104 protein-coding genes, 1 tRNA gene and 1 riboswitch (2 of these 106 cut by a window edge) are annotated in these 115,343 nt (G+C 61.5%); of the genes, 63 read left to right on the top strand and 42 right to left on the bottom strand.

The features are described 5' to 3' along the window. Window positions 1-320, bottom strand: partial view of an acetate--CoA ligase gene (gene acs / locus I6E81_RS11745; protein ID WP_197107933.1) — the 5' end (the start) only. The gene continues 1,645 nt to the left of window position 1, outside the view; 320 of the gene's 1,965 nt are visible here — the first part of the coding sequence; the start codon lies at window positions 318-320; the stop codon falls past the left edge of the window. A gap of 328 nt (window positions 321-648) precedes the next feature. Here acs and I6E81_RS11740 point away from each other — a divergent pair, with 328 nt between their 5' ends. Together I6E81_RS11740 and I6E81_RS11735 are read left to right on the top strand one after the other, a co-directional pair. Further along, the gene (locus tag I6E81_RS11740; RefSeq protein WP_197107931.1) at window positions 649-1,140 is read left to right on the top strand and encodes a MarR family winged helix-turn-helix transcriptional regulator; all 492 of its coding nucleotides are present in this window, start codon (window positions 649-651) and stop codon (window positions 1,138-1,140) included. Then, window positions 1,140-1,562, top strand: coding sequence for an organic hydroperoxide resistance protein (locus tag I6E81_RS11735; protein ID WP_197107929.1), 423 nt, complete (start codon window positions 1,140-1,142; stop codon window positions 1,560-1,562). The genes I6E81_RS11740 and I6E81_RS11735 overlap by 1 nt, the downstream gene beginning before the upstream one ends. Before the next feature lie 98 nt (window positions 1,563-1,660). Here the strand turns inward: I6E81_RS11735 and hxlA are convergent, their stop codons facing one another. After that, window positions 1,661-2,284: a 3-hexulose-6-phosphate synthase gene (gene hxlA / locus I6E81_RS11730; RefSeq protein ID WP_197107927.1), complete on the bottom strand. Its 624-nt coding sequence runs from the start codon at window positions 2,282-2,284 to the stop codon at window positions 1,661-1,663. Between the two features lie 98 nt (window positions 2,285-2,382). Then, window positions 2,383-2,964, bottom strand: a complete 582-nt coding sequence (gene hxlB / locus I6E81_RS11725) for a 6-phospho-3-hexuloisomerase (protein ID WP_197107925.1) — start codon at window positions 2,962-2,964, stop codon at window positions 2,383-2,385. A gap of 93 nt (window positions 2,965-3,057) precedes the next feature. On the opposite strand from hxlB, the gene I6E81_RS14575 reads away from it, so the two are divergent. From I6E81_RS14575 to I6E81_RS11695, 6 genes are all read left to right on the top strand, one after another. Then, window positions 3,058-4,326, top strand: a complete 1,269-nt coding sequence (locus tag I6E81_RS14575) for a LuxR C-terminal-related transcriptional regulator (RefSeq protein ID WP_197107923.1) — start codon at window positions 3,058-3,060, stop codon at window positions 4,324-4,326. A gap of 106 nt (window positions 4,327-4,432) precedes the next feature. Then, on the top strand, window positions 4,433-5,521 hold the full coding sequence (locus tag I6E81_RS11715) for a TadA family conjugal transfer-associated ATPase (RefSeq protein WP_197107921.1): 1,089 nt from the start codon (window positions 4,433-4,435) through the stop codon (window positions 5,519-5,521). Beyond that, on the top strand, window positions 5,518-6,435 hold the full coding sequence (locus I6E81_RS11710; protein WP_197107913.1) for a type II secretion system F family protein: 918 nt from the start codon (window positions 5,518-5,520) through the stop codon (window positions 6,433-6,435). The genes I6E81_RS11715 and I6E81_RS11710 overlap by 4 nt, the downstream gene beginning before the upstream one ends. Before the next feature lie 104 nt (window positions 6,436-6,539). Further along, entirely contained in the window at window positions 6,540-6,833 is a 294-nt protein-coding gene (locus tag I6E81_RS11705) for a DUF4244 domain-containing protein (protein ID WP_231604153.1), read from the top strand. Between the two features lie 251 nt (window positions 6,834-7,084). Next, on the top strand, window positions 7,085-8,512 hold the full coding sequence (locus tag I6E81_RS11700) for an N-6 DNA methylase (RefSeq protein WP_197107903.1): 1,428 nt from the start codon (window positions 7,085-7,087) through the stop codon (window positions 8,510-8,512). 169 nt (window positions 8,513-8,681) lie between these two features. After that, on the top strand, window positions 8,682-9,299 hold the full coding sequence (locus tag I6E81_RS11695; RefSeq protein WP_197107896.1) for a hypothetical protein: 618 nt from the start codon (window positions 8,682-8,684) through the stop codon (window positions 9,297-9,299). Window positions 9,300-9,360: 61 nt separating this feature from the next. On the opposite strand, the gene I6E81_RS11690 is transcribed toward I6E81_RS11695, so the two are convergent. Continuing rightward, window positions 9,361-9,753 (bottom strand): hypothetical protein, encoded by a 393-nt coding sequence (locus I6E81_RS11690; protein WP_197107894.1) that lies wholly within the window; start codon window positions 9,751-9,753, stop codon window positions 9,361-9,363. A gap of 1,004 nt (window positions 9,754-10,757) precedes the next feature. On the opposite strand from I6E81_RS11690, the gene I6E81_RS11685 reads away from it, so the two are divergent. The 16 genes from I6E81_RS11685 (at window position 10,758) to I6E81_RS11610 (ending at window position 25,501) form a co-directional block, all read left to right on the top strand. After that, window positions 10,758-10,916, top strand: coding sequence for a hypothetical protein (locus I6E81_RS11685; protein ID WP_197107893.1), 159 nt, complete (start codon window positions 10,758-10,760; stop codon window positions 10,914-10,916). A gap of 104 nt (window positions 10,917-11,020) precedes the next feature. Beyond that, complete coding sequence (locus I6E81_RS11680; RefSeq protein ID WP_197107891.1) at window positions 11,021-11,302, top strand: DUF4244 domain-containing protein; 282 nt, start codon at window positions 11,021-11,023, stop codon at window positions 11,300-11,302. A gap of 16 nt (window positions 11,303-11,318) precedes the next feature. Beyond that, entirely contained in the window at window positions 11,319-11,654 is a 336-nt protein-coding gene (locus tag I6E81_RS11675; protein ID WP_197107889.1) for a TadE family type IV pilus minor pilin, read from the top strand. Further along, window positions 11,651-12,052, top strand: coding sequence for an Rv3654c family TadE-like protein (locus tag I6E81_RS11670; RefSeq protein WP_231600034.1), 402 nt, complete (start codon window positions 11,651-11,653; stop codon window positions 12,050-12,052). Before I6E81_RS11675 ends, I6E81_RS11670 begins: the two co-directional genes overlap by 4 nt. An 82-nt stretch (window positions 12,053-12,134) precedes the next feature. Continuing rightward, on the top strand, window positions 12,135-15,026 hold the full coding sequence (topA, locus tag I6E81_RS11665; protein WP_197107887.1) for a type I DNA topoisomerase: 2,892 nt from the start codon (window positions 12,135-12,137) through the stop codon (window positions 15,024-15,026). Window position 15,027: 1 nt separating this feature from the next. Next, a complete protein-coding gene (gene tmk / locus I6E81_RS11660; RefSeq protein WP_197107885.1) occupies window positions 15,028-15,657 on the top strand; it encodes a dTMP kinase in 630 nt (209 codons plus the stop codon). Between the two features lie 9 nt (window positions 15,658-15,666). Beyond that, window positions 15,667-16,833 (top strand): DNA polymerase III subunit delta', encoded by a 1,167-nt coding sequence (locus I6E81_RS11655; protein ID WP_197107883.1) that lies wholly within the window; start codon window positions 15,667-15,669, stop codon window positions 16,831-16,833. Further along, the gene (locus I6E81_RS11650) at window positions 16,830-18,371 is read left to right on the top strand and encodes an alpha/beta hydrolase (protein WP_197107881.1); all 1,542 of its coding nucleotides are present in this window, start codon (window positions 16,830-16,832) and stop codon (window positions 18,369-18,371) included. Before I6E81_RS11655 ends, I6E81_RS11650 begins: the two co-directional genes overlap by 4 nt. 16 nt (window positions 18,372-18,387) lie before the next feature. Next, on the top strand, window positions 18,388-19,956 hold the full coding sequence (locus tag I6E81_RS14570) for an alpha/beta hydrolase (protein ID WP_197107873.1): 1,569 nt from the start codon (window positions 18,388-18,390) through the stop codon (window positions 19,954-19,956). Between the two features lie 79 nt (window positions 19,957-20,035). Next, window positions 20,036-20,108, top strand: a tRNA-Thr gene (locus tag I6E81_RS11640). An 89-nt stretch (window positions 20,109-20,197) separates the two neighbouring features. After that, on the top strand, window positions 20,198-20,971 hold the full coding sequence (locus I6E81_RS11635) for a 1-acyl-sn-glycerol-3-phosphate acyltransferase (protein WP_197107864.1): 774 nt from the start codon (window positions 20,198-20,200) through the stop codon (window positions 20,969-20,971). Between the two features lie 215 nt (window positions 20,972-21,186). Next, window positions 21,187-22,041, top strand: coding sequence for a hypothetical protein (locus I6E81_RS11630; protein WP_197107862.1), 855 nt, complete (start codon window positions 21,187-21,189; stop codon window positions 22,039-22,041). Between the two features lie 45 nt (window positions 22,042-22,086). Beyond that, window positions 22,087-23,511 carry a D-alanyl-D-alanine carboxypeptidase gene (locus I6E81_RS11625; protein WP_197107860.1) on the top strand — a complete coding sequence of 475 codons (1,425 nt, stop codon included), beginning with the start codon at window positions 22,087-22,089 and terminating at the stop codon, window positions 23,509-23,511. Between the two features lie 47 nt (window positions 23,512-23,558). Then, window positions 23,559-24,143, top strand: a complete 585-nt coding sequence (locus I6E81_RS11620; protein WP_197107850.1) for an isochorismatase family protein — start codon at window positions 23,559-23,561, stop codon at window positions 24,141-24,143. Window positions 24,144-24,150: 7 nt separating this feature from the next. Continuing rightward, entirely contained in the window at window positions 24,151-24,699 is a 549-nt protein-coding gene (locus I6E81_RS11615; RefSeq protein WP_197107848.1) for a hypothetical protein, read from the top strand. Between the two features lies 1 nt (window position 24,700). After that, window positions 24,701-25,501: an RNA methyltransferase gene (locus tag I6E81_RS11610; RefSeq protein WP_197107847.1), complete on the top strand. Its 801-nt coding sequence runs from the start codon at window positions 24,701-24,703 to the stop codon at window positions 25,499-25,501. Window positions 25,502-25,618: 117 nt separating this feature from the next. Here I6E81_RS11610 and I6E81_RS11605 read toward each other — a convergent pair whose 3' ends face one another. The 14 genes from I6E81_RS11605 to I6E81_RS11540 form a co-directional block, all read right to left on the bottom strand. Continuing rightward, window positions 25,619-27,490, bottom strand: a complete 1,872-nt coding sequence (locus tag I6E81_RS11605) for an ABC transporter ATP-binding protein (RefSeq protein ID WP_197107845.1) — start codon at window positions 27,488-27,490, stop codon at window positions 25,619-25,621. Window positions 27,491-27,701: 211 nt separating this feature from the next. Beyond that, complete coding sequence (locus I6E81_RS11600; RefSeq protein WP_197107836.1) at window positions 27,702-28,067, bottom strand: DUF202 domain-containing protein; 366 nt, start codon at window positions 28,065-28,067, stop codon at window positions 27,702-27,704. After that, entirely contained in the window at window positions 28,064-28,444 is a 381-nt protein-coding gene (locus I6E81_RS11595; protein ID WP_197107834.1) for a YidH family protein, read from the bottom strand. Before I6E81_RS11595 ends, I6E81_RS11600 begins: the two co-directional genes overlap by 4 nt. A 102-nt stretch (window positions 28,445-28,546) precedes the next feature. After that, window positions 28,547-29,536, bottom strand: coding sequence for a hypothetical protein (locus I6E81_RS11590; RefSeq protein ID WP_197107832.1), 990 nt, complete (start codon window positions 29,534-29,536; stop codon window positions 28,547-28,549). Between the two features lie 137 nt (window positions 29,537-29,673). Next, entirely contained in the window at window positions 29,674-30,147 is a 474-nt protein-coding gene (gene ribH, locus I6E81_RS11585) for a 6,7-dimethyl-8-ribityllumazine synthase (RefSeq protein ID WP_197107830.1), read from the bottom strand. After that, window positions 30,147-31,439 carry a 3,4-dihydroxy-2-butanone-4-phosphate synthase gene (gene ribB, locus I6E81_RS11580; protein ID WP_197107828.1) on the bottom strand — a complete coding sequence of 431 codons (1,293 nt, stop codon included), beginning with the start codon at window positions 31,437-31,439 and terminating at the stop codon, window positions 30,147-30,149. The genes ribH and ribB overlap by 1 nt, the downstream gene beginning before the upstream one ends. After that, entirely contained in the window at window positions 31,436-32,059 is a 624-nt protein-coding gene (locus tag I6E81_RS11575) for a riboflavin synthase (protein WP_197107826.1), read from the bottom strand. The genes ribB and I6E81_RS11575 overlap by 4 nt, the downstream gene beginning before the upstream one ends. Window positions 32,060-32,061: 2 nt before the next feature. Further along, window positions 32,062-33,225, bottom strand: coding sequence for a bifunctional diaminohydroxyphosphoribosylaminopyrimidine deaminase/5-amino-6-(5-phosphoribosylamino)uracil reductase RibD (gene ribD, locus I6E81_RS11570; protein WP_197107824.1), 1,164 nt, complete (start codon window positions 33,223-33,225; stop codon window positions 32,062-32,064). Between the two features lie 100 nt (window positions 33,226-33,325). After that, window positions 33,326-33,480: riboswitch (FMN riboswitch) on the bottom strand. Between the two features lie 160 nt (window positions 33,481-33,640). Then, window positions 33,641-34,396 (bottom strand): HAD family hydrolase, encoded by a 756-nt coding sequence (locus tag I6E81_RS11565; protein ID WP_197107822.1) that lies wholly within the window; start codon window positions 34,394-34,396, stop codon window positions 33,641-33,643. Continuing rightward, window positions 34,393-34,980, bottom strand: a complete 588-nt coding sequence (locus I6E81_RS11560; RefSeq protein ID WP_197107820.1) for a GNAT family N-acetyltransferase — start codon at window positions 34,978-34,980, stop codon at window positions 34,393-34,395. Before I6E81_RS11560 ends, I6E81_RS11565 begins: the two co-directional genes overlap by 4 nt. Window positions 34,981-34,990: 10 nt before the next feature. Further along, the gene (locus I6E81_RS11555; RefSeq protein ID WP_197107818.1) at window positions 34,991-35,557 is read right to left on the bottom strand and encodes a GNAT family N-acetyltransferase; all 567 of its coding nucleotides are present in this window, start codon (window positions 35,555-35,557) and stop codon (window positions 34,991-34,993) included. Continuing rightward, window positions 35,557-36,567, bottom strand: coding sequence for a tryptophan--tRNA ligase (gene trpS, locus I6E81_RS11550; RefSeq protein ID WP_197107816.1), 1,011 nt, complete (start codon window positions 36,565-36,567; stop codon window positions 35,557-35,559). The genes I6E81_RS11555 and trpS overlap by 1 nt, the downstream gene beginning before the upstream one ends. A gap of 12 nt (window positions 36,568-36,579) precedes the next feature. Next, window positions 36,580-37,440 carry an exodeoxyribonuclease III gene (locus I6E81_RS11545; protein ID WP_197107814.1) on the bottom strand — a complete coding sequence of 287 codons (861 nt, stop codon included), beginning with the start codon at window positions 37,438-37,440 and terminating at the stop codon, window positions 36,580-36,582. 44 nt (window positions 37,441-37,484) lie between these two features. Continuing rightward, a complete protein-coding gene (locus I6E81_RS11540; RefSeq protein ID WP_197107805.1) occupies window positions 37,485-38,597 on the bottom strand; it encodes a YihY/virulence factor BrkB family protein in 1,113 nt (370 codons plus the stop codon). A 54-nt stretch (window positions 38,598-38,651) separates the two neighbouring features. On the opposite strand from I6E81_RS11540, the gene ptsP reads away from it, so the two are divergent. Together ptsP and I6E81_RS11530 are read left to right on the top strand one after the other, a co-directional pair. Beyond that, on the top strand, window positions 38,652-40,298 hold the full coding sequence (gene ptsP / locus I6E81_RS11535; RefSeq protein WP_197107803.1) for a phosphoenolpyruvate--protein phosphotransferase: 1,647 nt from the start codon (window positions 38,652-38,654) through the stop codon (window positions 40,296-40,298). A 666-nt stretch (window positions 40,299-40,964) separates the two neighbouring features. Then, window positions 40,965-42,578, top strand: coding sequence for a sigma-70 family RNA polymerase sigma factor (locus I6E81_RS11530; RefSeq protein ID WP_197107801.1), 1,614 nt, complete (start codon window positions 40,965-40,967; stop codon window positions 42,576-42,578). 185 nt (window positions 42,579-42,763) lie between these two features. On the opposite strand, the gene I6E81_RS11525 is transcribed toward I6E81_RS11530, so the two are convergent. The 6 genes from I6E81_RS11525 to I6E81_RS11500 form a co-directional block, all read right to left on the bottom strand. Continuing rightward, complete coding sequence (locus I6E81_RS11525) at window positions 42,764-43,522, bottom strand: succinate dehydrogenase iron-sulfur subunit (RefSeq protein ID WP_197107799.1); 759 nt, start codon at window positions 43,520-43,522, stop codon at window positions 42,764-42,766. Further along, a complete protein-coding gene (sdhA, locus tag I6E81_RS11520; RefSeq protein WP_197107797.1) occupies window positions 43,522-45,336 on the bottom strand; it encodes a succinate dehydrogenase flavoprotein subunit in 1,815 nt (604 codons plus the stop codon). The genes I6E81_RS11525 and sdhA overlap by 1 nt, the downstream gene beginning before the upstream one ends. Then, window positions 45,337-45,783: a succinate dehydrogenase hydrophobic membrane anchor subunit gene (locus I6E81_RS11515; RefSeq protein ID WP_197107795.1), complete on the bottom strand. Its 447-nt coding sequence runs from the start codon at window positions 45,781-45,783 to the stop codon at window positions 45,337-45,339. 2 nt (window positions 45,784-45,785) lie between these two features. Beyond that, entirely contained in the window at window positions 45,786-46,223 is a 438-nt protein-coding gene (gene sdhC / locus I6E81_RS11510) for a succinate dehydrogenase, cytochrome b556 subunit (RefSeq protein WP_197107793.1), read from the bottom strand. Between the two features lie 188 nt (window positions 46,224-46,411). After that, window positions 46,412-46,846, bottom strand: coding sequence for a MerR family transcriptional regulator (locus tag I6E81_RS11505; RefSeq protein ID WP_197107791.1), 435 nt, complete (start codon window positions 46,844-46,846; stop codon window positions 46,412-46,414). Window positions 46,847-46,914: 68 nt separating this feature from the next. Next, a complete protein-coding gene (locus tag I6E81_RS11500) occupies window positions 46,915-48,045 on the bottom strand; it encodes a glycosyltransferase family 1 protein (protein WP_197107789.1) in 1,131 nt (376 codons plus the stop codon). A gap of 90 nt (window positions 48,046-48,135) precedes the next feature. Here I6E81_RS11500 and I6E81_RS11495 point away from each other — a divergent pair, with 90 nt between their 5' ends. The 8 genes from I6E81_RS11495 to I6E81_RS11460 all read left to right on the top strand — a co-directional run bounded on the left by I6E81_RS11495 (window position 48,136) and on the right by I6E81_RS11460 (window position 58,003). Next, window positions 48,136-49,257, top strand: a complete 1,122-nt coding sequence (locus I6E81_RS11495) for a mannose-1-phosphate guanylyltransferase (RefSeq protein ID WP_197107787.1) — start codon at window positions 48,136-48,138, stop codon at window positions 49,255-49,257. An 88-nt stretch (window positions 49,258-49,345) separates the two neighbouring features. Further along, a complete protein-coding gene (locus I6E81_RS11490; RefSeq protein ID WP_197107785.1) occupies window positions 49,346-50,485 on the top strand; it encodes a BMP family protein in 1,140 nt (379 codons plus the stop codon). A 123-nt stretch (window positions 50,486-50,608) separates the two neighbouring features. Then, window positions 50,609-52,123, top strand: coding sequence for an ABC transporter ATP-binding protein (locus I6E81_RS11485; protein ID WP_197107783.1), 1,515 nt, complete (start codon window positions 50,609-50,611; stop codon window positions 52,121-52,123). Continuing rightward, the gene (locus I6E81_RS11480) at window positions 52,120-53,406 is read left to right on the top strand and encodes an ABC transporter permease (protein WP_197107781.1); all 1,287 of its coding nucleotides are present in this window, start codon (window positions 52,120-52,122) and stop codon (window positions 53,404-53,406) included. Before I6E81_RS11485 ends, I6E81_RS11480 begins: the two co-directional genes overlap by 4 nt. Further along, window positions 53,406-54,686 carry an ABC transporter permease gene (locus I6E81_RS11475; RefSeq protein ID WP_197107779.1) on the top strand — a complete coding sequence of 427 codons (1,281 nt, stop codon included), beginning with the start codon at window positions 53,406-53,408 and terminating at the stop codon, window positions 54,684-54,686. The genes I6E81_RS11480 and I6E81_RS11475 overlap by 1 nt, the downstream gene beginning before the upstream one ends. A 4-nt stretch (window positions 54,687-54,690) precedes the next feature. Continuing rightward, window positions 54,691-55,107 (top strand): cytidine deaminase, encoded by a 417-nt coding sequence (locus I6E81_RS11470; RefSeq protein WP_197107777.1) that lies wholly within the window; start codon window positions 54,691-54,693, stop codon window positions 55,105-55,107. Beyond that, on the top strand, window positions 55,100-56,416 hold the full coding sequence (locus I6E81_RS11465; RefSeq protein WP_197107775.1) for a thymidine phosphorylase: 1,317 nt from the start codon (window positions 55,100-55,102) through the stop codon (window positions 56,414-56,416). Before I6E81_RS11470 ends, I6E81_RS11465 begins: the two co-directional genes overlap by 8 nt. A 69-nt stretch (window positions 56,417-56,485) precedes the next feature. After that, a complete protein-coding gene (locus I6E81_RS11460) occupies window positions 56,486-58,003 on the top strand; it encodes an MFS transporter (RefSeq protein ID WP_197107773.1) in 1,518 nt (505 codons plus the stop codon). On the opposite strand, the gene I6E81_RS11455 is transcribed toward I6E81_RS11460, so the two are convergent. Then, complete coding sequence (locus I6E81_RS11455; protein WP_197107771.1) at window positions 58,000-58,947, bottom strand: nucleoside hydrolase; 948 nt, start codon at window positions 58,945-58,947, stop codon at window positions 58,000-58,002. The two genes, I6E81_RS11460 and I6E81_RS11455, sit on opposite strands and share 4 nt — an antisense overlap. Window positions 58,948-58,995: 48 nt before the next feature. Between I6E81_RS11455 and I6E81_RS11450 the strand changes: the two genes are divergently transcribed. From I6E81_RS11450 to I6E81_RS11430, 5 genes are read left to right on the top strand one after another with little or no spacing between them, the layout of a single operon-like run. Continuing rightward, on the top strand, window positions 58,996-60,174 hold the full coding sequence (locus I6E81_RS11450) for an adenosylhomocysteinase (RefSeq protein WP_197107769.1): 1,179 nt from the start codon (window positions 58,996-58,998) through the stop codon (window positions 60,172-60,174). Continuing rightward, a complete protein-coding gene (locus I6E81_RS11445) occupies window positions 60,174-60,857 on the top strand; it encodes an IclR family transcriptional regulator (protein WP_197107767.1) in 684 nt (227 codons plus the stop codon). The genes I6E81_RS11450 and I6E81_RS11445 overlap by 1 nt, the downstream gene beginning before the upstream one ends. 57 nt (window positions 60,858-60,914) lie before the next feature. Beyond that, window positions 60,915-62,036, top strand: a complete 1,122-nt coding sequence (locus I6E81_RS11440) for an adenosine deaminase (RefSeq protein ID WP_197107765.1) — start codon at window positions 60,915-60,917, stop codon at window positions 62,034-62,036. 2 nt (window positions 62,037-62,038) lie between these two features. After that, complete coding sequence (locus tag I6E81_RS11435) at window positions 62,039-62,488, top strand: PTS sugar transporter subunit IIA (RefSeq protein WP_197107763.1); 450 nt, start codon at window positions 62,039-62,041, stop codon at window positions 62,486-62,488. After that, window positions 62,485-62,757 carry a PTS sugar transporter subunit IIB gene (locus I6E81_RS11430; RefSeq protein ID WP_197107762.1) on the top strand — a complete coding sequence of 91 codons (273 nt, stop codon included), beginning with the start codon at window positions 62,485-62,487 and terminating at the stop codon, window positions 62,755-62,757. Before I6E81_RS11435 ends, I6E81_RS11430 begins: the two co-directional genes overlap by 4 nt. 59 nt (window positions 62,758-62,816) lie before the next feature. Here I6E81_RS11430 and I6E81_RS11425 read toward each other — a convergent pair whose 3' ends face one another. Continuing rightward, window positions 62,817-64,484 (bottom strand): phospho-sugar mutase, encoded by a 1,668-nt coding sequence (locus tag I6E81_RS11425; RefSeq protein ID WP_197107760.1) that lies wholly within the window; start codon window positions 64,482-64,484, stop codon window positions 62,817-62,819. After that, window positions 64,481-65,317 (bottom strand): purine-nucleoside phosphorylase, encoded by an 837-nt coding sequence (locus I6E81_RS11420; RefSeq protein WP_197107758.1) that lies wholly within the window; start codon window positions 65,315-65,317, stop codon window positions 64,481-64,483. The genes I6E81_RS11425 and I6E81_RS11420 overlap by 4 nt, the downstream gene beginning before the upstream one ends. 164 nt (window positions 65,318-65,481) lie before the next feature. On the opposite strand from I6E81_RS11420, the gene I6E81_RS11415 reads away from it, so the two are divergent. Further along, window positions 65,482-66,921, top strand: coding sequence for an NAD(P)H-quinone dehydrogenase (locus I6E81_RS11415; RefSeq protein WP_197107756.1), 1,440 nt, complete (start codon window positions 65,482-65,484; stop codon window positions 66,919-66,921). A 78-nt stretch (window positions 66,922-66,999) separates the two neighbouring features. Here I6E81_RS11415 and I6E81_RS11410 read toward each other — a convergent pair whose 3' ends face one another. Further along, window positions 67,000-68,037: a sugar-binding transcriptional regulator gene (locus I6E81_RS11410; RefSeq protein WP_197107754.1), complete on the bottom strand. Its 1,038-nt coding sequence runs from the start codon at window positions 68,035-68,037 to the stop codon at window positions 67,000-67,002. A gap of 140 nt (window positions 68,038-68,177) precedes the next feature. Here I6E81_RS11410 and I6E81_RS11405 point away from each other — a divergent pair, with 140 nt between their 5' ends. The 3 genes from I6E81_RS11405 (at window position 68,178) to I6E81_RS11395 (ending at window position 73,478) form a co-directional block, all read left to right on the top strand. Continuing rightward, window positions 68,178-69,953 (top strand): glycerol-3-phosphate dehydrogenase/oxidase, encoded by a 1,776-nt coding sequence (locus tag I6E81_RS11405; RefSeq protein ID WP_197107752.1) that lies wholly within the window; start codon window positions 68,178-68,180, stop codon window positions 69,951-69,953. Window positions 69,954-70,022: 69 nt separating this feature from the next. Then, window positions 70,023-71,540, top strand: coding sequence for a glycerol kinase GlpK (glpK, locus tag I6E81_RS11400; protein ID WP_197107749.1), 1,518 nt, complete (start codon window positions 70,023-70,025; stop codon window positions 71,538-71,540). An 87-nt stretch (window positions 71,541-71,627) separates the two neighbouring features. After that, the gene (locus I6E81_RS11395) at window positions 71,628-73,478 is read left to right on the top strand and encodes a S9 family peptidase (RefSeq protein ID WP_197107740.1); all 1,851 of its coding nucleotides are present in this window, start codon (window positions 71,628-71,630) and stop codon (window positions 73,476-73,478) included. A 166-nt stretch (window positions 73,479-73,644) separates the two neighbouring features. Here I6E81_RS11395 and I6E81_RS11390 read toward each other — a convergent pair whose 3' ends face one another. The 4 genes from I6E81_RS11390 to I6E81_RS11375 all read right to left on the bottom strand — a co-directional run bounded on the left by I6E81_RS11390 (window position 73,645) and on the right by I6E81_RS11375 (window position 79,206). Then, window positions 73,645-75,960: a glycoside hydrolase family 3 N-terminal domain-containing protein gene (locus I6E81_RS11390; protein ID WP_197107738.1), complete on the bottom strand. Its 2,316-nt coding sequence runs from the start codon at window positions 75,958-75,960 to the stop codon at window positions 73,645-73,647. A 50-nt stretch (window positions 75,961-76,010) separates the two neighbouring features. Beyond that, on the bottom strand, window positions 76,011-76,892 hold the full coding sequence (locus tag I6E81_RS11385) for a carbohydrate ABC transporter permease (protein ID WP_197107737.1): 882 nt from the start codon (window positions 76,890-76,892) through the stop codon (window positions 76,011-76,013). A 10-nt stretch (window positions 76,893-76,902) separates the two neighbouring features. After that, window positions 76,903-77,874 carry a carbohydrate ABC transporter permease gene (locus I6E81_RS11380; RefSeq protein WP_197107735.1) on the bottom strand — a complete coding sequence of 324 codons (972 nt, stop codon included), beginning with the start codon at window positions 77,872-77,874 and terminating at the stop codon, window positions 76,903-76,905. Between the two features lie 63 nt (window positions 77,875-77,937). Continuing rightward, window positions 77,938-79,206, bottom strand: coding sequence for an ABC transporter substrate-binding protein (locus I6E81_RS11375; RefSeq protein ID WP_197107733.1), 1,269 nt, complete (start codon window positions 79,204-79,206; stop codon window positions 77,938-77,940). Window positions 79,207-79,370: 164 nt separating this feature from the next. Here I6E81_RS11375 and I6E81_RS11370 point away from each other — a divergent pair, with 164 nt between their 5' ends. Both I6E81_RS11370 and I6E81_RS11365 read left to right on the top strand, forming a co-directional pair. Then, window positions 79,371-80,426 (top strand): LacI family DNA-binding transcriptional regulator, encoded by a 1,056-nt coding sequence (locus I6E81_RS11370; protein ID WP_197107731.1) that lies wholly within the window; start codon window positions 79,371-79,373, stop codon window positions 80,424-80,426. Between the two features lie 133 nt (window positions 80,427-80,559). Next, window positions 80,560-81,600: an LLM class flavin-dependent oxidoreductase gene (locus tag I6E81_RS11365; protein WP_197107728.1), complete on the top strand. Its 1,041-nt coding sequence runs from the start codon at window positions 80,560-80,562 to the stop codon at window positions 81,598-81,600. Here I6E81_RS11365 and I6E81_RS11360 read toward each other — a convergent pair. Further along, a complete protein-coding gene (locus I6E81_RS11360) occupies window positions 81,597-82,547 on the bottom strand; it encodes a DUF4349 domain-containing protein (protein WP_231604145.1) in 951 nt (316 codons plus the stop codon). The genes I6E81_RS11365 and I6E81_RS11360 overlap by 4 nt on opposite strands. A 241-nt stretch (window positions 82,548-82,788) precedes the next feature. Between I6E81_RS11360 and I6E81_RS11355 the strand changes: the two genes are divergently transcribed. Beyond that, on the top strand, window positions 82,789-83,001 hold the full coding sequence (locus I6E81_RS11355; protein ID WP_197107727.1) for a hypothetical protein: 213 nt from the start codon (window positions 82,789-82,791) through the stop codon (window positions 82,999-83,001). 50 nt (window positions 83,002-83,051) lie between these two features. Then, on the top strand, window positions 83,052-83,876 hold the full coding sequence (locus I6E81_RS11350) for an alpha/beta fold hydrolase (RefSeq protein ID WP_197107725.1): 825 nt from the start codon (window positions 83,052-83,054) through the stop codon (window positions 83,874-83,876). A gap of 91 nt (window positions 83,877-83,967) precedes the next feature. On the opposite strand, the gene I6E81_RS11345 is transcribed toward I6E81_RS11350, so the two are convergent. Together I6E81_RS11345 and I6E81_RS11340 are read right to left on the bottom strand one after the other, a co-directional pair. Next, window positions 83,968-85,413, bottom strand: coding sequence for an APC family permease (locus tag I6E81_RS11345; RefSeq protein WP_231604143.1), 1,446 nt, complete (start codon window positions 85,411-85,413; stop codon window positions 83,968-83,970). A 40-nt stretch (window positions 85,414-85,453) separates the two neighbouring features. Then, window positions 85,454-86,554 carry an alcohol dehydrogenase catalytic domain-containing protein gene (locus tag I6E81_RS11340; protein ID WP_197107723.1) on the bottom strand — a complete coding sequence of 367 codons (1,101 nt, stop codon included), beginning with the start codon at window positions 86,552-86,554 and terminating at the stop codon, window positions 85,454-85,456. A gap of 115 nt (window positions 86,555-86,669) precedes the next feature. On the opposite strand from I6E81_RS11340, the gene I6E81_RS11335 reads away from it, so the two are divergent. Both I6E81_RS11335 and I6E81_RS11330 read left to right on the top strand, forming a co-directional pair. Continuing rightward, window positions 86,670-88,133 (top strand): CdaR family transcriptional regulator, encoded by a 1,464-nt coding sequence (locus I6E81_RS11335; RefSeq protein WP_197107721.1) that lies wholly within the window; start codon window positions 86,670-86,672, stop codon window positions 88,131-88,133. Window positions 88,134-88,207: 74 nt separating this feature from the next. Then, window positions 88,208-89,455 carry an FAD-dependent oxidoreductase gene (locus I6E81_RS11330; RefSeq protein ID WP_197107719.1) on the top strand — a complete coding sequence of 416 codons (1,248 nt, stop codon included), beginning with the start codon at window positions 88,208-88,210 and terminating at the stop codon, window positions 89,453-89,455. 50 nt (window positions 89,456-89,505) lie between these two features. On the opposite strand, the gene I6E81_RS11325 is transcribed toward I6E81_RS11330, so the two are convergent. Further along, window positions 89,506-90,213, bottom strand: a complete 708-nt coding sequence (locus I6E81_RS11325) for a M50 family metallopeptidase (protein WP_197107717.1) — start codon at window positions 90,211-90,213, stop codon at window positions 89,506-89,508. Window positions 90,214-90,367: 154 nt separating this feature from the next. Here I6E81_RS11325 and I6E81_RS11320 point away from each other — a divergent pair, with 154 nt between their 5' ends. The 4 genes from I6E81_RS11320 to I6E81_RS11305 are packed head-to-tail and all read left to right on the top strand — an operon-like array spanning window position 90,368 to window position 94,791. Continuing rightward, window positions 90,368-91,012: a DUF4956 domain-containing protein gene (locus I6E81_RS11320; protein WP_197107715.1), complete on the top strand. Its 645-nt coding sequence runs from the start codon at window positions 90,368-90,370 to the stop codon at window positions 91,010-91,012. Then, window positions 91,009-91,881 carry a VTC domain-containing protein gene (locus I6E81_RS11315; RefSeq protein ID WP_197107714.1) on the top strand — a complete coding sequence of 291 codons (873 nt, stop codon included), beginning with the start codon at window positions 91,009-91,011 and terminating at the stop codon, window positions 91,879-91,881. Before I6E81_RS11320 ends, I6E81_RS11315 begins: the two co-directional genes overlap by 4 nt. A 21-nt stretch (window positions 91,882-91,902) precedes the next feature. After that, entirely contained in the window at window positions 91,903-93,774 is a 1,872-nt protein-coding gene (locus tag I6E81_RS11310; protein WP_197107712.1) for a carbohydrate-binding domain-containing protein, read from the top strand. Between the two features lie 18 nt (window positions 93,775-93,792). Beyond that, window positions 93,793-94,791, top strand: coding sequence for an aldo/keto reductase (locus I6E81_RS11305; protein ID WP_197107711.1), 999 nt, complete (start codon window positions 93,793-93,795; stop codon window positions 94,789-94,791). 64 nt (window positions 94,792-94,855) lie between these two features. Here the strand turns inward: I6E81_RS11305 and I6E81_RS11300 are convergent, their stop codons facing one another. Continuing rightward, window positions 94,856-96,064, bottom strand: a complete 1,209-nt coding sequence (locus I6E81_RS11300) for an MFS transporter (RefSeq protein WP_197107709.1) — start codon at window positions 96,062-96,064, stop codon at window positions 94,856-94,858. A gap of 226 nt (window positions 96,065-96,290) precedes the next feature. Here I6E81_RS11300 and I6E81_RS11295 point away from each other — a divergent pair, with 226 nt between their 5' ends. The 7 genes from I6E81_RS11295 to I6E81_RS11265 all read left to right on the top strand — a co-directional run bounded on the left by I6E81_RS11295 (window position 96,291) and on the right by I6E81_RS11265 (window position 103,800). Continuing rightward, window positions 96,291-98,732, top strand: a complete 2,442-nt coding sequence (locus tag I6E81_RS11295; protein ID WP_197107707.1) for a ribonucleoside-diphosphate reductase subunit alpha — start codon at window positions 96,291-96,293, stop codon at window positions 98,730-98,732. A 79-nt stretch (window positions 98,733-98,811) separates the two neighbouring features. After that, on the top strand, window positions 98,812-99,810 hold the full coding sequence (locus I6E81_RS11290; RefSeq protein ID WP_197107705.1) for a ribonucleotide-diphosphate reductase subunit beta: 999 nt from the start codon (window positions 98,812-98,814) through the stop codon (window positions 99,808-99,810). Then, on the top strand, window positions 99,807-100,286 hold the full coding sequence (locus I6E81_RS11285; protein ID WP_197107703.1) for a GNAT family N-acetyltransferase: 480 nt from the start codon (window positions 99,807-99,809) through the stop codon (window positions 100,284-100,286). Before I6E81_RS11290 ends, I6E81_RS11285 begins: the two co-directional genes overlap by 4 nt. Before the next feature lie 75 nt (window positions 100,287-100,361). Next, entirely contained in the window at window positions 100,362-100,889 is a 528-nt protein-coding gene (locus I6E81_RS11280) for a hypothetical protein (RefSeq protein ID WP_307783928.1), read from the top strand. A gap of 217 nt (window positions 100,890-101,106) precedes the next feature. Continuing rightward, window positions 101,107-102,003, top strand: coding sequence for an ABC transporter substrate-binding protein (locus I6E81_RS11275; RefSeq protein WP_197107701.1), 897 nt, complete (start codon window positions 101,107-101,109; stop codon window positions 102,001-102,003). Window positions 102,004-102,007: 4 nt separating this feature from the next. Further along, a complete protein-coding gene (locus tag I6E81_RS11270; protein WP_197107699.1) occupies window positions 102,008-103,021 on the top strand; it encodes an amino acid ABC transporter permease in 1,014 nt (337 codons plus the stop codon). A gap of 26 nt (window positions 103,022-103,047) precedes the next feature. Further along, window positions 103,048-103,800, top strand: coding sequence for an amino acid ABC transporter ATP-binding protein (locus I6E81_RS11265; protein WP_197108559.1), 753 nt, complete (start codon window positions 103,048-103,050; stop codon window positions 103,798-103,800). A 60-nt stretch (window positions 103,801-103,860) separates the two neighbouring features. Here I6E81_RS11265 and I6E81_RS11260 read toward each other — a convergent pair whose 3' ends face one another. From I6E81_RS11260 to I6E81_RS11240, 5 genes are all read right to left on the bottom strand, one after another. Then, window positions 103,861-104,616 carry a 3-hydroxyacyl-CoA dehydrogenase gene (locus I6E81_RS11260; RefSeq protein WP_197107697.1) on the bottom strand — a complete coding sequence of 252 codons (756 nt, stop codon included), beginning with the start codon at window positions 104,614-104,616 and terminating at the stop codon, window positions 103,861-103,863. Next, window positions 104,617-105,771 carry a thiolase family protein gene (locus tag I6E81_RS11255; protein ID WP_197107695.1) on the bottom strand — a complete coding sequence of 385 codons (1,155 nt, stop codon included), beginning with the start codon at window positions 105,769-105,771 and terminating at the stop codon, window positions 104,617-104,619. Between the two features lie 38 nt (window positions 105,772-105,809). Beyond that, window positions 105,810-106,664, bottom strand: a complete 855-nt coding sequence (locus tag I6E81_RS11250; protein WP_197107693.1) for a CoA ester lyase — start codon at window positions 106,662-106,664, stop codon at window positions 105,810-105,812. Window positions 106,665-106,761: 97 nt separating this feature from the next. Beyond that, window positions 106,762-110,709, bottom strand: coding sequence for an ATP-dependent RNA helicase HrpA (gene hrpA / locus I6E81_RS11245; protein ID WP_197107691.1), 3,948 nt, complete (start codon window positions 110,707-110,709; stop codon window positions 106,762-106,764). Window positions 110,710-110,751: 42 nt separating this feature from the next. Beyond that, window positions 110,752-111,339, bottom strand: coding sequence for an antibiotic biosynthesis monooxygenase (locus tag I6E81_RS11240; protein ID WP_197107682.1), 588 nt, complete (start codon window positions 111,337-111,339; stop codon window positions 110,752-110,754). Between the two features lie 405 nt (window positions 111,340-111,744). On the opposite strand from I6E81_RS11240, the gene I6E81_RS11235 reads away from it, so the two are divergent. From I6E81_RS11235 to I6E81_RS11225, 3 genes are all read left to right on the top strand, one after another. Further along, window positions 111,745-113,514, top strand: coding sequence for an ABC transporter family substrate-binding protein (locus I6E81_RS11235; protein WP_197107680.1), 1,770 nt, complete (start codon window positions 111,745-111,747; stop codon window positions 113,512-113,514). A gap of 123 nt (window positions 113,515-113,637) precedes the next feature. Continuing rightward, entirely contained in the window at window positions 113,638-115,182 is a 1,545-nt protein-coding gene (locus I6E81_RS11230) for an ABC transporter permease (RefSeq protein ID WP_197107678.1), read from the top strand. A gap of 2 nt (window positions 115,183-115,184) precedes the next feature. Next, window positions 115,185-115,343, top strand: the 5' end (the start) of a protein-coding gene (locus I6E81_RS11225) for an ABC transporter permease (RefSeq protein ID WP_197107676.1). It continues 960 nt past the right edge of the window; only the first 159 of its 1,119 coding nucleotides appear in the window; the start codon lies at window positions 115,185-115,187; its stop codon lies off the right edge, out of view.

Below are 115,343 nucleotides of genomic sequence, written 5' to 3'. Positions count from 1 at the left end.
TCGCCGGGCTCACCCTCCCAGTGGATGGCGACGCGGTCACCGTTGCCGGCGAGCACGTGACGGTCGAGACAGTTGTAGGCGACGTTGAGCTCGCCGTCGGCGAACCACTTGGCGAAGGGTGGGGTAGACCAATCGAGTGTTTCTGTGAACGGCTTGTGCCAGTGCACATATTCACGCGCTTTATCGGCCCAGAACTCAACCCGGTCTTCTTTAGCTGAAGTGTAGAGATCAGCGCTTGCCTCGGAAGCCGCAGAAAAGGCCTCTGACGGGGCAAAACGGCGTGATTCGTGCAGAAGACTGTCAATGGAATTACTAGGCATTTGATCCTCTTCGATCGTGTGATTGCATTTCTCGACCACGTGCTTTCTGAAAGTATTCCACCGATTCTAGAACCTCCGTTGCACCCCCATACCGTTGCGTTACACTGAAAGTCGCTGAGCGTAAGTTCAGCAAGTGGCCAATACGATTCCCCCCAATCGTCGGCCGCTGTGGCGGCGCCCTTTCCCCCCAATGGGCGCCGCCCCTCTCTCTTTAACGGCCAGTTGTGTTGGCACGTTTCGCAGGCACGTTGCAGGCTGGAGCCCGGCCCATGCTGGCAGTTCCTTGTAGTGCTTTGTGCACGATTAATTTGTGTGCAAAGCTTCTTGAATGGATGACGAACAGAACGAGACAGAATCGGCTTCATCCGCCCTCGACACCATGCTGTGCTTCGGCCTTTATGCCGCTGCTCGGGCGACGAATCGTCGCTACACCGCGCTTTTGGCGCCGTGGGGGCTGACCTACCCGCAATATTTGGTCCTGATTCTCCTGTGGGAACGTCGGTCGTCGACGGTGAGCGGCCTCGCGGAAAGCCTCATGCTCGACCTCGGCACTACCTCGCCGCTGATCCGGCGGTTAGAAGACCGCGGCTTCGTCACGCGCGAGCGATCAGAATCTGACGAACGTCGCGTCATAGTGTCGCTGACTGCTGCTGGTCGTGCGTTGCGCGAGGAACTCGCTCACATTCCCGGCTGCATCGCCGAGGCCACCGGCATTACGCTCCCCGAATTCACGTCAACACTGTCGACGCTTCATCAGGTCACCACCAACCTCTCCACAGCACCTGCTGCTGGAGCTCATGTCATTGAAAGGCAGAACTAATGGAAGCTCTCTACACCGCACAGGCTCTCGCGACTGGCGCCGGGCGCAACGGCCACGTTGCTACGACATCCGGCTCCGTTGACCTCGACTTGGCTGTGCCGAAATCGATGGGTGGATCTGGCAACGGTGGCAACCCCGAAGAACTCTTTGCCGCCGGTTACGCCGCGTGCTTCCACTCCGCGCTGCAGTTGGTGGCGCGCAACGAGAAAGTCGCCATCGAGCACTCCTCCGTGGGTAGTGCTGTGCACCTTCTCCCGATCGACGGCGGTGGATTCAAACTCGCTGTTGACCTCGAGGTGGTTATCCCCGAACTCGAGCACGAGAAAGCGCAAGCGCTTGCGGATGCCGCCCACCAGATTTGCCCTTACTCCAACGCCACTCGCGGCAACATCGAGGTAACCGTCACCGTTACTCAGGACTAATCGTCAGCGGGCGCGTCGTAACGCGTTCGTGCGCTTAACCACAACGAGGGGGTGCCGGTAGGCGCCCCCTCGTTTCTGCTCTCTACATAGTGTGCTTACTAGAGGATTGCGGCCTTCAGGGCGGCGGCTGCTGCCGCTGGGTCGGCTGCGCTATAGATCGAGCTCCCGGCAACGGCAACGGTCGCGCCGGCACGCTGCACCGCTGCGATCGTGGAGGCGTTGATGCCTCCAGCGACCGAGAACGGAACCTTCGCGGTTTCACCGTCATTGAGCAACGTCTCGAAGGTGAATCCGGGTTCCGCCTGCTCATCGAGTCCTGCATGCATCTCGACGAAAACGGCACCAAGAGCGGTGACCTCCTTCGCGCGAGTGACCTTGTCAGCTACGCCGATGAGGTCAACAACGATGCCCTTCTTGTGGGCTTTCGCCGCCTTCACGGCACCGATGATGGTGCTATCTCCGGCGGTGCCCAAGACGGTGACGTAGTCGGCGCCTGCAGAAAATGCGATGTCGGCTTCGAGCTCTCCGGCATCCATCGTCTTCAGGTCGGCGAAGACCATCTTGTCGGGGTGCGCATCCTTGATGGCGCGCACGGCACTGAGACCCTCGTGCTTGATGAGCGGTGTGCCCAATTCGATGATGTCGACATACTCAGCAACCTGGCCGGCCAGAGTGAGGGCGGCTTCTGTGGTGAGTACATCCATCGCTACTTGAAGCTTCATTGAGTTCTCTTTCTTTATGGGGGAGTTGGTCGAGGGGAATCGGCCGAGGGGAATCGGCCGACGGGGAAGTCGGTAAAGGGGTGCAGCCGCTGCTGCTGCTACTCGAGGTTGGCGTGCCGCGGCCACAGCTCTTCGGCGGTCGCGCCGGACTCTTGCCACAGCACGTGGAAAAGTGCGTCGCCAAGCAGCAGCAACGACTGCTCGAACAATCCGCCGGAGTATTGAGCCGAACGAGTGTGCCCGTGATCTTGTTTTTGTGCGGCGGGGATAATCACGGCGACCTGTGCGAGCTGCGCCAGAGGCGAGTCCGCTGCCGTGGTGATGGCGATGACCTGAGCGCCAACCTCCTTCGCAGTCGTTGCTGAGCGGATGATGCCGGCGGTCGTTCCCGAGCCGCTTGCTGCGAGAAGCACATCCCCAGCAGCAATCGCGGGAGTCGTTACCTCGCCAACGACGTGCACGGTGAGGCCCCCATGCATGAGGCGCATCGCGAGCATCCGCAGGGCCAGTCCGGAGCGGCCAGAGCCGAGCACGAACACTCGGGATGCGGCGCTGAGGAGGTCGATTGCTGATCGCACTGCCTCGGAGTCGTCGCGGGCGATTGCGGTGCTGGTGCGGGTATTTTCCGCGAGAACAAGTGCGATTGCGGAGGAAACCGTAGTGGTGTCGTTGCTGGCCATTACTTCACTGTGCCACCCGTTTGGGCAGCAGACAGCCCACCTTTTGGCCGGTTTTCCCTATCCGAACGGGTAGGTCATGCCTAAAATGGGGGAGTGACTGCTCTCAGTAACGCCAGTTCCCTTGACCTCCTCGATGCCGCCCATTCGGTGGTGTCACGTTCGCTACTTCAGATTGCGAGCGCATTTTCTGCTGTGCTCGCGCCCATGGTGGGGCACAGCTCTCTATTGATATTCACGGAAGACTGCACCGGGCGCCCCCAGAAGAAAGCGGGTGATCCTTCGATCACCAATCACGTGAGCATCGCCGAACTCGACGCCGTGCGTGAGACAGTGTCGAGCGTCGGGCATCCGGTGTGGGGAATCACGGCGGTAGTTGCCCGCCACGAGCGCCCCGCAGCGGTGTGGATTGCGCCGACCGGTTCGCTGCTCGTCCTCACCGATCCTGTGCTCGTATCTGGTGGGCAATCACAGGAACAGGCGTTGGCGACGATCGCGTCTCTGTGGCGATTGGTGGCGGTGAGCATCCAGCAGCAGGTTGCCGTTGCAAGCCCCGACTATCTTCGGGATTCGCGGATGGCATCGCAGGACCGTGCCCAGGTCATTGCCGATCTCACCGATGCGCACTCCACGACTCTGGAACAAATTCTTGCGACGTTGCGCTCTCGTAGTGCGTCGGATGAGACGGCGCGCCAGGAAGCTACCGAGCTGGCAGCTACGGCGATGGTCAATCTGCGGGCGGTGTCTGATCGGGATCGCAGTTTGGCTGAGGAGCCGGTTGCGCGCGCTTTCGCGCGCCTCAAAGCAGACCTGCGGCCCTTGGCCCGGTTCGGAGGCCTTGACGTGCAATTTGTGGAACCACCCGCCAACGGTCGCGCATTGCCGGGCGAAGTCGCCCACGCTGGCCGAGCGATCGTTCGTGGCGCTGTGCTTGCGCTCGTCGACCAACCGGGAGTCGCTCGGTTGCGAGTGGAGTGGGATTGCGACGGTGAGAATCTGCTGATTGGCATTCGCGATGACGGGCCTGGCGAGCTGGCAGTGGAAGACCCCGCGGTGCGGCAACTTGTTGAAAGGGCGGATGCTCTTCGTGGTCGGCTGAGTGTGAACGGCACTGCAGGATGGGGCTCCGAAATTTCGGTGGTTTTGCCCTTGAGCGCTGAAGGACTCGATCGCTCGCCCAGCGTGCAGTGGCAGATCACTCAACGGGAAGCCGAGGTGCTGGAGCTGGTTGCCTCGGGTGCTCGCAATAAAGCCATCGCGCTCTCGCTGTCCATCAGCGAGAACACGGTGAAGTTTCATGTGGCGAACCTGCTGCGCAAGGCGGGGGTCTCGAACCGGGCTGAGCTCGTTTCGGCCTATCGCTGACTCGTTTTCCTGCGCACTTCTCCCCAACAAAGTCGGGGAGTCGCCGTTCGGCACGAGTGCGGTTGTGCCGCCGAAACTGCAGTCGGAGTCTCCTTAGCGTTGCCCTGTGACTACGACTCCTTCGCACCCCGACATTGTTCCTTTCGTTGCTCGGCGACGGTTTACGGCTGAGGCCATCCCTACAGCCAGTGCACAGGCGCGGGGCGTTCCTGGAGCGGGTGGCGGCGCTGGCCTCGGCTCTGGGGTGGCAACCGGGGATGCAATGACGCGGGCACTCCACGAGTTCGGCCCATTAGCCCCCTACGTTGGGCGCCCGAACACCACCGACGTGTTCGTCAACGGCGCCCAGAATGTCTGGATCGACCGTGGCGGAGGGCTCGAGCTCGTCGGCGATGTCGGCATGACCGAAGCAGATCTCCGTGCGCTCGCCATCCGCCTCATTAATCTCGGTGGGCGCCATGTCGACGAAGCGACTCCGTGTGTGGATGTTCGGCTCGCCGGTGGGGTGCGCGTACACGCTGTTCTCCCTCCCATCTCCGCCACCGGCACCCTGCTCTCAATCCGTGTGCCCAGCCGAGAACCGTTGGGGCTAGCAGAACTCGACTTCGCAGGCTTCTTTAACGAGGTGCCGCTGCAGCGAGTGAAAGCCCTCATCGACGGGAGGGAGAATGTGCTCATCTCGGGCGCATCGGGAGCCGGAAAAACCACGTTTCTTGGCGCACTGTTGGCGGCGGCATCCGACACCGAACGCATCGTCGCTATCGAAGATGTCGCGGAGCTGCGCGTCGAACACCCACACTTTGTATCGCTCGAGGCGCGTCAAGCCAACCTCGAAGGCGCCGGCGGCTACGGGCTGCCCGCGCTGGTGCGCGAAGCTCTGCGAATGCGCCCCGATCGGCTCGTCGTCGGCGAATGTCGGGGCGCTGAAATCCGCGAACTCCTGAGCGCGCTCAACACCGGCCACGATGGCGGTGCCGGCACGCTGCACGCCAACTCGCTGAAAGACGTACCAAGCAGGCTCGAAGCGTTAGGGGCGCTCGCCGGATTAGACGCGACCGCCATCGCCCGCCAAGCCGTCAGCGCCATCGGTGCGGTACTGCACGTCGATCGCATCGATGGCCGTCGACGCCTCACCCACCTTGGCCGGCTCGTGCTCGACGACAATGACCGCCTCGCGATCGCCGAAATCGAATGAAACGCCCGCCATCGCAACTGCCCGACGTCGCCAGCATCACCCAACGGCTGGCCGTACTGCTGCACGCAGGGCTGACTCCCACTTCGGCGTGGCAGCACGTCGCGCGCGGCCGCGCCGCGTCAAGCGTGGCGGCGGCGGTAGCGGTGGAAGGCAGCGATCCGGGAGGGGCGCCAGAACGTATTTCCCGGGCATCCGCTGGTCTGCCAGCGTTGGATCGGCAAGCGTGGAACTCGCTTGCCGCCGCCTGGTTTGTCGCCGGTCAAGTCGGGGCCCCGCTGGCCGGTGCGCTCCGAACCCACGCGCGGGCGTTGCGGATGCTCGTGCACATCCAGCGCGAAGTAGCCACGGCCCTCGCTGCCCCCGTCGCCACAGCGCGCATGGTCTTGGCGTTGCCCGCCGTCGGGCTCATCTTTGGAGCGCTACTGGGTTTCGACACCCTGGGAGTGCTCTTCACGACACCGATCGGGTGGGGGTGTCTCGTGGTCGGCGGCGGGCTCATCGTGATCGCTGTGAGGTGGAACAACAGGCTCGTGCGGTCGGCGACGCCCACGCACGCAGCACCCGGGCTTGAGTGCGAACTGATGGCCGTTGCGGTCTCGGGTGGCGGGTCACTCGTGCAGGCGCGAGTTGTTGTGACGCAGGCCCTGGAACGCTTCGGGTTGCCCGGGGATGGCACCCACCTCGACGAGGTGCTGCAACTCTCTCAGGAGGCCGGAGTGCCTGCCGCTGAACTCTTGCGGGCCGAAGCCGACGAGGTGCGGCTGACGGCCGACGCGGAAGCTCGTGCTGGCGCCGCAGCGCTCTCGGTGCGGCTCATGCTTCCGCTCGGGCTCTGCGTGCTCCCGGCCTTCATGGTGCTCGGAGTGCTGCCGCTCATGGTCGCGGTCATCTCATCCACCGTTGCCGGTTTCTAACCGAGTTCCACACATCGGGCCCTGCTGAGTCGCGCGACCCCCGCTCTCGGCAGGCTGGAGTCACTCGGCCGCAGACTGCGCGACAGCGCACGAAGGAGTACCTCATGAATGATCCGCACCTTGTTCCCTTGCCCACTCTCGAACCGGGCCGTGCCCGCCGCCTCCGGTTCGGCGGCGTCGCGGGGATGTCGCTACGTGCGCGCCAGTTCCGTGCCCGCGTGCGCACCCGCCTGCGCTCCGAGCGCGGCGCAGCAACCGCCGAATATGCAATCACCACTCTTGCCGCAGAAAAAGTGAAAAGCGTTCTCGGTAGTGGCGGGCACGGGAGCCGTTCTCTCCGAGAGGTCACCGCGCTTCAGGGGCGTTATCGTGCTCGGTTGTGCCGAACAATTTCATAGTCGACATCACAGTTTGCGAAGTTCACTGGCCTGAAATTTCGGTAATGTAGCTAACAGCTAAAATCACTAATTAGGAGTGAAAGATGACCCTGCCCGGATCGATCGGACGAAGAGTAGAGGACACTCGTGACGCTCGACGCGTGACGTTCTCTGCATCGCGCGTGAGCCGAGTTATCCACGCTCTCACCGTTTCACATGCGAGTGCCAAGGTGATTCGCCAGCGGTGGCTGGAAGCCGTTGCCACAAGAACGGTGACATCTAGACCGGATCTCGCGGACGCGCTGAACGAGGTGCTTGGCGTCGAGCCCGGGGCGGAAGACTACCTCGCGGGATTGACCATCGGTGAGGTCGGAGTTTGCTACGAGGCTCTTCTCGCACTTATCGATCGAGAAGACCGCAAATCTGCTGGGCAGTATTTCACTCCGGATGACGCCGCTCGGTTCATGGCGGAGCAGTCAGCCGACTTCGATGAAGGCGTTTGGCTCGATCCCTGCTGCGGTGTGGGAAACCTCTCATGGCATCTTGCTAGTGTTCAGGGCGCGCCGGGCGCGTTCGTGCGAGATTGTCTCGTTCTGATCGACACGGATGAAATCGCGCTGCGCACGGCCGTGGCGATCATCAGTGCCGACTGGGCTGATATCGGGGACCAAGAGGCCGTGCGCTCACTGAGCGCGCGGTCAAAGCGTCGCGACTTCTTGTCGAGTACGAAGCTGCCTGCGCACGACTACGTAATAGTGAATCCGCCGTATGCCCGGACGGACATGCGTGACGGGTTCGAGACAGCGCCTGCCCGGGATCTCTTCGCGTACTTTCTCGAGAAGGTGGCGAAGTCGTCAAAGGGTTTCATTTCGGTCACTCCGGCTTCGTACCTTGCGGCCCCCAAGTTCCAGTCGCTGCGGAACGTGGTCGACTCACACTTCAACGGCGGTCGTTTGTATGCTTTCGACAACGTGCCCGACACGCTTTTCCGGGGCTACAAGTTCGGCTCAAACAACACCTCAAAGACGAACTTCGTCCGCGCCGCGATCACTGTCTGCGCGCCAACACTGACGGCTTGGCAGGTGACTCCGATTATTCGGTGGACGTCGGCGACGCGAGGGCTCATGTTTCGGGAGTGCAGCGGCCTCCTCGCTCCCCGCCGCAAGGGGCCTCATGGAGAGTGGGCGAAGATTAGCCCTGGGATGGAGCGTATCTGGGACGATCTCGTCGCCTCCGATGAGACCATCGCCGATCTGGTTGTTAACCGTGAGACGTCGTGGTCGCTCGACGTGGGGTTGACTCCTCGCTACTACATCTCGGCGACGCGACGCTCTCTGGACCGAGGATCGAAGGCGACGTTGTACTTCGGTAACGAAGCTGACAGGGATCGTGCCGCTCTGACTCTAAATTCGTCGATCCCGTACCTCTGGTGGCGGGCGCTTGATGGCGGCGTCACGCTTCCTCGACGTGTCCTTATGTCGACACCCGTGCCGGTTGTTCGGTCCCCGCAGTGGGTGCTCGACGCATTGTGGGAGTCGGAGCGCGACAATCTCGTCGTCAAGATCAACGCTGGGCGAGAGAACGAGAACGTCAAGCACTCACCGATGCTCGTTGAAGCGCTCAACAACCTCACGATACCCGGGGGGCACGATCTCCGCCTGTTGTATGCCAGCAGCATGTTCCCTCTCCCCATATACTGACTACCACGACAGAGCGCCGAGAGGGTGATGATCGATGGTGGGACAGGGGTCCGGGAATAGCGAGTTCGACAGCCTGCGCGAGCATCTCCAGAGCAACCGAGCGGTCAAGCGGGAGATCGAGTTCGCATTCGCATCTCTCCTGACGGCTGCGAATCCGTCAGATCGTGGCATGCGGTTCCTGTTCGGGGGCGGTGCTGAGTGGATCGTAGCGGCCGGAGCGTGGTCTGCAGGGGTGCTCACTGCTCCGGCTGGTCATAACGCCAACGGCTTCGACCTCGCCGATCTTCTGACGCAGGCTCGCGGTCTGTGGAGCGTCAAGGCGAGTGCTTCGAAGTCCTCGTCGCAGATCCGCTTGACCAACTTCATGGGGGACGGCGCGAGTGCCACGTGGGCGGACCCAACTCTCTTCGTCGCACCCTATTTGGATGGCGCGGTTCTCGTGGATCCTTCGATTCACACCGGGGTGCGCGATCAGATGACACGGACCAACGATGCGCTGGTCCTCACTGGGAAAGCAGTGAAGGAGTTTCGAGACAACAACCCGGCCAACTTCATTCCCTTCGAGGTGGCGATCAACAGCGGGAGCGCCAGCGCTGATCCGTTCGCCTTCATCAAGTCGGTAGTGTCGCCGGATCACTTCCCGATCCTCTCGAAGCCCTTCCTGGAGTCCTCGCCGATTTCGACGAGCAACCGGGTTGAGGAGATTCAGAACTTGGTGGTTCTGCGCGATCAGGGAGCGCTTACGGATGAGCAGTTCAAGAAGGCAGTTGACCAGGTCGTGTCCTGACACCCCTCGATGAAGTTGCGCTCTCGCGTGTGGCAGAGGAGCGCTTCTTAAAATGCCGGGGCTATAGCAGAGTGCGAAGCGTCGAGCGAAGCGCCTGGATCCCTTCGAGAGTGACGGTAGAACCGCCACCCGAAAGGGATCCGCGCGAGTCGAAGTTCGAATGGTATTCATGGCCCGCTTTGGCTACTATGCGCTCGAGGACCTCGGGCATGGACCCTGTCGCGGCAACGCCGACTCGCAAGGCGGCAGCTGCGAATACGTCACTCGGGAGACTGGACCCGACCGATACCTGCCGTGAGCGCATACCAAGCATTCGAGTGACATCGTTGAGTACGTCTTGCTTGGTTTCGCCGCCGTGGAAGCCATGCGAGTCGCTACGGCTGGCCGAGGTGTCGTCGGTGTTGCTGCAAGTCGCGCACCATGCAGGGTCCATACCGTGGTGGCATTCATCCATGTTCGAGCCTTTCGATCAGGGTCTCTGTTCAGGATATCGCGTTCTCGTCGGCTGTAGGCAGCACAGCGTCGCGTGTGCATAGGTGTATTTGCGAGGCATAGAGTAGGGGACTAACAAGTGTGCCAAGCATCACGTCGTTGATGCTGTCGGAGGGTGAGAGCTGCCGGACGTGTGCCTAGTGTGGTGTTGACTGCCCGCCGGCGTGGGCGGCTATTGATGGCGTCCACGTCGAGTTCGTTTGCGTCGAATAGGAAGCACACAGCATCGTCGACCTGCTCGAGAACTGACGCCCTGTTTAAACGGGGCGGCCCCGCCCCTCGATGGTAAGGGTCGCAGTAGCCGCCAGCCTCGTGATCTGCCAATCGAACCTGCGCGAGCGGATGTCGACGATCGTCAGCGCCGCTGTGACAAGACAGCGGCACGCAAGAGAGCACTTGTTGTCGTGCCGCCACGTTTGGGTGTCGCCCCGACAAATACGGTGAGGTTTCGATAGACACACCGCGAGCGACCTGACCGTCGATGGTGTTCCTCTGGTTGACGTGGTCGTTCAGCGTTCGCGCGGTCTCGCCGTCAGTCCGGAAGCCCGAGCTGATCAGAATATGGATCTCGTCGTGGTGGCCGAGCAGGAACCTGGCCGCGCGCAGGACCCGGATATGTTGGCGTCTCGCCTCGCCGTCAAGAGTTCTGGCGTGTCTGGCTCGGGCAAGCGGGCGATGCGATCCTCAGATACGAGGAAGTCGGTGGTCTCGCACTTGCGCACGAAGCGACTGTCTGGGCGCGGATGGGTGTGCCACAAGCTATCGGGCGCTATACGGGCTCCGGGCTTTCACTGGGCGGGTTGTGTCGTGCCTCCGGCGGCGACGTATTCGTTTCGCTCGCCAGTCTCTTTCCCGCGCCAAGGACGCAAGCTGCGACACCGGTCGACGAGAGGGCGGACGAGCGCCCTGCTCTGCGAGGCACCAACAGTGCCTCGAACTACGGCGTTGAATGAATTTGTATGACGCGTGCTGGGTTCTCGAGACGCTGCTGCTCGTGCTGGTGCCGCAGCGCTCTCGGTGCGCCTCATGCTTCCGCTCGGGCTCTGCGTGCTCCCGGCCTTCATGGTGCTCGGAGTGCTGCCGCTCATGGTCGCGGTCATCTCATCCACCGTTGCCGGGTTCTAGCGATGTTCCACACATCGGGCCGCGCTGGGTCGCGAGACTCCCACGCTCGGCAGGCTGGAATCACTCGGCCGCAGACTGCGCGACAGCGCACGAAGGAGTACCTCATGAATGATCCGCACCTTGTTCCCTTGCCCACTCTCGAACCGGGCCGTGCCCGCCGCCTCCGGTTCGGCGGCGACGCGGAGATATCGCTACGTGCGCGCCAATTCCGTGCCCGCGTGCGCACCCGCCTGCGCTCCGAGCGCGGCGCAGCAACCGCTGAATACGCCATCACCACTCTGGCCGCCGTCGGTTTCGCCGGACTGCTCGTCGTGATTCTCCGTTCCGGAGAGGTGCGCGGCATGCTCACTGACCTTGTGCGCAATGCGCTCTCGATCCCGGCGTGATCGAACACGAGTAGCGATGAACGAGCGTGGCAGCGTCACCGCAGAGTTTGCGTTGGCGTTGCCCGCTGTCGCCCTCGTCCTCGTGTGCTGTCTCAGCGGGGTGCAACTCGCCGGGCTGCAAATCCGGTTGCAGGATGCGGCAGCTGTGTCAGCACGCAGCCTCGCTCGCGACGAAAGCTCCGGCGCGGTCGCGGCTACCGCATCCGCTCTGGTCACGTCAGCACGGCTCAGTTCCCATCAGCGCGACGGCCTCGTGTGCGCCACGGTGAGCGCCCCCGCGCGCAACGCACTGCTCGGGCTGCTTCCGATTACGCTCAGTGCCACCAGCTGCGCTCTCGCGGGAGGCCAATGATGGCCATATTGCAGGCAGGCGCTGGGGCGACGGTGTGCGCTGCGCGTCGCCGGCTGAACGACGAACACGGTTCGGGCACCATCCTCATGGTCGGTCTCATCGCCACCGTTATCGCCGTCACTGCCCTCGTCATCCCTCTCTATTGGGCGCTCAGTGTGAGGCACGCGCTTGCCGGGGCGACCGACGCTGCCGCGCTCGCCGCAGCCGACACCGCGAGCGGGCTCATCGCTGGCTACCCCTGCGACAATGCGACGCGGCTCGCGAGTGCTAATGACTCCCTTATAGAGGACTGTGTGGTTGATGGGCGTATCGTGACAGTTACCGCTAGTCGCCGCATCCTCGGCATACTGGTCACAACGAGCGCCACAGCAGGGCCACCCCCAACCAGGGCGGATTAGGCAACTGAGCGGTCGGTGTGTGTATTGTGTCGCTGATAGTGGCGCTGCCACCGGTCAAGTGCGTCATCACCCAAGGAGTCCCGTGTCTGGCACCAAAAAGCTTGTCATTGTCGAGTCGCCCACCAAGGCCAAGACGATAGCCAAGTATCTCGGTGACGACTATGACGTGCTCTCGTCCGTCGGTCACATTCGTGACCTTGTCGAACCCCGCAACCTGCCACCCGAACTCAAAAAGGGCTCCCTCGGCAAGTTCTCTGTCGACGTCGACAACGGCTTCGAGCCCTACTACGTGGTCTCCGACGCCAAGAAGAAAACCGTCGCCGAACTCAAGAAGGCGCTCAGCGGAGCGAACGAACTCTTCCTCGCAACTGATGAGGACCGCGAAGGTGAGGCCATCGCGTGGCACCTCCTGCAGGTGCTTAAGCCTAAAGTTCCCGTGAAGCGCATGGTGTTCCACGAAATCACCGAAGACGCCATCGAAGCGGCCATCAACAACACCCGCGACGTCGACACCGCCCTCGTTGACGCTCAAGAAACCCGCCGCATCCTCGACCGCCTCTACGGCTACGAAATCTCGCCCGTGCTCTGGCGCAAAGTCGGCCCCGGCCTTTCCGCTGGCCGCGTGCAGTCCGCAGCGACCCGCCTTGTCGTCGAGCGTGAACGCGAACGCCTCGCCTTCATCACCGCCAACTACTGGGATCTCATCGCCCAGCTCTCGCCCGACAGCGAAACCAACGGCTTCGAATCCAAGCTCGTGCGCCTCGACGGCAAGCGCGTTGCTGCCGGCCGGGACTTCGACGACCGCGGAAACCTCAAGGGCGAAGCAGTAGCGCTCGACGAGAAGGCTGCGCAAACTCTCGCAGACGCACTGCGGATGCCGGGCACCACCATCACCGTAAAAACGGTCGAGACTAAGCCGTATACGCGTCGCCCCGCAGCGCCCTTCACCACCTCAACGCTGCAGCAGGAGGCCGGCCGCAAGCTGCGCTACTCCGCCCGCCAGACCATGAGCGTTGCCCAGTCGCTGTACGAAAACGGTTACATCACCTATATGCGAACCGACTCCTCGTCGCTCTCGCAGCAGGCCATCACCGCCGCCCGCACCCAAGCCGTTGCGCTCTACGGTGCAGACGCTGTGCCCGACAAGCCCCGCGTCTACGCCAGCAAGAGCAAGAACGCTCAAGAGGCCCACGAAGCTATTCGCCCCTCGGGAGACACCTTCCGCACGCCAAGCGAACTTCAGTCGACGCTGCGCGGAAACGACTTCAAGCTCTACGAACTGATCTGGAAGCGCACCGTCGCCTCGCAGATGGCTGACGCCAAGGGTTCAACGGCATCCATCACGATCGCTGCCGGCGAAGCTCCCGTTGCCGAATTCTCGGCCAGCGGAACCATCATCACCTTCCGCGGCTTCATGCAGGCCTACGAAGAAGGCCAAGACGAAGAGCGTAACGCCACCGCTGAGCCCAAGGAAGCGAAACTGCCTCCCCTCAAGGAAGGCCAGACCCTCACGCTTCTCGACATCGAAGCGAAGGGCCACGAGACCAGCCCACCCCCGCGCTACACCGAAGCAAGCCTCGTCAAGAAGCTTGAAGAACTCGGCATCGGTCGCCCGTCGACCTACGCGTCGATCATCTCCACGATCATCGACCGCGGCTACATCACGCCGCGCGGCCAGGCACTCGTGCCCAACTGGATTGCGTTCTCCGTGATCCGTTTGCTCGAAGAGTACTTCGGCGACCTCGTCCAGTACGACTTCACCGCCGGTATGGAAGACGACCTCGACCGCATCGCTGGCGGAACTCAGAACCGCGTTGAATGGTTGCAGTCGTTCTACTTCGGTGACGAGAAGTACCGTGGCCTTCGCACTGTCATCGACAACCTTGGCGAAATCGATGCCAAGGAAATCAACTCGATGAAGCTGTCGGATGACGTGACGCTGCGCATCGGAAAGTACGGCCCCTACCTGGAGACCCCCAGCGACGACCCGGAGAAGCCGCGTCGGGTCAACATCCCCGAAGCGCTCGCGCCCGACGAGCTCACCCTTGCCAAGGCGATCGAACTGATCGAAGCTCCCGTTGTCGGCGACCGTGTTATCGGTGTCAACCCGGAGAACGGCAAAGAGATCGTGGCGAAGGATGGCCGCTTCGGCCCCTACGTCACCGAGCTCGAGCCAGAACCCGAGCCTGTTCCCGAGCCCGTCGAAGAGATCGACCCCAAGACCGGCGAAGTGAAGAAGGCCAAGAAGCCTAAAAAGGCTGCTGTTGTGAAGCCGCGCACGGCATCCATTTTCAAGACCATGGAGCTCGACGCGATCGACCTCGACACCGCGCTCAAACTGCTCAGCCTGCCCCGCGTGGTCGGCCTCGACCCTGAAACCGGCGTCGAGATCACCGCACAAAACGGACGCTACGGCCCCTACCTCAAGAAGGGTGTCGAAACGCGTTCGCTCACGAGCGAAGACCTCATCTTCGACATCGACGTCGCCGGTGCCGTAGAGCTCTACGCCCAGCCCAAGTACGGCAACCGCGCAGCATCCAGTGCTCTCAAAGAGTTCGATGCTGACCCGGTCAGCGAGAAGCCGATCAAGATCAAGGATGGCCGTTTTGGTGCGTATGTAACCGACGGAACCACCAACGCCACTATCCCGCGCGGCGAAACCGTCGAAGACGTCGACTTCGAGCGTGCCGTTCAGCTGCTCGCCGACAAGCGAGCGAAGGGGCCGGTCAAGCGCAAGACGGCTGCGAAGAAGCCGGCTGCGAAGAAGCCAGCGGCGAAGAAGCCTGCCGCGAAGAAGCCTGCCGCCAAGAAGCCTGCCGCCAAAAAGCCGGCAGCGAAGAAACCAGCAGCGAAGACAACTGCGGCTAAGACAACTGCGGCTAAAACAACCGCCGCTAAAACCGCTGCCGCCAAGAAGCCTGCAGCGAAAAAGCCTGCTGCGCCCAAGCCCGCCGCCGCTACTGAAGCGGAGTAGCGTGCCCGGATTGTTTATCACTCTCGAGGGCGGCGATGGCGTCGGTAAGACGACGCAATCGCAGCTTCTCGTGAAGTGGCTTGAAGAAGCCGGTCACACCGTTGTCGTGACCCGCGAACCCGGTGGCACTGATCTTGGACTTGAGCTGCGCGAAATCGTGCTGCACCGCCGTGGCGACATGGATCCGCGCGCCGAAGCGCTCATCTATGCCGCCGACCGCGCTCATCACATCGCGACGCTCGTGCGGCCAGCACTCGAACGCGGCGAGATTGTCGTTCAGGATCGCTACATCGACTCCTCTGAGGCCTACCAGGGTGCGGGTCGAGTTCTCGGTTCTGACGAAGTGCGTGACCTCTCGCTGTGGGCTACGCAGAACTTGCTTCCCGACGTGACAGTGCTGCTCGATCTTGATTCTGCCGATAGCCGCAAACGCCTTGACAGCGCTCGCACTCGCTATGACCGCCTCGAAGCAGAGAAGCAAGAATTTCACACCCGGGTGCGCGAAGCGTTCCTCGAGCGTGCCGCGAAAGAACCTGACCGCATCCTTGTGGTGGATGCCGCCCGCAGCGTGGACGACATCGCCACGACGATCCGTGAGCGCATTCAGAACCACCTCCCGCAACCCGCCTAGACTGAGCGCATGTCGTTGTGGGAAGGCCTGACGGGCCAAGCTGAAGCGATCGCTGTTCTTGAGGCCGCTGCCTCATCGTCGGCGTTAGGCAGTGCAGGTCAGTCGTCGATGACGCACTCCTGGTTGATCACGGGGCCGCCCGGATCTGGCCGCTCCAATATCGCCTATGCCTTCGCTGCTGCGCTGCTTGGCACACGCGGTGATGAAACCGAAGAGTCGGTCTACAAGCAGGTTGTCGCGCGCACGCATCCTGACCTCGGTGTGCTCAGCACTGAACGCGTCATCATCTCGATTGATGAAGTGCGCAAACTTGTCGCGTCATCACAGTTTTCGCCGTCGGTCGGTCACTACCGCGTCATGATTATTGAGGATGCTGACCGCATGGTCGAGCGCACCTCCAACGTTCTGCTCAAAGCACTCGAAGAGCCGCCACCGCGCACCGTGTGGATTCTGTGCGCGCCCAGCGAAGCAGACCTCATCCCCACCATCCGTTCGCGCGTGCGCAGCGTTCGCCTCCGCACCCCCGCGATCGAAGACGTCGCCCAGCTGCTGCAAGACCGCGATGGCGTCGCACCCGACATCGCCCTTCGCGCGGCGCGGGAAGCCCAAAGCCACATCGGCATGGCCCACCGTCTCGCAACCAATTCAGAGGCCCGCGAACGACGCGAACAGGCGCTGACAACGGTGCTCAACATCCGCACCGTCTCAGACGCTGTGATCGCCGCCGCCCTCTTGCTGGAGCTGTCGAAGGCGGATGCCACGGCCCTCACCGAGGAAAAGGACGCCCACGAACGCGAGTCAGCGCTTCGCTCGCTCGGTGTTGCCCCCGGCGGCACTATCCCGCCGGCGCTGCGGGTGCAGCTCAAGAATCTCGAAGAAGACCAGAAGCGCCGGGCGACTCGGAGCCTCCGTGACGGCATTGACCGCATCATGGTTGACCTGCTGTCGCTCTATCGCGACATTCTGTTGACCCAAATCGGTGCCCCGGGAGAACTCATTAACCTCAGCATCATCAACAACATCACGGCCGTAGCGAACCGCACGACAGCGCCAGCGACGCTCGCCATCATGGATGGCATTGCAGAAGCGCGCCGTCGTATCGAAAGCAACGTTGCTCCGGCGCTCGCCCTTGAGGCGATGCTCGTGAAGGTTGCTGTATCGGGGCGCGGCGCATGACCCGTCGCACCTCCCGGGTCTTCGGGGTGACTTCGGTCGCGCTGGCTGTATCGCTCGTCTTGAGCGGCTGTGTTTCTTGGTTCATGCCACCGGCAGCCGGCACAACGTCGACGCCGACGCAAGAGGCTGTCGCGCCGAACCTGACGAAGTTCTACCACCAGGTGCTCGAGTGGGCGAGCTGCGGAGACGATCTGCAGTGCGCTACCGCTATCGCACCGGTGGATTGGGAAAGCCCCGAGGGAGACACGATCGAGTTAGCCCTTGTGCGTCAGACCGCACGCGGCAACGACCGCATTGGGTCGCTGCTGGTGAACCCCGGCGGTCCGGGCGGTTCCGGCTTCGATTTCGTTGCCGACAGTGTGGATTACGCCACCAGCGAGGCGCTTCAGTCCCAGTTCGATGTGGTCGGTTTTGACCCTCGGGGTGTGAATCGTTCGACGCCGGTGTCGTGTTATTCCGACCCGGCTGAGCTCGATGAGTACATTTATGGGATCACCCCGGGCGAGAAGGGCAGCGACGAATGGATTGCCGCGGCGACCGATGCCTCCGCTCAGTTTGCTCAGCGCTGTAGCGAAGAGACGGGGGAGCTGTTGGGCTTCGTCGATACCCCCAGTGCTGCTCGCGACCTCGACATGCTGCGCGCTGCCCTGGGCGATGAGACGCTCAACTATTTGGGCTACTCCTACGGAACGTTGCTCGGCCAGGTCTATGCCGAGTTGTTCCCGGAGAAGACCGGGCGACTTGTGCTTGACGGTGCTGTCGACCCCGAGGCATCCGAATTCGAGGCCACTAAGGCGCAAGCGGAAGGCTTCGAGGGTGCGCTTGACGCGTTCTTGGCTGACTGCGCTGGTGCGAGCGATTGCCCGTTCACCGGTTCGGTGGAGCAGTCGCGCACAACAATTCGCACGCTGCTCGACCGCCTCGACGCGAGCCCGCTCACGAATGCTGACGGCCGCAAATTGGGCAGTGCAACCATGTTCACGGCGATCATTTTGCCGCTCTACAGTCAAGATAACTGGGCGTATCTTCGCCAACTTTTCGACTCGGTAATGAGGGGCGACGCCAGCATCGCCTTCGATTTGGCCGACAACTACAACGGCCGCAGCGCTGACGGCACATATGCCGAAAATCAAACAGAAGCGTTCATAGCGATCAATTGTTTGGATGCCCGTGAGCCGGCCGATAACGACAGCATGCGTGCGCGGGCGGCTGAGCTTGCCGTCGCGGCGCCGGTCTTTGGTCCGCAGATGTCGTACGGTGACCCCGGTTGCGCGAACTGGCCTGTTGAGGCGAAGCGGGACCGCGTGGCCATTGCTGCCCCTGGTGCGGCCGACATGTTGGTGATCGGCACGACGAATGACCCGGCGACGCCGTACATCTGGGCGCAAACTGTTGCCGACAACCTCGATTCGGGTCACCTAATCACCTACAACGGTGAAGGTCACACGGCGTATAACAAGTCGAATGAGTGCGTCAACGCGGCGGTAGAAGACTTTCTCCTCAGGGGTGAAGTTCCGAGCGCCGATCCGAACTGCTAACCGCTAGGCTCATGCGGTGAACTTCATCGCCGCCGCCCCAGCCTCTCGCGCTCGCAGGTTTGCCCTTGTGGTGCCGGCTCTCGCACTCACCCTCGTTCTGAGCGGGTGCGCGAACCTTTTCTCGGGGCTTTTCCCGCAGACGTCGGAGCCGACGGGGGAGACCGTGTCGGAGGAACTCGCTCCCTACTACGAGCAGGTTCTCACGTGGGTTGATTGCGATAACGGCGCTCAGTGTGCGACGGCAATTGCTCCGATGGATTGGGCAAACCCGTCTCCGGAAACTGATATCGAGATCGCCATGGCCCGCCATCAAGCGACCGGGCAAAGCATGGGCTCGCTGTTCGTGAACCCGGGTGGGCCGGGCGCCTCAGGTTTTGATCTCATCCACGACGATGTCGATTTTGCGGTGAGTGCGAACCTGCGCGAGAACTACGATGTGATCGGCTGGGACCCTCGCGGGGTTGGCCGTTCGACTCCCGTGACGTGCCTCGACGACGCGGGACTCGATGACTTCATTTTCGGTATTCCGGATTCAGCGGTTGGCAGTGACGAGTGGCTTGCCGAGAGCGAGCAAGCGGCCATCGATTTCGGCCAGGCGTGCCTCGAGAACACGGGCGAGATCCTCCAGTTCATTGACACTCAGAGCACAGTGCACGACCTCGATATGTTGCGCGCGATTGTGGGCGACGAGAAGCTGCAGTACTTGGGTTACTCGTATGGCAGCGATATTGGTTCGTACTACATCGAGAACTTCCCCCAGAATGTCGGCCGCATTGTGCTTGACGGCGCCACCGATTCCTCGATTTCGGTGTTCGAGGTCGGGCGCGTTCAGACGACCGGTTTCCAGCGCGCGCTCGAAAACTATTTGGCGGCCTGCCCGACGTCATTCGATGACTGCGCATTCACCGGCGGAGTGGATGCTGCGTTAGCGACGATCCGCGAACTCTACGACCGCTATGACGCGAATCCGATTGCTGCCCATGATGGACGCATGATGGATGCCGGAGTGCTCGATATTGCCATGAGTACAGCTCTTTACTCTCAGGATTCCTGGCCGTTCCTGAACGATCTTTTCTCGGAGGCAGCACGGGGTGAAACGGATACCGCTTTCTTCCTTGCCGACTTCTATTACAGCCGCGACATTGACGGCAGCTACACCGACAACTCACTTGAAGCGTTCATCGCGATCTACTGCGTTGATTACCCCGTGGAGACTGACCCGGCGGTGCTCGTGAAGCAGCAGGAACTCATGCGCGAGGCCTCGCCAACGACGTACCGGGAGTTTCCACCAACGGGGGATCTGACCTGCCTGAACTGGCCGTACAAATACATCGGGCCCGAGATCACGGAGCTGACCGGTGAAGGGGCACCGCCCGTACTGATCATCTCCACCACGGGCGACCCGGCGACGCCCTACGAGTGGGGAGTCGCGCTTAGCGAGCAGCTAGAGAGCGCCCAACTCATCACCTACAACGGTGAAGGACACACTGCCTACAACGGTGGTGTCGGCTGCATCGACGGGGCTGTCGACGCCTATTTCATCAACGGCGTCGTGCCTAACGACGATCCAAATTGTGACGCATAACGGCCAGTTGGCGTTGTGGGCTTTCGGGCCCGAAAACTTCGGCTAAGCTATCTTGCTGTGCCTCATGAAAATGTGGCCGGCCGCCTTAGCTCAGTTGGTAGAGCATCTCACTCGTAATGAGAAGGTCGTCAGTTCGATTCTGACAGGCGGCTCCGTTCACTCACGAGGGTCAGAGAAATCTGGCCCTCGTTGTGCGTTGTGGTGGCGGCAAACTCTCATACCGGAGTCTTAAGCTGGGGGTATGAAGTACCGCAACGAACCCATCTACACAGCAGCCATCGGCGCTGGCCGCGCCATGTTCGGCGCGCTTCGCGTGCGGCGCACCGTCATCGGATCGCAGAATTTGCCCGCCGAGGGTGGGGCCGTATTCGCGATGACCCACTTCGGTTACCTCGAATTCGCGCTCGTCGAGTGGGCGTTATGGCTGCACAATCACCGTCGCATTCGATTCATGGCGAAGAAGAGCGTGTTCGAAAAACGCGTGGTCGGTTCGTTCATGCGGAACATGAAGCACATCCCCGTCGATATGAAGGCTGGCGCTAGCGCCTACGCCTCCGCGGTTACAGCGCTGCGCACCGGGGAACTCATTGGGGTGTTTCCCGAAGCCGGAGTGAGTGCATCCTTCACCATCCGCGATTTCAAAACTGGTGCTGTGCGTTTGGCGGCAGAGGCAGGGGTTCCTGTGATCCCTATCGCGCTGTGGGGTGGGCAGCGCCTCATGACGAAGAACCGCAAGATCACGTTGCGCGAACGCGTGGGCATCCCGATCGTGATGGTCGTCGGGGACCCGATGATGGTTGCGACGACGGATGACGCGACTACGGCAACCGCGCGGCTCAAGAGAACAATGGAGGGGCTGCTCGAAACGGCACAGAAGGCCTACCCCCTCGACGGCACAGGTCAGTGGTGGCAGCCGCGGCACCTCGGCGGAACTGCGCCGACGCCAGACGAGGCGGCAGTGGCCGATGCCGAACGTGATCTGCGACGCGCAGAAGCGGCACGTAAACACAAATAAGGCACCCATTGTCCCCAGCGCCGATAGTGGCAGTCTCGGGCCACGAGGGTGTCCCCCAAACAGAGGATAGACCCGTCACCCAGACCCCCCATTAACGGGTATTTCCCCATGTTTCCGGGGTTTTTCCCTTGTGGAACGCTGCGTTCGCGCCTAGCTTTGGCAGCAGGAAGCAGAGGGGTCTGCATCCTATCTATTCGTCTGGGGGGCGATTTTTCATGGGGAGAGTTCCGTTCTTAACGGCCTTAGTTACCGTCGTAATTGTTGGAGTAGTACCGTTCGTCGGGGGAGGCGGACCTGGTCTTACTGACAGTGCAACCGCTAGCGCCGCCGCACGGTCGCCGCTGTTTGCATCTACCGCCACAGCGCCGCTCGAAGAGTCGGTCGATGTCGTCGCGATTGCCAGTATCGAACGCGTCACCGAAGAGTCACTGGCTGCAGCAATCAAGGCTGAAGCTAAGTCGCTGACCACTGACTCCGAGCACCTCGCTCAGAAGGCCGTGCCGAAGCCGAAGCCGATCGCTGTCGCATCGACGGGGACCGCATCCGTTGAGCAGATCCGTGCAGCGTACGCTTCCGCAGGCCAGTCCTGCCCGGGCAATGTTGGTGGCGGCGTCTCTGGCGCGCCAAGCCGTAGCTCATCACAGGGTGTCGCCGGCACGACTTCGGGCGACCTTGCATCCTTCGCCTATGCCTACAATTCGATCCGCGTTGCTAACTGCTTGCAGCCCATCGCGCTGTCGAACTTCCGCTACGACTCCTGCATGGAAGAGCGCCTCTTCTGGATGGCAGAATCGCCAAGCTCGAACCCGCTCGACGGCTGGGGCCACAACGGCACCACGCGCTCCGACGGTGTTGCCGCTCGTGGTTGCGATGGAAACCTTGCTGGCGGTTCGGGAAACAGCGGCGCCACTGTCGCATCCAAGTGGTGGGAATCATATTCTCACCGCGCATCGCTTTACCGCCCCGGTGTCAGCACCGGTGGTGCCTGCATCGCCTTTGCCATGACCCATGGCGGAATCGATGAGCCCTATAGCTTTACCCGCGCTGCAGCACGATGGACGTACTGCTAGGCCCACTCGAAGCGCTGGGTTGGAACATCCGGGTACTATAACCGGGTGACTGATTCAGCCAGTAGTGAGCCAAAAGCGCCGGGAGGAATACGCGCGTTTATAACTCAGCACCCCACCGCATCCACGGTGACGGTTGCGGCGGTTGTATTCGTACTACTCGCAGTAGTAGCAGTATTCGCCGGAATTTCGGTTGGCTCCGCTAACTCGGCAGTTGATGTCACCCCAGACGAAGTCACTGCAGAGCAGCGGAGCCAACCGGATGTTACCCCCGGGGCGATAGCGGTGCGCACGTGTTCTGTTGACGCACTTGCTACGGTCGCGACCTTCCCCTCGCTTGTCGGCGTAGTGACGGATGCCGCTACGGGCGACGTGCTGTGGGGCCGTTCTGCCGACAAAGCGGCCAGCCCCGCGCACATCGTGACGGCGATGACGGCGGCTGCAGCGCTTCAGGCTCTTGGCGCTGACACCCGTATCAGTACCAAAGTTGTCGACGGTTCATCAGCTGGCGTGATCGTGCTGGTGGGTGGTGGTGACCCGACCCTCGCGACGACCAATGCGTCGTACTATCGTGACGCTCCCCAGATTTCAGATCTCGCCTCGCAGGCAATGACACGGTACGAAGAGCTTCATCCCGGTGTTCCGATCACCGAGATCGTGCTCGACTCCACGCTGTGGAACACGAGTGATGCCTGGGATTCCAATTGGCCCGAGCGTGAACGCACCGGCGGGTACCACTCGTATGTCACCGCGCTCATGGTGAATGGGGATCGCGCTGACCCCACTATTGCGATCAGCCCGCGCGGCACCGATCCCGTGCAGTCTGCTGGCCAAGCATTCGCTCAAGCCGCTGGTTTGCCCGCCGTCACGTTCTCGAACGGCGCCGCGGTCGGTTCCACCGTGCTGGCTGAAGTAAAGTCGCAGCCCATCAGTGTGCTCGTCGAGCAGATGCTGATCAGTGGCGATGACTCCTTGGCTGAGTCGCTTGCCCGCCTCGTCTCTAAGCAGCAGGGTCTCAGCGGCGCTGCAAGCACTCTGAACCAGGCCATCCAAAGCGTGCTGTCGGATGCCGGACTCGATGATGCCGGAAGCATCACCATCACTGATGGCTCCGGGTTGAGCCCCAAGAACCAAGTCCCGCCTTTGTTTGTCGCACAGTTCATGGCGGCAGGGACATCGGGCAGTGGCGCAATCGCGACAGCGCTATCGATGCTTCCGGTCGGAGGCGAAAGCGGTGACCTCTACAACCGTTTTGAGGGTGATGCCGCTGCGGCATCCGGTCACGTGGCTGCTAAGTCGGGGTGGACCAACCAAGAGCACTCCCTCGGTGGCGTGCTATTTGCCGAGGACGGCACTCAGCTGGCTTTCGCGTTCTACTCGATCGGCGAGGGCATCTCCACCGACGCACGCACCGCGCTCGACAACCTCGTTGCCGGCGTCTATACCTGCGGAAGCAATCTCTCCAACTACTAGGGCGCTCTGCGCGGCCAGGTGCGGCCTGCGCGACTTAGACTGGCAGCGTGGTTGCTGCACTCTTCATCATTGATGTCCAGAACGATTTCACCGAGGGTGGCGCATTAGGCGTCGACGGCGGTGCCGCTGTGGCGGCCGGAATCACCGACTATCTGCGGGCCAATCCTGATCGCTACGATGTCGTGATCGCCTCCCGCGATTGGCACGATGCTGACAACAGCAACGGTGGCCACTTTGCGACGGATGCCGAACCCAACTTCGTCGACACGTGGCCGGTTCACTGCGTGGCAGGCACGCCCGGTGCGGAATACCACTCCGCCCTCGATACCTCGCTCGTGAACGTGCACGTGCGCAAAGGGCAGGGAGTTCCGGCGTATTCGATCTTTGAGGGCACGACGGACGATGATGAAACGCTGCCGGCGTTGCTGCAGCGCCTTGGCGTAGACACTATTGACGTCGCCGGGCTCGCAACCGACTACTGCGTTCTTGCTTCTGCTCTGGATGCCGCGGGTAGCGGCCGCGAGGTATCGGTGCTGACCGGGCTAGTCGCTGGTGTCGCCCCCGAGTCGAGCACGGCCGCTCTGGCCACGATGGCAGAGACGGGCATCACGCTCGTCTCTCACGAAGCGTGATGCGCGAATGACGGATTCTCCCGAAGAGCTTCAGCTTCCCGGCTTCGTGGCCGAGTCTGAAGTTCTCCCGCCCAGCAAAGGTTTGGGCTGGCGGTTGCTTGCCCTGCTTGTGGGCCTGGGTCTTGTCATCGGGATCGCCGTGGCTGGTGGTGCCGCACTGTTTACTGCCATCTGGCCCACGACCGCAACGCTATGCGATGCCTCTGATGGCACCTGCAGCGATGTGTCTCTTGACCAGATCGCCGAGTTCTCCCAGATCGACCTTCCCGCAGAAGCCAAAGTCGAGAGCGTGCAATACGCCACCGTTGAAGGCTCTTACGGGTTGCTCTACGCCACTGTCGTCGTGCCGGAGGGTGCTGCCGACCCGTTGCGGTCCGGTGATTACCGGGTCGCACCGACGCTGTCGTGGGCAGCCGAAGCGGATGCGCTTGGGCTCGACAACCTCCTGCTCTACCAAGGCGTCGAGTCGGTCACTGGCCCCGGCTTCGAGGCCGCGAGCGGGCAGCGTGCCGATGGGCGAACCGTGATTCTCATTCGCGTGAGTCGGGAGCTTTAGTTTGCCCGTGATCCCCGTCACCGAGCTCAGCGATCCGCGGCTCGCTGACTACTCGCATCAGACCGATGTGGCGCTGCGCAAAGCACAGGGAACCGAACACGGTCTCTACCTTGCCGAGTCCACCCTCGTGTTGCAGCGCGCATTGCGCTCCGGCCACCGGGTGCGCTCGGTGCTCGCGCTCGGCACCTCTGTTGACGAGATCGTCGAGCTCGTGGGCGACGACGTTCCCATTTTCACTGGCGACGGCTCGCTGCTCGCCGAGCTGACCGGCTACGTGCTGCACCGCGGCGTCATCGCGTCGATGCACCGCCCGCCGCTGCCGACGCCCGAAGCTTTGCTGGCGGATGCTCGCCGCATCGTCATTCTCGAAAACGTCGTTGATCCCACCAACGTGGGCGCGATCTTCCGCTCGGTCGCGGGCATCGGGGCGGATGCCGTGCTCGTCACCGAGCAGTGCTCCGACCCGTTCTACCGCCGCGCAATCCGCGTCTCGATGGGAACCGTGCTGCAGGTGCCGTGGACTCGCATCGGCAACTGGACAGACACTCGCGCACTGCTCACGGCATCCGGCTTTCAGATTGCGGCCCTAGCCCTCGAGGACGGTGCGGTGTCGCTGCGTGACTATGCGGCGGATGCTCCCGAGAAGGTGGCGCTCGTGCTGGGCACCGAGGGCCACGGCCTCACTCGCGAGGCCATCGATGCCGCCGATACGATCGTGCAGATTCCGATGCGTCACGGCATCGACTCGCTCAACGTTGCGGCGACCGCTGCGGTCGCGATGTTCGCGCTCGCGGTCGAGTAGCCGCTGCAGTAGAGCCGCAACAGCAGCGCGGAGCAGCAGCAGCCGCGTGCCTCCACAGCTGAGCGGGCCGCGTGCTAGCGGGCGGGTGCACCACCGAAGCAGCACACCCGCGAGCCGCTAGACGAGCAACTGGTGCTTAGCGAGGTCCTTGTAGAGCGGGGTCGACTTCACGAGCTCGGAGTGCGTGCCGACGCCCACGACCTTGCCCTTGTCGAGCACGACGATCTGGTCGGAGTCGACGACGGTCGAGAGACGGTGCGCGATCACGATGAGCGTGCGGTTCTCGGCAACAGCGTCAATGGCTTCGCGGAGCATTTGCTCGTTGAGGCCGTCCAAGCTGGAGGTCGATTCGTCGAGCAGCAGAATCGGGGGAGCAGCGAGCAGCGTGCGGGCGATCGCGAGACGCTGACGCTCACCGCCAGAGAGCATCACTCCGTCTTCGCCGACAGCGGCATCCAAACCAGCAGGGTTGCGGTCGAGCACACCGGTGAGGTTCACCGCAGCGATGACGTTGACGCATTCTTCGTCGGTCGCGTTGGGCGCACCGATGAGAAGGTTTTGGCGGATGGTGCCGGCGAGCACGGGCGCATCTTGTTCGACGTAGCCAATTTGCGCGCGCAACTCTTCACGGTTGAGGGCGCGGAGGTCGTCGCCACCGAGACGCACAACACCGCCCGTTGGATCATAGAAGCGCTCGACGAGGGCGAGGATGGTGCTCTTGCCGGCGCCCGAGGGGCCGACGATAGCGGTGCGTTCGCCGCGCTTCACGGCGAAGCTGACTCCGCGTAGAACGGTGAGGTCGATCTCGTCGGCGGCAGCTTCGGTGCCGCCGTGCTTGAGTGAGGCCAGTTCCGTTTCGGCTTGCACGAGCACTGAGTCGCGGGGGTACGAGAATTCGACGTTGTCGAAAGTGATGGCGGCATCCGATTCGATGCTGGCGACAGCAACCACGTCAGCGTCGGATTCGAGCTCGCTGGGCAGCTTGATGATTTCTTGGATGCGGCCGAGCGCACCGAGAGCCTGGTTGACCGCGGTGACCGCGCCGAAGGCTTGGCCGAGCGGCATGATCATGAGGAACAGGAACAGGATGAACGCGACGAGGTCAGCGATCTCAATGGCGCCGCTGGCCACGCGGTAGCCGCCCACGCCGAGCACGACGAGGAATGAGACCTGCAGGGCAATTCCGGCAATCGGAACAACGAGTGCCGAGATTTTGGCGACGCTGATGCCCATCTTCCACGCACCGAGAGCGTCTTCGTTCACGGCCTCGATTTCACGCTCGGTGGCGTTGGATGCTCGCAGCGTGCGCACGGCGGAGATCGCGCGCTCCACGGCTGCGGCCAGGTCGCCGACCTTGCGCTGAGCGCGCTGGCTGGCGACACGGATGCGCTTCGAGAGCGTCGTGACGGTGACGACGGCGATGGCGATCACGAGCACGGTGAGGCCGAGCAGCACGGGGTCGATGATGAGCATCGCGATGAGCGCGCCGATGAAGGTGATCGAGCCACCGATGGCTTCGACGAGTCCCTGCGTCAGCACCGCGCGCAGCAGAGTCGTGTCGCTGCCGACACGCGAGACGAGGTCACCGGTGCGGCGACGGTCGAACTCCGAAATGGGGAGGTTGAGCATCCGGCTCACCAAGCGGCGACGGCTCGAGAGCACGACACCTTCGCCGGTGCGCTGGAGGAGGTAGTGCTGGTAGCCGCTGATGAGGCCCGAGATGACGACGAGGCCGATGAGTAGCCACACGAGAGTGCCGAGCGATTCGCCGGCCTCGACGATCGTGATGACCTGGCTGACGAGCAGTGGTTGGGCGAGCGAAGCGCCGGCGCCGAGGATGCTGAGGATGATCACGAAGATCAGAACTTTGCGGTGCTCCAGCAGATACGGGAACAGTTCGCTGAACTTGGCGCGGGGGCCGTCGTCGGGATTGTCGCGTGATCCAGAACGTCCGCGGCGAGGTGCAGAGGTGTGTGAAGTCGAGCTCATGAAGTTTCTCGTTGTCCCAAAAATGTAGGGCGGAGGTGCCGCGAGTGTTCAGCGACATCGGCATCAGCAATCAGCCTCTAAAACACTAAGCCTTCTGTCTGGGCGCTGCGTACAACATCCGGTGTATCTGTGCGGATGTTGCTACGCCGGTGGGTGGTGAAAAGAGGTCGCTGGCGGGAGGCACGGCTGCTCGCGCCGAGCGCGGACGTGGCTAAGGCTCTAGTGTCGCGACGATACCCAGCGCGGCGAAGACAGCGCCGACGACGGCGAGCACGAAAACGGCAAGCGCCCACAGGAACAGGGGCGCCGCACTTGTCAGTCGAATCCGATCAGTGGATGCCTGAACGAGCTTCGTATGCACGGCGCGGTATCTACGATGCCCGACCCAGAACAGCACGGCGGTCATGATGAGTCCGAGCGCTGCCACGGCGTAGCTGCCGATGCTGACGGTGTTGAGAAGGAGTCGCGCGGAGACGAGCGCGGCGATGGCAAACGACAGTACGGTGCGCTGCCAGGCGAGGGCGGTGCGTTCCGCTTGCAGGCCGGCATCGAAGGGGCGGTCGAAGGCGCGCGTCACTGGAGGAGGATACCGATCGCGAGCAGCAGTCCGGCCACGACAACGCCGCCGCCGATCGGGCCAGCAAGGTTAGGGGAGGGCAGCGGGCGTCCGAGACGCAGCGACTGCTCGGCCTTCATCCAGCCGAACCAGGCCTGCATCGGGGCAAGTACGCCCAACAGAATCAGCAGCACGGATGCCCCGAGCCGGAACCCGGGAGCGATCGGCAACACGAATGCCTCCAGCGCGACACCCGCAGCGATCAGCGCGAGGGCGGTGCGAATCCACGCCAAGAACGTGCGCTCGTTCGCCAGGCTGAAGCGGGCATCCGGCTCAGTGCCGACGCCGTAGACGCGGCGCGGAAAGCGGCGAGGAGGCGGCTGTACTGGTTCGGTCACGAGCGATCCTTCATGCGTCGATCCTAGCGTCTGGCTTCCGGGTCATCCCCGGTTGCGACGCTTTCGGAGGACATGCGGGTCAGACTTGGCCCTGTGAAGCGGTTAGTGGTCGGGAGTGGTCTTCGCGGAGTTCGAATACCACCACAGCGATCCAACCGCGATAAGCAAGACCACGGGCACAGCGGAATTAATGCTGCCCTCCGCCAACCAGCCGACCCACCCTGGTTCGATCCCTATCGACGCGCCAACCTTCGGGCCCCTCAATGGAGCAAGAACGAACGAAACAGAAAGCAGCAGTATGGTCGCGGAGCTAAACCCCACCACTAATGCCACCCGGAATCGTCTGAGCCTGTTTTTCGCCGCCACGGTCAGTAAGAACGTCACAATGGTGCTCAGCACAGCGATCACAATCATCGGCAGGAAGGGCACGGTGGCTGAGGAAACCGCCGTCACCATGTTGTTGAGATCGAGAATTGCGCCCAACTTTCGGGCTACAACCTGAGCGCTCAGCATACCGATGATGAAGACGAACACTACTCCGAGCAACATCCCGTAGATGCCCCAGGCTGCACTTCTCAGCGGGATGTTAGTGGGCCTCGGCACTGACGCTGTTGCGTCACGATGTGTGGGCTTGGGGCTCTTTGAGTGCAGCCATAGCAAGCCAACTGACAGAAGAAGTACTAGATGAACGGCGGAGCTGCTCCCTCCGCGATTCAGCCAGCCTTGCCATCCCGGCGCTACGCCAATCATGGGGGTTTCCGGCGTCATGCCGGTGGCAGCGAAGGCGAAAGACGCAATGATGAGGAGCAGCGTCGCGGCGCTAAAACCGCTCGTGAATGCCATCCGCGAGACCGCGGAACGGTTTCGCATTGCCACGGTAAGGGTAAAGACAACCGCGGCACTCAGCACCGCGAGGGCACCCATCATGAGGTACGGAACGCGTGGAGTAATGATCGAAGCAAGGGAATTGTTGAGGTCATACTGCGCGCCGGCCGCAAGTCCCGACGCTTGAATCGTGAGGAGGCCGGCGACCAATACGAACACCGCACCGGTTGCGATTCCACAAATTCCCCACGCCTCACTCTTCTTCAAAAAATCCCCTTAGTTGGATGCCGCAGAACTAGGCATCCGGGAGGTGCGCCCGGTCTGCCTCGCTCTCGAGTACTAAAGCTTTCATCAATTTCAGTGGGTAGCAAGCGTGAGGGGCGGGGGACCGACCGGCCCGGAAGCTATTCGCCGCGCAGTTGCCGCAACAGCACCGCGGTCGCGATGGCCGCGTTGGCAGCTTCTTCGCCCTTGTCCTCTTTTGAGCCCTCTAGCCCGGCACGATCAAGGCCCTGCTGTTCGTCGTCGAGCGTGAGCACACCAAAGCCCACCGGTTTGCCGGTGAGGATCGATACCTGCGTGAGGCCGCTGGTGGCGGCATCCGACACGTATTCAAAGTGGGGTGTTCCGCCACGGATGATGACGCCGAGAGCAACAACGGCATCCGCCCCAGCATCGAGGGCTGCCTTGCTCGCGACGGGCAGCTCGAAGCTGCCGGGAACCCGCACCTCAGCCACCTCAGCGTTTGCTGCGGCGAGGGCGCGGTGGGCGCCGGCGAGCAGGCCGTTAGTGATGACCTCATGCCATTGACCGGCGATGATCGTGACCTTGAGGCCGGTTGCATCGGTAACGATTTCGGGGGATCCTGCGCCACTCATCAGAGGCCTTTCGCGGTAAGTCGTGCTTCGTCGAGCACGGCGGTGGTGGGGAGTTGGTGACCCATGCGGTCACGCTTGGTTTCGAGGTAAGCCTCGTTGCCGGCGCCAACGCCAACGACGAGCGGCATCAGCTCGGTCACTTCGACGCCACGCTCTTCGAGCTGGCGCTTCTTCTCGGGGTTGTTGCTGAGCAATCGCACCGACGAGATGCCGAGGTCTTTGAGGATGCCGACAGCGGCCCCATAGTCGCGGGAATCAGCAGGCAAGCCCAGCGCGAGATTCGCGTCGAGGGTGTCGAGCCCATCTTCTTGCAGGCGGTACGCCCGCAGTTTGTTGATGAGTCCGATGCCGCGACCTTCATGGCCGCGCAAGTAAATCACGGCGCCGCCCTCACGCTGCACGGTGTCGAGTGAGGCATCAAGCTGAGGGCCGCACTCGCACTTGAGCGAACCGAACGCTTCCCCCGTGAGGCACTCCGAGTGCACGCGCACCATGGTGGGGCCGTCACCGATGCGCTCGAGGGTTCCGGGCGCGATGAACGCGACGTGATCGGCGCCCGTCGAGTTGTCGCGGTAGGCCCGCACCGTGAAGGAGCCGTGCGTGGTCGGGATCGTCGTCTCGACTTCGAACTGCACCCGACTCATCTCCGGGATCGGTTCGATCGGAGCCGGGATGGTGTCGCAGCGGTTCTCTTCGAGCCAGTGCATGAGGTCCAGAATCGTGATGACGAGCACGTCTTCGCGCGCACCGAACTCGATCAGCTCCGGTAGTCGCATCATCTCGCCGGAGTCGAGCACGATCTCCGAGATCGCCGCGACCGGGCGCAGGCCGGCAAGCTTCATCAGATCGACGGATGCTTCGGTGTGACCATCGCGCTCACGCACGCCACCATCGACAGCACGCAGCGGCATGATGTGGCCGGGGCGGTGCAGGCTCGAGGGCATCGAGAGCGGATCGGCGAGCACGCGCAGAGTGTGGGCGCGGTCAGAGGCGCTGATGCCGGTGCTGAGACGCGCAGCGGCATCCACCGACACGGTGTAGGCGGTGCCGCGGGGGTCTTCGTTCACGGCAACCATCGGCGGAAGTGCCAGGGCATCAGCGATCTCGTTCGTCATGGGAGCGCAGATGAAGCCCGAGGAGTGACGCACCATCCATGCGATCCATTCTTGACTGGCAAGCTCGGCAGAGATGATGACATCGCCTTCGTTCTCGCGGCCCTCATCGTCAGCAACAATGACGGGGCGACCAGCGCGGATCGCCTCAATGGCATCGGGGATCGTGGCGAGACTCATGACTCGGTCCTTTCGTGACGCGAAGGTGCGTCGGTGAACTCGGCCATCCGGGCCACATGGCGCGCCAGAATGTCGGTTTCGATGTTGACGGAGTCGCCCACAGCGAGCGCTCCCAACGTTGTTGCGGTGAGCGTTTCGGGGATTAACGAGACCTCAAACCAGTCGCGGCCCACAGCACTCACCGTGAGCGAAACGCCGTGCACCGCGATCGAACCCTTGCGGGCGACGAGCGGGGCCAGTTCTTCGGTGAGACTGAAGCGCAGGATGCTCCAGCTGCCCTCATCGGTGACGCTCAGTACCGAGCTCGTGCCATCGATGTGGCCCTGCACGATGTGGCCGCCAAGCCGATCGCCGACCTGCATGGCGCGCTCGATGTTGACCCGGGCGCCGGCAGCGAGCGAGCCGAGCGTGCTCATGTCGAGGGTGACGCCCATGACGTCAGCCGTGAACCAGTCCGGCCCCTGATCGACGACGGTGAGGCACACGCCGCTGACGCTGATCGAGTCACCGTGGCCGGCATCCGACACCGCCTGCGGAGCACGCACGGTGAGGCGCGCGCCATCGTCGGTCGCGGCAAATTCGACGACGTCGCCGAGCTCTTCAATGATTCCGGTAAACATGGTTACGCGTCCGTCTCTGTCGCCGGGGCGACCGTTGGCTCTGTTGCCGTGTGCTGTGCTGCCGGCGGGGCGGCTGCGTCCGTGCTCGCCGCCGGGCGGGCGACAATCAGCACGTCGTTGCCCAGCGGGCGAAGTTCAGTGATGCTGAGGTCTTTCTCCTCAGCCATGGTCGATACCCCGAGCTCGCCGAGCGCGACCTTGGGGCCGCCCAACAGTTTCGGAGCCAGGTAGATGAGCAGTTCATCCGCCAGCCCGGCAGCGATAAAGGCGCTCGCGATAGTCGGACCACCTTCAACGAAGACGCGACGGATGCCCGCCTCAAACAGTTCGCTCAGTGCCGCGTCGAGGTCGCTGCCGTCAATCTGACGCACTTTCTCGGGGTGCTGTCGCAGTTGTGCGTCCGCCGGAATCTCGCGCCGACCGAGCACCACCGGCTGCGGCTGCCACTCGAGCAGTTCGCCGGCGTCGCCCCGCGCGGTCAGGCTCGGGTCATCGGCGAGCACTGTGCCCGTGCCCACGACGATCGCATCGGCGCGCGCTCGCTGCTCGTGTACGTGCTGGCGGGCGGCGGTGCCGGTGATCCACTGGCTCGTGCCATCGGCGGCCGCGGCGCGACCGTCGAGGGTGGATGCCCACTTCACCGTGACGTGGGGACGCTGCAGTCGAGCTGCGGTCAGCCACGAGTGCAAAAACTCTTCGGCCTCGGCCTGCGCGATGCCGGCGATCACTTCGACGCCACCGTTGCGGAGTCGTTCGGCGCCGCCGCCGGAGTTCGGCCCGGGATCTGGCACTGCATAAACAACGCGGCTCACGCCAGCATCGAGCAGGGCTTGAGCGCAGGGGCCGGTGCGGCCGTGGTGGTTGCAGGGCTCGAGGGTGACGACGGCGGTGAGGCCCGCGGCAATCCCATCCGCGCCCATTCCCGTAGCGTTGCCGCCCAGTTCGCCGGTGCCAAGTTCGCCGGTACCAAGCTTGGCGAGAGCATCTACTTCAGCGTGCGGAGTGCCAGCGCCATGGTGCCAACCTTCGGCCACAATCTCGCCGGCAGCATCGACTAGCACGCAACCCACTTGAGGGTTGCCGCCGGTGATTGGCCCGTGGCTCGCCAACGACAGCGCATGGCGCATCAGCTTCTCCAGCTGCGCCTGCTGTTCTGGTGTGGTCATCCGGGCTCTCGTCTCATAGGACGCGCTCCGGGAAAATGGGTTCCAAAAACCCACTGAACTATCGAGTTCGCCCAGAATATGGGCACGCTAGATGGTTCAGCTCGTGCTTCCTCTTATCCGGACTGAGAAGTCTTGCGACTTCATTACCGTCGGTCCCGGAGTTTCACCAGGTCAACCGTTTCGAAGTTTTCACTTCGGCGCGGGTCGCGGACTATAACCGCCGGTTCGGATTCTCACCGAGCCCCGGAGCACGTTTTGCTTTGCTTAGTCTACTCAACGCGTTTCGCCGCAAACTATTCCCGCCTCAACCTCTCAGTTTGTTACGCGGTGCATTCAGGCGTGCGGGCAGACGGGTGTGGGCGTGCGCTCGTGCGCGACAGCGCTGGCGGCAGACCCATGCGCGGCAGTTGCTGCTTCAGTCGAGCAGCCCGGCCAATTCATCAAGCGAGTGGATGACGCTGACGCCGGCCGCCCGAGCTTCGTCGAGCTGGTCGATGGTTGCGCTGCGCTCGCGGTCGAGCCACACTCCGGTGAGTCCGGCATTCGCGGCTCCCAGCGCATCCGTCGCTAACCGGTCGCCGATGTATACCGCGCTGGCGGGGTCGACCCCGAAGAGTTCGCAGGTGTGATGAAAGATGCGCGGGTCGGGTTTGGTGTGCCCGAATTCGCCACTGGCGACGAGGTGCTCGATGCGGTGGGTGAGATCAACTGTCTCCACCTTCCGCGTTTGAAAGTCGAGCTCGCCGTTGGTGATGATGCCGAGGCGGGTGGCAGGGGAGCGGGCCTCGAGCGCGTCGAGACAAGCCAGGGCGTCGTCATGCAGGTGCCAGGCGTCGCGGTAGGCCTCGAAGTAGGTGTCGAACCAGAGGCTGGATTCGGCGTCAGTGAGGGTCACGCCGTAGGGCTCGACGAAGCCGCGGGCGCGAGCTTGCCGTTGCCCTTCGAAGGTCAGTTCGCCGCCGAGGTAGCGGTGGTAGTGGTGTTCTTCGAGCGCGGTCCAGCGCACACTCTCAGCCGCGTCGTCAGGCCACACGATGCTGCCGTCGCTGGTCGGCCCCGCAGCGAACGCAGCGCCGAGTGAGCGACGGTGGTTACGAATGCCGAGATCGACGGATGCCCGGTGGGCAAACAGGGTGTCGTCAAGGTCAAAGAGGGCGACGGTGATGTTCAATGCACGTCCGTTTCGAAGGCTCGAGGCCACGGCAGGGCGGCGTCTGTCGGTTCAGCTGTTTCAGCATTGTCAGCAGCGCGGTGAGCGTGCCAGCACAGCGGGTGCGTTTCGTCACGAAATTGACCCAGCGAAGGCGCGGTGCCGGTGTACTCGAAGCCGACTTTCTCAGCAACGCGCGCCGAAGCGACGTTGCCCACGATCGCTTCCCAGCGGATGTCGGTGTGCTCCGCTGAGTGAAGCCAGTTCACGGCCGCAGCCACAGCCTCGGGCATGAAGCCGCTGCCGCGGTGCGGAGCCCCTAGCCAGTAGCCGATCGCGGCGCTCTTCACGTTAAATCCGACGACGCCGAGCAGCAGCGGTTCGCCCCTGCGACGAATCGCCCACGTGAATTCAGAGCCCTCTGCCCACCACTGGCGTGCTAGTTCATTAATGAACCCGTCCGCGTGCGCACGCTCGTACGGCCATGGAATGGGAACCGCATCTTTGAGCACGCTGTCTTGACAGTACGAAGTCATCACATCGACATCCGCGTCAATGAGCGCGTCGAGAGTAAGCCGTTCGGTCGTCAGGACAACGGGCTGCATACGTTGCTCGCTAGACCGGCCACGGCTGGCCGGATTCGACCTCATAGGTGGGGTTCTCATCCGGTGCGGTGAGGGTTGCCCACCACGACGGTGGGTGTGTTCCGCCACGGTATTCGCTCGAGGCAGGTTCGATTCCGGTGTAGATGAACCCGAGGCTTTTCGCGATGGCAGCGGACGCTTTGTTGCCGACGAGGGCTTCCCAACGAACTTCGGGGCGACCGGTCGAGAAGACCCAGCGGCAGACCTCAGCGACAGCTTCTTTCATGAAGCCTTTGCCGCGGTGGGGCTCACCCATCCAGTAGCCGATGGTGTCGTTGTAGAGGCGAAAGCTGATGACGCCGAGCAGTTCAGGCTTGCCGGTTTCGCGGATCGCCCAGGTGTATTCGTCGTCGTCTTCCCACCACTGTGCCACCAGGTTGTTGATGAAGAATTCGGCATCCGACTTTGCGTACGGCCACGGGATCGTGAGCGTGTGCTCAAAGATCGGGTCTTGGCAGTAGGCGGTCATCAACTCAGCATCGTCACCGGTGAGGGCGTCGAGAGTGAGGCGTTCGCTCGTGAGGGTAAAAGTTTGCATTAGCGCACCCGCGGCAGGAAGCCGATTCGGTCGTAGACACGGTCAAGCGTCTTTTGGGCCATCTCGTTGGCACGTTCAGCGTTTTTGCTGAGCATGCGGTCAAGCTCGGCCGGGTCATTCAGCAGCTCAAGAGTGCGCTCGCGCACGGGGGCGAATTCAGCTGTCACCACCTCGGCAACCTCCTTCTTGAGATCGCCATACCCCTTGCCCTCGAACTGCGCTTCGAGGTCGGTAACGGATGTTCCACTAAACGTGGAGTGCAGCGTGAGCAGATTCGAGACGCCCGGCTTTGCCCCGCGGTCGAAACGAATCTCGCGGTCGGCATCCGTCACGGCAGATTTGATCTTCTTGGCCGTCTTGGTGGGCTCGTCGAGCAACCACAGCACGCCAGCATCCGTCGTCGCTGACTTGCTCATCTTCGACTCGGGGTTTTGCAGGTCGTAAATCTTGGCCGTGGCCTTCTGGATCTGCGGTTCGGGCATCACAAAGGTGTCGCCGAATCGCGAGTTGAAGCGGGTGGCAAGGTCGCGGGTGAGCTCAATGTGCTGACGCTGATCTTCGCCCACCGGCACAATGGCGGTGTCGTAGAGCAGGATGTCGGCGGCCATCAGCACGGGGTAGGTGAAGAGGCCAACGGAGGCGGCATCCGACCCCTGCTTGGCTGACTTGTCTTTGAACTGGGTCATGCGCGAAGCCTCACCGAAACCGGTGATGGTATTCAGCACCCAGGCAAGCTGGGCATGCGCCGGAACCTGCGACTGAACGAAGAGCACCGAGTGCTCAGGGTCGATACCGCCGGCAATGTACTGCGCAGCGGTGCGACGGGTCTGAGCGCGCAGCAGCTCGGGCTCCTGCGGAACGGTGATGGCGTGCATGTCGACTACGCAGAAGACGGCGTCGTAGTTCTGCTGCATCTCGCGCCACTGCAGGAGCGCCCCAATGTAGTTGCCTACGTGGAGCGAATCGGCAGAGGGCTGCATGCCTGAAAACAGGCGAGGTGTGGTGCTCATGGGCTAATTCTTTCAGATCGAATAGTCAACAACGACGGGAGCGTGATCGCTCCAGCGCTCATCCCAGGCGCCGGCCTTGTCGATGCGGTAATCCGCAACGGTGGCCGCAAGCGCAGGGGTGGCGACGTGGTAGTCGATACGCCAACCAGTGTCGGTGTCGAAAGCTTGACCGCGCTGCGACCACCAGGTGTACGGGCCGTCAACTTCACCGGCGAACTGGCGGCCGACATCCACCCAACCGAGGCCGGGCGCGGTCGTGCCATCAACGCATTCGATGGTCTCGCCGGACGCGCCGAAGAAGCGGTCGAAGTAGGCGCGCTCTTCGAGCAGGAAGCCGGCCTTTTTGCGGTTGCCGCGCCAGTTCTTGATGTCGAGTTCGCGGTGACCGACGTTGAGGTCGCCGACGATAAGGGCGTGGTTGCTGTGGGCGGCAAGCTCGGGTAGGCGCACGAGCATGGCCTCCAAGAACTTGTACTTCTCTACTTGCTTCGGGGTATCAACAACGCCCGAGTGAACGTAGGTGCTGACGACGGTGACGGTTGTGCCGTTGACGTCAAAGTCGGCTTCGAGCCAACGCCCGGCGCTATCGAAATCGTCGGCGCCGAGTGCAACGCGGTGAGCAAGAGGGGCGGATGCCGCCGAACCCTTGCGTGAGGCCAGCGCGACTCCCGCGCGGCCCTTTGCGGTCGCGGCGTCGTGCAGAATGTTCCAGCCATCGCCGAGTAACCCTTCGATGTCGGCGTCGGCGGCGCGAACCTCTTGCAGCGCCAGAATGTCGATCTCCCGAGCATCCAGCCAATCGCCCATGCCCTTGCGGTAAGCGGCGCGAACACCATTGACGTTGACGGATGCGATGCGAAGACGTGTTGCCATGCCTCAAGACTACCGAGCGCCACTGACCCTGTGGTGACCGTCAGCTACCTCTTGCTGTTGCGCTTCATCATCCGTTTGAAGGTGCGCTTGAACTTCACTTCGTTGGCCTTGTCGAGTTCGCTCTGCTCTTCGGGAGTTGCCTGCGGTGTGCGACTGGCCTGACGCTGTGCCTTGTGCTCGGCTTTGACGGCCTTGTTCGCTTTCGCGTCATCGGCGGCCTTCGTCGCTGCCACGGCCCGCGGCGCCTCGGCGTCACGCTTCTCGCCGCTGATGTCGAGGTCAGCGTCATCGGCGGAGACGGCAATCCACGCCGAACCGATGAGAATGATTTGGCAGATCAAGTTGAACCAGATCAGCAAACCGATAATCACGGCGAAGGATGCCAACAGCGGGTTGCGAGTGGCACCTTCCAGCAGGAACCCACCACCAAACTTCAGCGCACCAAGCGCTACGGCCGCAATGATCGTTCCCTGAGCGAGCACACGGAAGGGGATCTTGATGCCGGAAACTATGCGATAGAACACGGCGAGAGTGGCGGTGTCGAGAATCAGCACAATCACAAGGGCGACGCCGCGAGTGGCAATGATCGCGACATCGGAGTCTTCATCGATCGACACGAGGCCGAGAACCCAGTTCAGGGCGGCAGAGCTCACGACAGACATCGCAGCCGACAGCAGAACGGCAAGGCCGAAGCCAATCGCCAGCCCGACATCCTTCAGCTTCAAAATAAGAAAGTTCGTCTCTGAACTCTCGAGGCCAAACATGGAACGAACGGCACTGCGGCCGGAGGCGATCCAGCCCAGAGCGGTAAACGCCAAACCAAAGGCAGCAATCACACCGGTGATGCCCAGGATGCTGGTGTCGGCGAGGGTTTCCCGGCTAATGGCGCCGTTGCCGCTCCCGTCACCGATGAGGCCAGGGATGTTCGTGGAAATGAAGTTGTAGACCGCATCGAGCAACACGGGATCGCCCTGCACGATGAATCCCGCCACCGCGAAGCCAACCCAGATCGCGGCGAAGACAGCAAAGATCGCCTGATAGGAGAGGCCGAAAGCAAGAAGCGGCCCTAGCTTGTCGGTGTAGTGCATGAACACACGCACGGGGCGTAGCTGGAGTACCCACTCAATGGCCGGTTTCAGTCGTTGCGCAAGCTTCATCCATTAAGAATAGCTAGGCTGTCTGTGCGTAACTCAGAGGAGAGGTCAGATCACATGGAACTTCAGGGTGTTGGAGTCGGACGATCGGTTGCTGTCGGAAAAGTCGTGCGAATGCCCGACCCCCTTCCGGAACCGAAAGATGCTCGCCATTCCGGCGATGCTGCAGCAGAGAAAGAAGCGGCAGCATCCGCACTCACTTTTGTGGCTGCTGACCTGCGCGCCCGCGCAGAGAAAGCGGATGCCGAAGCCAACGAGGTTCTCACCGCTACAGCCCTCATGGCTGAAGACCCCTCGATTCTTGACAGCGTCAACGAACTGATCGACGGTGGCAAAGCTGCTGAGCGCGCCGTGTTCGAGGCCTTTGCTTCGTTCCGCGAGATGTTGATCTCGCTCGGCGGAATGATGGCCGAACGAGCTACCGACCTCAGTGACGTGAGCCAGCGTGTAGTCGCTCGCTTGCGTGGCGTTGAAGCCCCGGGCGTTCCGCAGCGCGATGAGCCGTTCGTGCTCGTTGCCGATGACCTCGCTCCGGCTGACACAGCGCTGCTTGAGCTCGACAAGGTTCTCGCTCTCGTCACCCGCCAGGGTGGTCCGACGAGCCACACCGCGATCCTTGCTCGCTCTAAGGCGATTCCCGCCATCATGGGCGTCGCAGAAGCACTCGACCTTGCCGATGACACTCTGGTGATCGTGGATGCCGGTGCTGGCATGATCACGACAGAACCAACCGCTGAGCAAGTCTCCGCAGCAGAAGCCCGCATCGCCGAGCTCGCTGCCGCAGCAAACGCTCCCATCACTGATGGAGCTCTCGCTGACGGAACTCTCGTTCCTTTGCTCGCCAACCTCGGCACTCCGTCTGAGGCCGCGCAGGCTGTCGAACTCGGCGCTGAAGGTGTCGGCCTCTTCCGCACCGAGCTCATGTTCCTCGATGCCACTTCGGCCCCCACGGTTGAAGAGCAAACCAAGGAATACACCGAGATGTTGCAGCATTTCCCGGGCAAGAAGGTTGTCGTTCGCGCGCTCGATGCTGGTGCCGACAAGCCCCTGAGCTTTATGGACATGGGCGAAGAAGTAAATCCCGCCCTCGGCCAGCGCGGGCTTCGTTCGCTTCGTGTCAACGAGAACATCCTTCGTGACCAGCTGACCGCACTCGTCAATGCGCAGAACGCCACCGACGCCGACCTCTGGGTGATGGCGCCGATGGTGTCGGATGCCGAAGAGACCGACTACTTCGTCTCCCTTGGTCGCGAGCTTGGTCTTAACACCGTCGGTGTCATGGCCGAGGTTCCCTCGCTCGCCGTGCTCGCCGACCAGGTCGCAGAACGCAGCGACTTCGTCTCGATCGGCTCCAACGACCTCACGCAGTACACGCTGGCTGCGGACCGGATGCTCGGCACCCTCGCTAAGTTCCAAGACCCGTGGCACCCGGCCGTGCTCCGCATGGTGAAAATGCTCGGAGACGCGGGAGCCGCAGCGGGCAAGCCTGTCGGAGTCTGTGGTGAGGCGGCCGCAGATCCGCAACTCGCCATCGTCCTTGTCGGTCTGGGAGTAACAAGCCTCTCGATGACGCCCGCGGCGCTCGCCGATGTGCGCGCCGAGCTCCTGACGGTCACGCTCGAACAGGCCAAGGCTCGCGCCGCGGCCGCCATCAACGCGACCACCGGACCGACCGCTCGTGAAGCTGCGGCGAACGCTGCCTAGCTCGCTCGAATCGCTTTCTCGTAGCGCCACGATTCCTCCGGGAATCGTGGCGCTACGTCGTTAACCGGCAGTCGCAGGGCTCGGTGTGCGGTGTGCACAAACTTTTTCGACCATGTACCGGTGTGGCCGTAACTGCGGTGAGGGTGCACCCTGTGGCCTTCGGCAGCTCCACGAGCATGAAAGTGGTCCAGCTAAAACGTCTATCTCGCATGAACTGGGAGCGTGCACGTTTAGAGCTGAACTCTTCTCAAAAACCTCGTCGCGAATAATCGGGGTACAAAACTCTCCCACGGTTAGCGCTGCCAGCGCGAGTGATTTGCCAGCCTGACCAGCAAAAGTGGTTCGCGCGGTTGCGGGGGAGCTCCCAATCGGGACGAATTCTCCATTGACTGTCGTGCGCCCGAGAGAGTGCTTCCATCCAGTGCAGGTGGTCTACTAGCGGCGGTGTTGGTGAACTCGTCAGCGCTACTCTGAAACTGGCTATAACGCTTGATCATTCGGGACAGAATGAGCTGTTCCCCCCTAAGGGGGGCACAAATTTCTGAGAACTTTCGATAGTCTGCGTCATAGAGAACGGGTTCATCAGTCTCTTTGGGTAAGAAGGTTTTGTTTCTAAAATCTTCGCCCACAAGGGACAAAGAGAGGCCCGGGAAATGGATCAGGGGGATGAGCGGAATCGTGGCACCGAAGCTAACCACTTCGGACGAGCAGCTACTGGCACAGGCGCGTACGGGGGTACAAAACGCCTTTGCCGAGCTCTGGAGTCGCCACTACCGCTCGGGAATATGTGTCGCCCGTCAGTACACGTCGATAGACGCGGACGATCTCGTGTCTGAGTCGTTCGCGCGTATTTACCAGCGTGTGCTGGCGGGGGGCGGCCCACAGGGCGCTTTCCGCCCCTACCTCTACACGACCATCCGCAACCTCGCGTCGACGTGGGGTGCAGCCTCCCGCGAAGTGCAAGTGGATGAGATCGCCGACTTTGAAGACCCCAAGACTCTCGACGACCCCATTGCGGTCGCACTCGACCACTCGCTCACGGCCAAAGCCTTCCGTGAACTTCCGGAACGCTGGCAGTCAGTGCTCTGGTACACCGAAGTTGAAGGCATGGACCCTCATGAGGTGGCGCCACTACTCGGGATGAGCCCTAACGGCGTCGCTGCGCTGTCGTACCGCGCGCGTGAAGGCCTGCGCAAAGCCTGGTTGCAGGCTCATATCAACGATGCAACGGCATCCGGCGAATGCCAGTGGGCGATGTCAAAGTTTGGCGAGCATGCTCGCAAAAGCCTCAGCGGCAGAGACACTACGCGTATCGAAGCGCACCTTGCCTCGTGCACTCGTTGCGCGATCGTGTGCGAAGAGGTCGATGAGGTTGGTTCACGCCTAGCACTCGTGATGATCCCGATGCTGCTGGGCGGCGTTGCCGGTGGCGGTTTCCTCAGCGCCTTCGGGCAGGGCGGTGCAGCGTCCCTCACCGCAGCTGCAGCACCGGCTATGCCAGCAGCCGTCGTTGCCAGCACTCATCTTGCGGGTGCCGGCAGTGCGGTCGCTGTGGGTGGTGCTAGCGCGGGTGCGCTTCCTGTCGCGGTCGCTGGCACGCTTGCTGCGGCGGTGGCTTTGACGGGTTCGCTCGTTGTGCTCGGCCCGACGGCGCCAGACTCGACAAGTGCAGAAGGCGCGACGACGAGTGACACCTCCCCTGGCCAGAACAACGCCGACGTCACAAACTCGGGAGTGAGTGACAATCTCGGTGGCTCCCGCACTGATCCCAGCGACATCACGATTCCTACAGTCCCGTCTATTGACGCTGCCACCGACACCGACGGCATCGCCAGCGGCACTGGTGGTCTCGTCGGTTCTGTTGGTGACGCTGTCGGAGGACTCGTCGACTCGGTCGTCGGCACCGTTACGGGAGGAGCAGCCCCCGAAGGCCACACGGCCCCTGGCGGCGTTGTGGGGGCGGACGTCAACCTCAACCTCGTCGGTACTGCCACTCCCGGCGCGCATCTGTCGTTGCAGGCGGCTGGGCTCGTTTACGCGACAACTACCGTGTCAAGCGACGGTACCTTTGCGCTCAACGTCACGGGTATCCCCGGCGGGCTGTCATCTCTTGACTTGGTTCAGACCGTTGACCGCGGGTATTTGGGTGGCCTCGTTGGCACTGGCGGTCTGCTCGGGGGCCTCCTCGGCACGGTCGATGGCCTCATCAACGATCTCATCAAGCCGCTTCAGCTGTCGTCGGGAAACAACCAAGGCATCAACGTTCGCCTCCTGAGCTAAACCCCAGTTCGGGGGTGTTTGCCGAATCTTCTCGTCATAATGTGAGCGAAGACCAGTCTCTTTCATTAGGCAACCCGAATGCCTACAGTGGGCGTTCGCCGTGGGTGACGGACGCACACAAACAAATCGCCCCTGTCGCTACCTCGGTAGTGCCAGGGGCGATCTTGTGTTAAGCGAAAGGGTGGTTACGGCTTGCCCTTGATGATGGCCTGCTTCACTTCAGCGATTGCCTGAGTGACTTGGATGCCACGGGGGCACGCGTCGGTGCAGTTGAAGGTGGTGCGGCAACGCCACACGCCCTCTTTGTCGTTGAGGATGTCGAGGCGAACGCCAGCACCCTCATCGCGCGAGTCAAAGATGAAGCGGTGCGCGTTCACGATGGCGGCAGGACCGAAGTACTGTCCGTCAGTCCAGAACACGGGGCAGCTCGACGTGCACGCAGCGCACAGGATGCACTTGGTGGTGTCGTCGAAGCGGGCGCGCTCCACAGGGCTTTGCTTGCGCTCTTTGCCGCCCTTGACGGGGCCAGCCATGAGGAACGGGTTGACCTCTTTGAAGGAGTCGAAGAACGGCTCCATATCGACGATCAAGTCCTTCTCCAAGGGGAGCCCCTTGATAGCCTCCACGTAGATCGGCTTCGAAATGTCGAGGTCCTTGATCAGGGTCTTGCAGGCCAGGCGGTTGCGGCCGTTGATGCGCATCGCATCCGAACCACAAACACCGTGCGCGCAGGAGCGACGGAAGGTCAGCGACCCATCCATCTCCCACTTGATCTTGTGAAGAGCATCGAGAATACGGTCGGTCTCGTACAGCTCAACGTCGAAGTCTTCCCAGCGCGGTTCTTCATCCACCTCGGGGTCGAAACGACGAATCATGAGCGTCGCAGTGAAGGTCGGAACGACCTCTGCTGCGGCAGGCTTGTTATCAGCGACGGCAGTGCTCATTAGTACTTTCTTTCCATTGGCGGGTAGTTAGTGATCACTACCGGCTTCCAGTCGAGACGGATGTGGTCACCCGCCTCTTCTGATTCTGGGTCGCCCGTGAGGTACGCCATGGTGTGCACGAGGAAGTTCTCGTCGTCACGGTTGGGGTAGTCCTCACGCATGTGGCCGCCACGGCTTTCCTTGCGAGACCGAGCCGAGAACACGAGTACTTCAGCGAGGTCGAGCAGGAAGCCAAGCTCTACGGCTTCGAGCAGGTCGGTGTTGAACCGCTTGCCCTTGTCGTCGAGGCGAATGTTCTTGTAGCGAGCGCGCAACGTTTGGATGAGCTTGGTTACCTCTTCGAGGCTTTCATCGGTGCGGAAGATCTGCGCGTTGCGGTCCATCGAGACCTGCAGTTCCTTGCGGATGACGGCAATACGCTCGGTGCCATCGCCGGCACGAACCATGTCGAGGATGTTCTTGACGCCCCCGGCAGGGTTCTCGGGCAACGGCACGAACTCAGCAGTCTTGACGTACTCGACGGCTGCCTTTCCGGCACGCTTTCCGAAGACGTTGATGTCGAGCAGCGAGTTGGTTCCCAAACGGTTAGAACCGTGAACGGAAACGCACGCACACTCGCCAGCGGCGTAGAGCCCCTTGACGACATCCGTGTTGTTGCGCAGCACTTCGGCCTGAACGTTGGTGGGAATACCACCCATCGCGTAGTGCGCGGTCGGCAGCACGGGAACGGGCTCGGTGTACGGCTCGACGCCCAGGTAGGTGCGAGCGAACTCGGTGATGTCAGGCAGCTTCTCGTCAATGACGGCCGGCTCGAGGTGAGTGATGTCGAGGAACAGGTAGTCCTTGTCGGGACCAGCTCCACGGCCTTCACGAATCTCAGTGGCCATCGAGCGCGCAACGATGTCACGCGGCGCGAGGTCCTTGAGCGTCGGCGTGTAGCGCTCCATGAAGCGCTCGCCCTCGGAGTTGCGCAGAATCGCGCCCTCTCCACGGGCAGCTTCGGAGAGGAGGATGCCGAGGCCAGCCAACCCGGTGGGGTGGAACTGGAAGAACTCCATGTCCTCCAACGGAAGGCCCTTGCGCCAGATGATTCCGACGCCATCACCGGTGAGGGTGTGAGCGTTGGATGTCGTCTTGAAGATTTTGCCGAATCCACCGGTAGCGAAGATGATCGCCTTCGACTGGAACACGTGGAGCTCGCCGGTAGCGAGCTCGTAGGCAACAACGCCCGACGGTTCGTCAACGCCATCGACCTCGGTCATGACCAAGTCGAGAACATAGAACTCGTTGAAGAAGTTGATGCCGAGCTTGACGCAGTTTTGGTACAACGTCTGAAGGATCATGTGACCGGTGCGGTCAGCGGCGTAGCAGGCGCGGCGAACCGGAGCCTTGCCGTGCTCGCGAGTGTGGCCACCAAAGCGACGCTGGTCGATCTTGCCGTCTTCGGTGCGGTTGAACGGAAGACCCATGTTCTCGAGGTCTACAACGGCGTCGATGGCCTCTTTGGCGAGAATCTCTGCCGCGTCTTGGTCGACAAGGTAGTCGCCACCCTTGACGGTGTCGTAGGTGTGCCATTCCCAGTTGTCTTCTTCGACGTTGGCGAGGGCCGCAGCCATGCCACCCTGCGCTGCACCAGTGTGCGAACGCGTGGGGTAGAGCTTGGAGATTACAGCGGTCTTGGCGTGCGGGCCGGCTTCGATAGCGGCTCGCATGCCAGCGCCACCGGCGCCCACAATGACGATGTCGAACTGGTGGTAATGGATTCCGTCAATAACGGTTCCGTCGGCGATGTCGCCGGTGTTAATCGTTGCCAATTAAGATGCCTCACAGAAGCTGGGGAGCAGAGCTGGGTCAGCTCCGGCTGGGCAGGGGTCAAAGGTAGTGATCACGAGCGTTCCCAGAATGATCAGGATGACCGTGGATGCGGCAATTCCGATCAAGAGAACCTTGCGCACCTTGGGGTTGGTTGCATAGTCGTTCACGAGCGTGCGCATTCCGTTGCCGCCGTGGATGAGCGCGAGCCACAGCATGAGGCCGTCCCACACAATCCAGAACGGGTCAGCGAGCTTTCCGCCGACGAACGCGAAGTCGATGGCTTTGACACCCTCGCCGGCAACAAGGTTGACGAAGAGGTGGCCGAAGATCAGAACGATCAGCACGACGCCAGAAGCGCGCATGTAGATCCATCCCCATTTTTCCCAGTTGATTCCACCGGTGCGGTGGCCACGGGTAGGGGTGCGGGGGGCTTCGATGAGACTCATGCTCAACCTCCGAAGATGTGCATTAGCTGGCGGGGGATGAACGCGGCAAGCAGAACCACCCAGAGACCAATGACAACCCAGAACATGGTGCGCTGGTGCTTGGCACCGAACGCCCAAAAGTCGATCAGGATGATGCGCAGTCCATTGAAGGCGTGGAATGCGATCGCCGCGACGAGGGCAATCTCGCCAAGTCCCATGAGGGGCGTCTTGTAGGTGTCGATCACCGCGTTGTAGGCCTCAGGACTCACACGCACGAGGGCGGTGTCGAGAATGTGCACGAGGAGGAAGAAGTAGATAGCAACACCGGTAATACGGTGCAACACCCACGACCACATGCCCTCTTTACCCCGGTACAGGGTGCCAGCAGGTCTCTTGGGTGAGCGAATCTTGGGCGGCGACTGCGGCTCCGCCACTAGGTTACTCGCCGACTTCTCTGGCACGAGGACCCTCCTTGCGGTGTGGGGTCGCGTCCACCGCGACCGATGAGTGTCCGCACAGGCGGACTCTCTCATTCTATTCCCGCGTGAAGGCCCTCGCTTCCCAGTCGACCCTAAATAGCGAGATATCCGGAATGTTTTCGAGAATATTGTGAAAGTTAACGAGCCGTGTTGCCAGCGAAGCGCTGAATCTAGGGCGCAATCGCCGTTGACGCCAAAGATTCTGAGAACTGAGCCCCGGAATTTTCGCGCTGATCCATCGCCGCTCGGTACCATTCGATTTTCAGTGTGATCCCGTCGAGGTGCTTCTGTTGTTCGGCCAGGTCACGAATGACATTTTCGCGGTGCTGCTCGAGCAAGCGCATCCGCTCCGCTGCGGTGTCTTTGCCGCTGCGCACCAGATCGGCATACTCCCGAATGGTGCGGATGGGCATCCCGGTGCGGCGAAGATGGCCGATGAACTCGACGGCCTTGACATCCATTTCGCGGTAACGCCGCTGACCGTTCGCGAGGCGGGGAACCACAAGAAGTCCTGCTTTCTCGTAGTAGCGAAGCGTGTGATCGGTGACGCCGGTCGCCTCGGCAACCTCGCCGATGGTGAGTACTCGTTCGTTCGTTGTTGTCATCGTGCCACCCATGTTTGTTCCTAGAGCGCACTCTAAGTCAAGTCACTGTGGGCACAGTGTGCAGCTACCTACCGAGGAACCGGTGCGGATGCAGCAGCAATCGTCGCTTCGTAGTGCTGAACAAGTTCGCCGCAGACGCCGCTCCACGACTTTCCGAGAACAGTGCGCCGCCCGGCCTCACCCATGCGAGCTCGAAGCGCCGGATCAATGGCGAGCGCCTCTATATAGGCACGCAATTGATCTTCGTTGTCGGCCTCAAAGAGGAAGCCGTCAATTCCGTGGTCAATCAAATCAATGGGGCCGCCAGCGCGGGGCGCCACTACGGGCAAACCTGCCGAATGTGCTTCCTGCAAAGTTTGGCCAAAGGTCTCTTCAGTTCCCGTGTGCGCAAAAATGTCGAAGGCGGCATAGGCCGTGGCCAAATCCTCGCCACCCAACTTGCCCAGCCACGTCACGGGGATGCCGGCGAGCTCCTTCTTAACCAGAGGTACCGATGAACCGTCTCCGACGATCGCAACGCGCACCCCGGTGAGGCCCCGAAGCGCTCGCAGCCGCTCCACCTGTTTCTCGGGAGCGATGCGTCCCACATACCCAACGACGATTTCGCCATTGGGGGAGAGGCGCTTGCGCAGCTTCGCCGTCGCCGGCGAGAGCTTCTTGGCGGGGTGATACATCGCGAGGTCGACGCCGCGACCCCAGCGTTCAAGCTTCGTGAGGCCGATGGCCCGCAGATCCGTCATTGCGGTGCTCGACGGGGCAAGCGTGAGCTCAGCACCATCGTGGATCCAACGCACGATGCGCCAGGCCAGCTTGGTTGCCTGACCGAGGTGGTGACGGCGAGCGTAGCCCGCGACATCCGTCTGAAAAATCGCTACTGCGGGGATACCGAGGCGATTCGCCGACGAAATAGCTTGAGCGCCGAGAAGAAAGGGAGCAGCGGCGTGAACCACATCGGGGCGAAAGTCGGCGATCAACTTGTGAACTTGCGGGTTGGGCAGGCCAACAGGAAACTGCCGATAAGCCAGTGCGGGCACCGCGTGCACTGTGAATCCCGCGTAGGTCTTGGGGGCGCCAGCCGATGGACAAATCACAATCGCCTCGTGACCTTCGGCGCTCAAATAGTCGAGCACCTTCAGCACGCTGTTGGTGACGCCGTTGACAGTGGGGAGGAAGCTTTCGCTCACAATGGCGACTCGCACAATCAGCACCTCAATCGGTTGTCGTGACCCTGACAGTAGAAGGTGCAGACAACCGGCGAGTTAACGGGTGCTGAAGTCTAAGGTGGAGGCATGAGCCAACATCAGGCCCCGTTCGACAACTTCTATAGCGTGATCCCCGCCGGCGGTATCGGGTCACGGCTATGGCCGCTGTCGCGGGCCGACGCCCCCAAGTTCTTGCACGACCTCACCGGATCAGGCCAGACCTTGCTGCGGGACACCTGGGATCGCCTTGCGCCGATCTCTGGCACCGACCGCATTATGGTCGTGACCGGGCGCGCGCACCGTGCCGCCGTAGAAAAGCAGCTGCCCGAACTCAGCGACCCCAACGTTGTGCTCGAGAGCGAGCCAAAAGACTCCTCTGCAGCGATCGGGCTTGCGGCCGCGATCCTGCTCAAACGCGACCCCAACGTCATCATTGGATCGTTTGCTGCTGACCATGTGATTCGCGACATCCGCGGATTCAGGCGCAGCGTGCGCGAGTCGATCGCCGTGGCCAATGCTGGCTACATCGCTGCCATTGGAATCACGCCCACCGAGCCCGCTATTGGGTTTGGCTACATTCACTGCGGCGATCCGCTTGAGATCGACGACGCTCCCAGCGCTGTCATGGCGAAGTCGTTCGTTGAAAAGCCTGATTTCGAGACAGCCCAGGCCTACGTGGCCAGCGGCGACTACCTCTGGAACGGCGGCATGTTTATTTCGCGTGCCGACGTGCTTCTCGAACAACTGGGCAAAGCCGAACCCGAACTATTGGCTGGCCTCACCGAGCTCGCTGAAGTGTGGGACACCCCAGAACGCGGCGCCGTCGTCGACGCCGTCTGGCCGCACCTCGCCAAGATCGCCATTGACTACACGGTGGCCGAACCTGCTGCCGAAGAAGGGCGCCTCGTCGTGATCCCCGGAGACTTCGATTGGGATGACGTCGGCGACTTCGCCTCGATCGCCAAGTTGCACTCGGGTGGGCGCAAATCAGACCTCGCGATCCTCGGCGAAAATGCTCGCGTTCTAGCCGATAAGTCCACGGGTGTGGTGATTAGTCAGACTGACCGGCTTATTTCCCTAATTGGGGTAAACGACATTGTCGTGGTCGATACCCCCGATGCTTTGCTGGTTACTACAACTGCGAACGCTCAGAGAGTAAAATCTGTAGTGGATGCTCTAAAAGTCTCCGGACGTAATGATGTGTTGTGACAACCGTATTTCGCGTTTGTAACCATTCGGCTTCGGCGCTCATATTCGCACAATGCATTCCTTGATTCTTCGGTAGCGTAGGTTCACTATGTTTCGACAATTTCTGTCGGACAGCATCTTGGAGGACACCTTGAGAATCAGCACTCACGGCCGCGCACTCAGCGGCATGGCGCTCGTTGCCACCAGCGCACTCGTACTCGCCGGTTGCGCATCAGCACCCGAAGAGACCGACGCCGGATCGGGCGAAGCGCTTGACTACCTTCCCTGCATGGTTTCTGACTCGGGCGGATTCGACGACAAGTCGTTCAACCAGCTCGGTTACGAAGGTATCGAAAAGGCAGCCAACGAACTCGGTGTTGAATTCAACGCTGTCGAATCGACCAGCGATGCAGACTACGCACCCAACATCGAAAGCCTCGTAGCTGAGGGTTGCGACCTGATCGTCACCGTCGGATTCAACCTCTCCGCAGCCACCGTTGAGTTCGCTCTCGCGAACCCCGACATCGACTTCGCAATTGTCGATGACGCGGCAGACAACGACTTCGATGGCACCATCGACGCTCCGAACATCAAGCCGATCCTCTTCGACACCGCTGGTGCTGCATTCCTCGCGGGTTACGCTGCCGCTAGCTACTCCAAGACCGGTGTTATCGGAATGTACGGCGGAATGAACTTCCCCACCGTTTCGATCTTCCTCGACGGAACCGCTCAGGGTGTTGAGTACTACAACTCCGAAAAGGGCACCGACGTCACCGTTCGTGGTTGGGACATCGCAGCACAGGACGGAACCTTCATCGGTACCTTCGCTCCGGGAACCGACTCGCGTGCAGCAGCTCAGAACCTGATCGACCAGGGTGCAGACGTTCTGCTTCCTGCTGGTGGACCCATCTTCCAGAGCGCGGTTGAGGCAATCCGCGACTCCGGCAAGGACATCGCCATGATCGGTGTAGACGCTGACCTGACCGAGACCGAGACCGCAGCTGCGGACTTGTTCCTCACCTCGATCCTCAAGCAGATCGGCGTTGCAGTTGAAGACGTCGTCAACGAGGCTTCGACCGGTTCGCTCGACACCACGCCGTACATCGGAACCCTCGAAAACGGTGGAGTTGGCATCTCGCCGTTCCACGACTTCGAGTCGATGGTTGACGGAGGGCTCGAAGCTGAGCTCGTCACCGTCAAGGACGGCATCATTTCCGGCGACATCGCCGTAACGTCGTACCTGAACTAATTAGATAGAACTGAGGGGGCTGGCCTGAGGGTCAGCCCCCTTCGTTTTGGACTAGTCCTCTGAGGCTATTCTTGTGAAACCCGACGACGGCGATGATGCCCGTCACAGTACTGAGGAGAGATTGTGAAGCTTGAGCTGCGAGGTATTACCAAGCGCTTCGGTGACCTAATCGCGAATGACCATATTGATCTCACGGTCGAAGAGGGCGAGATTCACTGCCTCCTCGGCGAGAATGGCGCGGGTAAGTCAACGTTGATGAATGTGCTCTACGGCCTGTATCAGGCTGAGGAGGGCGAAATTCTCATCGATGACGAGGTGCGCCACTTCGCTGGACCAGGAGACGCGATGCGCTCCGGTATCGGCATGGTCCACCAACACTTCATGCTGATCCCCGTGTTCACCGTCGCAGAAAACGTGGCTCTAGGCCACGAAGAGGTCTACGGTCCCGGGCTCCTCAACCTCGAAGCCGCCCGCACGCTCGTGCGTGACATTTCCGCTCGCTTCGGTTTCGACATCGATCCCGACGCTCTCGTCGAGGATTTGCCGGTTGGTGTGCAGCAGCGTGTGGAGATCGTCAAGGCGCTCTCGCGTGAAGCCAAGATCCTGGTCTTCGATGAGCCGACCGCGGTACTGACGCCTCAAGAGACTGACGAGTTTATGGCCATCATGCGCCAGCTCAAGTCCGAAGGCACCTCCATTGTTTTCATCACGCACAAGCTGCGTGAAGTTCGCGAAGTAGCGGACCGCATCACCGTCATCCGCCTAGGAAAAGTTGTTGGCGAAGCAGACCCGAGTGCGAACAAGGAAGAACTGGCATCGCTCATGGTCGGCCGTGCTGTCGACCTCACGATCGACAAGGCTCCGGCGCAGCTCACCGACAACTCTCTCGTGATCGACAAGCTGTCGATCGCTGATGAACTTGGGCACCGCGCAGTCACAGACCTCAGCGTCACGATTCGGGGTGGCGAGATTCTCGCCATCGCGGGAGTGCAGGGCAACGGTCAAACTGAACTGGCCGAAGCGCTGCTCGGCATGCAAGAGCGAGCATCGGGTTCAATTACGTTGAACGGCACCGAATTGCTCGGCCTCAATGCGCGCCAAATCCTCGATGCTGGCGTTGGTTATGTGCCGGAAGACCGCACTCTCGATGGTCTCGTTGGCGCCTTCTCGGTTGCTGAAAACTTGATGCTCGACCGCAGTGACGGAGAACCGTTCGTCAAGTACGCCACGTTGCAAACGGACGTGCTCACCGAGTTCGCGACCGAGAAGCTTGAGGAATACGACATCCGCGCTCAGAGCATCGGCGAACTCGTCTCGAAGCTCTCGGGCGGTAACCAGCAGAAGGTTGTGTTGGCTCGAGAACTCAGCCGCGAGCTGTCGTTGTTGGTCGTCTCGCAGCCGACTCGTGGACTCGACGTTGGTTCTATCGAGTTTGTTCACGAGCAGATTGTTCGAGTGCGTGATCGCGGAGTTCCCGTGATCGTCGTCTCGACTGAACTCGACGAAGTCGTTTCCCTCGCAGACCGCATCGCGGTCATGTACAAGGGACAAATTGTTGGAATCGTGCCTGCGGATACCCCGCGCGAAAAACTCGGCCTCATGATGGCTGGCGAACGCATTACGGAGGAGGCAGCATGAGCGAGCCAACACCACAGAAACCTGAAGACCAGAAGCCTGAAGACCTGAAAGCCGAAGAAGCGGCCGTGACAGAGACTGCCACGACCTCGGAAACGAACCAGGACACTGTCCGCTGGACGAACGCGTTCCGCGAAATCGCGTCGGGTAACGCGCTGCTTTCGCTGCTCGCCGTCGTCTTGGCGATCCTGATTGGTGGAGTGCTCATCGCATTCACCGATTCCGATGTGCAAGATGCAGCCGGCTACTTCTTCGCTCGTCCCGGTGACCTCTTCGCGGCCATCGGCTCCGCTGTCGGCGGTGCTTACCTCGCACTGTTCCAAGGATCGATCTACGACTTCCGTCGCGATGACTTCCTTTCGGCCATCAAGCCGCTAACGCAGACCTTGGTCTTCGCAACGCCGCTGATTGCCGCCGGGCTCGGTGTCGCGATCGCCTTCCGTGTTGGTCTGTTCAACATCGGTGGCCGCGGCCAGATCATTGTCGGTGCAGCATTCGCCGGCTACGCGAGCTTCGCGTGGGATCTGCCCATCGTCATCCACGTCACCGTTGCTGTGATCATGGGAATCATCGGTGGTGCCCTCTGGGGTGCGATTGCTGGTCTCTTGAAAGCGCGCACCGGTGCTCACGAGGTGATCGTCACGATCATGCTCAACTACGTTGCCTACTACCTGATCAGCTTCTTGCTGCGCACTGATCTGCTCAAGAACCCAGGTTCCAACAACCCGAAGACCCCGCCAGCAGCAGAAAGCGCCGTTCTGCAGCCCATCTTTGGTGACGGCTTCAAACTGCACTGGGGCTTCGTCCTCGTGGTTGCGGCTACCGTTGTGGCTTGGTGGCTCATTGACCGCTCAAGCCTCGGTTTCAAGTTCCGCGCTGTGGGCCTCAACCCTCACGCGGCTCGCGTCGCCGGTGTCAAGGTTGAGCGCATCTACATCTACGTCATGCTCATCGCGGGTGGCTACGCTGGTCTCGCTGCGAGCACCGAGGTGCTCGGAACGACCACGAGCGGATTCACTTCCGGGGTCGATGCGGGAATCGGCTTCGACGCCATCACCGTTGCTCTCCTCGGGCGTTCCACCCCGTGGGGAACCTTCGCTGCCGGCCTCCTCTTTGGTGCTTTCAAAGCGGGCGGGTTCACCATGCAGGCTTCGCAGGGCATCCCGATTGACATCGTTCTCGTTGTTCAGTCCCTCATCGTTCTGTTTATCGCAGCTCCGCCGCTCGTGAGGGCTGTGTTCCGACTGCCGCAACCCGGCGCTCGCGCAAAGAAGGTGGTCAGCTAATGACTTTCACCAAAACTTCTGAAGGCAAAAGCCACGCAGGATCGAAGATCGATCGTCGTAGCTGGAAGCTCCCGATCGCATTCGCGATTGTCTCGCTGATCTCTGGCGTGCTCTTCGTTGGCTTCGCTGAGGACGCCCCCACCGGGTTCAACCTCTCCACGGGGTCCGACCTGTTCCAACTGCCGGTTATTCACTTGCCTGCGCTTGCGACCGGCGTTGTCGTGACGATCCTGACCGCGCTCATCGCGGTCGGCTCGGCATTCATGATCTCGCAGGATCGCGCAGTGCCTAAGTGGATTCCGATCGTGGGTGCGATTCTCGCTCTCACCGGCTTCCTCACCTGGGCTGCTGCCGATGAGACGCTTCGCGTTCCTGAACTGCTTGCCGGTTCTCTCGTGCTTGCCGTTCCGCTCATATTCGGTGCTCTCGGTGGCGTAATCTCCGAGCGCGTCGGTGTCGTCAACATCGCGATCGAAGCCCAACTGCTAGCCGGTGCGTTTGTTTCCGCCGTCGTCGGAACCCTCACGGGCTCCGCCTTCGCGGGACTCTTCGCGGCAGCTGTCGCCGGAATGCTCGTGTCGTTCTTGCTCTCGGTCTTCGCGATCAAGTACCTCGTCAATCAGATCATCGTCGGTGTTGTCATCAACGTTCTGGTTTCTGGTCTCACCGGATTCCTGTACTCGACTTGGCTTACGGACAACCCCGAGCAGTTGAACAACCCGGAAGGGTTCTCGACGCTGGCGATCCCGCTGCTGAGCGGCATCCCGATCATCGGCCCGGTGCTGTTCCAGCAGACGCTGATCGTCTACTTGCTGTACGTCATCGTGGCCGCCGTTGCGTTCGCGCTGTACCGCACTCGCTGGGGACTGCGTCTGCGCGCCGTCGGTGAGCACCCCAAGGCCGCCGATACCGTCGGCATCAACGTGACTCTTACCCGTTTCTGGAACGTCGCCCTTGCCGGCGCGATCGCCGGTCTCGGTGGAGCATTCATCACGCTGAGCCAGACAGGCCAGTTCGGCAAGGACGTCACTGCGGGCGCCGGCTTTATCGCTCTCGCCGCCGTGATCTTTGGTCGCTGGGACCCGATCAAGGCAACGCTCGCGGCGCTGCTCTTCGGCTTCGCCAGCAACCTGCAGAACGCTCTGAGCGTGGTGGGTTCGCCGGTTCCGAGCGAGTTCATGCTCATGCTGCCGTACGTCGTGACAATCATTGCCGTCGCCGGTCTGGTCGGAAAGTCTCGGCCGCCAGCAGCATCCGGAACACCATACATAAAGGGGTAACGCTATGACGATCGAGCCGCAATCTATTGACTGGGATGCGCTGAGGCTCGTCGCCACAGACGCCCTGACCCACGCCTACGTTCCCTATTCGAAATTCCCGGTCGGCGTCGCCGCAATTGTCGACGACGGCCGGGTGATTTCGGGGGCGAACGTCGAGAACGCGTCCTACGGCCTCACCCTGTGTGGAGAGTGTTCTCTGATCTCTGCCCTGCACATGACAGGCGGCGGAAAGCTCGTTGCCTTCACGTGTGTCGATGGCAAAGGCAACGCCCTCATGCCGTGCGGGCGCTGCCGCCAACTGTTGTTCGAGCACTCCGCCGAAGGCATGTTGCTCGACACCGTTTCTGGCATCAAAACGATTGACGAAGTGATCCCCGACGCGTTCGGGCCACGCACTCTTGAGGAGTACCGCAGTGAATAACAGCGCAGAAGCCAAGCAGGTCGAACGTTTCGACGCCGTGGACCTCATCCACACCAAGCGTGACAAGGGTGTGCTCAGCACCGACCAGATCAACTGGCTCGTGGATGCCTACACTCGCGGTTATGTCGGCGACGAGCAGATGGCTGCCATGACAATGGCCATCTTCATCAACGGCATGGAGCGCGAAGAAATCCGCGACCTCACCCTGGCTATGATCGCCAGCGGCGAGACGCTGAGCTTTGAAGGACTGGGCAAGCCCACGACCGACAAGCACTCGACCGGTGGCGTTGGTGACAAGATCACCTTGCCGCTCGCCCCGCTCGTCGCCTCCTTCGGCGTCGCCGTGCCGCAGCTTTCGGGCCGCGGTCTTGGCCACACGGGTGGCACGCTCGACAAGCTCGAGAGCATCCCCGGCTGGCGTGCTGACCTCAGCAACGAAGAGTTCTACGCCCAGCTGCGCGGCGTTGGCGGAGTGATCTGTGCTGCCGGCTCAGGGCTCGCTCCGGCCGACAAGAAGTTGTATGCCCTTCGCGACATCACCGGAACTGTCGAAGCTATTCCACTGATCGCATCCTCAATCATGAGCAAGAAGATCGCGGAAGGAACGTCGGCCCTCGTGCTCGATGTTAAGTTTGGCTCTGGCGCCTTCATGAAGGATGCCGACCGCAGTCGCGAGCTCGCCGAAACCATGGTTCGCCTAGGTAAGGATGCGGGAGTCAAGACTGTCGCGTTGCTCACCAACATGAATGTTCCCCTCGGTCTCACGATCGGAAACGCTAATGAGGTACGCGAATCGGTTGAGGTTCTCGCCGGTGGCGGCCCCGCTGATGTGCGCGCGCTGACGGTAGCGCTCGCCCGCGAAATGTTGGCTCAGGTTGGTCACGAAGATGCGGATGTGGAAGCCGCTCTCGATAACGGCCAAGCGATGGATGCCTGGCGCGGCATGATCTCCGCTCAGGGCGGCGACCCCGACGCTGCCTTGCCGCAGCCGAAAGAAAGCCACGTTGTTGTCGCCGAGCGCGATGGCGTTCTCGTCGAACAAGAAGCTCTCCCATTTGGCGTTGCTGCATGGCGTCTGGGCGCCGGTCGCGCTCGCAAGCAGGACCCGGTGCAGCACGCCGCTGGCATCGATTTGCATGCCAAGCCGGGCGACACTGTGCGCAAGGGCGAGCCGTTGTTCACGATGCACGCCGACGAGCCTGCTCGTTTTGAGCGCGCACTCGAGTCGCTCGAGGGCGCGTACCGCATCGGTGATGCCGGGGACACCATCCACGATGGCGGTCCGCTGATTGCTGGGCGCATCGACTAGCGCACCGCCCCGCATGCTGGCTTCGTAAGCTGAATGGTGGGTCTCATCCGCTGACGTAATGTTGTCTCAATGACGACCGCGGATGAGACCACCGCCAGTGCTGATCCGGCACCGGGTGGCGCACACACTACCGAGACCGAAGCCGAACACTCGGCTAAATGGCGTGCCTTCTGGGTGTGTGTTGTGGTCGCCGCAATCACGATCCTTGACCTCTCGAAGGTCAACGTGGCTCTTCCGTCGATCGAGGATGCTCTCGGCGCGACATCCACTCAACTGCAGCTCATTGTGTCGGGCTATGTGCTGACCTTTGGCCTTGTGCTGGTGCCCGCGGGCCGCCTTGGCGATCAGCGTTCGCGCAAGAAGCTGTTTCTCGTGGGGCTGACGCTCTTCACTCTCGCTAGTGTCGCGTGTGCGCTCGCCCCGAATGCGACCCTGTTGCTGGTGTTCCGGTTGCTGCAGGGTATCGCGGCCGGCATCCAAATGCCTCAGGTCATTGGCCTCATTCAGCAGCTGTTTCGGGGACCCGAGCGCGGCCGGGCTTTTGGTCTTTTCGGTGCGATGATCGGCGTCGCCACTGCGTTCGGCCCCACGCTTGGTGGGCTGATGATCGCGATCGGCGGCACCGAAGACGGCTGGCGTTACATCTTCTGGATGAACGTGCCCCTCGGCATCATCGCCCTCGTTCTGGCGTGGCGCATACTCCCGACCACCTCCAAGGCAGGCTACGAGCGTCTCAGCCTCGACCCGGTCGGGATCGCGATCTTCGGAATCACGGTGCTTGCGTTGATGTGGCCATTCCTCTTCACGACGGGTGCTCCGACGGATGACCCCAACCGCTGGTGGCTGCTGGTGCTCTTTGTACTTTCTGCCGCCGCTTTCGTCGCGTGGGAGCGTCGCTACGCAGCAGGGGGACGGGCGCCTCTCGTTCCGCTTCAGCTGTTCCGCATCAGCTCGTTCCGCAACGGAACGTTGCTCGCGACCGTGTACTTCGCGGCAATGCCAGCGATGTTTCTCATGACGACGCTGTACTTGCAGCTAGGGCTTGGCCTCGAGCCCGTCTTCGCGGGGATGGTGACGATCGGTTTTGCGTTGACCAGTGCGGTGTCGTCGTGGCGCGGCGGCATCCTGGTTGAGCGCTACGGACGCTCGCTCGTTGTCGTGGGCCTCGCCATCTTGCTCGTGGGGCTTGGGCTCCTCATGGCCGCCGCGATTCTGACTCCGCCGGAGCTGACGCCCTACATGATGGCGGCAGCCCTCATTATCGGTGGTACCGGAGGTGGGCTCGTCGTCTCTCCCAACCAGACCCTCACACTGCACGACATTTCGCCCGTCGAGGGTGGCCTAGCGGGATCCGTAGGGCAGCTTGGCCAACGAATCGGGACGGCGATCGGAACCGCCGTTGCACTCTCGTTGTTCTATTCCACTCTGTACAACGAACGCAACAGCGGCGAAAGCACCGTCGAGCTGTACCACCACGCTTACGGCACCGGGATGCTCGCCACAACGCTCTTCTTCTCGATCGCGATGCTTGTTGGCGTTATCGATCTCGGTGCACGCAAGCGCCGGGCACGCGCGCTGGAGGTCTAGAGCTTCGGGTCGCCGATGCGCTCGAGGGCGTCGACGATCATGTCCCAGAATTTGGGAACGTCGATGTTGCGAGCGACCTGAGTCGTGCAGTCGGCGGGGGCCGGCGCGCGGAAGTCTGTGACGGTCATGCCGAGCGTGAGCTGTCCCGTGAGTTCCACATTCAAGGGGACCTTGACGGTGTCCATGATGGTGGGGTCGATCACGAAGGCGACGGCACATGGGTCGTGCACGGGCGGGTGCTCGAAGCCTTGAGCTTCGCGGTACGTAGCGCCGAAGAATTCAAGGAGTTCACCGACGAATGCTGCGGGGGCGGTGCCTACGGCGGCGATCGCAGCGGCGACGTCGTCGGTGGCGAGGGCGTCGTGAGTGACGTCAATGCCCACCATCGTGAGTGGCCATGATTCGTTGACGACGATGTGGGCGGCCTCCGGGTCGATCACAATGTTGAACTCGGCGGTAGCGCTCCAGTTGCCGACGTTGACGCCGCCACCCATCATGACAACTTGCTTGACGCGCTGTGCGATGCGGGGCTCCTTGCGCACGGCAAGAGCGAGGTTGGTGAGCGCGCCGGTTGGAACGAGCGTGACGGTGCCTGGTTCGTTCTGCATAACGGTGTCGATGATGAAGTCGACGGCGTGACGAGCATCCAACTCGATAAGAGGCTCGGGGAGCACGGGGCCGTCAAGGCCGGATTCGCCGTGAATGGATTCGGCTACTTCGACTTCGCGCACGAGCGGGCGGTGGGCTCCGCGGGCGAAGGGCACGTCGGTGATGCCGGCGACGCGGGCAACGGCCAGAGCGTTGCGAGTGACTTTCTCGATTGTTTGGTTGCCCATCACGGTCGTGACTCCGAGGAGTTCGATGTGCGGGCTACCGTGAGCGAGCAGGATCGCAATCGCGTCGTCGTGCCCGGGGTCGCAGTCGAGGATAATTTTTTCAGCCATGATCAAAAGCATATATGAAAACATCATTCATATATGTAGAGTTGAGATATGACAAATGATCTTATTGACGGTGCCGCCGCCCGGTTGCTCTGGGTGAGATCTCGTATGCCGCTGCTCGCCGAAGTGCGAAAGCGGTTCGAGCAAGCGAAGCCCTTCGCCGGGCACCGCATCGGCATGGCGATGCACCTCGAGCCGAAGACAGCGGTGTTGCTCGAGACCCTGAAGGCCGGGGGAGCGGAGATCGTAGCGACCGGCAATCTCGGGTCGACGCAGGATGATGTTGTTGCCTATTTGCGGTCGCAGGGAATGACAATTTTTGGTGCCCGCGATGACTCTGAGTGCGAATATGAGGCACACATTCGAAACGTGGTGGAGTCGAAACCAGACATCATTCTCGACAACGGCGCCGGCATTGTTGCTCGTCTCGTCGAGCTCGGAGAGACCGATCGCATTGTCGGCGGCACCGAAGAAACCACCTCAGGAAGCTACCGTCTGCGCGAGGAACTCGCTACGCACATCCGCTTTCCCATCATCGTTATCGACGACAACCCTCTGACTGTGATCAATGAGAACAAGCATGCGGCAGGTCAGTCAGTTGTTGAGAGCTTTATGCGTGTCACGAACGTCATGGTCTCTGGGCGCCGCTTTGTGGTCGCTGGCTACGGGTGGTGCGGTCGCGGTGTGGCGCACTATCTTCGTGCTTTGGGCGGCAAGGTCGCTGTTGTTGAAGTCGATGAGATCAAGGCCCTTGAGGCAGCACTCGATGGCTATCGAGTGGCAAATGTTTTTGACCTGGCAGGCTGGGGCGAGGTCTTCATCACGGCTACCGGCCATCCGCAGGTTCTAACTACCGACTTCTTCGAGGTTGTCGCAGACGGAGCGATGCTCGTGAACTGCGGTCACTTCGACTGGGAAATCGACGTTCTGGCTCTGCGCGATGCGGCGACGAGCACGACCGTGATCGACGGTGCAATCGAGCGAGTTAACCTCCCGGGAAACCGCCACGTCACCCTGCTCGCGGACGGCCGCATGATCAATCTGGCGGGGCGCGAGCCGCGGGGCAACTCGATCGAATCGATGGATCTCGGATTTCTGCTTCAAGCGCTTTCGCTTGAACGTATCGCGACAGCGGCAGGCACGCTCGAACCAGGTGCGCAACCCGTGCCCGACAGCATCAATCGCGAGGCGGCCCGGCGGATGCTCGCCGCGATGAAAGCGGACCGCTAATGGCGACCACCCCCGAGTACACCGCTCCCGCCCTCGACAAAGGGCTCGACATTCTCGAGCTGCTTGCCGAAACATCGGGAGCCCTCAGCCAGTCGGAAATTGCGGAAGCAACCGGGCGCAGTATTGGCCAGATTTTTCGAGTTCTTTCCACTCTCGAGCGCCGCGGCTACGTGTTCCGAGACAAGCAGTCGGGGCTCTACACGCTGGCAATGAAACTCTTGGAACTCGCGCACCGGCATCCGCCACTTCGGGGATTGGTCAGCGTGGCGCAACCCATCATGCAGGTTCTCGCGGAGCAGGTGCGACAATCGTGCAACCTCGCCGTGCTCGATGGCAGTGAAGTGCGCGTCGTCGCTCAGGTGGAGTCTCCCGCCGACTTCGGTTTTCGAGTGCGCGTCGGGGCAACATTCGATTTGACGACGACGGCGACAGGTTCGGTTCTTTCGGCAACATCACCATTGACGGCTGACACGGTCGTGCGGGCCGATACCTTGCACCCCGGAATCACCGATGTAGTAGCGCCGATTCTCGGGGCGAGTGGTGCTGTGGTGGCCGCGCTGACGGTGCCATACGTGGCACCAACGTTCAGCGAAGTGGATGTGGACCGCGTTCAAGAATTGGCGTCCGCCGCCGCAAAAGAAATTTCGATTCTCCTCAACGGGGAAGCATTCACAGGATCGTAACGCCGTTCAGGTTAACCTCAGCGCGCTTTCAGCCAGAGGCACGGTAGATTTAGACGTATGAACGCCGCTGTTGAGAACTTTCTGATGCCCGGAGGTGGCGCGAGCATTACAGCGCTTCCCAAGGTCTCCCTCCACGATCACCTCGATGGAGGGTTGCGGCCTCAGACCATCGTCGAACTTGCCGATGAGGTCGGCTACGCGCTCCCCGAGGACAACTCGGAGGCGCTGAAATCATGGTTTGCGACTCAGGCCGATTCCGGCTCGCTCGTGAATTACCTCGCGACTTTCGACGCCACCATCGCTGTCATGCAGACCACCGAGGGTCTCCAGCGGGTCGCCCGCGAGTTCGTGGAAGACCTTGCTGATGACGGTGTCATTTATGGCGAAATCCGTTGGGCGCCGGAGCAGCACCTGCAGAAGGGGCTCGACCTCGATCAGGTTGTTACCGCCGTGCAGGAAGGCTTGGAGCAGGGTGTGGATGCCGTGCGCTCGAGCGGCCGCAGCATCCGGGTGGGGCAGTTGTTGTCTGCCATGCGCCAAGCCGATCGCGGCACCGACATCGCCGAGCTGGCAATCCGTCACCGCGACCGCGGTGTTATCGGTTTCGACATTGCTGGTCCCGAAGCAGGATTCCCGCCGAGCCGCCTCCGTGGTGCGTTCGACTTGCTCGCGCACAACTACATTCCTGCCACCGTGCACGCGGGGGAAGCAGACGGCCTCGACAGCATCCGCAGTGCCCTCTTTGACGGTCGCGCGCTTCGTCTCGGGCACGGCGTTCGCCTGGCTGAAGACATCACGATTGCCAACGAAGACGACGAGAACACGTATGTGACGCTCGGGGACTTGGCCCAGTGGGTCAAGGATCGCGAGATCGCGCTCGAGTTGAGCCCGTCATCCAATCTTCAGACCGGTGCCATCGAGCAGTGGGGCGACGAAATCATCGACCACCCCTTCGATCTGCTCTACCAACTCGGATTCCGCGTCACCGTCAACACCGACAACCGCCTCATGAGCGCCACGACTCTCAGCCGTGAACTCGCGTTGCTCACGGAAGCGTTTGGCTACGACCTCACCGACCTTGAGGTCTTCCAGCTCAATGCTGCGGCCGCAGCCTTCTTGCCCCTTGAAGAACGCGAAGAGCTCTCCGAGGCCATCAGCGTCGGTTTTGAGAAAGCGTAGTTATGTCCCTCCCTCCGCTGCCCGAATCAGCGATTGAAATTGATGCTTTTGCGGTTGATTGGCGAGCCGCTGTTCGACTGTCGGGCGAAGCCCTCGTGCGTTCTGGCGCGGCGAAGCCGGGGTATGCCGACGAGATGATCCGCATGATCGAGGATCACGGTCCCTACGTCGTTATTGCGCCCGGTCTTGCTTTGGCTCACGCTCGCCCTGGCCCCCAAGTGATCGCAAACGGGCTCTCGGTTGTCACTCTCAAAGAACCTGTACGGTTCGGTCACGCCCACAACGATCCGGTACGGGTGGTGCTTGGCCTCGCTATTTCTGAGGCGGGCGCACACTTGGCAGCGGTCGCGGCTGTCGCTAACATTTTCAATGACTCCTCGGCGATTAACGAGCTCGCCGCCGCAACGTCCGCTGCCGAGGTCCAACGCATCATGGGAGTGAATCCGTCGTGAAAATCGTGACCATCTGTGGTGCTGGCATCGGCAGTTCCGGTGTGCTCAAGGTCAACGCAGAACGTGCGTTGCGCGCGCTTGATCTCGAAGCCACTGTCGTTGCCGCTGAAGTGAGTACCGTTCGCACGGTCGCCGCGGATGCTCAGATTATTCTCACGACGCAAGAGTTCGTTGAGGCGATTGGCAAGACCAACGCCGATGTCATCGTGATTGTGAACCTCTTTGATACTTCGGAGCTTGCCCAAAAACTAGAGGACGCCCTCGGCTAACCGAGGACGCCCTCCCACGTTTCTTCGCTCGCCGCCGTTCGGCAGCAGCACCTGCGGTGCTAGCCGAGAACCTCGCGCATCCCCGCTTCAAGCTGGCTCGCGACGGCTTCGGCCGCAGCCTGACGCTCAGCGCCCTCGCCTGACATGCTCGAGGCATCCACATAGAACTTGAGTTTGGGCTCTGTGCCACTGGGGCGCACGATGACGCGTGCTCCGCCCTCGAATTGCATGCGAATGATGTTGCTGGGCGCGAAGCCGTCAACACCGTTCTCAAAGTCATCGAAGGATGCCACAGCGAGACCACCGACGGCGGTGGGAGCGTTCGCACGCAAGCGCGTCATCGTCTCGCCAATCTCTGAAATCTTGGCGAAGCGCAGCGATACCTGGCGAGAGGCAAAAGCGCCGAAGCGTGCCGCGAACTCGTCAAGCCTGTCGAGCACGGTCTTGCCATCGGCCTTGAGTTCGGCGGCCATCGAGAGGAAGTCGACTGACGCCGAGATGCCATCCTTGTCGCGAACTTTGGCGGGATCAACGAGGTAGCCGAGAGCTTCTTCGTAGCCGAACACCAGCCCATCGATACGGGAGATCCACTTGAAGCCCGTGAGGGTGTCTGTGTAGTCCAGATCGTAGCCCGCAGCGATGGCACGCAGTGCCGGAGACGAGACAATGGATGCCGCGAGAACGCCGTGACCCTTGGCGCGTTCTGCCGCGCGCCATCCGAGCAAAATTCCCACTTCGTTTCCGCTCAGCCGACGCCATTCGCCGTCGCGACCGGGTACTGCCACCGCGAGGCGGTCGGCGTCGGGGTCGTGAGCAATGGCGAGGTCGGCCCCTACTTCGCGTGCTTTCGCAAAGCTGAGGTCCATGGCACCTGGCTCTTCCGGGTTAGGGAAGGCGACGGTGGGGAACGCGGCGTCGGGGTGGGCTTGTTCTTCGACGAGGGCGGGGGCGGCGAATCCGGCCTTCTCGTAGACGGCCTTGCTGGTTTCCCAACCCACGCCGTGCATAGCCGTGTAGGTGTAAACGACGTCCTTGACGGGGCCGGCAAGGGCCGCCGTGAGGGCAATGTATTCGTCGACAACACCCTCGTCGGTGGTGACGAAATCGGTGGAGCGCGGGAGGTCGGCAATCGACCCCTTCGCAACGAGATCAATAGCGTGGGCGATGTCGGCGTCGGCGGGCGGCACGATTTGTGAACCGTGGTTATCGCCGCCCAGATAGACCTTGTAGCCGTTGTCGATTGCGGGGTTGTGGCTGGCGGTGACCATCACACCGGCGCTGACGTTAAGGTGGCGCACAGCAAAGGCGAGCACCGGGGTGGGCAACAGTCGCGGCAACAGGATGGCGCGCACACCAGCCCCCGCCATGATGGTGGCGGTGTCTCGAGCGAAAACTTCAGAGTTGATGCGGCCGTCGTAGCCGATCACGATGCTCGGGCTGAGCTCATGGGTGAGAAGGTAGGCGGCAAGTCCCGCAGCCGCCTGAGTGACCAACACCCGGTTCATGCGGTTGGGGCCGGCACCCAGCTCGCCGCGCAACCCCGCAGTGCCGAACGCGAGCCGCGAATCAAAGCGGTCATGAAGGCCAGCGATAGCGGTCTCGTCGCCCTGGGCGGCATCCGTAATTAGAGCTTCGAGCTCAGTGTGGGTGACGGCGTCGGGGTCTTGCTCTAGCCACGCGTTGGCCGCAGCGATGAGCCCGGCGGTGGTGAGAATTTCGGTGCTCATAGTGCGGTCACAATCTGGGCGAGAAGACCACTGATCTGTACTTCAGCATCCTTGCCCGCCTGAATTACTTCTTCGTGGCTGAGGGGAGTGGACTGGATGCCGGCGGCCAGGTTCGTGATGAGTGACATTCCCAGGATTTCCATGCCCGCTTGGCGCGCGGCAATCGCTTCGAGCGCCGTGGACATTCCCACGATGTGGCCACCCATGGTCTTGGCCATCTGGACTTCAGCGGGCGTCTCGTAGTGCGGGCCGCGGAACTGCGTGTACACACCCTCGTCGAGGCTCGGGTCGATCGACTTGGCGATCTCGCGCAGGCGCTTGCTATAGAGGTCGGTGAGGTCGATGAACGTCGCACCTTCGAGCGGCGAGTCTGCCGTGAGGTTGAGGTGATCACTGATCAGCACGGGGGTTCCGGGCTTCCACGTCTCCTTGATTCCGCCGGCGCCGTTGGTGAGGATCATGGTCGTGGCACCGGTAGCGGCAGCGGTGCGCACCGAGTGGACAACACGACGAACGCCGTGGTTCTCGTAGTAGTGGGTGCGTGCGCCAATGACGAGGGCGCGCTTGCCGCTCGGCAACAGGATTGACCGCAGGGTTCCGACGTGGCCTTCGAGGGCAGGCTTGGAGAAGCCGGGGATGTCGGAGGCGGCAATCGTTGCCGTTGTTTCACCGATCAGGTCGGCGGCTTTGCCCCACCCACTTCCGAGGGTGAGGGCAATGTCGTGCTTCTCGACTCCGGTCGCGGCTGCGATTGCTGCAGCGGCGTCTTTCGCGACCTCAAACGGGTCTGCGGTGGGGTCGTCGAGGGGGTTTGTGGTTGGCGACTGTGACATGGCATCCACTCTAAACGGTGGTGCCTGCGACTCACCGGTACATTCAGCGCGAATGTGAGCAGGCAGGCGCGCACGACGCTGGTGATTCGGGCCACACGCTCCGCTGACGCACACCGGTGAGCGTGCGGTTTGTCGATGGGGCAGAACCGCGAGAGAATTGGCGCATGGCCTATGAGTTCGAGCGCACCCAACGAATTGCAATACTCGGCGGTGGCCCCGGTGGCTACGAAGCAGCCCTGGCGGGCGCGCAACTGGGCGCGGAGGTGACCCTCGTTGAACGCGAAGGTGTCGGCGGATCTGCTGTGCTCACTGATGTGGTGCCGTCGAAGACGCTCATCGCCACTGCGGAAGCAACCAACGCGATTCGGGATGCCGCAGAGCTGGGCGTGCAGTTCTACTCGCGCTCCGATTCCGGTCGTGCCGTTCGCCCCGAAATCACCGTGAACCTTGCTGCCGTGAACGCGCGCCTCATGCGCCTTGCGCAGCAACAGTCCGACGATATGAAGTCGCAACTCATCAAGGCCGGAGTGAAAATCATCCACGGCGAAGGCCGCCTCGATGGCCCGCAGCGCCTGGTCGTGTCGACCGGCAAGGGCAAAGCAGGAACAGACTTCGACGAAGTGGATGCCGACACCGTCATTGTCTCGGTCGGCGCCCGCCCGCGCGTGCTCGACTCCGCACTGCCCGATGGCAAGCGCATCCTCACGTGGACGCAGCTCTACACGCTCACCGAAACTCCCGAACACCTCATCGTGGTCGGTTCCGGTGTTACCGGTGCCGAATTCGCATCGGCGTACACGGCGCTCGGCGCCAAAGTCACCCTGATCTCCTCGCGCGACCGCGTGCTGCCCGGTGAAGACGAAGACGCTGCCCGCGTGATTGAAGACGTGTTCAAGCGCAACGGCATGACCGTGCTCTCCAAGTCGCGGGCCGAATCCGTCACCACCACCAAGGATGGCGTGATTGCTACGCTCAGCGACGGACGAACGGTCGAAGGCAGCCACTGCCTCATGGCCGTTGGCTCGCTGCCGAATACCGAAGGTCTTGGACTCGAAGAGGCTGGCGTGCAACTGACCGAGTCTGGTCACATCCGCGTCAACCGTGTTGCCCGCACCTCAATGCCGTCGATCTACGCGGCCGGCGACTGCTCTGATTTCTTCCCGCTCGCCTCAGTGGCGTCGATGCAGGGCCGCACCGCTGTATTCCACGCGATGGGCGACGGCGTGACGCCGATCGAACTGCGCAACGTGGCATCCAACATCTTTACTCAGCCTGAAATCGCCACGGTTGGCTGGTCGCAAAAGCAGATCGAAGAAGGGCTCGTTCAGGGAACGATCTACAAGCTGCCGCTGGCATCGAACCCGCGCGCCAAGATGATGGGCATCAAAGATGGTTTCGTGAAGCTCTTCGCTCGCACCGGTTCTGGCACGGTGATTGGCGGAGTCATCGTTGCCCCCAATGCCTCCGAGCTGATCATCTCGATCGCGCTCGCCGTAGAGCACCGTCTTACCGTCGACCAAATGGCTCGCGCGTTCTCTGTTTACCCCTCGCTGACGGGCAGCATCACTGATGCCGCCCGCGCCATGCACGTCGTCGACAAGTAACAACTACAGCTGCAGCGAACACAGCTGCAGCAACCACAGCAGCAGCAATCTCCGCAGTGGCAGCCCGGCCGGCGACGGTTAGGCCGGCACCTGCACGGGCGTGCTCTGCTCGTTTTGGAACGCGAGTTCTGTATCGGATGCTGCGTCGTCCTTGAGCGCGAGAACGTGTTCGACGAGTTTCGTTGCGGTTTGTTCATCGATGACAAGGTCAGTAATGACGCCAGCGCGCAGGGCGGCGAGCAGTGGTACAACCTTGTTATCGCCCGCCACACCGCAGATGCGGCGGGGGATAGAGCGCAATTCGGCCGGGGTTGGACCGGTTGCACGTGCGTTCATAGAGAGGTCTTCATAGGTGCCGTCTTCGCGCAAGAAAATGGTGCAGACATCGCCAACGATGCCTTCGCTGTCGAGGGTGGCGATGTCTCCGGCTTCGAGGTAGCCGGCGGAGTAGACATGACTGGGCACTTCTCCCGCAATGGCGCCGATTGAGAAGAGCGCGATGTCGGCACGACGCTGGTATTCGAGCACGCGCACAATTGACCGCTCCGACCACATTGCGTTTCGCGTTTCTGCGTAATCGAAGAACGCAGGCACGGGGAAAAGGTGCACTTGGGCGTCGAAAGCATCGCCGAAGTTGGCGATCAGGTTGCCCGCATATTCGACTCCCGAGGTGCGAACATTGGCAGCGCCGTTGAGTTGGACCACTGCACTTCCGCGGGTGGGTTTTTTGCCCAAATACTTGGAGATTGCGGCCAAAGTGGTACCCCACGCGACGCCCATGATCATGTCGGAATCGAACCAGCTGGTCACCATTCTGGCGGTAGCGCGCGCGACCTGGTCGAGTCGCTCTGCCTCATCCGCGAGGTCTGCAACCGGCACAACGTGAGTCTCGACGCCGAAGCAGCCCTCGATCTTTTTGGCGAGGCCGGGACCACGCGTCGGGGTGGGGCGCAGGGTGATCTCAACGAGGCCACTTTCGCGGGCGTCGCGAAGCAGGCGAGAGACGCTTGAACGGGACATGTGCAGGTGGTTGGCGATGGTGTCCATCTTGATGTCTTGCAAGTAATACATCGATGATGCCGACAGCATTGCCTCTTCGCGTTCCATAATGTCCATCCTTGCACGTTCGTGCAGATGTGCTGCTCAGTTTGTCATTTGGTATGGCCACCGTAATACGCTGCTCAATGTGAATCATCTCAGAGGATTCACAGCCGCCCCTCGCGGTGCCACCACCACACGATAGAAGAGCACTTTTCATGGCTGAACAGTCCCTCACCCAAGCAACCCGCGACAGCGCCATCCAGCGCCTCGTTGATAGCGCTCAGCCGGGTCGCGAGCTTGACGTGCTCGTTATCGGTGGTGGAATCACCGGAGCCGGAATCGCTCTGGATGCCGCAACACGTGGACTCGACACCGTCGTTGTCGAAGCCCAAGACTGGGCCGCGGGTTCCTCCAGCCGCGCCAGCAAGCTCATCCACGGTGGACTGCGCTACCTGCAGATGCTCGACTTCAAGCTCGTGCACGAAGCACTCACCGAGCGCGATCTGCTGCTGAACAACGTGGCACCGCACCTCGTGCGTCCGCTGCCCTTCCTTTACCCGCTGCGCCACCACGTGTGGGAGCGCGCTTTCGTCGGCGCCGGTATCGCCCTCTACGACTTCCTCGCGTCCGTCACGGTCAAGAACTCTCGCGGCAAGCGCAGCGTGCCGTGGCACCGCCACCTGTCGCGCAAGCAACTCGCGGCTCGATTCCCCGGCCTCGCTCACGACGCTGCCGTTGGTGCGATCGAATATTGGGACGCCAACGTCGATGACGCCCGCTACGTTGTCAGCGTCATCCGCACCGCTTCGGCCCACGGCGCAGCAGCAGCTAGCCGCACCCAGGTCATCGAAATCACTCACAACGATGAGGGTGCCGTCAACGGCGCCGTCATGGTCGACCTCGAAACCGGAAAGACCTTCCCGGTACGGGCCAAGGCCGTCATCAACTCCACTGGCGTCTGGACGGGCGAGACCCAAGAGCTCGCCCACGAAAGCGGCGGACTCAAGGTTCTGGCCTCCAAGGGCATCCACATTGTTGTTCCTCGTGAACGCATCAAGGGTGAAGCTGGGCTGATCTTGCAGACGTCCAAGAGCGTGCTCTTCGTTATCCCGTGGTCGCGTTACTGGGTCATCGGCACCACGGACACCCCGTGGAAAGAAAACCTGCTCAACCCCGCAGCAACCGCCGATGACATTGACTACGTCATTGCCGAAGCGAACGCCGTTCTCGCCGACCCCATCGACCGCACCGACGTGATCGGCACCTGGGCAGGTCTTCGCCCCCTGCTGCAGCCCGGCACGATGGAAGGCACCAACTCCGCCAAGGTGTCGCGCGAGCACACCGTGGCGTCGCCCATCCCCGGCCTCACCGTGATTGCCGGCGGAAAGTTCACCACCTACCGCGTCATGGCCAAGGATGCCGTCGACTTTGCCATCGGCAAAGAGGCTGCCAAAGCTAACCCTTCGACCACCGCTCGTGTTGCGCTTCTCGGTGCTGACGGTCTCGAAGAGGCCCGCGCTAGTGCCGCCGGCCTCAGCGCCACGTACGGCTGGAGCGATCAGATGATCGACCACCTCCTGCACCGCTATGGCGCAAACATCAGCGAAATCGCTGCAATGGCGGATGCTGACGCAACGATGGGCAAGCCGCTCACGCACGCGTCCGCTTACCTTCGTGCCGAGATCGCCTACGCCATCACGCATGAAGGCGCTTTGCACCTCGAAGATCTCATGACGCGACGCACTCGAATGAACTACGAGTACCTCAACGAGGGAATGGCCGCCGTTCCTGAGGTCGCTGAAATCGCAGCGAGCTTGCTCGGTTGGGACGAGCAGACCACCGCTCACGAAGTTGCCGTGTACCACCAGATGGCGGATGCCGTGGCTGCTGCCGCGCTCACCCGCGATGACGAAGCCGCATCCACCGTGCGCGAAGCAGCACCGCAAATCGTGCCGCTCGTTACCCCGCCCGCAGCACTCGAATCGAAGTAACCGAACTACTGAAACCGGGCACGAAACTGCCCTACAGAAGTACAGACGATCAATGGAGATACGCCAAAAATGACACAGTACATCTTGTCAATTGACCAGGGAACGACGAGCTCTCGCTCGATCATCTTTGATCATGACGCGCGTATCGTCTCGAACGGGCAGCTCGAACACGAACAGATATTTCCGCGCGCCGGCTGGGTCGAACATGACCCGATGGAAATCTGGGACAACGTTCGAGAGACAGTAGGCCTTTCGCTGTCGCGTGCGAACCTCACGTACCAGGACATCGCCGCCGTCGGCATTACCAACCAACGTGAAACCACGGTGGTGTGGAACAAGCTCACGGGCAAGCCGGTCACGAACGCAATCGTCTGGCAAGACACTCGCACTCAGCACATCGTGAACGAGCTCGCGGGCGCCGAGGGACTCGAAAAGTACAAAGCCATCACTGGCCTTCCGCTCGCACCGTACTTCGCCGGACCCAAGGTCACCTGGATTCTCCGCTACATCGACGGTGCTCAAGAAGCGGCCGACCGCGGTGAACTGCTCTTTGGAACCATTGACACGTGGCTGCTCTGGAACCTCACCGGCGGTATCGACGGGGGAGTGCACGCGACCGACGTGACCAACGCATCCCGCACCATGCTGATGGACCTCGACACCCTGCAGTGGCGTGAAGATATTGCCGCCGATATGGGCATCCCGATGTCAATGCTGCCCGAGATTCGTTCATCGAGCGAGATCTTTGGCCACTGCCGCGACCACGGTTCGCTGCCGGGAGTGCCGATTGCGGGCATCCTCGGAGACCAGCAGGCTGCCACCTTCGGTCAGGCGTGCTTCAGCGAAGGCATGGCCAAGAACACCTACGGCACCGGCAACTTCTTGCTGCTCAACACCGGCAACAAGCGCGTGCACAGCAATAACGGCCTCATCACTACGGTTTGCTACAAGATCGGTGACGCCGCTCCCGTCTATGCCCTCGAGGGCTCGATCGCGGTGACCGGATCGCTCGTTCAGTGGCTGCGCGACAACCTCGGCATGTTTGCCGATGCGCCTGACATCGAACGCCTCGCTCTCGAAGTTGAAGACAACGGCGGCGCCTACTTCGTGCCTGCCTTCTCCGGACTCTTCGCCCCCTACTGGCGACCGGATGCTCGGGGAGCCCTTCTCGGACTCACTCGTTACGTCACCAAGAACCACATCGCTCGCGCCGCGCTCGAAGCCACCGCGTACCAAACGCGCGAGGTTATGGACGCCATGAACGCGGATGCCGGAGTCGACCTCGCTGAGTTGCGGGTCGACGGCGGCATGGTGGCAAACGAACTTCTCATGCAGTTTCAGGCTGACCAGTTGGGCGTGGATGTCATCCGCCCCCGCATCACCGAAACGACCGCTCTCGGCGCAGCATTCGCCGCCGGAATCGCGATCGGTTTTTGGGACAGCGAGCACGATGTGCTGGCGACCTGGAACGAAGACAAGAGGTGGACGCCGCAAATGGCCCGCCTCGAGAGAGATCAGCTTTACCGCAACTGGAAAAAAGCGGTAACCAAGACCATGGGCTGGGTTGATGAGGACGTGGAGACCTAATCTGCCTGCCAAAACCCATGACGGACGTGCTGTCAGTCACGTTCATAATCACACAGCAATCGATACCCACGAAGGGGTAGGGAATCAATGAAAACCTCGTTAGTTAAGAGGAACAGCTTTTGGCTCGTTCTCTCGCTAGTAATGATGTTGGTCGCGTCAATTGGTGCGTCCATCGTGCAAACCGGTGCAGGCTCAATCAGCGTTAAGGACATGCGCTGGGAGACCTCATCGGGTCAGATGATGAGCGCTCTGCTCTTCAAGCCTGACACCGCGACCGTCGACAACAAGGTTCCGGCCATCGTGGTCAGCCACGGTTGGTGGAACAACCGCGAAATGCAAGACGCCAACTATGTTGAGCTTGCGCGCCGTGGCTACGTTGTTGTCTCGATCGACATGTTCGGTCACGGCAACTCGTCACCGTTGACGACCGACGTCACCCTCGGTGGCACCGGAATGTACGACGCTGTAAAGCTCGTCGCCGACTTCCCCTACGTCGACACCGACAAGATTGGTGTCAGCGGTCACTCGAACGGTGCTCGTGCAGCCAACTTCTCGATGTTCATCGACAATGCTGCCGACGAACAGCTCATCTCTGCTGTTCTGCTGGTTGACAACGACGCTGTGTACACGGATGCCGAAGCTGAGAACGCGTACTTCAACCTTTACGGTGCCCGCGATGTCGGAATCGTCGCTGACCAGTACGACGAGTTCTTCTTCCGCAGCTACAGCCCCGAGGGCGAAGTTCTCACGCCGCCGCGCGACTACATCGGAACCCCGAACGCACAGTCATTCCTCCACTTCGGTGCAAACCCGGAAGAAGTTTCCTCTGACGTTCGCGGCGCGAGCGAGTTCTACACCGACTCCGTCGATGGCGAGCAGGCTCTGCGCGTTGTCTACACGCCGGCAGAAAACCACCCCTGGGGAACCATCTCCAAGACGACAGTCGGCAGCCAGATCGAGTTCTTCCAAGAAGCATTCGGTGCTCCCAACGAGATCGCATCCGGTTCGCAGGTGTGGCAGGTCAAGGAGACCTTCACACTCTTCGGTCTGATCGGCTTCGGAATCTTCCTGCTCGCCTTCACGCGTGCAATGCTCTCGACCCGCGCCTTCGCAGGTCTGCGCACTCCAGCAGCAGCAGTGGTACCCGCTACCCGCAAGGGCCTCGCCTGGTTCTGGGGCGGACTGGTTGTTTCGGCAATCATCTCCGGTTGGAGCTGGTTGATCCTCGCTAACACCCCGTGGGTGGGCGCGATTGCGTTCAACGCTGTTCAGTTCTTCATGCCTCAAGGCGCCGTGTTCTTCGTCGCCTTCTGGGCCGCAGTCAACGCGATCGCCGCGATCATCATCATGACGATCTCGTACCTCGTCTTCGGACGCAAGAATGGTCTCGACCTTCGCGCATCCGGCGTACTGCCTGGCTGGAAGAAGTTCTTCCATGGAATCGGTCTCGCACTGGTCGTCGTTGTTTCGGCATACGCGATCGTCTTCGTGCTCGACTACTTCTTCAAGACGGACTTCCGCTGGTGGGTCATCGCAGTCAAGGCCTTCACGCCTGACAAGGTCGGCATCGCCTTGATGTACCTGCCGCTGTTCGCGATCTACTTTGTCGCTAACTCGGTTGCGGTCAACGCCTTCAACCGCTTCTCCATCCGCGGCAAGGAATGGATCAACACGGCACTGCTGGCGCTCTTCAACGCTCTGGCACCCATCGTTCTCGTCATCGCTCAGTACACCAACTTCTTCACCACGGGGTACACGATCGACGGCTTCGGCGGAATCTTCAGCATCTGGCTCTACCCGGTTATCGTCATTTTGGCCGTGACCGCAGTCATCTCGCGCAAGATCTACCGTGAGACGAACAACCCGTACATCGCCGGCTTCATCAACGCGGCAATCGTTACCCTCATCTCGGTATCGAACACGCTCACCGCAGCGTAAGTACACCCTCTCCGATCATCTGATCGGCTCCAGCAGCGCCCCGGTCACCATCTTGACCGGGGCGCTGTTGTGTGCGGAGCCCGCGTGCCCATGGGACAAGTACGGGCGGTGCGGCATCCGCTATTTCGGCGGGAGATGCTCTGTCGCCCGCCGAAAGCCAGGCCGCCTACGCGACGACGGTGATGTCCACGTTTCGACTGTCGTCCGTGGTCACGGGGTGAACGGGCCCGGTGATCGTGACTGTTCCGAGCGGCGCCGCTTCGGTCTCGCAGTCGCTGCCGAGCCACAGCCGCACGTCACCCGGTTCGACGATGCGCGTCATACTGCGATCGCTGAACGCGATGCGGGTGGTCGGGATGCTCATCGAGAGTGTTCGCGACTCTCCCGGCTGAAGCGTTACTCGAGTAAAGGCGACCAACTGCCGCATGGGCCGGGTGACAGAGCCCACGACATCGTTCGCGTACACCTGAACGACTTCGTCGCCTTCGATGTCGCCCGTGTTCGTCACCGTGAAGTGGATGTCGAACCTGCCATCGGCAGCGATCGTCTCGGAAGCGACGCCCGCATCCGAATATCGGAAACTCGTGTAGCTGAGGCCGAAACCGAACGGGAACGCCGGGGCCGTCGTGAGGTTCGACACTTCGCTCGGTTCGCCGAGGCGCGGGTGAAGGTAGGAGTACGGTTGCGATCCCGCTGAGCGCGGCACCGAAACGGCGAGTCGACCCGAAGGGTTGATCCGACCGACAATCGCACCGCTGATCGCCGCGGCACCTTCTTCACCAGGGAAGAACGCTTGAACGATGGCCGCGCCGCGAGCAGCAGCCCAATCGATCGCATAGGGGCGGCCGGAAATCACGACGAGCACAACCGGCGTTCCCGTGTCGAGCACGGCCTCGACGAGCTGACGCTGCACACCGGGCAACTCAAGAGAGTCACGGTCACAGCCTTCCCCTACGGTGCCACGGCCAAAGAGACCTGCATGATCACCGACGGCAATCACAGCGACCCCCGCGGCGGCAGCGAGTTCGACAGCCTCGGCAATATTTGAGGTGTCATCGTCATCCACGGCACAGCCCTGCGCGAAGCCGAGCACTGAACTGAAATCGTGGTGGAGGCTCTCGAAAAGGGTCTCAACCTCGAAGCCCATGTCGACATCCGGATGACGCTCGAGCACGTGATTGGTGAAGGAGTAGCAGCCGAACATGGCCGCGGTGCGGTGGGCGTTAGGGCCCAGGACGGCGATACGAGCATCCGGAGCCAACGGCAGAATGCCACCGTCGCTCAGCAGGGTGACCGACTTCTCGGCGATGGCCGCGGCGATTGCGCGGTGGTGCGGCGGGTCGAGATCGATCTCTTCGGTATCGGCATCTACCGAGAACGTGGCCGACTCGGGATCAAGCAACCCGAGCTGCTGCTTCTGCACGAGCACCCGGCGCAGCGCCCGATCGACGAGGGCACTGTCGACTTCGCCGTTGCGAACCTTCTCGGCGAGCGGAGCCAAGTAGGCCTTGCCCGTAGGCAACTCGATATCGACGCCCGCCGCCAAGGCCTGCGCGGCCGCGTCGCCGAGGTCGCTGGCAACTTGGTGCAGCGTTTCAAGAAATGCGACGCCAAAATAGTCGGCGACGACGGTTCCTTCAAAGCCCCAGCGGTCGCGCAAGAGGTCAGTCAAGAGAGTGGCGTCGGATGCCACGGGCACGCCGTCAATTTCGGCGTACGAGTGCATGACCGAGCCCACGCCCGCATCCAGCACGGCCATCTCAAAGGGCACAAGCAGCACGTCGGCGACTTCGCGCGGCCCCGCATGGACCGGAGCTAAGTTGCGCCCCGCCCGCGAATTTGAGTACCCGACAAAGTGCTTGAGGGTGGCGATGACGCCGGTTGATTGCAAGCCGCGCACGTAGGCGGAACCGAGCTCTCCGACGACGAAAGGGTCTTCGGCGATGCACTCTTCAACGCGTCCCCACCGGACGTCGCGAATCACATCGAGCACAGGAGCGAGCCCCTGGTGGACCCCGAGCTTCGCCATGCTCTCGCCGATCGCGTGCCCCATCTCCTCGATGAGGGCGGGGTCAAAGGTCGCGCCCCACGCCAGCGGTGTGGGGAAGGTGGTCGCTTGCCAAGCGGCTAGACCGGTCAGGCACTCTTCATGCGCGATCGCGGGGATGCCGAGCCGAGTGTTGTCTCGCAACCACCGTTGGGTGCGGCCCAACGCGGAGCGACCAGCGGCGGGGCTGACTGGTACCGTGCCAAACACTCGCGTGAGGTGACCGAGCCCGTTCTTCGAGAACTCGTTGAAGTCGTGAGCGCCGTCATCCTGGGCGCTCTGCATCGGTGCCACGCTCTGGCCATCGGCGCCCGCGCCCACCCAAATGCCGACGAGTTGTGCGAGCTTCTCTTCGAGGCTCATCTGGGCGATCAGCTGTTCGACCTGATCATTCACTTCGGAAAGGTCGGGGTGTGCAGTGGTGGAGAGAGTCATGGTTTCTTTCTGGGGTGGAAGCGAACTGGTGTTGGCGGCAGGCAAAGGGATTACCCCTTGAATGCACCATCCATGACGCCGGCAACCATCTTGCGGCCGACGAAAATGAAGAGGATAAGTAGCGGAATTGTCGCGAGGAACGATCCAGACATGGCGAGGCCGTAGTCGACGAAGTACTGCCGTTGCAGCGCCTTGATGGCCAATTGCACCGTGTAGTTTTCGGGCGATTGGATCACGATGAGCGGCCAAAGGAAGTCGTTCCAGGCGGTGACAAACGCGAGAAGGCCCAGCACGAAGGCAGCGGACCGCACAAGCGGGAATGCAATGCGCCAATAGATTTGCCAGGTGCTGCAGCCGTCGATTCGTGCTGCCTGCATGAGCTCGTTGTTGAGAACGGTCGAGAGGTGCTGACGCATCCAAAAGATACCGAACGCGCTCGCCATGCCGGGCACAATAAGCGCTTGCAGCGAATCGATCCAGTCGAGGTTCGACATGATCATGTAGAGCGGGATTACCGCGAGCTGCGTGGGAACCATCATCGTGATGAGCACCACGATGAAGAGCGGATCCCGGCCCCGAAACTGCAACTTCGCGAACGCGAAGCCGGCGAGAGTGGACAGGATCATCTGAGCAATCGCGATGCTCCCTGCCACGATGAACGAGTTCGCCAAGCTCTGCACAAACGGAACCGTCGTGAAGACCTGCTCGGCAAGCGCGAAGAAGTTGCCGCCGGGAAGGATGGTTGGGGGTGTTTGCGAGACCGCTGCTGAATCATTCGTCGAGACGACGAACATCCAATAAAGAGGGAAGGCGCTCAAGAAGACGGCGGCGATGAGGAAGGCATAGGTCCACCAACGCACACGGCCGGCGAAGGCGCGTTTGCGGAGGCGACCAACAACAGTCGTGACTGGGGTGGTTGCGGAAGTGGTCATGATGGCGTCCTTATTCGTCTGAGGTGATGCGACGAGAGAGCAGATAGTTGATGACGGAGAACACGACGATCAAGGCGAAGAGGGTCACTCCGACGGCGGAGCCGTAGCCGAACTTGAAATCACCGAATCCTTGCTCGTACATGAACAGGCTGAGGGTCTGGAACTGGCGACCGGCACCGCCCGTGAGCCCAGGGGAAGAGAGCAGCAGGGGTTCCGTGAAGATCTGAAGACCGCCGATGGTCGACACGATCACCGTGAAGATGATGACCGGTCGAAGCGAGGGGATCGTGACGAAGATGAACTGCTTGAATCCGCCGGCGCCGTCGATAGCGGCCGCCTCGTAAATGTCTTTCGGAATGGCCTGAAGTGCTGCGAGATAGATCAGCGTGTTGTAGCCGAACCAGCGCCACAGCACCATCGTGGAGACCATGATGTGGCTTGCAAACGTGTTCGCCGCGAAGTCAATCGACTCGATCCCGAAGAGGTTGAGGAAGCTATTGATGAGGCCGTAGTCGCGACCGAAGAGCGACGCGAAGACGATAGTCGTCGCCACCACCGAGGTGATGTAAGGAACGAGCATCGTCATCCGAAAGAGGTTCGCGAACTTCAAACGCGCATTGTTGAGCAACTGGGCCAGAAAGAGCGCGAGCAGCAGCTGCGGCACCGTCGAGAGAATCCAGATGCTGAAGGTATTGCGCATCGCATTCCAGAAGCGTTCATCTCCGTAAAGAGTGACGAAGTTCTCAAAGCCGATGAACGTTTGACCGCCGATCGGGTTCCAGTCGAAAAGTGCGACATAGAACGTGAAGACGGTGGGGAACAGACCGAACACCGCGAACAGTGCGAAGAACGGAGCGATGTACATATAGGGAGCAAAGGCATCCATGCGCGACGCCGACTTGATGCGGCGTCGAGGTGGGGGAGCGGCACTCTTTGCGAGCTGACGAGCAGGGGCTGAACGGGGCGGGGCAGACAAAACCATGGCGAACTCCTTGACGGGGGATGGGAGGGGTGGGCTCACGAGCGTGAGCCCACCCCGAGAGCGCTAGCCGCCGAGGGCAGTCTTGACGTTCTTCATTGCGTTAGGCCACGCATCCGCCGCGGGTTCTTCACCGTTCTCGACCTGCGAGAGCGTATTCAAGATCGCGGTGTCGATGATGCGCTGTTGCGGACCTTCGAAGATCGGTTTGATGGATTCCACGCTGTTCGCATAGATCGGTCCGACCGGGGCATCGCTAAAGAACTCACTCGTGAAGTTCTGGATGTCTGCAGTTTCATAGAGTTCCGGAGTCGACGGGAAGTTGCCGTGGGCCTGGAAGATCTCGAGCTGGCGCTCGGGAGACATGAGCCACTCGATGAAGGCGAACGCCTCTTCAGGGTGATCAGATTTTGCCGGGATGGTGAGTTGGCTACCGCCCCAGTTGCCGGCGTTCTCGGGAACTGCTGCGATGTCCCATTTTCCGGCTGTGTCGGGCGCCTGCTGAGAAATGTAGGTCATCATCCATGACGGAGCGGCAAGCACGGCAAAGTCGCCGTTGTTCATGCCGGCGTTCCACGCTTCACTCCAGGATGGTGTGCGTGATGTGATGTCGGCGTCGATGGCGTCGAGGGCGTAACCGAACGCTTCTTGCACGTCGGGGTTGCTGTCGTAGACGAGGTCATCGTCGCTTGAGCCGTAGTACATTTCGTCGCCTTGGCGCACGGCGGGGTTGAAGATCGCGCTATTGACATTGTCGATCATGCCCTTGCCGGTGGCTTCGCGATACTGGGTGCCGACGTCGATGAAGTCATCCCAGGTGGGCCAGAGAGCACTCACTTCATCGCGGTCCGTGGGGAGCCCCGCAGCCTCGAACAGGTCGGTGCGGTAGGCCATCGCGAGTCCGCCTACATCGGTCGGGATGCCGACAACGGAACCGTCGGCGGCGACGCCTTGAGACCAGCGCCAATCGAGATAAGTGCCCTCGATGTCGTCGGCACCGAGGGTGCGCAGGTCAACAAAGTTTTGCGGCTGAGCTTTGAACTGCGACATGTAGCCGACTTCGATCGCCGCTACATCGGGACCCTTGCCGCCGGCGAGGGCGGTCGTGAGCGCTTGAGCTTGTTCGTCAGATCCGCCAGCATTGGTGACCTTGAGGATGATGTCGGGATTTTCCTCTTGGTAGACCGCGAATGCTTCGTCGAGGCCCATGCCGCCAAAGGTCCAGACGTCGAGGGTGATCTTTCCGTCGGTGTCACCTCCGCCCGAGCATCCGGCAAGAAGCGCAAGAGCTGCGCCTCCCGCGATCACTGTTCTGGCAATTTTTTTCGCTGACATTGCGTCCTCCACGTTGAGGTGTGATTGGGGAATTAAGGGGGCATTCATTTCGGAAGAGACGTTCGAGGTTTAGTCGCGGAAGCGCTTCCTTGATGAAGTAATGCCACCGTATAGGCTTATGTCGGCAAAGACAACAAAAAGATTGCGCTTCCCTAAAATTCGCAATGATCACCGGTGCGCATTCCACGAATTGCGACGAGGCAGGGGATGATGTGCAGATGGTTACCCTCGACGACGTCGCGCGTGAAGCCGGTGTATCGCGCACCACGGCCTCTCGCGCGATCAACGGCAAGCTCACCGTGCACCCCGAGCGCAGCGCTGCTGTGCAGCGCGCAGCCGAAAAACTAGGCTTTCGCCCCAACCCTGCAGCTCGCTCGTTGGCCCGCGGCCGTCATGACTCGGTCGCGCTCATCGTGTCGGAAACGAACATCGAGGGCATGACGAACTCGTTCTTCGCGATGGCCCTGCACGGAGCCATCCGGGAGATCGCCAAGACCGATCAGCAACTCGTGATGCTGCTGCGCGCCAACGATGAGAGCGATGAGAAGTTTCTGCGCTTCCTCGAAGCAAGCCACGTCGACGGCGCCATGGTTATTCTCGAAGCGCACAACACCGAGCTTCCTCGCTTGCTCGCGCAGTCAGATCTTCCCGTCGTGTTTCTGGGACGCCCCACTGAATCGGTCGACGCTCCGCTGTCGTATATTGACTCCGACAACGTCGGCGGCAGCACGCTCGCTGCGGAGGCACTGATCGCTGCCGGTCGACGCCGCATTGGCGTCATCACTGGTCCTCACGGAATGGGCGTCTCTCAAGACCGTCTTCGAGGTTTTCAGCAGGCCCTCGACGCCCATGGTCTCGATAGTTCCCTTGTCGCCGAGTCAGACTTTCAAACGGCCGGAGGCGCGGAGGCCATGGGGCTCCTGCTCGACCAGCACCCCGATCTCGACGGCGTATTCGTGATGTCCGATCTTATGGCGGCTGGGGCAGTCGGAACGCTCAAGGCGCGAGGGCGTCGCGTGCCCGAAGACGTTGCGCTCGTCTCCTTCGACGACACCGTGATTGCGACAACCCTTGAACCTCGGCTCACGACGGTACGCCAGCCGCTGGAAGAACTCGGCGCTCGAATGGTGACCGCGCTCGCCGAACTCATTGCTGCTCCGGCGGCGGGGCCGATCAGGGACACCCTGCCCACCTCTCTCGTGCGGCGCGACTCGGTCTAACGCGCCGCGATGGCGAGCCCCGCATCCGTCCGACCGCCATCTGGCGGGGTCAGTCGCCCCGATCGCGGAATAGCGGATGCCCGGCTACGGTTTTGCCTACAGACGCGATCGGCGTCTCAGCGAAAGGGAGCTCGTGAATCAGCAGGTTCAGTTTGGACTCGGCACATTTGGCGACGTCACGGTAGATGAAGACGGTGCGCCGCTCAGCCAAGCGCAGGTCATCCGCAACGTTGTCGCTGAAGGAGTACTGGCCGACAAGCTCGGCATTGATTACTTCGGGGTGGGCGAGCACCACCGCGATGATTTCGCGATCACTGCTCCCGAAACCGTGCTCGGCGCGCTCGCTGCCGCAACCACGAACATCCAGCTGGGCTCGGCCGTCACGGTCTTGAGCTCTGATGACCCCGTGCGCGTCTACGAACGCTTTGCCACCGTGGATGCGCTGTCGAACGGCCGCGCGGAGATCATCCTCGGTCGCGGCTCTTTCACGGAGTCGTTCCCGCTCTTCGGCTACAACCTCGCCGACTACGAAACGCTCTTCTCCGAGAAGCTCGACCTGTTCTCCGAGCTCATCAAGGAAGAGCCGGTCACGTGGTCAGGCACTCTTCGCGCCGGCCTGAAAAACCAAGAGGTCTTCCCGCGCACCGAATCTGGCTCGCTCAAGACCTGGATCGGCGTCGGCGGAAGCCCCGAATCTGTCGTGCGCGCCGCCCGCTACGGGATGCCGTTGGTGCTGGCCATCATCGGTGGCCAGCCCGAGCGCTTTGCTCCCTATGCGCAGCTGTTCCACAACGCGCTGGCCGAGTTGGGGCAACCCGACCTGCCGATCGCTGTTCACTCGCCCGGCTACATCACCGACTCCGACGACAAGGTCGTTGAGGAGCTGTGGCCGCACTACAAGACCATGCGTGACCGCATCGGTCGCGACCGCGGCTGGCCCGAATCGAGCGTTGATGAGTTCATCGGCGAAGTGAAGCACGGCTCCATGTACGCCGGATCGCCGGAGACCGTGGCGCAGAAGATAGCGAACACTATCTCTGCCCTCGGCATCCAGCGATTCGACATGAAGTACAGCGCAGGAACCCTGCCTCACGAACGCATGATGCGCAGTATTGAGTTGTACGCCACCGAGGTCATTCCTCGGGTGCGGGAATTGCTGGCGGAGAAGGCCTAGTCGGCCTTCACCTTCTCAGCGGGCTCCTCGCCGGACTCCGGGTCGGTGGGGAGGATTGTCGCAGTCACCGAGCTGACGCGTCGGTTTCGTAGGGCGAATCGCACGATCATCACAACGATTGCGGCGACGATGGCGAGGAAGATGATCCACGGGAGCAGTACGCCGACGAGCACCAGCAGCCCGGAGAAGAAGGTGACGAGGGCGGCCCAGCCTGCACTGAGTCCGTCGAAGAAGTTGCCTGGTTCGACGCTGGGCGCCTCGGCCTCAGAGACCAAACTGAGAGTCAGCGTGGACATCGCGACCTGATCGTCGAAGTAGCGTTGTTGTGACTTCAGACTCTCCAGCTCGCCCTGACGGCTCGAGATCGCGGTCTCCAACTGGATGAGCGTATCGGTGTCGTCTGCCGTGGTGAGCAGTGCAAGCAAACGGTCGACGGATGCCTCAAGTGCGGTGATGCGAGCCTCGAGGTCACGCGACTGCATCGTGACGTCGACCGCGTTGGTCGATACCTCCTGCAGTTCACCTAAGCCCGTGAACTTGTCGAGAGTAACAGTGAGATCGGATGCCGGAATGCGCAGCGTAAGCGTCGAGCTTCCGCCGGTGTGCTCCGACGGGGCGTATTCGTTGCGGGCGTCAACGCGACCGCCGACGGATTCGGTGATGCGAATCGCCTCGGCGGTGGCATCTGCGGGGGTTTCTACGATGACGGACATGTAGCCCGTCGTGATGACCTCGCGGCTGATGTCCGATTCGCTTACTAGCGCGCCGTCGGCGGCGGGTGCGCCTTGGTCCAGAACGGCCGAGTCGCCGGAGCTGCCGGCCTCCACCTGATCCACAAGGAACTCTTGGGATTCACTCGTGGATGTGTCGCTCATCCCTGCCGAACATCCCGACAGGGTTAAAGCGGAAAGTGCCAATGCTGTGGTGATGAATAGTGTGCGCCTCATGGTTTCCATGGTGGGCTGAACAATGGCGAAAAACTACCCAACGTTTGTCACGATTCGAGCGTCACCCCCGGATTGTTATCGCGCGCAGGGTGAGCGAGGCCGGAGCATGACCTTGACGTTATCTGGGAGCACTCTTGGTGTTCGATGAAAAATATGAACCTGCTCTCACCGCGTCGGTATCGTGAAATTGTGCCCCGACAGGGGGCGCGAAAGACGCGGATTACCAACACAAGGAGCAATCATGGGTCTCATTGATAACGCAAAGGATGCCGGCGAAGCCACTGCCAAGAAGGTAGGTGAGTTCGTCGATGACACCAAGGAACGTGTGAGCGACGCCGCCGATCAGGTCGAGGCTGACGCCGAAGTGTCGAAGGCCGAAGCCGACCTCGAACGTGCGAAAGCCGAGAGCGAAGCCACGAAAGCGAAGAACGAATACAAAGAAGACCTTCGCTAATAAGTGCTCTGGTCCCGCATCCGACCTTCTAAGGCTGGGATACTAGGGCCATGAACTTATGGGGCGCACTTCGACGCAGGATTCTGCCGTCACGAGCACCCCTCCTGAACATCGCCGCGGATGAGGGTGATGGTCCCGTGATCATCTTCCTTCACGGAATCGCCTCATCAGCGGCGACGTTCGCGCACGTCATCCCGCAACTGTCGGATCACTACCGCTGCATCTCGTTCGATCTGTTGGGATTCGGAGAATCACCCAGCCCCGCAGACTCGAACTACACGATCGAAGATCACGTCGATTCCATCCGGTCGACGGTCCACTCCCTCAAGTTGGATGCCCCATTCATTCTCGTCGGGCACTCTCTTGGAAGTCTTCTCGCGGCCCGCTACGCCGCAGCCCACCCGAGCAAGGTGAGCAGGCTGGTGCTCGTGAGCCCGCCCATCTATGTTCCGCCGAACCAGATCGGCGACCCGCTCATTCGGGCGCGAGTCGGGGCCTACATGCGGGCCTACGAATTCTTGCGGACGAACAAAGAGTTCACCATGAACACCGTCGACACTCTTCGCCGACTTTTTCAGCTCGATGACATTCTCGACGTCTCTGAGCACAATTGGCGGGCATTCGGGCTGAGCCTTCAGAACTGTATCGAGACACAAACCACCGTGAGCGACATCGCCGCAGTGCGCGTCCCCATCGACGTTGTCTACGGCTCGCTCGACCAATTCATTGCGCCAGGCACCATGCGCATCATTGAACAGATGAGGCACGTCACCATGCACCGGGTCGAGGCGAACGATCACCTCGTGCGCAAACGACTCGCGAAGCGTTTGGTCGCCGTGCTTGACGCGGGCCATGAGCTTGCAGAGAAGCAGTAATAGCGCGCACCGTGGCGCCTGACGTCATCAGGCGGCCCTGCTCGAAATGCTTGAGCAGAGCCGCCTGACGTAGTTCGTCGACTAGTGAGACTTAGCCGACACCGCTCATCTGATCCGTTTCGGTCTTACCGATAGCGGCAATAACGTCCGGGCGCTTCTTGGCAAGGTTGAGGTACCACACGACAGCCGCGACCATCACCGCAAGGAAGATGTAGGTAATCAGGTTCAGCGGGTACGGCGGCACGGGGTAGACGTTCGCGATAAACACCCAAATCATGCTTGTCACGGCCACTGAAGCGGCGATCCACACAAGCACGTTGGGGATCTTCTCGCGCTGCGTGTAGATGACACAGGCGATCGCAACGAGTGAGTACGCCACCATGTAGCCGTAGGTGCCGAACGTGTCGACCCAGACCACGATGTCCATGGCATGAACGCCAAAGGCGAGCATGACGACGTCGAGGGCGATCGCGAGCGGTCCGGCAACCAAGAGCACGCGGTGCGGGGTCATGTGGCGCTCGTGGGTGCGACCGAAGCGCTCAGGAACAACGCCTTCTTTTCCCATGACGTACAGGATGCGGCCCACGACGTTGAGCGGAGCAACAACAACGGCGAAGAACGATGCACCAACGCCGAAGGTCAGCACCGGAGCGAACCAAGCTGGCATGCCGATGGTGGTCGAGATCTCTTCGAGGGGGTTTGCGCTCGCGCCGAGACCGTCGCCCAAGATGACAACCTGTGTGTACGCGGCGAAGACGTAGAGGATGCCGACGGTGACAGCACTCCACATAATGGCGCGGGGGATAGCGGTGTAGGGGTTGCGAGCTTCGCGGCCAAGTGCATCAGCCGACGAAAAGCCGACAAAACCGAGGATACCGAGAACCATTCCGGTCGCAACGCCCGAGATGGGCACTCCAGTGAGCGAGAACTGCGAGGGGTCCCAAGCGTTTGCACCAGCCCAGACGAGAGCCATCACGAGCAGAACCAGAATGATGGCTACCGAGACGAGTTCAAGCACCAGCGAGATCCGAGCCGAGAGGCGGATGCCGCGAATGGTGAGCAGCGTCGCGAGACCGCCGAGCAGGATAGCGAGACCGATCTGCGCGAGAACGCCGCCAGCAGGAATGCCGATCGCGACTAGGAACTGGCTCATGTAGGAGACGGAACCTCCGAGCGACCCGGCGGCAATACCCCAACATCCGATCAGCAGAGTTACACCGGCAACGTAGGCCCCGAACGGGCCTAGGCCCTTAGAGACGTAGGTGTACAGCGAGCCGGCTGAAGCGTGACGCTTCGCGAAGACGGCTACGCAGTAACCAACGCTCAAGATGACGACCGTGGCCAGGATGAACGAATACACAGTGCTGTTGCCGGCGCCCAAGAAGATGGCGGCGGCGGTGAACGCGATAACCGCACTCGGGGCGATGTTGGCGATGGCTTGAGCAGCCAGTTCTGGGCCGCTCATTACTCCACGGCGCAATCCCACATCGGTGGGGGTCGCGCTCGCGGTTGGTGGTGTGCTGGTTGGTGCTGACATGAACAAACTCTCCTCAGAGTGGGCGTAGTGACGCGAAGTGTCAGGGAATGAGCAGGGTGCGAAGGGCGCCGCGGAATTCGAGGTCATCGAACGCTTCCGCTGCCTCTGCGAGGGGACGACGCCCAGATACGAGCGGGTCGAGTTTGAGCTGGCCGTCCATGTAGCGGTCGACCAGCGCAGGGATATCGATAGAAGGTCGAACGCTGCCGTAGTTCGAGCCAATGATGCGCTGATCGGCTTCGGCAAGAACAAGCGGTTCGAAGGATGCGCGAGCACCCGTCGGCGGGAGGCCGACGATGACCGCGGCTCCACCCAGACCAAGCATCTTAATGGCCTGTTCCGTCGTCGAGGTGCGGCCGATGGCATCGAAGGCGTAATCGACACCATCCGGAATCAGCTCGTAGAGGGCGGCTACGGCATCCACCTGCGACGCGTCGATTGCGTCGGTGGCGCCGAACTGGGTAGCGAGGGCGGTCTTCTCGGCGCGCACGTCGATCGCGATGATGCGTTCGGCGCCGGCGAGCTTTGCGCCCTGAACGACGTTGAGGCCAACGCCTCCACAGCCGATGACAACCACGGTCGAGCCTGGTTCAACGGCCGCGGTGTTGAGTACGGCACCCACGCCTGTCGCTACAGCGCAGCCGACGAGAGCAACGATGTCCAGAGGGGCGTCATCGCGGATTTTTACCGCTCCGGATGCTGGAACAACAACTTCTTCAGCGAATGACGAGACGCCGAGGTAGTGGTGCATATTCTCATCACCCTCGCGGCTTAGTCGAGACGTGCCGTCAAAGAGAACGCCCTTGGGGGCGACGACGGTGGCAACCTTTTGGCAACGAGCTTCGTGACCAGAGCGGCAATAGCGACACTCTCCACAAGGCGGAACCCACGAAAGGACTACGTGGTCGCCGACGGAGAGTGACGTGACGCCTTCGCCGAGTTCGACGACAACGCCGGAGCCTTCGTGGCCCATGACGAGGGGCGCTGGCGCATCCCATTCGCCGCGCTTGATATGGAGGTCTGAGTGACAGACCCCCGCCGCAGCGATCTTGACGCGCACCTCGCCAGCCTTGGGGGCGGCAAGTTCTACGTCGGTGTATTCGAGTGGCTGGTCGGGGGAGCGGAAGACGATGGCCTTCATGGGTGCCTCCTGAGTGCGTGGATGATTACGCCGATGGTAGGGCGTGGAAATTCGCTGGGCACTGTGAAAGAGTGTGGAAAGTTCCTGAGTTTCCACGATTATGTACACTCAGACAATGGCATTCGACGTTCTTTCCCTGACGCGGCTGCTCGGTGGAACGCTCAAAAATGCTGATAGGAGGGCAACTACGCCCATCGACTCCGTTATTTTGGCGCGCGATCTCACCGTGCACGCCCACCCTCAGTTTGTAACAGCGATTGTGGTGACCTCAGGTGAATTGGCTGCTCTCTTGCGCTCCGACGATCCCCGAACGGATGCAGTTCGTGCAGGTGTACTCATCGTGGACACAAGCCCTGCGGGAGCTGCGGGTGCCGATGGGATAGTTGTCAAACGGTTGATCGAGGACAGCGGCGTGATGGCAATACTGTGTCCGCCGCGAAGCCGGAGCGCCGTGCTCACCGAGATTGCGGCGGCATTGGCAGTTGACCAAGCGGCGGAGGACCGACTCGTGACGAGCGGCACGAAAGTGCTCACGCAGGTTGCGCGACGTGGTGGAGTGAAAGCTGTCATGGCGGAGCTAGCTCATCGGATCGATGGTTGGGCAGTACTGCTCGACAGCCAGGGGCATGCAATTGCCAGTTCAGGCGCGGGAGCCCTGCACGTGCGCGATGCGGCCGCCGTTGCGCTCAATCAGCCGGTCCGAGTGCGGCACCCCGGTCTCCAGTTGCACCCGGTGGGCGCCAGCGAGGACCTCACCGCCTATCTCGTAGTCGCCTCGAGAGCCGGAGCGATGAGCCGCATTCGGGACCTTTCGTCACACGGAGCGGCGCTGCTTGACTTGCTGTTGCGCACCCACGACAACACCACCGCGGACAGGCTCGGTCGGGACGTCATGATTACCAGCCTGTTGACGGGTCAGTCAGCAGATCCGCGAACCCTGCTCCGGCGCTGGGGAGTGCATGACGATCGCCTTACTGCTTTCGTGCTCAGCTCTCGGTCCAAGTCGGTCGACCTCGAGCGGCTTGTGACGCGTTGGTTCGATGAGCTCGGCTGGATGCACGTGATGACGTTGGAGAATGGGGCCGTCTTGGGCTTCATCCGCGACGACCGCGTTGATGCTGTGGCTGCGCGAATCATGGACTACGCGAGAGAAGTGAACGTGCCCCTTCGCTGCGGATTCGGAACAAGCTCGCCGATTGAACACCTGGAGCAGAGTGCATCCGAAGCTCGCCAAGCGCATCAGGTTGCACTTGCTGACGGGCAGGTCCACGTTCAATACGAAGCGTTGCCGACTGTGCGGTTCGTGCTCGATCAGCTCGATAGTGACGCGCAAGCGAACCTCGCCAGAACCCTCAACGGGTTGCGCGAAAACGATGGTCAGCACGGTGAGCTCACGCGCACTCTCCGGGTATACCTTGCAGAGAATGGATCGCTCGGGATTACGGCAACGCAACTCGTCATCCATCGGCAGACTCTGAGTTCGCGACTGCGTCAGATCGAAGACCGAACGGGGCTCTCTATGGAGAACCCAGACGACCGCACTGCTGCGTGGCTCGCATTGCGAGCCCTAGAAAGGTAGAGGTAGAGCTCACAGCGGTCTAGCTGATCCGCTGCGGCGGGGGAGTACCGTGGAGGCCAACGGAGGGAACTCTCATGGCTCGACAACTCGATGCCACTGTCTGTATTGCGGGCGGAGGTCCGGCGGGAATTGTGGCCGGGCTCATCCTTGCCCGCGCTGGCATCGATGTTGTGGTGTTGGAGAAGCGCGCTGACTTTCTGCGCGATTTTCGCGGCGACACGGTGCACCCCTCCACGCTGAATCTGCTCGACCAGTTGGGGCTCGGCACCTCTGCGAAAGCTATCGAGCACAGCGAACTGTCGAGTCTGGATGCGGTCATTGATGGCATCCGAGTGCAGGCGGTTGATTTCACAACCCTGCCAGCCCCGCATCGTTATGTCACGCTCATGCCGCAGTGGGATCTGTTGACGTTGCTCGTTGAGGAAGCGCGCACACAGCCTTCGTTCCGGCTGGTGCTTGAGGCGACCGCGCAGTCGGAAATTCAGGAAAACGGCCGAGTGGTCGGTGTTGAGGCGAGCACGCCTGATGGCCCTGTGCGCGTGAATGCCGCGCTCACGATTGCGGCTGATGGGCGCGATTCTGCCGTGCGAGACTCGCTCGGTTTGGTGCCCGTTGATTACGGCGTTCCCATTGATGTGTTGTGGTTTCGGGTGCCGCGGCCGACACAACCAATGCGGGATACCTTGGCGAACATCCGGAATGGTTCTGCTCTCGTGACGATTCCGCGGCCGGATTATTTTCAGTGCGGGCTCCTCATCCGCAAGGGCACTTTTCCTGAGTTTCAGACGGCCGGCATCGAAGCCTTCCGTCACACGATCGCGAGTATCGCCCCGCGTCTGGCTGACGTCACGGCCGAGATTGGCAGCTTCGATGATGTGAAGCTGTTGTCGGTGCAGATCAACCGCTTGCGCGAATGGTCCGTTCCTGGCGCGCTGTGTATCGGGGACGCCGCCCATGCCATGTCGCCCGCTTTCGGCGTGGGCATCAACTACGCGATTCAGGATGCGGTTGCTCTCGCAAACATCCTGGTTCCCACACTGCGGAGCAAGGGAACGGATGCCGCAGCGATCGATGCGGCGTGTGCTGCGCTGCAGCGTCGCCGTGCGCTTCCGACGGCGCTCATGCAGCGCATGCAACGGGTAGCGCATCGGCTCATCAATCGCGCGACAAGTGGAGTCGTTCTGCACAACCCACCGCGCTTGCGCGAACGCTTTGTGATCGCGGTGGTTCTCCCGCGCCTTCGTCCTCTTTTGGCGAGGCTTGTGGGCTACGGGTTCCGCCCGGAACGCATCGCACGCGGAATTCTGCGGCCGCGCACCTAGCAGCGATCAGCGCAGCTCCGGCCGTTCTGGCCTGGACAGGCGAGACCGCGCTAGTACGTTTCGAGCACCATGGTGACGGCCCAGACCACGCTGGCACCGATCAGCGCAGCAAACACGAGCAGCCAGAAGACCGACGGTACGCCTGTCCGTTTGAAGAGCAGGTAGGCGTCTGAGGTGTTCAGTTGGTCACGGCGACGAGTGTGTACGCCGATCACAGTGGCGAGGCCGCGCACGCTTCCCACGAGAAGCGCAATCGCGATAATCAGCAATACGTAGCTTTGCTGTTCGGGCGTTGCCCACACCCAGAGGGCGGCGCTCGCGGCGGCGGAGACGGCGACAACGAGGAAGCCAAAGAGGTTGCGGATCACGAGCAGGGTGAGCACGAGGATGATCCCGCCGACGAACAATGCCATAGCGGTGTAACCCTGCGTGACGCACCAGAGTTGCACGGCTCCGACGATTGCGGGAGCCGGGTAGCCAAGCGATCCACTGATGACGGAGCCGAGTTTGCCGCGCCCACTGCTGACGGCTTCGCCCGAGTGATTCATGCGGATTTTCATGCCGTGAACGAAGCGACCCGTCAGGATCGCGCCAACGGCGTGCCCGAGTTCGTGCACGAGGGTCGTGAAGAGTCCAAACCATTTCCAAATCGGCTGCGGGATGCTCAGCACGGCTGCGGCGGCCACGATCACGATCAGCAGGGTCGGCGAAATGTCGACGGGCGTTGTGCGGGCGAGAGAGTCGAGGAGGGCATCCATCCTCGAATTCTCTCACCTGCGGCGTTCATTCTGAGCCAGCTTCAGACTCCCACGCCGCGCGAAGTCTGTTCATAGAAAGTACATAGGGTTCTCGGGCTCAATGAGTATCAGCGTGAAAGCACGATCACCGTCCGCACCAACCTGGAGGCCCGCAATGAGCCAACTCACCATGATCGCCCTTGACCTTGTCGCCATCGGCCTTCTCACCTTCGCTCTGTACTTTGCTCGCCACCGCCGCCGCGACCTGCTCGTGGCTTACCTCATTGTGAACGTGGGTGTCATGGCCGTCACGGTCATGCTCGCCGATAGCGCGGTGGGTGTTGGTCTCGGTCTCGGCCTCTTCGGCGTGCTTTCCATCATCCGTCTGCGCTCCTCTGAGATCGCGCAACACGAGGTGGCTTACTACTTCGCGGCTCTGGCTCTCGGTCTCATTGCCGGGCTCGGCGCGGCTGATCTTTCGAGTACCACTACCAGCACGGCCCTCGCTAGCTTTGTGGCTCCCGCTCTCATGGCGATGATTCTGCTGGTCATGACCTTCGGAGATAGCCCGCGACTGTTCCGCGCTTACCGTCAGCAGACGGTGACTCTGGATGCCGCAATCGCCGACGAGTCCATCCTGCGTCTGCGCCTCGAGAACCTGCTTGGCGCTCAGGTGCACTCCCTCACGATCACCAAGCTTGACCTTGTCAACGACACCACCGTGGTGGATGTGCGCTACCGGATCACCGGCGGCGCCCACACCTCGAGTGCCACCGCCCCGACCACCGCGTCAGAGCTCCTGGAAGGAGCACACCGATGACTACCCCCAACACCGAACGCTTCGCCACGATCTCGCTTGAGGAGTTGGCCGAACGGGCCTCTCTCCTGACGCGCGTTGACCGCAAGTATCTGGTGCCGGCTTCCGATCTGGTCGCACTGCTCGGTGAGCTTGAAGACCAGGCCAGGGTGCTGGAGATCAACAGTCAGCAGCACTTCGACTACGAATCGGTCTACTTCGATACTCCGGATGCCGCCAGCTACTTGCTGGCGGCCCACCCGCGTCGTCGCCGCTTCAAGGCTCGCACTCGCAGCTACATGGACACCGGCGACTGCTACCTCGAGGTCAAGACCAAGGGCTCGCGGGGAACCACCGCCAAGCAGCGTTTGCCGTATAGCTTCGACGAGCGCGATCACCTCACGGAGGCCGGCCGTGGTTACATCGACGAACTGCTGCACGACGCTTCGGTCGAGGGAATCGATACGGAGACAATGGAGCCGGTGCTCACCACCCGCTACACCCGCACCACCCTGTTCTTGCCTGCCAGCGGCAGCCGCTGCACGATCGACAGTTCACTCGCCTGGCAGCGCACTGCCGCCGACGAGCACGCCGCCGACGGCCCCGACAGCTCCGGCCCCGACAGCTCCGAGTTCGACGATGCCGAGTTCGGCACTACTGAACTGTCGTTCGCCGACACGGTAATTGTGGAGACGAAGTCGTCAGGTCAGGCCAGCGAGGTTGACCGTATCCTGTGGCGAATGGGGCACCGCCCCGACCGCATTTCCAAGTTTGCGACGGGGCTCGCTGCGTTGCGGCCAGAACTCCCCAACAACCGGTGGGCACGCGTATTGCGCCGCCACTTCACTCCGGCCCTTGAAGCCCAAGACCCGGCCTCGGTTCTCGCCGCCTAACCGCCCCACCCTAAGGATGCCGTGAGAAAGTCGAAGCTCTTTGCCGTCAGTCTCTCCACGATTGTGCTCACTGTGGTGTTGGCCGGATGCTCCACTACGGCCCTCGGCGACACCGCGTCTGAGGCGGCCGCGGTAGGGGCTCTGGGTATTGACGCGACGCAGAATGCCGAGCAGATCATGGCGGCGAACGACACCGAGCCCACGGCATCCACCGACTTTGACTACACCGTTGCGCAGGCGGTGTCGATCGCTCTGCAGGGGTCGACGGCGATCGCCAGTGGTGCCGGTGCGGTTATTGAGGGCAGCACGATCACGATCACCACGGCGGGTACCTATGTGCTCGGTGGCACCCTCGATGATGGCCAGGTCATTGTCGATACCGCCGACGAGGGCATTGTGCGTCTCGTGCTCGATGGTGCGGATATCTCCAGCTCGACCACGGCCGCGATCCATTTCGCGGCGGCGGATGAGGCACAGATTGCTCTGGCGAGTGGCAGCGCCAATTCGCTCAGTGACACGAGCGCTTATGCCGAGGATTCCGAGGCGGGGGCAGCGCTCGATAGCAGTACCGATCTCCTCATTTGGGGTGACGGCTCGCTCGCTGTAACCGGCAACGCGAACGATGCGATCGCGAGCTCCGATGGGCTCACAATCGACTCGGGAAGCATCGCTGTCGACGCCGTTGATGACGGCATCCGTGGCAAGGATTACCTCGTGATTCAGGGCGGCGACGTCACGGTCACGGCGGGCGGCGACGGACTCAAAGCTGACAACGAAGACGAAGAAACTCGCGGTTTCATTGCGATCACGGCAGGCATTGTGGTTGTGGATGCCGCGGGCGACGGCGTGCAGGCAGAAACCGATCTGGTCGTCACGGGCGGCTCACTCGCAGTGGTGGCCGGTGGCGGGGCCGCTGTTCTCGCCGATGCTGATGTGTCGTCGAAGGGGCTGAAGTCAGGCGACTTCACCGTGCTCGAGGGCGCTAGCGTTACCGTCGATTCTTCGGATGACGCGGTGCACTCCGATGGCGCCATTCACCTCGCCTCGGGCGACGTCACGCTCGCAACCGGTGATGACGGTTTCCACGCCGAGGGCACCGCTTACATCAGCGACGGAACCCTGCTCATCACCCAGAGTGCCGAGGGCATCGAAGGTCAGGCCGTCACGATTTCGGGCGGCTTCATCGATGTCACCGCGAGCGACGATGGCATCAACGTGTCGTCATCGGACGGTCCTGACGGCGACGAAGCTGGTGGGCCGGCGACGGGAACAGAGGACGTCGCCGAAAGCACCAACACTTTGCTGATCACCGGTGGGGAGATTCTGATCGATTCTGGCAACGACGGTATTGACGTGAACGGTGTGGCCAGCATTGAGGGCGGAACGATCGTTGTCACCGGCACCACCGACAGTCGCAATGGCGCGCTCGATACCGACAGCACCTTCACCATTTCGGGCGGAACACTTCTTGCAGCAGGCAGCTCGGCAATGGCAGAAGCGCCGGACGCCGAATCCGAACAGGCCACTGTCTCGTTCACGTTCGATACCGACCTCCCCGCGGACACGGTGGTGACTCTCGTCGATAGCGCCGGCAATGCGGTAGCGGCCTTCACCACCCTGAAAACAACCCAGTCGATTGTCTTTAGCTCTGACGTGATCGTGGCCGGTGCAAGCTACGACGCCTATACCGGCGGCGCCGTGGGCGACACCATTCTTGGCGGCTTTGCACACGCGGGCGACGACTCAGCGGCCACCCTCGTCTCGACGGCTATCGGCGGCGAAGACCCTGTCGGCAGTGTTTCGGGAGAGCGGGCAGGCGCCAGATCAGGAACCGGTGCCACCGACCGCCCCGAGCGCCAAGCACCCACTGATGGCGTGCCAACCGACAGCTAGAGGGCGTAGCGTTATCCCATGGATATTCGCACTCTCGGCCGCACCGGCCGCTCTGTTTCCGCAATCGGTCTTGGCACCTGGCAGCTCGGTGCGGACTGGGGTGACGTGAGCGAGGCGGATGCTCGCAGCGTGCTCGACACCGCAGCGGATGGCGGAGTCACCTTCTTCGACACCGCCGATGTCTATGGTGATGGTCGCAGCGAAAAGTTCATTGGTAGCTACCTCGCTGACCGCCCTGAGCTCGACATTACGGTCGCCACCAAGATGGGGCGCCGCGAAGCCCAAGACCCGAGCAACTTCACTCTCGCAAAATTCCGCGAATGGACCGACCGCTCGCGCCGCAATCTCGGCGTCGACACCCTCGATCTCGTGCAACTGCACTGCCCTCCCACCGCGGTCTTCAGCATGGATGCTGTCTTTGACGACCTCGACACCCTCGTTGCCGACGGTGCGATTGCGGCCTATGGCGTGAGTGTTGAGACCGCGGATGAGGCGCTCGCCGCGATCGCGCGACCTAACGTCGCGAGCGTGCAAATTATCCTCAACGCGTTCCGTCTCAAGCCGTTGGATGAGGTACTCCCGGCCGCGCTCGATGCCGGTGTCGGAATCATCGCCCGTGTTCCGCTGGCCTCGGGGCTGCTCAGCGGCAAGTACCGCGTCGACACGACGTTCGCGCAAAACGATCACCGCACCTACAACCGCAACGGTGAAGCGTTTGATGTGGGCGAGACCTTCTCTGGCGTCGACTTCGAGACCGGAGTTGCTGCGGCGGGGGAGTTTGCGGCGCTGCTCGCTGCCGAGCCCGCTGTTGCTGACTTCTCGACCCCGCAGGTTGCTCTGGCGTGGGTGGCCCAGCAGCCCGGCGTCAGTTCAGTGATTCCGGGAGCACGCAACGTTGCTCAGGCTCAGTCCAATGCTGGTGCTGGCGAAGTGCCGGAGCTGAGCGAGGGTTTCATGGCCGGGGTGCGCGACATTTACGACCGCCACTTCCGTGCGGCTGTGCATCCGCGCTGGTAGTACGAGCACGAGCGTGCTTGGTGCCCCAAGCGCGAACGCTTAGGGGGACTGCCTGACGCGGTTGCTATTGGCGCAGTGTGCTGATCGGTTCGGTGTCGGGGATGGGGCTCGCGTCTTTGCCGCGTAGGTCGGGGTGCCAACCGCGGAGTAGTGCGGGGACGAGTGCTCCCAGTGCGGCGATGACGGTTGCCGCCCAGAACCCGCCGATGGGCCCGTGAAGGTCGATCAGGAATCCGGCGATTGCTGAGCCGAGCGCTGCGCCAATGAGCTGACCAGTGCCGACCCAGCCGTAGGCTTCGGCGGTATCGCTGAACTTTACGCTGGCGGAAACGATGGCGAAAATGACTGCGAAGGCTGGCGCGATGCCGACCCCAGCAATGAGCAGCATGGCGGCGAGCCACCAGAAGTCGAGGTAGATCATCGCCAAGGCCATGCCGACGAAAACGATGAACATGCGACGGGCGAGTGCCCATGGTCCGATGGGCAAATGGCCCAAGAACAGGCCGCCAAGGAGTGAACCAATCGCCCAGATGCCGAGCACGAAGCCTGCTTGAGGGCCGTCATGACCGAACACTGAAACGACGGATGCTTCGACTGCTGATGCCGCGCCGACCAGCAGGAACCCGGTGATCGTTGCCAGCAAGACGGGGCGGCGCCGAAGTACGGTGCCGAATGAACGTTTGCTGCGCGGGATGCGCACCTGACCGACTTCGGGACTGGCAATGAACCAGGCTCCGCCGCCGATGAGAAACGCGCCAGCAACCACAATGGCCGTGGTGGTCGAGATCTGGATCGCGAGGAAAGTAGCAACTACAGGGCCGGCAACCCAAATGATTTCTTGCGCGGAGGCATCGAGAGAGAACAGTGGGGTGAGCTGTTTCGAGTTCACCATTTTGGGGTAGATCGTGCGCACAGCAGGCTGCACGGGCGGGTTGCTGAGTCCAGCGATGAGACCCACGACCATGAACATGCCGACGCTGAGCGGAGCGAGTGCGATGGTGAAGATTGCGGTCGCTGAAATGATGAGGGTGAGGATGAGTACTTTGCGCATTCCCCAAATGCCCATCCAACGGCTCGTGAGAGGCCCGGCCACGCCTTGCCCGATACTCGTTGCGGCGAGCACGAGGCCGGCAGCACCGTAGGAATTGTGGATCTGCTCGACGTGAAGAAGGATCGCCAACGAAAGCATGCCGCCGGGCAGTCGCGCGGTGAGCTGGGCGGCAATGATTCTGGCGATGCCCGGAGTTTTCAACAGGTCGATGTATGCGTTCACAAGGACTCCAGCTTAGCTGGCCAAATGGCCCGGATTTCAGCGGGTTTTCGGGTGTCAGTGGTTATCCCTAGGCTGTGGAAAACTCCGCGAAGTTATCCACACCTGTGGAGGACACGCCCACTACATCTAGGGTTGGCGACAGGTGGCACCCACGATATATAGTGGTGAGACCGCTTGGCCGGGGGTCGCGGTTTTCGAGGTTTTATGGGGATTTTAGGGAGTTTTCGTGGCAATTACAGTCGTCAAGCGCAACGGTCAGCGAGAGCCGTATGACGCCAACAAGATCAACCTCGCAATTGAAGATGCCGCCACTGGTCTCGACGACAACATCACGTGGGTAACCCAGATCGCTTCCGAGCTCGAACTGACGCTGTTTGACGGCATCACGACGCAGCAGCTCGACGAAGCTGTTATCCAAGTAGCGCTCCAGAACGTTAAAGACGACCCGGCGTTCGACACTGTTGCAGCCCGTCTTCTCCTCAAGACCATCTACAAGCGCGTTCTCGGTGACTACACCGACGCTGCTGACCTCAAGCGCCTGCACAAAGAGCACTTCGGCCCCAACGTCATCCGTGGCGTTGAAGAGGGATTGCTCGACCCGCGCCTCACGACCATGTTCGACTTGGATGCTCTCGCCGAGCACCTTGAGCCCGCTCACGACGAGCTGCTCAAGTACATCGGTGTTGTCACCCTCAACAACCGCTACGGCATCAAGGGTCGCAACGGCGACGCTCTTGAGGTTCCGCAGTACTTCTGGATGCGCATCGCAATGGGCCTCTCGCTCAACGAAGCGAACCCGAACGAGGCTGCCCTCAAGTTCTACGAAAAGATGTCGAGCCTCGAATACTTGGCTGCCGGCTCCACTCTCGTGAACGCGGGAACGATCTACCCGCAGCTCGCCAACTGCTTCGTCATGGAAATGCAAGACGACATGGAGCACATCGCCAAGACGACGCGCGATGTCATGTGGCTCACCAAGGGCACCGGCGGAATTGGCCTCTCGGTCACCAAGCTTCGCGCTCAGGGTTCGCCCATCCGCTCCAACAACACCACCTCAACCGGTCCCATCCCGTTCATGCACACGATCGACTCGATCCTGCGTGCGGTCAGCCGCGGTGGCAAGAAGTTCGGCGCCCTCTGCTTCTACATGGAGAACTGGCACATGGACTTCCCGGAGTTCCTCGAACTCCGCAGCAACTCTGGTGACCCCTACCGTCGCACCCGCACCGCCAACACGGCCGTGTGGATCAGCGACGAGTTCATGAAGCGCGTTCAGAACGACGACTCCTGGTACCTCTTCGACCCGCTCGAAGTCACTGACCTCAACGAGCTGTACGGCCAGGCGTTCTCCACGCGCTACAACGAATATGTTGCGATGGCGGATGCCGGCGAAATGCACATGTTCAAGAAGATCGGTGCTCGCGAGCAGTTCAAGTCGATCCTCATCTCTTTGCAGACGTCGAGCCACCCGTGGTTGACCTTCAAAGACACGATCAACAACCGTGCGCTCAACAACAACACGGGCACGATCCACCTCTCCAACCTCTGCACCGAGATCACGCTCCCGCAGGATGAAGACAACGTCTCCGTCTGCAACCTTGCGTCGATCAACCTCTCGCGTCACCTCCTCCCCGAGGGCGGAGTGGACTTCGTGAAGATCGCCGAGAGCGCTCGACTGGCTGTGCGCCAGCTCGACAACCTCATCGACATCACTCGCTCCAGCGTGAAAGAAGCAGACTTCTCCAACGAGCAGAACCGTGCGGTTGGTCTCGGCGTGATGGGCTTCACCGACATCATCGAGAAGCTCGGCTACAGCTACGAGAGCGAAGAGGCCTACGACCTCATCGACGAAATCATGGAGCACGTTTCTTACGCTGCGATCGACGCCAGCACCGAGCTCGCTAAGGAGCGTGGCTCGTACACGAACTTCGAAGGCAGCCGCTGGTCGGAGGGCCTCGTGCCGCTCGACTCCATCGCGCTCACGGAAGAAGACCGTGGCATGGAGATCAAGGTCAACCGCAAGACACGCCTCGACTGGGATGCCATGCGCGAGAAGGTCAAGGGCGGAATGCGTAACGCAACGCTCATGGCGATCGCACCCACCGCATCCATTGGTCTCGTTGCCGGCACCACGCCCGGCCTCGACCCGCAGTTCTCGCAGATCTTCAGCCGCTCAACCTCGAACGGCAAGTTCCTCGAAGTGAACCGCAACCTTGTTGCGACTCTTCAGGAGCACGGACTGTGGGAAAAGAACCGCGAAGCCATCCTGCGCAGCCAGGGTGACATCCAGAACGTTGCCGGCATCCCCGACGACATCAAGGCCGTATTCAAGACGAGCTTCCAGCTCTCGCCGTATGCGTTCCTTGAGGTTGCCGCTCGTGCCCAGAAGTGGATTGACCAGGCGATCAGCCGCAACATGTACCTCGAGACGCGTGACCTCGGAGACATGATGGACATCTACTTCGACGCCTGGTCGCGCGGCGTCAAGACCACCTATTACCTCCACATGAAGCCCCGCCACCAGGCAGAGCAGTCGACCGTCAAGGTCAACAAGTCCGAGGAGATCTCGTCGACTAAGGCTGCCGCGTCTGAGACCGGAGCAACAGCAGCATCATCAACCCCCGCACGCCGAGGCTTCGGCGGGTTCGCAAAGAAGGCAGAAGCATAATGAACCGCGAAAACACCACAGACGACTACTTCGTTCCCGTCGATCCCATGGACGACCTGCAGTGCGATAGCTGCCAGTAATGGGAATTCTAGGAACAGGCCTCCAAGACGGCCTCCTGCTGAAGCCGATCAAGTACCAGTGGGCAATGGACCTGTACGACCAGGCCGTCGCCAACACGTGGTTCCCTAACGAGATCCAGCTGGGCGAAGACATCGCCGACTTCAAGAAGATGACTGATGAAGAGCGTCACGCAGTGACGTTCCTCATGAGCTACTTCAACCCGAATGAGCTGCTCGTCAATAAGGCACTCGCTTTCGGCGTGTACCCCTACGTTTCTGCCGCAGAATGCTCGCTGTACCTCGCGAAGCAGATGTGGGAAGAAGCTAACCACTGCATGAGCTTCGAGTACGTTCTCGAAACCTTCCCCATCGACCGTGAAGCGGCCTACAACTCTCACGTTGATGTGCCGTCGATGGCGCGCAAGGAAGAGTTTGAGATGAAGTACATCCGTCGCATGACGGAGCAAACTCTCGACATCAACACCATCGAGGGCAAGCAGGACTTCATCCGTAACCTCGTTGCCTACAACGTGGTGCTCGAAGGCATCTGGTTCTACTCGGGCTTCATGGTTGCTTTGTCGTTCCGCCAGCGCAACCTGCTGCGCAACTTCGGTTCGCTCATGGACTGGGTTGTTCGCGACGAAAGCCTGCACCTCAAGTTTGGTATCAACCTGATTCTCACGGTGCTCGAAGAGAACCCCGAGATTCAGACCGAAGAGTTCGCTGACGAAATTCGCCAGATGATCTTGGATGCTGTGGAGATGGAAGAGGCCTACAACCACGACCTGCTCCCCGGTGGCATTCTCGGCCTCAACGCCAACTACATCAACCAGTACGTCAAGTACCTGGCTGACCGTCGTTTGGAGGAGCTCGGATTCGAGGCGCACTACAAGGTCTCGAACCCGGCCAAGTGGATGGCGACAGCCAATGACACTCTTGAGCTCGTGAACTTCTTTGAGTCGACCAACACCTCATACGAGGCCAACGCGTCGGCAACCACCAAAGCCAAAGTCGAGTGAGCCTGACCGTTGCGCGGGTCGGTTGGTTAGACCCGCGAGCGGTCGAGCAGCGAGCGGCGATGGATGAAGAGACGGGCGCGATCTATGCCGGCCGTCAGGCTGATCTTGACGATGCCGGACGCACCGCGGTGAGAGCGGCGTTGACTGTCTCGCCCGATGACATCAGCCACACGCTGTTGGTGCTCGACGGAGACACAGTGATTGGGCATGCGGCCCTTCGTCCCTTTGAGCAATCGCTTGAAGTGAAAAAGGTATTCGTCGACTCTCGTCACCGTGGCAAAGGCGCAGCGCGTCTGCTGATGCTCGAGCTAGAAGCAGTTGCTCGCGAAGTGAATGCACGCTCACTGATTCTGCAGACGGGCAACTTGCAGACGCCCGCAATGGCGCTCTACGAGAGCCTTGGTTACGAACGCATCGATGTATTCGGCACCTACGCAGCGATCCCTTTCAGCGTCTGTTATGAGAAGTCTTTATAGTCCGTTCAGCTTCGCCATCTAAGCTGCACCGGATGGGGGATACCCCTCATCGACCTAACCCGGAACAATTGCACTGTGAGTATTTTTCGGCGGCGCCCGCGCCTTAACTTGGGCAAGTTTAAGGCGCCCGAGCCTGTCGAAGCGGCACCCATCGAACGGGTAGTCGAAGAGGGCGTGCTGATCGCGCGTAATGCCGTGCGAATGGCCGTCAAGAACCGCATTATCGTGGATGCCGCCCGTGACCACCTCGACTACGACGACGGTGCGTTAGCTGGCTTGGTGCACGTCGAATTCGACCACCTCGCCGAGCAGACGGAACCGCTGCTTCGTGGCTCCCACTCTGACCGCAACCGCGCCGTGCAGGCGGGGCTCGCTGAAGGCCTGCGCCAAGCATCCATGAATGGCGAACTCATTTCGGCCATCATCGATGAGGCGCGCGAACTAGCGTGGAGTGAGATTGGCACGGCGATTATCGCGAAGCTGCGCGATTCGTATATTCCGACCGCTGATCCGCAGTACCTGAAAGACCGCGATACACGGCTTCGTGAGCTGCGCACCATCAACTTGGCCGAGCTCGAAGCTGCGACGCAGGGCGAGTACTAAGCCCCGCATTCGTGCTCCGGGGCTGCCGCTGAGCCGTGCATCCGCTGAATATTCGTCACTGCTCTCTTGGTGCCGCAAGTACACGGCGCAAGTGAGCGTAATATTGCGCGCACCCGGGGGTAGGCTTCCAGCGTCGATGATTCAGTGGCGCACCCGTCAGGGGCGACGCCTTATCGCCGGCACCAGCTTTCATCGGGATAAAGAAAAAGGTTGCACCATGAAAATCACCTACGCGCTGCCAGCATTGGCCGTCGTCACCGTCCTCGCACTGTCGGGATGTGTTGACAACAGCACCGACACCGACACCGGTACCACCGGCGGCAGCACTGTTGAGGTCGGCATTGACGAAGCAGCTGTTGCCCTCTTGCCCGACGACATCAAAGAGGCCGGCGTTCTCGTAATCGGTATCGACCCGACCTACGCTCCCAACGAGTACAAGGATGACGCGGGTAACCCCATCGGATGGGAAGTTGACCTCGGCAACGCCATGGCTGCCAAGCTCGGTCTCGACACCCAGTACCAGCCCTCCAGCTTCGACAAGATCATCCCCAGCGTCACCGGCGGTAGCTACGACATCGGGCTTTCCTCCTTCACCGACAATGAAGAGCGCGAGAAGGTCGTCGACTTCGTCAACTACTACGAGGCTGGAATTCAGTGGGCCCAGCTCATTGGCGTCGACGTTGATCCCGCGAATGCGTGTGGCCTGACGGTTGCAGTGCAGACCGCGACGTACGAAGAGACTGACGAGCTTCCCGCGAAGTCGCAGGAATGCACGGATGCCGGCAAGGAGCCCATCGACATTCTCAAGTTCGACACTCAAGACGAGGCGACCAACGCTCTCGCTCTGGGCCGTGCGGACGCCATGAGCGCTGACTCGCCCATCACCCAGTACGCGGTGAGCCAGGTTGGCGACAAGATTGAACTCGCAGGCGACTCGTTTGACACCGCACCGTACGGCATCGCTGTAGAGAAGGATTCGGCGCTGTCGGATGCCCTCCAGGCGGCGCTGCAGTCGATGGTCGATGACGGAACCTACAAGGCGATCCTTGATGACTGGGGCGTCTTCAGTGGCGCCGTCTCGTCCATCACCATCAACGCGGCAACGTCCAGCTAAGTAGATGGCTGCATCACGCTCTGACCGTTCGGCGACACCTGCACAGGTGTCGCCGAACGGCGTTGATCAAGCAGAGGCGATCAAAGCGATTCGTCTCCGCCACCCCTGGCGCAATGTCATCGCGGTCATCCTCGTCGCGATGCTCGTGCTCTTTCTCGTCGACGCGTCTCAGCGTGAGGCTTATGGCTGGGCGAACTTCGGCAAATACATCTTCGACCAGCGCATCTCGCAGGCTGCCGGCTACACCCTGCTGCTGACGGTGTATTCGATGGTCATTGCGATCATCCTCGGTGTCACCCTGGCCGTAATGCGGCTGTCTGATAACCCCGTCGTCAAGGGCATTGCTTGGCTGTACCTCTGGGTTTTCCGCGGCACTCCGGTGTATGTGCAACTCGTATTCTGGGGACTGTTCGCCACGATCTATTCCACGATCGATGTCGGCATCCCGTTCACTGAGCCGTGGCTGTCGTTGGAGACCAGCGACCTCATCAGCGTGTTCTGGCTTGCCGTGATCGGGTTGGCGCTCAACGAATCTGCCTACATGGCCGAGATTGTGCGTGCCGGAATCCTTTCGGTCGACAAGGGGCAGGACGAGGCGGCAACCGCCCTCGGAATGTCGTGGATGCAGACGATGACGCGGGTCGTCATCCCTCAAGCAATGCGCATCATCATTCCGCCCACCGGCAATGAAGTCATTTCGATGCTCAAGACCACCTCGCTGGTCACCGCCATTCCGTTCAGCCTCGAGCTCTACGGTCGCTCGCGCGACATCTCTGTCGTGATCTTCGACCCCATCCCGCTGCTGCTCGTAGCCTCGGCCTGGTACCTGCTGTTCACCTCGATCCTGATGGTCGGCCAGTACTTCCTCGAGAAGCGCTTCTCGCGCGGTGTTGGTCAAGCACGCCCCGAGAAGGCGGGCACGGAGACGGGAGCGATCTCGGTGAAGACCGGTGTTATTGACACTCCGGGTGAGGCATCCGATTCCAGTACGGATCCGTCAGGAAAGGAGCACCGATGACGAACGCAACGACAAGCGGCGCACCGATGGTGCATGCCGATCGCGTCTCGAAGAGTTTCGGTTCCAATGAGGTGTTGAAGAGCATTTCGCTCTCGGTGCCCCAGGGCGAAGTGATGTGCCTGGTTGGCCCAAGTGGCTCCGGCAAGTCGACGTTCCTGCGCTGCATCAATCATCTAGAGAATGTGGATGCCGGTCGACTCAGTGTCGACGGTGTCCTGGTCGGTTACGAAGAACGCGGCGACAAGCTTTATGAGCTCAAGCCACGCGAAGCCGCCCGCCAGCGCCGCGATATCGGCATGGTGTTCCAGCGCTTCAATCTGTTCCCGCACATGACGGCCCTTGAAAACATCATTGAGGCGCCCATCCGCGTCAACAGGGTGAAGAAGGACGCTGCAATCGCGAAGGGCCGCGAACTTCTCGCGCAGGTTGGGCTGGCCGAGAAAGAGGATGCCTACCCGGCACACCTTTCCGGTGGTCAGCAGCAGCGAGTGGCCATTGCGCGCGCTCTCGCCATGGAGCCCAAGCTCATGCTCTTCGACGAGCCGACGTCGGCTCTCGACCCGGAACTCGTGGGCGAAGTGCTCGACGTCATGAAGGGTCTCGCCGAATCCGGCATGACCATGATCGTGGTCACGCACGAGATGGGGTTCGCGCGCGAAGTCGCTGACCAGCTCGTGTTCATGGATGGCGGCGTTGTCGTCGAGTCGGGTGACCCCGACGAGGTGCTCGGCAACCCGCAGCACGGCCGCACGAAGGCCTTCCTCTCGAAGGTGCTCTAAGCGCGATTCGCTGGGTTCCCTTGGCTCGCTTGCGGGCTTAGGTCGATCCGGGTGCTGCTGCTAGCGCGGCTGCATCCGGATCGCACCGTCGAGGCGAATGACTTCACCATTGAGCATGGGGTTCTCCACGATGTGCTGCACGAGTGAGGCATATTCGTCGGGCCGTCCAAGTCGTGACGGATGCGGCACCTGCGCCCCAAGTGAATCTTGCGCCTCCTGCGGCAGGCCCGCCATCATCGGCGTCTCGAAGATGCCGGGGGCGATTGTCATGACGCGCACCAGGGCCGAAGCGAACTCACGGGCCAGTGGAAGCGTCATGCCTGCGACGCCAGCTTTCGACGCCGCATAAGCGGGCTGACCAATCTGGCCGTCAAAGGCTGCGACGGATGCCGTATTCACGATCACGCCACGCTCGCCGTCGATGGGGTCGGTTTCGACCATCGCGGCCGCCGCGAGGCGGATGACGTTGAACGTTCCCGTGAGGTTGATGCCGATCACGGTCTCGAAGGTGTCGAGCGGCAGCACTCCCTTGCGGCCGAGCGTCTTGCCCGGGGTCGCAACGCCAGCACAGTTCACGACGATGCGCAGCGGTGCGGTTGAGGAGGCGAGGGCAACGGCAGCCTCAACATCCACCTCTGAGCGCACATCGGTTGGTGCGAACAGGAAGCCATATTCGGCGGCGATCTCGATTCCACGGGAGCTGGGAAGGTCGGCGATGGTGACCTTCGCACCCTGCGCGGCGAGAGCGTGGGCGGTAGCAAGACCGAGTCCGCTTGCGCCACCGGTGATGAGTGCTGCGGCATCCTGAATCTTCAATTAGAGCCTTTCGATGAGGGTTGCGTTGGCCATGCCGCCGCCTTCGCACATGACCTGAAGGCCATAACGACCGCCGGTGCTGTCGAGCTGGTTGACGAGAGTGGTGAGTAGGCGTGTGCCGGACGAGCCGAGGGCGTGACCGAGGGCAATGGCGCCGCCGCGCGGGTTCACGATCGTGGGATCGACCGGGAACTCTTGCAGCCAGGCGAGAGCGACCGAGGCAAACGCTTCGTTGACTTCGATGCTGTCGAGCTGATCGAGGCGGATGCCGCTGCGCTCCAACACACGGTGGGTTGCGGGGATGATCCCGGTCAGCATTTCAATCGGGTCGGAGCCGACGACCGCAAAGGAGTGGAACCGTGCGAGTGGCCGGAGCCCCAAAGCGGCAGCGCGCTCTTCGCTCATGATGAGCACCGCCGAAGCGCCGTCGGTGAGGGGCGAAGAGTTGCCCGCGGTGACCTTCCACTGAATCTCGGGGAAACGGGCGGCAATCTCGGCATCGTAGAAGGCTGGGCCGAGGCCGGAGAGACCTTCTGCTGTCGTGCCTGGCCGGATCGTTTCATCGTGGCTGAACTCGCCGATGGGCAGAATCTCGGCGCTGAAATCGGCGGCGGAAGCACGGGCATGCGAGAGCGCGGCGAAGACATCGAGGTCATCGCGGTCGAGCCCCCAGCGTGCCGCAATGAGCTCGGCGGAGATGCCCTGATTCACGAGGCCTGCGGGGTAGCGGTCGTCGAGCAATGAGCTCGTGGTGCTGTAGCCGAGGGTGGCTTGGCCGATGGGGTGAGAACTCATGAGTTCCACACCGCACGCGATTACGACGTCGTTCACGCCCGCCATGATCGACTGCGCAGCGAAGTGGGCGGCCTGCTGGCTTGAGCCACACTGACGATCGATTGTGGTGCCTGGCACCGTCTCGGGAAGCCCCGCTGCGAGCACTGCATTGCGGGCGATATTGACCGCCTGCATGCCGGATTGCGTGACGCAGCCCGCCATCACATCATCGATGGTGGCGGGGTCGAGATCGTGTCGGTCGACGAGGCTGCGTAACACCACAGCGAGGAGATCGACCGGATGCTCGCCAGAGAGCGCTCCGCCCGGTTTTCCCCGGCCCGAAGGCGTACGAATCGCGTCAACAATGACTGCCGTTGTCATGGTTCAAGACTAACGGCGAGTCCGCTTAAGCACTACGGTTAGGCCGGTTCGACACCGAACGCGCGAGCGAGCTTGTCAATCTTCTGTGCGCGGCCAAGGCGGGGCAGGTCACTGCCGTCGCGGATGACGCGGCCACGAGCTTCGAAGTCTTCCAAGAATTCGCGAGCCCACGCGACATCCGAACGAGTAGGGCTGATGACTTCGTTGATGATCGGCAGCTGCTCGATGTCGAGACACAGCTTGCCTGTCATGCCGAGGGAAACGGCCATGCCGCCCTGTTCGCGAAGAACGGGGTGGCTCGTGCCGACGGTTGGGCCGTCGATGGGGCCGGGCAGGTTGCCGACGCGGCTGGCGATAACCAGGCGCGAGCGAGGGTAGGCCATGGCGAGGTCGTCGGCGCTGGCACCGGTGTCGCGACGGTAGTCGCCACTGCCAAAGGCAAGACGGTAGGCGCCGCGGGCGCGGGCAATCGACACGGCTTCTTCAATGCCGAGGGCCGACTCCACGAGGGCGATCACGGGAGTGACTCCCTTGAGGCGGTCGAAGGTTTCAGAAACGTGAGCTGCTGCTTCGGCCTTAGCCAGCATGACTCCGCGCAAGCCGGGGAGACCGGCGAGAGCATCCACATCGTCTGACCAGAAATCGGAGGTGCGGTCGTTGATGCGAACCCACCCGCTGCCACCATTGCTCAACCATTCGACAACGGAATCGCGAGCTGTGGACTTGAGGCGCGGGTCTACGGCATCCTCAACGTCGAGGATGATCTGGTCGGCGCGTGAGCGCTCAGCGGCGTCGAAGTCTTCGGGGCGAGTTGCGGCAACCAAAAGCCACGAGCGCGCGATCTCGGCGGAAACTTCGTGGGTGGTCGGGTGATCGGTGGTGCTTTCGGACACGCGTGAACTGCTTTCTTTCAGAAGAGAGGCCGGTTATCGTGCTTCTCGCAGCCTCCAGAGTAACTTGTGGGGGTGACGGGGCGCTGAATAACAGGGTTTAGGAAGCGAGCACTTTGGCTATGCGCTGCAGGCTCACCGATTCGGCGGTTCCTAAGTGTTGTGCAAAGAGGCTCAACCGCAGTTCTTCGAGCATCCACCGGGCGCGCACGATCTGCGGTTCGGGATGCTGCTCTAGCGGCAGAGTGCCGCCCGCGTCCTTGTAGCGTCGGGTCGCTAATTCGACTTCGGACATCCACCCGCGGTCGCGACCGGGGTTCTCCGTGAGCTTTGCAACCCGATGCTCGATGCCCTTCAGATAGACCGGGAGCCGGCGCAACTGGATGAGCCCTGTCGCCGACACGAAGCCGGGGAAGACGAGCGCATCGAGCTGTTCGCGCGCATCTCCGAGTGGTGCAATCAGGTGCATGCTTGTTGCGGCACGGATCGCCTTATCGGCCAGTCGAACGCCTGAAACAATGGATGCCACGAGCGAGACGGTCGCAAACAGCGAGTCGACAAGCCCTGCCGAAATCTCGTTCCGCAGCGCTTCGAATTCGCTCTGCGAGAAGATGTCGCGATCGCCCATCACGGAGTCAACGCACGCGCGCAAACAATCGTCAAAGAGCGCATTCGTGGAGCGATACGGGCTCTGGGCGAGCACCAGCTTTTCAGTGCCCGTGAGATGTTCGTTGATGTAGCCGAGCGGCGAGGGAATCGCCAGCAACAGCAGGCGACGCACACCGCTCTGGTGCGCGATGGCCTGATCGTAGGGAGTCGACATGAGGCGAATGGACACCGAGTCGCCGTCATCTACGAGTGCGGGGTAGGCGCGGATGGTGTTGCCGCCGTGCTTGGTGTCGCGGGAGCGATCGAGTTCGCCGAAATCCCAGGTTGTGATTCCGGAGCGTTCGAGGGTGTCTGCGGAGCGTTCCGGCGACCGCTGAGCGGCGCCTTCGACAGCCCGGGCAACACTCTCGCGGGCGACCGGCTTGAGGCTCGCTTGCAGGCTGCGCAGTGACTTGTTGGCGCCGACTTTTTTGCCGCGCTCGTTGATCACGGCGAAGGTGACCTTCAAGTGGGCGGGAACGCGGTCGAGTTCGAAGTCGGATGCCGCGACCTTGACGTAGGTCAGTCTCGCGATTTCTTTGGCCAGATATTCGGTCACGCCTGGGCCCTCGTCGAGGGCGGCGGCGGCGGGATCGTCGGGAGCGTTTTCGAGCAAGCGGCGAGCCCAGTCAGCGGCGGGGACGACGTTGCGGCGAATGGGCTTCGGCAGGGCCTTGATGAGCGCGGTCACGAGTTCTTCGCGCAGCCCAGGCACTTGCCAGTCGAAGCCTTCGGGGCGAAGTCCGGCGAGTAGGGGCAGCGGCACAGCGACGGTTACTCCGTCATCGTCGGTGCCGGGCTCGAAGCGGTACGTCAGGCTCAGCGTTTGATCGCCGCGCACCCATGTGGTCGGGAAAGCGGTCTCGTCGACTTCGGCGTCATCCGCATTCTCGAGCAGGTCGTTGGTCGTGAGCGTCAGCAGGTCGGGGGAGTCGTGACGAGCTTTCTTCCACCAGCCTTCGAAGTCGCGCACGGAGGCCACGGTGGCGGGCACACGCTTGTCGTAGAACTCGAAAATGGTTTCGTCGTCGTGCAAGATATCGCGGCGACGGCTGCGCTCTTCGAGCTGCTCGAGGTCACGCCGCAGTGCGCGGTTGGAGGCGTCGAAGCCCCACACGCGCTTGTCGCGTTTCGTCAGGTCGTCTTCGCCCTCAACAAGGGCATGGCGAATGAAGAGTTCGCGGGCGGCAGGCAAATCAACGCGCGAAAACTGGATGCGGCGGCGAGCGGCGAGCGTGACGCCATAGAGCGTCACGCGCTCGAACGCGACGGCGGCGCCTTGCTTCTTCTCCCAGTGCGGTTCCGAATAGCTGCGCTTCACGAGATCGCCGGCAAGCTTCTCAGCCCACACCGGATCGATTGACGCATTCATCCGTGCGAAAAGCCTGCTCGTTTCCACGAGCTCAGCGCTCATGATCGCATTGGGCTGTTTCTTGGCCAGTGCTGAGCCGGGGAAGATAACAAACCGAGTCTGACGGGCGCCGATGTAGTCGCGCTTGGCGACATCCTTGAGGCCAATGTGGCTGAGCAAGCCGGCCAACAGTGAGCGATGGATGCCGTCGGGATTCGAGTGCGCGTCACCGATCACGAGACCGAGCGGTTTGGCCATCCGGCTCAACTGGCGGTAAACATCGTGCCATTCGCGCACGCGCAAATAGTTGAGATATTCGTTTTTGCACATACGTCGAAACTGGTTGCCCGAGAGTTCTTTCTGTTTCTCTTCGAGGTAGTTCCAGAGGTTGAGCATGGTGAGAAAGTCGCTGGTGGGGTCGATGAAGCGCGCGTGCTGCTGGTCGGCTTGCGGGCGCTTATCGAGTGGACGCTCGCGCGGGTCTTGGATGCTGAGACCGGCAACAATCGCCATGACTTCGCGGGTCGTGCTGTGCTGCTTCGATTCGAGCACCATGCGCGCGAGCCGGGGGTCGATCGGCAACTGGCTGAGCTGCTTGCCGATGCGGGTGATGCGCGGGGCGGCATCTTTCGGTTCTTTTCCGCCGGCTGAGCGTGGGCCGGTAACGCTCGATGAGGTTTTGGTGCTGCGGAGCGCAGCGGTGTTCTCGACGGCACCGAGTTCGGTGAGCAGGTCGAGACCGTCTTTGATGCCGCGAGAATCTGGCGGCTGCAAGAACGGGAATTCGGCGATGTTGCCGAGGCCGAGAGAGATCATCTGCAGGATGACCGCCGCAAGGTTGGTGCGCAGAATCTCGGGTTCCATGAACTCGGGGCGTGCGTTGAAGTCTTCTTCGGAGTAGAGGCGGATCGCGATTCCGTCACTCGTTCGTCCGGAACGGCCCGAGCGCTGGTTGGCGCTGGCCTGGCTGATGGCTTCGATCGGCAGACGCTGAATCTTCGCGCGCGTGCTGTACCGGCTGATACGCGCGGTTCCGGCATCGATGACGTAGCGGATGCCAGGCACGGTCAGGCTGGTTTCGGCAACGTTCGTGGCGAGCACGATGCGGCGTCGCGTGCCTGGCGTACGGCGCGACTCGAACACCCGGTGCTGCTCGGCGGAGCTCAGTCGGCCGTAGAGGGGGAGCACTTCGGTGCCCTCGGAGAGCTTGCCGGCGCTGATGCGTGCGCGGATGGATTCTTCGGCATCCCGAATTTCGGTTTCGCCGGAGAGGAACACGAGCACGTCGCCGTCGCTCTCGCGAGAGAGCTCGTCGAGGGCGTCGTTGATGCCTTCGAGATAATCGCGGTCGGTGCGGTTCGCGGCCGCTTCTTCGGCATCCTCCGCTTCGAGATCGTCGCCAGTGCTTTCTTCGGCAACGAGGGGACGGTACCGAATCTCGACGGGAAAGGTGCGGCCAGAGACTTCAATGATGGGCGCGCCATCGAAGTGTTTCGAGAAGCTTTCGGGGTCGATTGTGGCACTCGTGATGATGATGCTGAGATCGGGGCGGCGGGCCCGCAGCTGCTTGAGATAGCCGAGCAAGAAGTCGACGGTGAGGCTGCGTTCGTGGGCCTCGTCGATGATGATCGCGTCGTACTTCTTGAGGTCCCGGTCGCGGTGAATCTCATTCAGCAGGATGCCGTCGGTCATGAGCTTCACGCGCGTGTTTTTGCCCACACGATCGGTGAATCGCACTTGGTAGCCCACGAGGTCACCGAGTTCGCTACCGAGTTCTTCGGCAATGCGCTCAGCAACGGTGCGCGCGGCAATCCTTCGTGGCTGCGTGTGCCCAATGGATGTCTTGCCCAATTCGAGCAAGATCTTGGGCAGCTGGGTGGTTTTTCCGCTACCGGTCGCTCCCGCGATGATCACGACTTGGTTCTCGCGAATGGCCTTCGCGATGTCGTCTTTGCGCTGGCTGACGGGCAGCTCGGGTGGGAAGGTCACCACGATGTCAGCGCTCGCGACAGTCGCGGTGCTGGCGGAGTGAACTTCGGAGGCAGACATAGCCCTTCAGCTTACGCGCTGTGCGCCATACTGGCCGCGCCGTTACTTCGTCGGTGACAACCAGCGCCGCAGCATCCGGGTTACTCCGGGCAGCAACACGTAGGTCATGATCGGCGTGAGGAACAGCGTGGTGAGGAGCACTCGCGCGAGGATCGGCAGCGTATCCCAGCCGGGCACGAGCAGGGTCACGAGGTAGGTGAATGCGAGGTTGAGGGGGAAGAAGCCGAGCCAAATGGTCACGGCTTGTTTCCAGCGGGGTGGTGCGGCGGAAACCGCAGGGGTGGCTCCCGCGTGCTCGACGGTGACCTCGGTCGGTTCATCGAACCAGCCTTCGATGCCGGTGCGGCGCTCGCTGCGGTGCTGGCTCATGAACGGGCTGCCGCTCTGCAGCCACCACGCACGTTCGGGGGATTGTTCCCAGTGCAAGAGTGCTGCGTCATCCGCGAATCGGTAAAGCATGTGCCACGTAGTGCTGTCGGTGCCGGCGCGTACCCAGCCGGAGCCGAGAAAGCCGGGGTAGGTGGTGGCGAGGTTGATACCGGTTTGCATCCAGGCAGTGGCTTGCGCGATACGGGCGGGGTCAACGGTGCGTTCGATCGAAATGGTGATCGGGGCGTTTTCTGCAGGCATCAGCGCACTCCTTTCTGTTGTCCAGCGGCAACAGTGACAGCCGGTGTGGGCTTAGCTGGGTTCAAGTCTAGGTTGGATGCCGTGTGCTCTTGCTGTGCTGGTGTGTAAATTTCTTGTGTCATAGCGTTCAGTCGCGCGGTAGGCCAATTCTCGAACGTGTGTGTGGCGGGCCCTTTGGCGCACCCCCGTGGAGGCCACAAATGCTGTGCCCTCTCACCCTCCGCTCATCCGCGCATCACCCCCACTGTGGGGTAGACACAGGAATCCGCGCAGGATTGTGTCGTTCTTGTTGCGAATTGTGCGAATCGTCAGTTTCTATTGCCCTGACGTTCAGCAATACGGTGTAATGGCGGCCATGGGATTGGTCTACACCGTCCCTTCGACCACCTTTCTACTGGAGGAAAGATGAAGAAGAAGCGCGTCTCAGCTGCCATAGCTGTGCTCGCGGCTGGAGCCCTCGCCCTAACAGGGTGTACTCCGCCGTATGAGTCAGAAGTAATTGCCGACACCGAGATCACGGTGGCGTGGAATGACTTGATTGACAACTTCAACGGAAGCAGTGCAGCAGGTAACAACACAGCGAACAACGTTGTGCTGTACATGATGAACTCAACGTTCCTGTACTACAACAGCGAGCCAGCTCTCGTGCGTAACACCGACTTCGGCTCGTTCGAAAAGACGAGCGATGACCCTCTGACGGTTAAGTACACCCTCAACGACAACGTCACCTGGTCTGATGGAACCCCCATCGACTCCGCTGACTTGCTGCTCGCGTGGACCACAATCTTCGCCGGTGTTGAGGATGCTGAAGGCGCTCCGCTCTTCACCCACGCCAACCCGCGTGGTGACCTTGCTTCGGCTCTGCCGGAGATCGACGACAAGAGCATCACGATCGTGTACGACAAGGCCTACGTTGACTGGGAGATCCAGTTCGACATGGGTGTTGCCGCTCACGGTGTCGTGTCGCTTGCTTACCCCGAGATCACTGATCCCGAGGAAGCAAAGGCGATGTTCGTCGAGGCAGTTCAGAACGACGACGTCGAATGGCTCACCCCGGTAGCCAAGGCATGGAACGACGCCTACCAGGCGCCGAGCACTCCCGACAGCGACCTTGTTGCTCTCTCGAGCGGTGCCTACGTTCTCGATGAACTCGTAGAAAACGAGTACGTTGCGCTCAAGGCCAACCCGCTCTACACCTGGGGCCCGTCGCCTAAGTACGAACGCATCATCGTTCGCCAGATCGAGGACTCGACCGCTCAGGTTCAGGCCATCGAGAACGGTGACGTTCAGATCGCAGCCGGCCAGCCGACTCCCGACGTGCTCGAGCTCGTCAAGGGACTCGACAACGCTGACTACGTAACCGCGGATGAAGCGACTTACGAGCACGTTGACCTCACGTTCAACAACGGTGGTCCGTTCGACGCCGCCACCTATGGTGGAGACGAAGACACCGCCAAGGCAGTTCGCCAGGCATTCCTGAAGGTCATTCCTCGTCAGGAGATCCTCGACAAGCTGATCGTGCCGCTGAACGAAAACGCCACTCTGCGTGACTCGGTACTCCAGATCCCTGGTGCTCCCGGCTACGACGATATTGCTTCGAGCAACGGTTCGGCTGGCTACGCCGAGGTCGACATCGATGGCGCCAAGAAGCTGCTCGCTGATGCCGGAGTGACCACTCCAGTTGAGGTCAAGTTCTGGTACCCCGAGGGCAACGTCCGTCGTGCATCAGAGTTCGAGTTCATCCAGCAGTCGGCTGCTCTTGCCGGCTTCACGGTTGTTGACGACTCGGAGCCCACTTGGGCATTCACCGACAAGGAAGCACTGCCGGTCAACCCGCACGACGCGGTTATCTTCGCATGGCAGTCAACGAGCCTCGCGCTCACCGGTTCTGACCAGTACCTCGGTACCGGCCAGCCCAGCAACTTCGGTGGATACTCCAACACCGAGGTAGACGGACTCCTCAAGGACCTCGAGACCGAGCTGGACCCTGCGGTTCAGACCGAGATCCAGGTTGAGGTCGAGAAGCTGGTCTGGGAAGACGCGTACGGCGTCACTCTCTTCCAGTTCCCCGGAATCACCGTCTGGAACAACTCAGTAACGAACGTGGACCCGAGTCCACTGTCGCCGACCTACTTCTGGAACTTCTGGGAGTGGGCACCGACCGACTCCGAGTAATTTCTCGGTAGCGCTCACGAGTGGGCCGGACTCCCAGTCCGGCCCACTTGCGTGCACGTCGTTATGCCGTTCAGCGGCACTGTTTTTGTTCTGTTTTGCATGCCCCCGAAATGAGGATCTCCGGTGCTGACCTTTGTCGCCAGGCGCCTTGTGGCCACTCTTCTTGTTCTGCTTGTGGCCTCATTTATCGTCTATGTACTAACCGCCAATTCCGGTGATCCGCTTCGAGAACTTCGAGGCAGTCGAGATCCCAGCGCTCAAGATCAAATCGCGTACTTGAGTGGGCTGCTCAATCTCGATCAGCCACCCGTGATTCGCTACTTCTTCTGGCTCGGAGGAGTCGGGGCCTGCTTTATCGGCCAGTGCGACCTTGGTATCTCAGTCGCGCGAGGCCAGCAGCCCGTGATCGAAGCCATCGGTGGAGCACTCGGCTCCACGCTTCAACTGGTGCTAGCCGCAACGATCCTCGCGATCGTCATCGGTGTCGCCATTGGAATGACCACCGCGCTTCGCCAGTACAGCGGTTACGACTACGTCGTCACGTTCCTCACCTTCGTCTTTTACTCGCTCCCCATTTTCTGGGTCGCGGTGCTCCTCAAAGAGTTCGGTGCCATTCAGTTCAACTCGTTCCTCGGCGACCCCGTCATACCGTGGTGGTCGATTCTCATCATTGGCATCGTGATGGGCTTCGTTGCCTCTTCAGTTGTCGGCGGCGAACTGCGAACTCGTGTTATTTCTTTCGTGAGCGTCGGCGGCGGTGTGGCCGCGCTGCTCATCCTTCTCGATGTCACGCGCTGGTTCGAAAGCCCCTCGATTGGCTTTGTCGGAATCGCTCTGATGTCAGTGGCGACGGGTGCGGTTGTGCTCTTCACTTCCACCGGATTCCAGAACCGTCGTGCTCTGCTCGCGGTCGGAATCATCGTGGTGCTGACGGTCGTCTTGAGCTGGCCGTTCCAGTTTCTTTTCTACTACGTCAACAGCCCGTGGACGGTGCTGCTCGTTCTCGCCATCTTGGTGGGGCTCGGCCTCCTCGTCGGCTTCTTCGTCGGTGGCGATGGCAAGGCTGTCGTTGCTCGCACCGCCGCCATCGTTGGCGGATTGGGCGTGCTCCCACTCGTGCTCGACCAGATGTTCATCCGCTGGGATGAGTACGTTGCGCGCATCCCGCTCAGCAATGGTGTGATCGCGACGATCGGTGCCTCGACTCCCGCCATCCGTCGAGTGGATGACACCTGGCTGAACATGCTCGACTCACTGACCCACATGTTGCTGCCCACGATCGCGCTCATGATCATCTCTCTCGCGGCCTACACACGCTACGCTCGCGCCAGTCTGCTCGACGTGATGAACCAGGACTACGTGCGCACTGCTCGCGCCAAGGGACTCGGCGAACGCACCGTGGTGATGCGTCACGCGTTCCGCAACGCCATGATCCCGATCGCGACCATCATCGCGCTCGACTTCGGGGCGGTGATCGGTGGTGCCGTGATCACAGAAAGAGTCTTCGCCTGGCAGGCGATGGGCTCCCTCTTCAACGAGGGGCTGCACCGCATCGACGTGAACTTGGTAATGGGATTCTTCCTCGTCACCGGCATCCTCGCCGTTATCTTCAACGTTATTGCCGACCTCTTGTACTCGGCCCTTGACCCCAGAATTCGGGTGAGCTGATCATGACCGACAAGAAGCCCGTCGCCGACGAACAGTCGGTAGGCCAAGAACTCAGCATTGAACAGCGCGCAACAGTAGGGCTCAGCCAGGGCGCGATCGTGCGCCGCCGCTTCTTGCAGCACCGCGGCGCCGTTGTCTCGGTCTTCGTGTTGCTCTTCCTC

It is taken from the genome of Salinibacterium sp. NG22 (assembly GCF_015864925.1).
GTDB lineage: Bacteria > Actinomycetota > Actinomycetes > Actinomycetales > Microbacteriaceae > Rhodoglobus.
This window is presented reverse-complemented; position numbering and strand designations above follow the sequence as displayed.

What these genes read in the sequence shown, in the direction of transcription:
- ribH (WP_197107830.1), bottom strand. Translation starts at nt 30,147, where the DNA reads ATGAGTGGCGCAGGATCCCCCGAAATCGTTACCGATGCAACCGGCCTC.
- I6E81_RS11525 (WP_197107799.1), bottom strand. Translation starts at nt 43,522, where the DNA reads ATGAGCACTGCCGTCGCTGATAACAAGCCTGCCGCAGCAGAGGTCGTT.
- hrpA (WP_197107691.1), bottom strand. Translation starts at nt 110,709, where the DNA reads ATGTCTGCCTCCGAAGTTCACTCCGCCAGCACCGCGACTGTCGCGAGC.
- I6E81_RS11265 (WP_197108559.1), top strand. Translation starts at nt 103,048, where the DNA reads ATGGTGCATGCCGATCGCGTCTCGAAGAGTTTCGGTTCCAATGAGGTG.
- I6E81_RS11635 (WP_197107864.1), top strand. Translation starts at nt 20,198, where the DNA reads ATGAAGTACCGCAACGAACCCATCTACACAGCAGCCATCGGCGCTGGC.
- I6E81_RS11390 (WP_197107738.1), bottom strand. Translation starts at nt 75,960, where the DNA reads ATGACTCTCTCCACCACTGCACACCCCGACCTTTCCGAAGTGAATGAT.
- I6E81_RS11330 (WP_197107719.1), top strand. Translation starts at nt 88,208, where the DNA reads ATGGCTCGACAACTCGATGCCACTGTCTGTATTGCGGGCGGAGGTCCG.
- I6E81_RS11575 (WP_197107826.1), bottom strand. Translation starts at nt 32,059, where the DNA reads ATGTTTACCGGAATCATTGAAGAGCTCGGCGACGTCGTCGAATTTGCC.
- I6E81_RS11370 (WP_197107731.1), top strand. Translation starts at nt 79,371, where the DNA reads ATGATCACCGGTGCGCATTCCACGAATTGCGACGAGGCAGGGGATGAT.
- I6E81_RS11670 (WP_231600034.1), top strand. Translation starts at nt 11,651, where the DNA reads ATGATGGCCATATTGCAGGCAGGCGCTGGGGCGACGGTGTGCGCTGCG.
- I6E81_RS11405 (WP_197107752.1), top strand. Translation starts at nt 68,178, where the DNA reads ATGGCTGAACAGTCCCTCACCCAAGCAACCCGCGACAGCGCCATCCAG.
- I6E81_RS11440 (WP_197107765.1), top strand. Translation starts at nt 60,915, where the DNA reads ATGAACGCCGCTGTTGAGAACTTTCTGATGCCCGGAGGTGGCGCGAGC.
- I6E81_RS11705 (WP_231604153.1), top strand. Translation starts at nt 6,540, where the DNA reads ATGAATGATCCGCACCTTGTTCCCTTGCCCACTCTCGAACCGGGCCGT.
- I6E81_RS11270 (WP_197107699.1), top strand. Translation starts at nt 102,008, where the DNA reads ATGGCTGCATCACGCTCTGACCGTTCGGCGACACCTGCACAGGTGTCG.
- hxlB (WP_197107925.1), bottom strand. Translation starts at nt 2,964, where the DNA reads ATGGCCAGCAACGACACCACTACGGTTTCCTCCGCAATCGCACTTGTT.
- I6E81_RS11345 (WP_231604143.1), bottom strand. Translation starts at nt 85,413, where the DNA reads ATGTCAGCACCAACCAGCACACCACCAACCGCGAGCGCGACCCCCACC.
- I6E81_RS11435 (WP_197107763.1), top strand. Translation starts at nt 62,039, where the DNA reads ATGTCCCTCCCTCCGCTGCCCGAATCAGCGATTGAAATTGATGCTTTT.
- I6E81_RS11560 (WP_197107820.1), bottom strand. Translation starts at nt 34,980, where the DNA reads ATGCAGCCCGTTGTCCTGACGACCGAACGGCTTACTCTCGACGCGCTC.
- I6E81_RS11675 (WP_197107889.1), top strand. Translation starts at nt 11,319, where the DNA reads ATGAACGAGCGTGGCAGCGTCACCGCAGAGTTTGCGTTGGCGTTGCCC.
- I6E81_RS11470 (WP_197107777.1), top strand. Translation starts at nt 54,691, where the DNA reads ATGACGATCGAGCCGCAATCTATTGACTGGGATGCGCTGAGGCTCGTC.
- I6E81_RS11455 (WP_197107771.1), bottom strand. Translation starts at nt 58,947, where the DNA reads ATGGCTGAAAAAATTATCCTCGACTGCGACCCCGGGCACGACGACGCG.
- I6E81_RS11445 (WP_197107767.1), top strand. Translation starts at nt 60,174, where the DNA reads ATGGCGACCACCCCCGAGTACACCGCTCCCGCCCTCGACAAAGGGCTC.
- I6E81_RS11735 (WP_197107929.1), top strand. Translation starts at nt 1,140, where the DNA reads ATGGAAGCTCTCTACACCGCACAGGCTCTCGCGACTGGCGCCGGGCGC.
- I6E81_RS11655 (WP_197107883.1), top strand. Translation starts at nt 15,667, where the DNA reads ATGTCGTTGTGGGAAGGCCTGACGGGCCAAGCTGAAGCGATCGCTGTT.
- I6E81_RS11650 (WP_197107881.1), top strand. Translation starts at nt 16,830, where the DNA reads ATGACCCGTCGCACCTCCCGGGTCTTCGGGGTGACTTCGGTCGCGCTG.
- I6E81_RS11695 (WP_197107896.1), top strand. Translation starts at nt 8,682, where the DNA reads ATGCGGTTCCTGTTCGGGGGCGGTGCTGAGTGGATCGTAGCGGCCGGA.
- I6E81_RS11235 (WP_197107680.1), top strand. Translation starts at nt 111,745, where the DNA reads ATGAAGAAGAAGCGCGTCTCAGCTGCCATAGCTGTGCTCGCGGCTGGA.
- I6E81_RS11545 (WP_197107814.1), bottom strand. Translation starts at nt 37,440, where the DNA reads ATGGCAACACGTCTTCGCATCGCATCCGTCAACGTCAATGGTGTTCGC.
- I6E81_RS11740 (WP_197107931.1), top strand. Translation starts at nt 649, where the DNA reads ATGGATGACGAACAGAACGAGACAGAATCGGCTTCATCCGCCCTCGAC.
- glpK (WP_197107749.1), top strand. Translation starts at nt 70,023, where the DNA reads ATGACACAGTACATCTTGTCAATTGACCAGGGAACGACGAGCTCTCGC.
- I6E81_RS11355 (WP_197107727.1), top strand. Translation starts at nt 82,789, where the DNA reads ATGGGTCTCATTGATAACGCAAAGGATGCCGGCGAAGCCACTGCCAAG.
- I6E81_RS11555 (WP_197107818.1), bottom strand. Translation starts at nt 35,557, where the DNA reads ATGCAAACTTTTACCCTCACGAGCGAACGCCTCACTCTCGACGCCCTC.
- I6E81_RS11460 (WP_197107773.1), top strand. Translation starts at nt 56,486, where the DNA reads ATGACGACCGCGGATGAGACCACCGCCAGTGCTGATCCGGCACCGGGT.
- I6E81_RS11415 (WP_197107756.1), top strand. Translation starts at nt 65,482, where the DNA reads ATGGCCTATGAGTTCGAGCGCACCCAACGAATTGCAATACTCGGCGGT.
- I6E81_RS11475 (WP_197107779.1), top strand. Translation starts at nt 53,406, where the DNA reads ATGACTTTCACCAAAACTTCTGAAGGCAAAAGCCACGCAGGATCGAAG.
- I6E81_RS11515 (WP_197107795.1), bottom strand. Translation starts at nt 45,783, where the DNA reads ATGAGTCTCATCGAAGCCCCCCGCACCCCTACCCGTGGCCACCGCACC.
- ptsP (WP_197107803.1), top strand. Translation starts at nt 38,652, where the DNA reads ATGGAACTTCAGGGTGTTGGAGTCGGACGATCGGTTGCTGTCGGAAAA.
- I6E81_RS11450 (WP_197107769.1), top strand. Translation starts at nt 58,996, where the DNA reads ATGACAAATGATCTTATTGACGGTGCCGCCGCCCGGTTGCTCTGGGTG.
- I6E81_RS11290 (WP_197107705.1), top strand. Translation starts at nt 98,812, where the DNA reads ATGGGAATTCTAGGAACAGGCCTCCAAGACGGCCTCCTGCTGAAGCCG.
- I6E81_RS11615 (WP_197107848.1), top strand. Translation starts at nt 24,151, where the DNA reads ATGACGGATTCTCCCGAAGAGCTTCAGCTTCCCGGCTTCGTGGCCGAG.
- I6E81_RS11340 (WP_197107723.1), bottom strand. Translation starts at nt 86,554, where the DNA reads ATGAAGGCCATCGTCTTCCGCTCCCCCGACCAGCCACTCGAATACACC.
- I6E81_RS11315 (WP_197107714.1), top strand. Translation starts at nt 91,009, where the DNA reads ATGACTACCCCCAACACCGAACGCTTCGCCACGATCTCGCTTGAGGAG.
- I6E81_RS11350 (WP_197107725.1), top strand. Translation starts at nt 83,052, where the DNA reads ATGAACTTATGGGGCGCACTTCGACGCAGGATTCTGCCGTCACGAGCA.
- I6E81_RS11505 (WP_197107791.1), bottom strand. Translation starts at nt 46,846, where the DNA reads ATGACAACAACGAACGAACGAGTACTCACCATCGGCGAGGTTGCCGAG.
- I6E81_RS11380 (WP_197107735.1), bottom strand. Translation starts at nt 77,874, where the DNA reads ATGGTTTTGTCTGCCCCGCCCCGTTCAGCCCCTGCTCGTCAGCTCGCA.
- I6E81_RS11605 (WP_197107845.1), bottom strand. Translation starts at nt 27,490, where the DNA reads ATGAGCTCGACTTCACACACCTCTGCACCTCGCCGCGGACGTTCTGGA.
- I6E81_RS11420 (WP_197107758.1), bottom strand. Translation starts at nt 65,317, where the DNA reads ATGTCACAGTCGCCAACCACAAACCCCCTCGACGACCCCACCGCAGAC.
- ribB (WP_197107828.1), bottom strand. Translation starts at nt 31,439, where the DNA reads ATGAGTCTCGCCACGATCCCCGATGCCATTGAGGCGATCCGCGCTGGT.
- I6E81_RS11360 (WP_231604145.1), bottom strand. Translation starts at nt 82,547, where the DNA reads ATGAGGCGCACACTATTCATCACCACAGCATTGGCACTTTCCGCTTTA.
- I6E81_RS11425 (WP_197107760.1), bottom strand. Translation starts at nt 64,484, where the DNA reads ATGAGCACCGAAATTCTCACCACCGCCGGGCTCATCGCTGCGGCCAAC.
- I6E81_RS11375 (WP_197107733.1), bottom strand. Translation starts at nt 79,206, where the DNA reads ATGTCAGCGAAAAAAATTGCCAGAACAGTGATCGCGGGAGGCGCAGCT.
- I6E81_RS11710 (WP_197107913.1), top strand. Translation starts at nt 5,518, where the DNA reads ATGAAACGCCCGCCATCGCAACTGCCCGACGTCGCCAGCATCACCCAA.
- I6E81_RS11255 (WP_197107695.1), bottom strand. Translation starts at nt 105,771, where the DNA reads ATGACAACGGCAGTCATTGTTGACGCGATTCGTACGCCTTCGGGCCGG.
- I6E81_RS11325 (WP_197107717.1), bottom strand. Translation starts at nt 90,213, where the DNA reads ATGGATGCCCTCCTCGACTCTCTCGCCCGCACAACGCCCGTCGACATT.
- ribD (WP_197107824.1), bottom strand. Translation starts at nt 33,225, where the DNA reads ATGACCACACCAGAACAGCAGGCGCAGCTGGAGAAGCTGATGCGCCAT.
- I6E81_RS11490 (WP_197107785.1), top strand. Translation starts at nt 49,346, where the DNA reads ATGTTTCGACAATTTCTGTCGGACAGCATCTTGGAGGACACCTTGAGA.
- I6E81_RS11540 (WP_197107805.1), bottom strand. Translation starts at nt 38,597, where the DNA reads ATGAAGCTTGCGCAACGACTGAAACCGGCCATTGAGTGGGTACTCCAG.
- I6E81_RS11480 (WP_197107781.1), top strand. Translation starts at nt 52,120, where the DNA reads ATGAGCGAGCCAACACCACAGAAACCTGAAGACCAGAAGCCTGAAGAC.
- I6E81_RS11410 (WP_197107754.1), bottom strand. Translation starts at nt 68,037, where the DNA reads ATGGACATTATGGAACGCGAAGAGGCAATGCTGTCGGCATCATCGATG.
- I6E81_RS11240 (WP_197107682.1), bottom strand. Translation starts at nt 111,339, where the DNA reads ATGCCTGCAGAAAACGCCCCGATCACCATTTCGATCGAACGCACCGTT.
- I6E81_RS11680 (WP_197107891.1), top strand. Translation starts at nt 11,021, where the DNA reads ATGAATGATCCGCACCTTGTTCCCTTGCCCACTCTCGAACCGGGCCGT.
- trpS (WP_197107816.1), bottom strand. Translation starts at nt 36,567, where the DNA reads ATGAGCACCACACCTCGCCTGTTTTCAGGCATGCAGCCCTCTGCCGAT.
- I6E81_RS11335 (WP_197107721.1), top strand. Translation starts at nt 86,670, where the DNA reads ATGGCATTCGACGTTCTTTCCCTGACGCGGCTGCTCGGTGGAACGCTC.
- hxlA (WP_197107927.1), bottom strand. Translation starts at nt 2,284, where the DNA reads ATGAAGCTTCAAGTAGCGATGGATGTACTCACCACAGAAGCCGCCCTC.
- I6E81_RS11320 (WP_197107715.1), top strand. Translation starts at nt 90,368, where the DNA reads ATGAGCCAACTCACCATGATCGCCCTTGACCTTGTCGCCATCGGCCTT.
- I6E81_RS11395 (WP_197107740.1), top strand. Translation starts at nt 71,628, where the DNA reads ATGAAAACCTCGTTAGTTAAGAGGAACAGCTTTTGGCTCGTTCTCTCG.
- I6E81_RS11305 (WP_197107711.1), top strand. Translation starts at nt 93,793, where the DNA reads ATGGATATTCGCACTCTCGGCCGCACCGGCCGCTCTGTTTCCGCAATC.
- I6E81_RS11530 (WP_197107801.1), top strand. Translation starts at nt 40,965, where the DNA reads ATGAGCGGAATCGTGGCACCGAAGCTAACCACTTCGGACGAGCAGCTA.
- I6E81_RS11690 (WP_197107894.1), bottom strand. Translation starts at nt 9,753, where the DNA reads ATGGATGAATGCCACCACGGTATGGACCCTGCATGGTGCGCGACTTGC.
- I6E81_RS11495 (WP_197107787.1), top strand. Translation starts at nt 48,136, where the DNA reads ATGAGCCAACATCAGGCCCCGTTCGACAACTTCTATAGCGTGATCCCC.
- I6E81_RS11385 (WP_197107737.1), bottom strand. Translation starts at nt 76,892, where the DNA reads ATGACCACTTCCGCAACCACCCCAGTCACGACTGTTGTTGGTCGCCTC.
- I6E81_RS11275 (WP_197107701.1), top strand. Translation starts at nt 101,107, where the DNA reads ATGAAAATCACCTACGCGCTGCCAGCATTGGCCGTCGTCACCGTCCTC.
- I6E81_RS11630 (WP_197107862.1), top strand. Translation starts at nt 21,187, where the DNA reads ATGGGGAGAGTTCCGTTCTTAACGGCCTTAGTTACCGTCGTAATTGTT.